The sequence below is a fragment of the Rhodococcus phenolicus genome, assembly GCF_001646785.1.
In the GTDB taxonomy this organism is placed as follows: Bacteria; Actinomycetota; Actinomycetes; order Mycobacteriales; family Mycobacteriaceae; genus Rhodococcus; species Rhodococcus phenolicus.
In genome coordinates, this window is the sequence record NZ_LRRH01000043.1 from 1 (window position 1) to 95,403 (window position 95,403).

Here is a 95,403-nt window from a genome sequence, read left to right on the forward strand (position 1 = left end):
CACCACCACCGACGTATTGGCCACCGGCAACCCGATCGGCACCGACGCGCGATCGTCGTCCGCGGGGCCGTACGCGTGGTAGGTGACGTCGACCGCGGCCTCGGTGGGGCCGTACAGGTTGTGCACCCGGTCGCCGACGAGTTCGGTTGCCGCGCGCGCGGTCGCGGCCGGCAGCGCTTCACCCGAGCAGAAGATCCGCCGGACCGTGGCGAGCCGGTCCGGGGACGGCGCCGATTCGACGAACGCAGCCAGCATCGACGGCACGAAATGCAAGGTGGTGATTCGTTCGTCGGCGATCACGTCGGCTAGGTACTGGGGATCGCGGTGCCCGTCCGGCCGGGCCATCACGAGTGTCGCTCCGGTGATCAACGGCCAGAAGAACTCCCACACCGACACGTCGAAGCTCGACGGGGTCTTCTGCAGGACCCGGTCGTCGGCGGTCAGCGGGTAGGTGTCCTGCATCCACACCAGCCGGTTCACGATTGCTTCGTGCGAGACGACGACGCCCTTGGGGCGTCCCGTCGAACCGGACGTGTAGATCAGGTACGCGGCGTCCCGATGGTGGAGCGGCCGGTCGTCGGCACGCACAGACGCTGCGCCGGTACCGGTGTCACCGGCGGCGGCCGCCTCGGCGGCGGTGTCCGCGGCGACGACGGGCACGGTCAGGTCCGCGAGGAGTTCGGCCCGGTCGGCTGCGGTGACGTCGGTGACGACCGCGGCGGGCTCTGCGTCCTCGAGGATGTAGGCGATCCGGTCCGCCGGGTAGGCGGTGTCGACGGGTACGTACGCGGCGCCGGCGCGCAGGGTCGCGCACAGCACCAGCGGCAATCGTTCGGAGCGGGCGAGGAGCACCGCGACGCGATCACCCGCCCGGACACCGTGGTCGCGCAGGTGATTCGCGAATCGATCGACGGCCGCGTCGAATTCGCGGTAGGTCAGCGTGCGGTCCTCGAATCGGACGGCCGGGGCCTCGGGCGTTCGGCGTGCCTGCCGGACCAGCAGGTCGTCGAGCGTGGCAGGTTCGAGTTTGCGGACGGCACCGGCGCCGAGTTCGGTGACGGTGGCGATGTCCGTGTCCAGGAGCATCTCGGTGCGCGCGATGGGTGCGTCGCCGGCAGAGAGTGCCGACTCCACGAAACGGGCCAGCCTCGAGCCGAGGAGCTGCAGGTCGCGCTCGCTGTAGCGGTCGGCATCGGCGTCGAACTGCAGCTCGACGGCGCCGCCGGCTGTCTGGCGCACGGTCAGGGACAGATCGCGGACGGGACCGCGCGCGAGAGAATGCACCTGCGCATCGAGGCCGTGGAAGCGCAGTTCGTCCCCGAACGGCTTGATGTTGAGCCACGGCCCGGACACGGTGGCACCGGATTCCGCGCGGACCTCGCGTGCGATCCGCTCGCCGCGGTACCGGCCGTGGGCACCGGCCGCACGGATCGCGGCGACGGTTTCGGCCGTCACAGTTTCCGCGGTCGCATCTGCGGCAACGGGAACGCGCAGCGGCACGACGTTGACCGCCATCGTCGGGACGGTCATCGCGGCCGAACCGAACCGGTTCATCAGCGGGAATTCGAGCACGACCTCGCGGGACCCGGTCCAGCCGGCGACGAACGCCGCGGTGAGGGCGGCCAGTGCGTCGCCCCACGTCCCGCGGGCGGTGCGGCCGAGCGCCGACAGTGCGGCGGTCGCCTCGGGGTCGAGGACGTGGGCGTGGGAGCGCACGCGGACGGCGAATCCTGCCGCAGTGGTAGCGGTGGACAGGGTTACCGCCTCGGGGGCGCCGGCGAGCGTACCGATCCAGAAGTCGCGGTCCTGCGTGGATTTCTCCGAGGTCTCGTACTCCTCGAACTCGGTGACGACGGCGTCGACGGATCCGAACCACGAGTCGGGCGCGGCGTCACCGCGCACGGCAGCCGAGTATCGCTCCGCGGCACGGCGTCCGAGCAGACCGAGGCCGAACGCGTCCAGGACGATGTGGTGCGCGGTGAGTACGACGATTGCGTGGTCGGCGGCGAGGAGCAGGACCCGGGCGGCGACGCAGGGGTCCGTTGCGGGATCGATGGCCCGCCGGTCCGCAAGGTGTTCGCGGGCTGCTGCTTCGGGATCTGGCAGCGAACCGAGGTCGTAGACCGGTACGGCGGTGATGTCGTGGGCGCCGAGCCACTGAACGACCTGTCCGTCCTGTTCACCGAAACGCGCGGACAGGCCGTGGGCCTCGCCGAGTGTCGCGGAGACGGCGTCGACGAGAGCCTCCGAGTCGAGGGTGCCGCGGAGTTCCCAGGCGTGTGAAACGACGTAGACGGCGGGTTCCGCAATCGCCTGCTGCCCGAACCAGACACCGGCCTGAGCACCGGAGACGGGGATGGCGCGAACGACGGCAGTCGACATCATGAATGAAACTCCCAGGACAGCGCCCTCGGAGCTCCTCCGAGGTCGGGCGGACACGACAACATCGGCTCGGGTTCACACACCCCTCCCGAGTCGACAGTTAGCTGAGCCTACCTTCACTTAGGCCATCCTGGGGTCGCTCGCGTCCCGCGCGTCGCGGACCGACACGGTCGAGGGCCGGACCTGCAGGATCGTCGCCGTCGCCGACGTCGCCGGCCGACTCCCGCCTCCACCGCCGTCGATGCTCACGCAGCTCGGTCTCGCGGCGGGTGCGGTAGTGCGCCAACGCCGCCGACAACAGATCACCGAGATGATGCCGGTGATTGACGCGAGGTTTCTGTTCGGGGTCGATGTGCGGCGGCGGGATCCACTCGGTGCGACCCCGATACTCCGAACCCGCCGGGGCGACCCGGGTTTTCCAGCCGCCCGGCCCGTCGTGCACCAGCGCATGACACGCATCGCACGCCAGATCCTCGCTGGTGACGTCGGTGCGCCCACCGTCGCGCCATTCGGTGATGTGATGCACCGCGGTCAGTGTCGCGGGGGCGTCGCAGCCCGGTCGGGTACAACCCCCGGACGCGGCGATCAACGCGAGCCGCTGATCCGCCGACGCCAACCGTTTCGCTCTGCCGAGGTGCAGGGGCCGGCCGTGGTGATCGAAGATCGTGAGCACCGGATGGGCTTTTTCGGCCATGCGCAGCGCGTCGCGGATCGGCACCATACCACCCGAGGCGGTGGAGACGATTCCGGTCGCTTCTTCGAGCTGCCGCACACTCATGGTGAGAATCGCCGTCACCGGCAACCCACGGTGACTGCCGAGCACACCCGACGACAGGATCTGCCGCAACGCCACAGTCAGCGCGTCGTGGTTCCGTTGCACCGCGGTGCGGGTGTCCCGCGCCGCGGCCTTCGCAAGCGCGTCGCGGTCGAGGCTCTCGGATTCGACATCCCCGCGCGGTGATTCGGGATCGTCGGGGTTGTTCATACCCGGCCGGGCGAGCTTCGCCAAGACGGGTTCGAGGAGCGCTCGGGTTTCCGGATCGAGGAGTCCGGAGATCGGGGTCATGAGATCGGTGCCCTGCTTCCCGATCCGCAGACCACGTCGCCGCCGCCGTTCCTTCTCGTCGGGGACGTCCCCATCCGGGTTCAGATACGCCAGCAGGTGCGCACCGAGTTTCATCAGATCCTCGGGCGTGACCGAGCAGGCCGCGTCCGCCAGGATCTTCTCGGCGACGGTGATCTCGTCGAACCCGGTCCCGTACGGGACCTCACGCATCACGCGGGCGACGGCGGCGACGTGGTCGGGTCCGATCGCTCCGGCGCGTTGCGCGGCGGCGGTGGCCGGCAACTCCACGGGCATGTCGCCACCGTCCGCGGCGTGCCACACCCCGGTCTTCTTCGCGCCCTTGACGCGCCGGGCGGCGTCGGCGCCGGAGATCCGCAGCGTCCCTATGAGGAAGTCGTTGATCGAGCGGCAGCCGAGGTCTTCGGGGACTCGCCGTTCCACAGCATCGACGATCGCCCGATGCCCGACCGCGGCGGCTTTGCGCAGGACGGTTTCGAAGCGCTGGAAGAACTCGACCAGGTCGTCGCGGGAAAGACCGGTCAGGTCGTCGCCGAGCAGGCCGTCGACGGCGGTGTCGAGGGCGGTCAGCCGTGCCTCGACGGTGTCGCCACCCACCTTGTTCGAATGCATGTTCGAACAATAGCGAAGGGGTACGACAGGAACTGCTGGACGAGTCGATTCGCGGTTTTCCCTCTAGGGTGACTGTTCATGGAGCCATCCGATATGCCTGCGATCCGGGCGACCTATCGACTCCAGTTGCGGGGCGACAGTCTCCGGTTCGAGGACGCAGCCGAACTCGTCGACTACCTCGACGAGCTCGGTATCAGCCACCTCTACCTATCCCCCGTGCTCACAGCGACTGTCGGATCGACGCACGGTTACGACGTCACCGACCCCACCACCGTCTCCGACACGCTCGGCGGCCGAACCGGACTCGAAGCACTCGTCCGCCGGGCCCGTTCCCGCGGTATGGGCGTGGTGATCGATATCGTGCCCAATCATGTCGGTGTCGCCGACCCACGGCAGAACCACTGGTGGTGGGATCTACTGCGGCACGGGCAGCAATCCCCGTACGCGCGCCACTTCGACATCGACCAGGGATCCGACAACGGCGCCGAGGGAAAGATCGCGCTGCCCGCACTGGGCGCCGGCGACGGCGCCGACGACCTCAGCATCGACCGCGCCGGACCCGAACCGCTGCTCGCCTACTACGACAAGCGTTTTCCGATCGCGCCCGGCACCGACGCCGGTACCCCCGCGGAGGTTCACGCCCGGCAGGTCTATCGCCTGGTGCCGTGGAACGCCGGGCTCGTCGGTTATCGCCGGTTCTTCACGATCGACGATCTCGCAGCCGTCCGCGTCGAGGATCCGGCGGTGTTCGACGACGCGCACGCACAGGTCGCCGAGTGGGTGACAGAGAGGCTGGTCGACGGGATCCGCGTCGACCACCCGGACGGGCTTGCCGATCCCACCGCGTATCTCATCCGGTTGCGGGACCTGATCGGGCCGGCGCGGTGGCTGGTGATCGAGAAGATTCTCGGAGCCGGCGAACCGCTCGACCCGACGCTGCCCGTGGACGGCACCACCGGCTACGACGCGTTGAACGAACTCGCAGCAGTGTTCACCGATCCCCGCGGCGAACCCGTGCTGACAGAACTGTCCCGCACATGCACCGGCACGGCCGAGGACGGCACGTGGTTCCGCGACCAGGAGGTGCAGTCGAAACGGGCCGTCCTGACCGAGGGACTGGCACCCGAGGTCCGTCGGCTCGTGCGGGTGGTGCAACGCGACGCGGGCACAACGGGTTCCGAACCGGACGCGGCGCCCGAAGCAATCGTCGAGGTGGCGGCACGGCTGCCGGTGTATCGCGCGGACTACGCCTCGTCGGCGGGCATGCTGCCACGGATCGTCGGCGACGTCTCCGCCACTCGTGCCGATCTGGAACCGGGTCTGCAACTGCTCGTCCGCGCGCTGGCCGCCGACGGCGAGACGACCACGAGGTTCGGGCAGGTGTGCGGCGCCGCGACCGCGAAAGCGGTCGAGGATCGCCTGTTCTATCGCGCGTCCCGGCTGATCTCGCTGCAGGAGGTCGGGGGGCATCCGGGAGGGTTCGCGATGCCCGTCTCCCGGTTCCATCTCGCGTGGGAAGAGCGGGCACGACGGTGGCCGCGGACGATGACGACCCTGTCGACGCACGACACCAAACGCAGTGAGGACGTCCGCGCCCGGATCTCGGTGCTCTCTCAGGTGGCGGCGCAGTGGGTCGGCCATCTGGCCGAGTGGGACCGTCTCGCACCGAATCCCGACCCCGCGTTCGGATCGTTCCTGTGGCAGACCCTGTTCGGGGTGTGGCCGCAGGACGGCGTGGTCTCCGCGGAGCTGCGTGCCCGCATCCACGAGTACACGCGGAAAGCGCTGCGGGAAAACGGGACCCGAACCACGTGGACGAACAACGACGAAAGGTTCGAGACGGCGGTCGCGGCGTGGATCGACTCGGTGATCGACGGTCCGGTGAACGACGAGCTGACCGCGTTCGTCGGTACCGTCGCGCCGCACGCCGAGGCGGTGTCGCTCGGCCAGAAGTTGCTGCAGTTGCTGGGACCGGGCATCCCCGACGTGTATCAGGGCACCGAACTGTGGGACGACTCGCTCGTCGACCCGGACAACCGGCGCCCGGTCGACTTCGGCGTCCGGCGGCGGCATCTCGCGGACCCGGATGCGGCACCCGCGAAGTTCCGTGTCGTGCGTGAGGCACTGCGGCTGCGCCGCGCGCGCCCGGCGAGTTTCGTCGGGGGTGCCTACGTTCCGCTCCTCGCGGCGGGGCCCGCGGCGGGGCACGTGCTCGCGTTCGGTCGCGGACCGGCGGCGGGGCATCTCGATGTCGTCGCGGTGGCGGTACTGCACACGGTACCGCTGGACGAATCGGGATGGGAAGGAACCTATCTCGACCTCCCTGCGGGCACCTGGACCGATCGGCCGACGGGACGGTACCTGTCCGGCCGGGTTCCGATGAGCGAGATCGTCGCGTCCCTGCCGGTCGCGGCGCTCGAGCTGGTCGACGGCTAGCCTGCCGCGCCGTCGCGGGTGAGGCCTGCGCGGGTCTCGTCGGAGATCGGCGCCCGGAGCAGTCCTTCCCAGGCGTCCATGAGGGGCGCGAGTTCGGTGTGGCCCGGTGCCGTCCCGGATCGGTCGAAGCGAGCGAGCGTCCGCAGCACACTCTCGTAGACCATCATGATGCGCTGGCGCCGTAGTTCCTCCGGAATCTCGACGAGGGTGTCGTACAGGGTGCGGTCGATCGCGAGCCCGCTCGCCGTGACCGTCGGGTCCGCCGACGCGAACGCGGTGCCGAGGGTGTCGGTTTCCATCAGCCGGTCGAGGAGCGCGACGTAGTGGTTGCCCTCCCTGACGCTGTCGGCGAGCGGCCGCACCATTCCCCACAGCGCATCCCGGACGGTCAGCGACCCCTTTCTCTCGTTCAGCTCCCGCACCAGCGAATCGCGTTCGGCGCCGATCGCAGGCAACCGATGATCGAACACCGCGCGGAGCAATCCGCTTTTCGAGCCGAAGTAGTAACTGATCACCGATGCGTTGTTCTGTCCTGCCGCAGAACGTATCTCGGCGAGAGTGACCGCGTCGTATCCGTGCTGCGCGAACAACCGCTCGGCCGCTTCGACGAGTAGGGTCCGGGTTTCCTCACCCGTGCTGTATCGACCGCGCCTGGCTGTCATGGCTGCCCACCATAATCGAGCGCAGCGCCACCACGACCACCTTTATCCGACGTGCGGAGTTTTGTAAACCCCTGGACGCATCGAGATCGAATGCCTTCGAAAATTAATGGACCGCCATTACTTTGAGCGTCGTTCACGCAGGACCGCGACCCGAGGACCATGATGACGACACTGGAACACCCCGCCACGACGATCGTGCCCCTCGCCGGGAACATCGGGGCCGAGGTGCGTGGCCTCCGGCTCGACACCCTGACCGACACGGACGTCGCGTCGATCCGCAGCGAGCTCTACCGGCACGGTGTGCTGTTCTTCCCCGGCCAGGGGACCGACCCGGCGACCCACCGGGCGTTCGCGCAGCATTTCGGCGAGATCGTGTATCCGCACCAGCACTTGGCGAACCTCGGCGCGGAGGGCTACCCCGAGATCAGCGTCATCGGCACCGACAACGGCAGCGCCTATCAGGCGAACCGCTGGCACTGCGACGTGGCATGGCGCGCCGAACCGTCCCGGTACTCCATCCTGCACATGCAGGTCCTGCCTGAGGCCGGCGGCGACACCCTGTGGTCGAACCAGTACGCAGCCCTCGACGCGCTCTCGACCCCCATCCGGGAGGCGCTCTACGGGCTGACCGCCACCCATCGGATCGGCCCGGTGCCGAACGCTCCCGAGGCCTCCCATCCGCTGGTGATCCGCCATCCCGACACCGGCCGGGAAGCCCTGTTCGTGAACGACCTGTTCACCGAACGGATCGACGGTCTGTCCGACGACGAGAGCCGCGCGCTGCTCGGGCTGCTCAAGTCGGTGTCGATCCGCCCCGAGTTCACGGTCCGGCGACGCTGGGCCGTCGGCGACATCGCGATCTGGGACAACCACTTCGTCCAGCACAACGCCATCTACGACTACGGGGACGCTGCGCGCCGCATCCACCGGATCGAGGCTGCCCCCGAGGCGCCGATCCCGGCGCGTTGACCGATCCCACCGCTCAGACGATCCGACCCGAACGAAAGGCAACGAAGTCATGACCACCACCGAGATCCGGCCGGAGACATCAGTTGACGTCTATGCAGCCGGCGGCATCACCGTCAGCAAGCTGGGTGAGAACATCGGCGCCCTGATCGAAGGCGTCCACGCCTCCGGCGACATCTCCGACGAGACCGCGTTCGCCATCCGCTACGCGCTCGCCGCCAACAAGGTCGTCGTCTTCCGCGGCCAGCATCATCTCACCGACGAGATTCAGTACGCCTTCGGCGGGAGGCTCGGCTCGCCGACCACGACCCATCCGACGCTGACGTCCGAGGACAATCGCACCCTGGTCATCGAGGGCGCCGCGAACAGCTGGCACACCGACGTCACGTTCATCGACCGCATTCCGAAGGCGTCGATCCTGCGCGCCGTGGACATCCCGCCCTACGGTGGCGCGACCACCTGGGCCTCGACGACCGCCGCGTACGAACAGCTTCCCGAGCCACTCAAGGCCCTCGTCGACAACCTGTGGGCGGTGCACAGCAACGAGTACGACTACGCGGGACTGCACGCCGACAACAAGAAGGGCGTCGCCGTCGCCCTCGACGACCGGATGCAGAACTTCACGCGCCTGAAGTTCGAGACCGAGCATCCGGTGGTACGGGTGCATCCGGAGACCGGTGAGAAGTCGCTGTTGCTCGGCCACTTCGTCAAGAACTTCGTCGGGCTCAAGTCCCACGAGTCCAGCGCCCTGTACCAGCTCCTCCAGGACCGGATCATCAAGCTGGAGAACACTCTTCGCTGGTCGTGGACTCCCGGCGACCTGGTCATCTGGGACAACCGCGCGACCCAGCACTACGGTATCGCCGACTTCGGGGCGGGCAGGCGCAAGATCCACCGCGTCACCCTCGCCGGCGATGTCCCGGTGTCGGTGAACGGCGAGACCAGCCGGATCCGTACCGGCGATGCGTCGCACTTCTCCGTCGTCGACACCCCGGACCGTTTCCCCGGCTTCGGCGCCTGACTCTCCACCGAACTCTCGCGGCGCCGGTCACCGTGCCCTCGCGGCCGACCGGCGCCGCACCCCTCGAAAGGACCCGTGCCCGTGTTCAGCCGCCCATCCCTCCGCCGGCGCCGCCCCCTGCTGGGGTCGCTCGCCCTGTCCCTCGTCGGTGTCCTGGCCGCCGCGGGATGTAACTCGGCGGTCGACCAGGCGGCCGGCGCCGGTACCGAGGTCGTCGACGGTGGTGTCCTCCGGATCGGTGACGGTGGCGACCTGACGCCCGGCACGATCTATGCGGGCGCCCTCGCGCAGGCGACCGTCACCGGCCTCGTCTACGACACGCTGATCGACTACCCGGCCGAGGGTCTCGACCCACAGCCGGATCTGGCGACGACGTGGGAGTTCTCACCCGACGGACTGACCGCGCGGCTCGCGTTGCGCGACGGTGTGACGTTCCACGACGGTCGCCCGTTCACCTCCGAGGACGTCGAGTTCAGTCTCCGCACGTACTCCGATCCTCGGCGTGCCGGCCAGCTCAACCGGACCGCGGCGCTGATCACCGGATACGACACGAGCGATCCGCACAGCATCGTGCTGACCCTGTCGCAGCCGGCGGCCAATCTCCTCGACCTGTTCGACATCGTGCCGATCATCGACCGGAACACGATCGCCGATTTCGATGCCGGCACCGGGTACAACGGGACGGGGGCGTTCCGGTTCACCGGCTGGAAGCCCGGCACGTCGATCACCTTCGAGGCCAACGAGCAGTACTGGGACGGCGCGCCGCATCTCGAGGGCGTGGAGTACGTCGTCGTGCCGGACGCCCAGACCCGTGTCTCCCAGTTGCGCTCCGGCCAGCTGGATCTGTTGCTCACGGTGTCGCCGCGCGACGCCGAGCAACTCGGAGCCGACCGGAACTTCCAGGTGATCGATCAGCAGGGTGTGCTGCGCACCTGGTACGTCGGCGCCGATGTCACCGCCCCGGGCCTGAACGATGCGCGGTTGCGCCACGCGATCGCGTACGCGATCGATCGCGACCGGATCCTGAACGACGTCTACCGCGGGCACGGCAACGCCGACAACCTTCCGTGGCCCGAGTACTCACCTGCCTACGACGCCGAATCGAACAGGACGTACACCTACGATCCGGAGCGCGCGCGCTCGCTCGTCGCCGAGATCGGCACCGTCCCCGTCATCCCGGTCTCGTACGCGGCCGGTTCGGTCGAGTCCGAGGCGTCCGCGCAGATCGTGCAGGCGAACCTCGCCGCCGTGGGCATCGAGACGACCCTGCAGCCGCTGGACCAGGCGACGAGTCTCAAGCACCTCATCGGCGGCACGTACGGGGGGCTGTGGCTGACCGGCCACACCCACGCGCAGTACACGCCGGTGTCGTTGCCGACCGGTGCGTACCCGTTCAACGCGAACAAGAACACCTCCAACTTCGTCGACGCGGACTACCAGCGCGCGGTCGACACGGCCTGGAAGATCGTCGATCCCGCCGGCCCCGAGGCCCGGGCCGCGTACCGGACGTTGAACTCCGAACTGCTCGACAACGCGTTCGTGATCGGCCTCTACAACAGCGAGGGCCAGATCGCGGCCGGCGCCGACGTTCACGGCGTCGAGTGGTCCAAGAAGGGCGAACTCGACCTGAGCGATGCCTACCTGGGTGGGTGAGACGACCATGCTTCGATATGCCCTGCAACGGATCCCGTCGGCGTTGCTCGTGCTCGCCCTCGGATCGGTGGTGATCTTCACGTTGCTCCGTCTGGTGCCCGGCGATCCCGCCCTCGTGCTGGCCGGACCGGACGCTTCCCCGGAAGCTCTCGCCGCGATCCGGGAAGACCTGGGTCTCGACGGTTCCCAGATCGCTCAGTACTTCTCGTGGCTCGGTTCGATCGTCTCGTTCGATCTCGGAAAGTCGTTGATCCTCGGCGGTGAGGTCGGCACACTGCTGCTCGATGCCCTGGGCAACACGCTCGTCCTCGCGGTCGCCGCGCTGCTGCTCGCGATCCTCATCGCGTTCACACTGAGCACCGTGTCGGTCATCGCCGACCGGAAGTGGCTGAACTCGGTGGTCACCGGTTTCGGCACCGTGGCGGTGGCGATTCCGAACTTCGTCACCGGCGCGATCCTCGTCGTGCTCTTCGGTGTGGTGTGGGCGGTGCTGCCGGCCGGCGGTATCCCCCGCAAGGGATTTCTGGACGACCCCGGGATCTCCGTGCAGTACCTGGTCCTGCCCGCGGCCTGCCTCGCGCTCCCGATCGCTGCGGCGCTGACCAGGTTCCTCACCGAGGGTCTGCGCAGCCAGCTCGCCGAACCGTACGTGACGACCGCTCGGGCGCTGGGGATCCCGCGGCGTCGCATCGTGCTCACGCAGGCACTGCCCAACGCGCTGCCCGCGACCGTCACGGTGCTCGGCATCCAGATCGGGCATCTGCTCGGCGGGGCCGTCCTGGTCGAAGCCATCTTCGCGTGGCCCGGCCTCGGTCACCTCATCGAACGTGCGATCTCGAGCCGCGACTATCCGGTGGTCCAGGTGATGCTGTTGTTCTCGGTGGTCCTGTTCGTCGCCATCCAGCTGGCCACCGACCTCGTCAACGCGTGGCTCGATCCTCGAATCCGACTGGGAGGCAACGCATGAGCACCGCGACCGATCGTTCCGTTTCCGAGGACTCCGGCACCGGATCCGAGTCCGGCACCGTCGTCGCCGATCGTGACGGACGGTGGAACGCCCTGCGCGGCGGTCGCGGACAGGTCGGCGCGATCCTGGTCGGTCTCGTCGTCGCGGCCGGCCTCCTGGCACCGTGGCTCGCGCCGTTCGCGCCGGATCAGCAGATCCCCGGCGCCCCCCTGCAGCCGCCGGGCGGTGAGCACCTGCTCGGGACCGACTCCGTCGGTCGCGACGTGCTGTCGCGCACCCTGTACGGCATCCGGATCGACCTGCTGGTGATCTTCCTGGCCGTGCCGGTCGGTGCCGCGATCGGTTCCCTCCTCGGTCTCGCGGCGACGCGTTTCGCGTGGCTGGACACGGTGATGCAGCGGGCGTTCGACCTGATCCTGGCATTCCCGGCGATCATCCTGGCGATCGCGCTGACCATGGTGATCGGCCCGGGCGTGGGCACCGTCGCGGCCGTGATCGTGCTCGCCGAGATCCCGGTCTTCGGCAGGCTCACCCGTACCTCGGTCCTCACGGTCCGGCAGGCACCGTATGTCGAAGCGGCCCGGACGATCGGCGCCGACGAGAACTGGATCCTGCGGCGACACGTGCTGCCGAACTGCCTCGAACCGTTGACCGTCCAGTTGGCGCTGGCGATGTCCGTCGGCGTGTTCGTCGAAGGCGCGATGAGTTTCCTCGGTCTCGGGGTGACGCCGCCGACGCCCTCGCTCGGCTCGCTCATCAAGGAAGGCACCCAGAACGCCTACCATTCGCCGCTCTTCGTCGTCGGACCGCTCGCCGTGGTCCTCGTCCTCGTCCTCGGCCTGCTCCTGATCTCACAGGCGCTGGCGGCCCGGTCGCGGCAGCGATGACCCCTTCCACGATCAAGGATCCTTCCGTGACCCCTCCGCTCCTGTCCGTTCGCGGGCTGAACATCCGATTCGGGAACAGCACCGCCGGCGACTCCCGGCCCGCCGTCGAGGACGTCTCCGTCGAGGTCGAGCGCGGCGAGGTCGTGGCCCTCGTCGGTGAGTCGGGTTCCGGCAAGTCCCTGACGGCTCGTGCCGTCCTCGGTCTGCTGCCGGAGTCGGCGACCGCGCGGGGCTCCGTGCAGCTCGACGGTGTGGAGATCCTGGGTGCGCGCGAAGCCGAGCTCGATCGCATTCGCGGCACCCGCGTCGCGCTGATCTTCCAGGAACCGCAGAGTGCCCTGAATCCGGTGCGGCGGATCGGATGGCAGCTGCGCGAGGCGATCCGGGCCCATCGCCGGATCTCGAGGGCCGACGCCCGGGCCATCGCGATCGACCTGCTCGAGCAGGTCGAGATTCCCGATCCGCAGCGACGGGTGGATCACTTCCCGCACCAGTTGTCGGGTGGGCAGAAGCAGCGTGTTGCGATCGCCCTGGCCCTGGCGAGTGATCCGGATCTGCTGATCGCCGACGAACCGACCACCGCGCTCGACGTGACGGTGCAGGCGGAGATCCTCGCGCTGCTCGACCGGATCAGGGCCCGCACCGGCATGGGCGTTCTGCTCATCACCCACAACATGGGGGTGGTGGCCCAGCACGCCGATCGGGTCGTGGTGCTGCGACACGGCCGCGTCGTCGAATCGGACAGCACGCGTTCGTTGTTCGACGCACCCGAACACCCGTACACGCGGGCGTTGCTCGCAGCCGTGCCGCGGCTGGCCCCGACCACCACCGACGAGCACTCCGGCGAGGACGGGGCGGACGGCGACGTCGTGCTCGCGTTCGACCGGGTGTCGGTCATCTACCCCGCCTCGCGCGGCAGCGCCGCTTTCCCGGCCGTGGATTCGGTGGATCTGACCGTCCGTCGCGGCGAGGTGCTCGGGCTCGTCGGCGAGTCCGGCTCCGGAAAGACGACATTGGGTCGTGTCGCGGCCGGCCTGGTCTCACCCACCGCGGGCCGTGTCCTGGTCGACGGGCTGGATCCGGCCGCGCTCGACGCGCGCCGGTTGCGGGAACTGCGCCGCGACGTCGCTGTCGTGCAGCAGGACCCGGCCACTTCCCTCGACCCGCGGTCGACCATCGCAGCGAGCATCCGGGAGCCGCTCGACGTGCACCGCGAGGGAACCACGGCCGAGCGCCGGCGCCGGGTGCTCGAACTGCTCGACGCCGTGCGTCTGCCCGCCACGCTCGCCGACCGCCTGCCTCATCAGCTCTCGGGTGGTCAGCGTCAGCGGGTCGCGCTCGCCCGCGCGCTGGCGCTGCGGCCCCGCCTGCTCATCGCGGACGAACCGACCAGCGCACTCGACGTGTCCGTGCAGGCCGAGGTGCTCGAGTTGTTCACCCGGATCCAGCAAGAACTCGGGTTCGCGTGCGTGTTCATCAGTCACGACCTGGCGGTCGTGCATCAGGTCGCGGACCGGGTGGCGGTACTGCGGTCCGGATCGGTCGTCGAGTCCGGACCGGTCGGAACCGTGTTCGGTGCGCCGCGGGAACCCTACACGCGGGCGCTGATCGATGCGGTGCCGGTCCCCGACCCGGCGTCCCGGCCCGCGCACTCCGCGGGCCGGGACGCCGTGCCGGTCTGACGCCGGTCCGGCTGTCAGATCGTCCGTTTCACCGTGCGGATGCCCACCCACAACCCGACCGCGCAGGTGGCGAACGCCGCGACGAAACCCCACGCGACGTCGCTGTCCCACAGCGTGCCGGTGAACAGCGCCCGCTCGGCGTCGACGACATAGGTCAGCGGGTTGACCTTGGACACCGCCTGCATCCACCCGGGGCCGGCGTCGAGCGGGAGCATCATGCCCGCGAGAAGCAGCAACGGGAAGATCACGGACTGTTGCACGCCCCAGAACAGCCACTCCCGGCCCTTCGCGGCAAGGCCGAGTGCGTAGGACAGCGCGCCGAGGCCGACCCCGAAGATGCCGAGGATCAGCAGGCCCACGAGCACCTGGACCGGATAGAAGGTCAGTCCGAACGGGATCGCCACGACCGTGATGAGCAGTGCCTGCACGACGAGGGGCGCGAACTCCTTGAGTGCGCGTCCGACGAGGATCGACGACCGGTCCAGAGGAGTAGCGAGGATGCGTTCGTAGGCACCGGTCATCAACTCGTACAACAGGTTTCCACCGACCATGCCGGTGCCGAATATCGCGATCATCACGAGGACACCGGGCAGGAACCACTGCAGCGCCGATTCCCCGTCGACGCCGCCGGCGCCGAGCATGCCGTCGAGGAGCGGCCCGAAGAGCGCGAGGAATACCAGCGGTTGCAGCAGCGAGAAGATCAGCGAGAACGGGTCCCGCAGCACGACGAGGATCTCGCGGGTGAACACCGCTGCGGTGTCGTGCACCCACTTGCGCAGGGGGGATCGGCCGGTCGCCGCCCCGGGTCCGGCCGTGGTCCGGTCGATCACGTTCGTCATGCCGCCTCCTCGCGCAGGGACCTGCCGGTCAGATTCAGGAACACGTCGTCGAGCGAGGCGGGCTTCACGTCGGTGGACGCGACGGCCACTCCCGCGGAATCGAGCGCCCGCATCAGCGGAGGTACCAGTTCCGGCCCGTTGTGGGTGGTGAGCGCGAGCCGCACCCCTCCCGCGCCGGACAGCGATTCGGTCACGGCCGTGACGCCGGACGGGAGCACCGACCGTGCGGTCGCGGGACTCTGCCCGGCGGCCAGTGCGACGGTGACGACGTCGTCGGCGTAGTCGCGCTTGAGCACCTCGGGCGTGGCGTCGGCGATGACGGTGCCGTGGTCGATCAGCACGATCCGTTCGGCCATCGCGTCCGCCTCGTCGAGGTAATGGGTGGTGAGCAGCAGCGTCATGCCGTTCTCCTCACGCAACCGCAGCACGTGCTCCCACAGGTTCGCGCGAGCGTGCGGATCCAGTCCCGTGGTGGGCTCGTCCAGGAACAGCAGGCGCGGATGGTTCATCAGGCCCATCGCGACGTCGAGCCGGCGACGCTGCCCTCCGGACAGGGATTGCACGGTGCGTTTCCCGAGGCCCGTCAGCTCGAGCGCGTCGAGCAGATCGGCGGCGCGTCGTTTCGCGACCTCGGCGGGGACGGAGTAGAACCGCGCCTGGTTCCGCAGTTCGTCGCCCACCCGGTACGAGTAGCCGCCGGCGTTGCCCTGCCCGACGTAGCCGATGCGGGCCCGCACCGCGGCCGGCTCGCGCACGACGTCGCATCCGGCGACCTCGGCGGTTCCCGACGTCGGTGTGAGCACCGAGGTCAGCATCCTCATCGTGGTGGATTTCCCGGCGCCGTTGGGCCCCAGGAACGCCACCAGTTCCCCCTGCGCGACGTCGATGTCGACGCCTTTGACGGCCTCGACGGTCTCTTTCCTGCGACGAAAGGTCTTCGTGAGTCCCCTCGCCCGAATCGCATTTTCCGTACGGTGTACCGATTCAGTCACGAGATTAAAGGTACGCTGTACGAGAAGAACGCGCAACGGCAATTTCCGAGGAGTTCGAGTGGGCGATACCGACCTGTCCGACAGCGCCGCCCCGCAGGCGGGAAACCGGCGATTCGCCGCGCTGTGGGAACCCCCGCCGACCCCGACCCGCGGCCGTCCCGCGCGCGTGAACCGCACGCAGGTGGTCGACGCCGCGGTCGCGATCGCCGACGAGAGCGGACTCGACGCCGTCTCGATGCGGTCGGTGTCACGGGCACTCGGCGTCGGCACGATGACCCTCTACTCGCACGTGCCGTCCCGGGACCATCTGATCGATGCGATGATCGACCGCGCCTACGCCGACTTCGCACTGCCCGATCCGACGCTCCCGTGGCGACCCGCACTCGAGGCCTACGCCCGGGGATATTTCTCGCTGCTGCGCACCCACTCGTGGTTGCTGACCGTGAACACCTGGCGAATGCCGTTGGCGCCACACGTGTTCGATGCCGACGAAGCCGCCTTCCGGATCCTCGTCGACACCGGACTGACGGCGAACCAGGTCGTCGAGACGGTCGGCATCGTCAACCGGACCGTCTCCGGCTTCGCGCGCGCCGCCGACGCCGAGGTCGCCGACGAACGCGACCAGGGCACCGACTACGAGACGTACTGGTCCGCCCAGACCGACTTCTGGGAGAACACCTTCGACCCGACCCGGTATCCGACCATGACCCGCCTGTGGACGGTCGGGGCGTTCGACGATGCCGCCACCCCGTTCGACCTGCGCATCGGCTCGCTGCTCGACACGATCGAGCTGCTCATCGAGCGGGCGAGCGGATCCGGAAGCGCGGTGCCGTCGTTCGACGACTGCATGCGCCTGCCCGGACCCGACCCGGCCGGCTGCGCGGGCGAGGCGACCGACACATGATCCGCTGAGCTTCCGCACGCGTGGCGGACGGCCGCCGCATATCCCGGCGGGTCAGCGCAGCCGCAGCAGACTCATCGCCATGGCGGTCCCGGACCCGCCGAGTTCGGCGGTGTAGCGACGGATCACGTCGAGATCGTGCGCGTGGGTCACCCGCGGCGATCCCGCACCGACCCGCGCCGTCGCGATGCGCCGGGCCAGTTCGGTGCGCTGCACAACGGCGGCGAGTATGCCGGCGTCGAGCCGGTCCATCTCGTCGTAGAGACGGTGGACGTCCAGTTCGCCGACGCCGGGTTCGATGATGGCGGTCACGATGTTTCTCCTTCGGGTGATGGGACTGGTGATGCGAACCGATGTGCAGGGGTCAGCACAGGGCGCGGCGATAGCGCCGGACCAGCGGGATCGCGCACCCCGCGATCAGCAGTGCCGACCAGGCGAGCGTCCGGACGAGCGGTTCGGCGACGGGGCCACCGAGCGAGAACGCCTGCATGGTCTCGACCGCCGCGGTCATCGGCTGGTTCTCCACCAGCGGGCGGATCCAGCCGGGATAGGCGCTCACCGGCACGAAACCGGGGTTGAAGAACAGCAACAGCGTGCACAGCAGCGAAATACCTTCGACTACACCGGCATTCGACGATGCGAGACCGACGGTGGTGACGAGGACGGCGAAGCCGACACCGAAGATCACCGGCACCGCCACGAACCCGATCACGGCGCCCGCCCCGGCGTGGAACCGGAAGCCGAGCCCCACCCCGATGATCACGATCACCGTGGTCGTGGCGGCGATGCGGACCGCCTCCGCGACCGAACGCGACAACAGCGCCGACGCCCGGTGGACCGGCAGTGTCCACAACCGTCCCGGCAGGCCCGCCTCGCATTCGCGGCGCAGGGTCACCGTCCCCGCGATCGAGCCCAGCAACGCACTCATCACCGCGACCATGGGAACCGTTCCGTACAGCGCGTCGTGACCTGCGAACGCGGTGACCTGCCGGCCCAGCACGACGTCGAGCATCACCAGCATCGCGACCGGATAGGCGAGGGTCTGCACGACGGTCATCGGGTCCCGGCGCCAGCGGGTGAGCAGGCGATGCGCCTGCAACCAGGTGTGCGGCAGCAACATCCGCACCGAGTTCTCGATACCACGATCCGGCGCGGAGGAGGAGATCACCGTGGTCGTCATGCTCTCCTCCCGGAGACCCGCACGGACATCCAACCGACCAGCCCGATCAGCGCGCCCAGCCACAGCAGCGACGGGAGGAGCAGGCGGGGGTCGGCCGTCCCGTCGGCGAGGCCGCGCAACGCGAGCGAGAACTGCGAGACCGGCTGATTGCGCACGAGCGGCTGGGACCAGTGCGGAAATTGTTCGAGGGGAAGGAAACCGCACGAGAGCATGCCCAGGACCAGCTGCGGAACCGCGAGTGCCCGGGTGGTGGCTTCCGGGCTCCGCGAGAGTGCTCCCAGGACGTCGGCGGCGAAGGTGAGGACCACTCCGATCGCCAGTGCCGCCGCACAGAACGTCAGGGCGGCGACGGGGCCGGCGTCGAACCGGAATCCGATCAGGTGTCCACAGATCACGGCCACGCCCAGGGCGAGAACACAACGCACGGTACTCGCCGAGACCCGCGCCGCCACCGGAACACCCGGGGGTATCGGCATCGCCGCGAAACGCCGGTCGACCCCGCGCACGGTGTCGGTGGCCGCGACGAACGCGGCGGTGATCGCCGTGAAGGACACCGCCTGCAGAGCGAGCAGCGGCATGAGGAACCGGCCGTACTCGACCGTGCCGCCGGAGAACATGGTGATCACGGTGTGCAGCGGAACGTAGAAGCCGAGGGTGAACACCACCGGCGCGATCAGCGCCGTCACCACGGACCCACCGCGCAGTGCCGATCCCACACCGCGGGCGGTGAGGACCCACCACTGACGGATCGGTGTGCATTCGGGTGCGAGGGTGCTCATGCCGCGACCTCCAGCCGCGGCGATCCGCTGCCGGTCAGCGCGAGGAACACCTCGTCGAGCGACGGCCGGCGCAACGCGATGTCCGCGACCTCGATGTCCCGGGCGTCGACTGCGGCGGCGACGCGCGCGAGGGTGCCGGCCCCGTCGCAGGCGGGGATCGACACCCGATCGGAGCCCACCTCCACCGTCCCGGCGGGCGCGAAGAATCCGACGACCGCGGCGATCTCGGCTACGTCCCCGGGATGCACCGGCACGACCTCGCAGAAGCTGCCGCCGGTGCGCTGCTTGAGTCGCGCCGGCGTGTCGTCGGCAACGACGACACCGTGGTCCACGACGACGATGCGATCGGCGAGCAGGTCGGCCTCCTCGAGGTACTGGGTGGTCAGCAGGGTGGTGATACCCCTCGCCTCGAATCCGGCGACCAGATCCCACACTCGTTGCCGGCTGCGCGGATCGAGCCCGGTGGTGGGTTCGTCGAGGAACACCACCTGTGGTGGCACGACGAGCCCGCACGCGATGTCGATGCGGCGGCGCATCCCGCCGGAGTACCGGCCGACGGATCGGTCCGCGGCGTCGTCGAGATCGAATTCGGCGATCAGTTCGCGGGCACGGGCACGGGCTTCGCGTCGGCGCATCCCGAGGAGACGGCCGAACAGCACGAGGTTCTCGAATCCGGTGAGCGCGTCGTCGAGTGCCGCGTACTGACCGGTGAGCATGATCGATCGCCGAACTCCGGCCGCGTCGGCGACCACGTCGTGCCCGGCGACGACGGCCCGTCCGGAGTCCGGGCGCAGCAGCGTCGCGAGGATGTTCACCACGGTGGTCTTGCCGGCACCGTTGGGACCGAGGACACCGAGCACCTCGCCGGGCGCGGCCGTGAAGCTCACTCCGCGCAGTGCTTCGACCGGGCCGAAGCTCTTGGTGACGTCTTCGACGAGCAGTGACTGTGTTCGGTCCGGCACGGGGGCCCTCCTGGCTGACGGCGGAAAGTCGTGATACCCACGCTCTCCCGGTCGCGTCGTCCGCGATACCCACCCCAGAGGTGGTCCGGCACCACCTCGTCGACCTTCCCTCTCCCCGGCAGCGCCTACTGCCGGCCGTCGAGCGGGTCCTTGCGCCAGAGCAGGGCGTGCAGGCATTCCACGGCCTCGTCGGCGTCGGCGACGGCCAGCACACCCGGGCCGGGCATCTGCCAGCCCCCGATCGACACCACGGGCACCCCCGTCCGGACCGCGAGGGCGATCTCGCTCATGGTGCCCCAGCTTCCGCCCACCGCGATCAACGCGTCACTCGTGCGGACGAGCAGCGCGTTGCGCATCTCCCCCAGCCCCGTCGGTATCGCCACCGTCAGGTAGGGGTTGCCGTCGGCGCGTTCGTCGCCCGGGAGCAGTCCGAGGGTGGTGCCGCCGGCCTCGATCGCCCCGCGGGACGCCGCCGCCATCACCCCGCCCAGTCCGCCGGTCACGACGACCGCGCGCCGCCCGGCCAGCAGTCCGCCGACCCGGCGGGCCACGCGACGCTGCTCCGGGGTGGCGTCGCCGGGTCCGACGACACCGACATACCGCTGCTCGTGCATCTTTCGATTGTCCACCACCCCAGGGTGTTGTGGAGCCCACTCCGCGGGTGTGGATCTCCACCGCCGGGATCGGTCGCGGCCGTCCGCGGGCGGGCGCACCCTGATCGCCATGACCACGATTCGCAGTGCCCGGCTCGCCCGGCGCGTCACGGTCCTCGCCGACGACGGCGTCCCGCTGGCCGTGCGGGAGGTCGGAGCGGCCGCGGCACCGCTGACCGTCGTGTTCGTCCACGGCCACTGCAATCACACGGAAAGCTGGTCGCCGCTGCGGGATTCGCTGCTCCGGTCGACCGGTCCGTCGGTGCGGATGGTGTTCTTCGATCACCGCGGGCACGGCCGTTCCGGTGGCGCCCCCGCCGAGACGTACACCGTCGAGCAGGTGGGCCGGGACCTGGGGGCGGTGCTGCGCGCGGTCGTGTCGGGCCCTGTCGTGCTGGTCGGGCATTCGATGGGCGGCATGGCGATCCTGTCGTACGCGAGGCAGCATCCCCACGAGATCGGTCCGAGGGTGGCGGGGATCGGCCTGATCGCGACGGCCGCCGGCGACCTGCACCGCTCCGGGCTCGGGCGATACCTGCACAGCCCGGTCGTCGAGCTGTTCCATCGGGCGGTGACCCGGGCGCCGCGAATCATGCAACGAGCGATCCGGTTCGGTGGGCGCCTGGGCGGGCCGTTGTGTCGCGCCGCGGAGCGCCGCGCCCCGGACAGCCGGTGGGCGGCACTGATGAAAGTTCTCCACAGCGACACGTCGGTGGTGACGATGGCCGGATTCCTGCGGTCCTTCGCCGCACTGGACGAATCGGCGGCGCTGACGGTGCTCGCGGCTGTACCGACGCTGGTGCTGTGCGGTTCCGCAGACGAGTGGACCCCGTTCGAGCTGTCCGCCGGGCTGGCGTCGCGACTGCCGTCGGCGGAACTGGTGCGCATCGACGGTGCCGGGCACTCGGTGATCGTCGAGCGGGCCGAGGAGGTGGCCCACGCGTTGTCCTCGCTGCTGCGGCGGGTCGGCTGAGCGGGACGGTCTCAGAGATCCCGTTCGGTGATGATGCCGCTGTGCAGGGCCAGCTCTGCCAGACGCACCCGTTTGAGGTTCTGCGGCAGATCCTCGACGCCGAACTTGGTGAACAGTGCGCGGAGGTGGGTTTTCACGGCGTCGACGCTCAGATAGAGCTCGGCGGCGATCGTCTGGTTCGAGGCGGGGCTGGCGAACGCGGCGCCGTGTTTGTACGGGCGGCACAGCGCGAGCAGCACACTACGCTGGGTGTCGGTGACCGACCGGACCGTCGGCATCTCCGACGCGACCCGGGTCGCCTCGTCCGGTCCCACCCCGATCTCCTGGAACGTGAGCCGGATCGAACCGATTCGGATGCTGTCGCCTTCGCGCAGACGCCGCCGACCGGTGATGCGCTCACCGTTGACGAACGTGCCGTTGCGTGACAGCCCGTCGTCGACGATCGTCCAGTGCGTCCCGATCCATTCGACCACCGCATGCAGGCGCGAGACCTCCTCGTCGCCGGTGAACGGTACGTCCGAGTCCGGTGACCGCCCGATCGTGACGCGCGGTGTCGCGGGCGACAGCTCGTACCGATGTTGCCGTCCCTGCCTGTCGATGTAGCTCAGCCGTGACTCGATACCGATGCTCACCGCCACCTCCCGAAGACGGATTCAATCGTGCCCGTCACCGATTGCCTCGGCAAGAGCGGCGATAATGGGCACCGTGAACCGTCGACGCATCCGAGTCCCGTCCGCCGATTCCCCCTGCCCGTGCGGTCGCGGCGTGTCGTTCGGTGAGTGCTGCGGGCCGCTTCTCGGCGGCGCGGAGGCACCGACCGCCGAGCGCTTGATGCGGTCGCGGTACACGGCATTCGCAGTCGGTGACGTCGAACACCTGAACCGCACCTGGCATCCGGCGGGCCGGCCGACCCGGCTCGAGCTCGATCCGGAGCAACGGTGGACCGGACTCGAGGTCCTGCGCACGACCGGCGGCGGTTTCCTGCACACCGAGGGCACCGTCGAATTCCGTGCCCACTACACGTACGACGGCGTGGAGGACACCCTGCACGAGCACAGCCGGTTCGTGCGGGAGGACGGCCGCTGGGTGTACCTGGACGCGCTGGACTGACGAGCCCCGGAGAGGTTCCGGCGCGGTGGCCGTGTCCCTCGGCAGCACGGGTACCGTAGTCTTCGCGAATGACGAGACGGCTTCGCAGAACACTGATTCCGGCGACCCTGGCGGCGTCGACGCTGATCCTCTCGGCTCCGACCGCCTCTGCTGATCACCAGGAGTCACTACCTCTGCCGACGGCATACACCCTCGGCAGAGGTCACTCGACTGCGTGCAGCGGTCAGATCACCGGATCCCTGCAGACACCCCACGATCGCCCGGGCATCGCGCTGGTCACACTGTCCTGGACACCGTTTTTCACCAGCCACTGCTCCATCACCGCGTACGTGAACTTCTGGAACACCGCCACCCACAAGGGCGGCACGATGGCCGCGCACCTGACCAACGAATCCAGCGGTCTCGGGACGCCCCGCGGAACCTGGACCCAGCAGATCAGCATCCCGATCGGATCCGGCAACGCCGGCCTGACCGTGACCACCGAGGCGTTCAACACCGCCTACGTCAACCCGAATCTGGTGATGACCAGGTTCACCGTTCCCTGATACGACAACTCCGATACCCGGCGATCGGGGCGCGGCGAGGCGGGTGCCGGTGGACCAGCGAAAGCACCTCCTCGACGACCTTCTGAGCCTTCGGAACGAAGTCGTATCCGCCCTCGGGCGCTCGCGACACAAATGCGGGCCGGGTCACGCACGCAGCAGATGACGTGCCAGGGTGTCCAACGCTTCTTTGATTTCGGCGACGACACCCTCCTCTGCCGATACCAGGACCCGCGCGAGCGCGGCGTCGATGGTGGTCTCCGCGACTTCGCGTACACGGGGTGAGACGACGGGGTTCTGCCGGATCAGCGACCGCCTCCGGTCGGCCGGGTCGGGCTCGGAAACGACGGCGTCCGCCTCACGCAGGCGAGCGACCGCACCGGACACAGCACTCTGCGGGAGACCGGTTCGGGTCGCGATTTCGCAGATGGCACTGTCGGGGTGCTCAGCAACGTCGGCGAGAACGATCACGACTGTGCGCACGCTCGTCGAATACTCCGGCAATCCGGCGGTGGGAAGCGCGTCTTCCCCGATCTTGGTCAGCTTCCGTCCGAGCAGCAGCAGTTCCACACCGTTCATGCCACAGATTCAATCAGAACCGATACATCACTCTTGATGCATCTCAGATGATGAATTAGCGTCGTCAGGCATGGACGCCACCGTCGATACGCTTTCCGTCCCGGGAGCCACGCTCCACTTCCAGGTCGCGGGCGCAGGCCCGGTACTGCTGATACTGCAAGGCGGCGACGGTGACGCCGAGCGCACGGCCGATCTCGTTGCACGGCTCGCCCCACACCACACCGTCGTCACCTACGACCGCCGCGGCATCGGCCGGAGCACCTGCACCGCCCCGTCGTCCGCGCACTCCCTCCGCAGCCACACCGACGACGTGCACGAGCTGGTGACGACGGTGACGGACACACCCGCCGCCGTGCTCGCGTCCAGTTTCGGAGCCCTGATCGCGCTCGACCTCGCCGTCCACCACCCCGACTCGGTCCACACGATCATCGCCCACGAAGCTCCCACCCTCGCAGTGCTTCCCGAGCCCTCGCGCGCGAATTTCCTCGACGCGCTGCACACGATCGAATCCCGCTTTCGTGACGAGGGCTGGCTCGGTGGGATCAGCGAGCTGGCGGCGCTCACCGGGGCCGGATTCGACGATCGTGAACCCGAGGTGCCGCTACCTGCCCCGCCGAGCGGACGCCGAATCGAGGATCTCGAGTTCTTCTTCACCCACGACCTACCACTGGTGCGCACCGACAACATTCCCGCCGAAGATATCTCGGGTCTACGGCACGGGTCGGTGCGGATCGTGCCCGCCGTGGGTTCGACCACTCCCCCCGACTCGCTCAACCGCCACGCGGTGGTGGCACTGGCCGAACGCCTCGGTGAGCCGGTCGAATATTTCCCCGGCGGTCACAGCGGCATGACCTCGCATCCGCGGGGGTTCGCCGACCGGTTGGTCGAAGTACTGGGGACAGCGCCGGCGTCAGGCTCGCTGTAGCCGCGTCTGCACAGGGTGTGACAGATGCCGGCGTGCGCCATCCACAAGTCGCAGATGACACGATAGCCGCACACCCGACCGGTGAATCCTGTGGTCTGGGCCCGGTCACGGTCATCGGGACATCGCGGTAGGTGAACACCAAAATGTGCTCGTCGTGTACGACACAACAGACGGCCTTGTGGTCTTCGCGGGGCATCGTGTCACTGTGCGAACGGTGCTCGGGATTGATCGCCGGGCGTACAAGGGCACTCTGGGCATGCATACAACGGGCCGGTGACCATCGCCGTCGAGGGTCCCAGCGCCACAGGGAAGACGACATGGTGCCGAGCCACCGGCAGAGGTGTTCGTCGCCGAGGACAATCCGACCGGGCAAGAGCCGAACGGCTCCGACCACGATGGACAGGCTCGGTACCGGTCGAGTGTGAACGCACTGCGTTGGACGCAGGCACTGGCGTTGGAAGACGCGCGACCGGGAACGCGATATGCGGCAGCGACCCGCTCGCCGAATGGTACGCAGCCGTAGAGCGGCTCGACCCAGGCTGCATCCTGCCCGGCTTCCCGGAGCATGAATTCCTTTGGGAAGCTCCGGAGTTCGCCGAAGAACCCCATGGAGCGAGGAAACGGAACCCGCCCGCGACCAGGTTTTGCGAACTGATCGGAAGAACCGCCGAGGTCGTGTGCGAATCCGGCTCAGTGCCGCGTGCCGATCCAGTGGTCGGGCGTGCCGACCACCTGCGGGGAAGTGCGATCGGCTTCGCATCCACGTCGAAGTAGGCGCGGCAAGCGAACAGGCCACGTTCCCGCCCGACCGCGAACCATCGGGGGCGATCGTGACCGTGAGGGTGATGCTCTCGGTCGCGGGCGCACCTCGCCGAAATCGCGGGCAGCCCGGCTCGACTCCCTGGGGCGATCCAGCGGCCGAACCAGGCCTATTACCTGCGAATATCACACATCCCAGCGGCACGGTGTGCCCCTCCGCAGCAAGAGCCACGGCGCGGGCCTCACAGAGCCCCCCACGGAAATATCCCGAACCCCGCGGCGTGGCGCAGACAACCCGCACCGCGGCCTCCACACCGAGCACGTGCACGACCCGCGGGTAGGTCACCTCATCCCACCTGTGGAAATGCGGCCACTCATCACTGAAGGTCACAGATCGGACGCCGGACGCACGGTGCGACGATCGTGCCGGCGCCCGATCGGATGCACTGCCCGACGGATCGCTTTCCGTGGCGAGGTCCCCCCGTCAGCGCAGCAGCGTCGCGCGCAGCGTCTCCGTCAGCCACACCCGGTACTGCTCGACGTCCCATCCGCAACTGTGACGCAGCAGCGCGTGCACCTGCGGCGAGCTGAGCGTGAACAACACATCGGCGGCGTGCTCGACACTCACGCCCTCGCGGAGCAGCCCGCTCGCTCTCAGGCCCTCGGCGATGGTGCGGGCGTTCTCGGCGGTGGCACGGGCGTCCTCGTCGGCGAAGCGCCGCATGTCCGGGTCCGCACCCGAGGACTCCACCGACGTCATCAACAGGCCGCCGGCCCGTTCGAGCATGTCGGTGCCGAACCCGACGACGTGTTCGAGGATCAGGTCGGCGTCGGAGCCCCGGTGCGTGGCCTCCCGCCGAGGCGGGACGGTGGTGTCGCCGGTCCCGGCCACCGCGTTGTCGAGCGCTTCGCGGAACAGTTCGGACTTCCCGCCGGGAAACGCGGTGAACACCGTCCGCACGGCCACCCCGGCCTCCTCGGCAATGTGCTTGACGGTGGTGGTGACGTAGCCGTCGCGAACGAACAGCCGGGCACCCGCGGCGCGGATGGTGGCGCGGGTGCGGCGGGCGGCTTCCTCCCGGAGCGGCGACGTGTAGGTCCGCTTCGCGGTGTTCTCGGACATCGGTGCAACCCTAGCTCATCGGATGCACCCCCGATGCATCCGAATCGTGTGAAGCTGCGCGCATCTCGCGGAGCGGGCATGCTGGGTCCGTGCGCACCTTCGAGGTCTGGGCCCCGCTTCCCGAGTCCGTCCACCTGCACATCGACGGCACCGTCCATCCCATGCACCGCGGCGAGCACGGCTGGTGGCGCGCCGAGGTCGACGCCTCCCCCGGCGACCGCTACGGCTTCGTCGTGGACGGCGCCGGACCGGGCGACGACGCGACGGTGCTGCCCGATCCGCGCTCGCCCCGCCAGCCGGACGGTGTGCACGGCCTGTCCCAGCTGCACGAACTCGACCCCGCGGCCTGGACGGACGCGTCGTGGACCGGGCGGCAGCTACCGGGCAGCGTCGTCTACGAGTTGCACATCGGCACGTTCACCGAGGCGGGCACCCTCGACGCGGCGATCGAGCGTCTCGACGAACTCGTCGACCTCGGAATCGGCTTCGTCGAACTCATGCCGGTCAACGCGTTCAACGGCACCCACGGCTGGGGTTACGACGGTGTGCTCTGGTATGCGGTCCACGAACCGTACGGCGGACCGGACGCGCTGCAACGCTTCGTCGACGCCGCTCACTCGCGCGGCCTCGGTGTCGTGCTGGACGTGGTGTACAACCACCTCGGCCCGTCCGGGAACTACCTGGGCCGCTTCGGCCCCTACCTGTCCGGGGGTGCCGGGACGTGGGGTGAGACCGTGAACCTCGACGGTCCCGGGTCCGCCGAGGTCCGCCGCTACATCATCGACAACGCGCTGCGCTGGTTCCGCGACTTCCACATCGACGCGCTGCGACTCGATGCGGTCCACGCACTCGTCGATCGCACCGCCACCCACGTACTCGAGGACCTGTCCGCCGAAACCTTCCGGCTCTCGGCACATCTGGGGCGTCCGCTGACGCTGATCGCCGAGAGCGACCTCAACGATCCGCGCCTGATCACCCCGCGTTCGGCGGGCGGGTACGGCCTGCACGCCCAATGGGACGACGACGTCCACCACGCCGTGCACGCGGCGGTGTCCGGCGAACGACAGGGCTACTACGGAGATTTCGGTTCGCTCGACTGCCTGGCCCGGACCCTGCAGCACGGCTTCTTCCATGCCGGCACGTACTCGAGCTTCCGCGGTCGCGTGCACGGCCGGCCCCTCGATGTGCGGCGCACCCCGGCAAGTTCGCTGCTGGCCTACACGTGCACCCACGACCAGGTGGGAAACCGGGCGCGCGGCGACCGGCCGGGCCGGTATCTCGATCACGGGCAGCTCGCCGTCAAGGCCGCGCTCGTCCTCACCTCCCCGTACACGCCGATGCTGTTCATGGGCGAGGAATGGGGGGCGAGCACACCGTTCCGGTACTTCACCTCGCATCCGGAACCGGAACTCGCCGCCGCGGTCGTCGAGGGCCGCCGCCGCGAGTTCGCCGAGCACGGCTGGGACACCGGTGACGTACCGGACCCGCAGGATCCGGAGACCTTCCGCAGCTCCGTCCTGAACCGGGCCGAACGCACCGATCCGGGGCACGCGCGGCTGTACGCGTGCTACCGGGATCTGCTGGCGCTGCGCCGGTCCCGGGCCGAGCTGACCGATCCGTGGCTCGAGAACCTCCAGGTCGACTACGACGAGGGAGAGCGCTGGATCGTCGTGCACCGCGGCGGAATTCGCGTCGCCTGCAATCTCGGGGCGGAGCCGATCACCGTTCCGGTCGGCGGTGTTCCGCTGGTGTGGTGGGAGGAACCCGTCGTCAATCGCACCCGGTCTGCGGCACTGATCCCGGGACATTCGTTTGCAGTACTCGACGGTGACCCCGGCCGCTGACCCGGCGAGCCGGCGGCGGCCCGGTCAGGGTCGCCGCAGCATCCGCCACGCGAACAGTGCCGTGACCGCGAGGATCACCGCGGTGGCGGCCGACGCACTGTGCATGCCGGCGACGAACGCCTCGCGTCCCTCCACCAGCAGCGCCCGCGCCGCGGTGTCCGGCAGGTGCCGGGCCGTCTCCACCAGGTTGCCGAGCGTGTCGAGCCCCTCGGACGACGGGAACAGCTCGGCGAGCCGGCCCTGATAGGTCGCGCTGACGACGCTGCCGAGCACCGCCACACCGAGCGCCAGCCCCAGTTCGTACGCGGTTTCGGAGACGGCGGATGCCGCGCCCGCCCGATCCGGCGGCGCTGCGGCCACCACGAGATCGGTGGTGAGGGTCATCGACACGCCGACACCCGCACCGACGACGGCGAAACCGGCGACGAACACCCCGGCGCCGCCCTCGGCCCCCAGGGCGAGCAGCGCCGCGGCGCCTGCTGCGGCGGCCGCGAGCGAGCACGCCAGTACCGCGCCGACCGGGAGCCGGCGGGTCAGCGGCCCGGCCGCGAGCGAGCCGATCGCGCTCGCCGCGGTGCCCGGAAGCATGAGCAGTCCGGCGGTCAGCGGACTCACGTCGAGCACCAGCTGCAGGTACTGAGATCCGAAGAACAGCACACCGGCCAGTGCGAACACCGACAGCAGGTTGGCGGCCACGGCGGTCGAGAAGGCGCGCTCGGCGAACAGCGACAGATCCAGCAGGGGCGAGCTCGTGGTGCGCTGCCGATGGACGAAGAACAGTGCCGCCAGCACGCCGACGCCACCGACGAGCAGGTACTCCGGTTGCAGGCCGTGCAGCGCGGATTCCTTGATCGCGTAGACGAGCGGCAGCACCGCGGCCAGCGACGCGAGCGCGCCGACGAGGTCGAAACGGCCCGGCGCCGGGTCGCGGGATTCGGGGATCAGACGCGGCGCAGCGAACACGAGGATCGCCATGATCGGCAGGTTGACGAGGAACACCGATCCCCACCAGAAGTGCTCGAGCAGCCATCCACCGACGAGCGGCCCGGCCGCTGCGCCTCCGGCAGCCATCGCGCTCCACACACCGATGGCGAGCGTGCGCTGGCGCGCGTCGGCGAACATGTGCCGGATCAGGCCGAGCGTCGCGGGCATCAGAGTGGCTCCCGCAATTCCCTGCAGCACCCGCGCCGCGATGAGCATCTCGGGGCTCACCGCCCACGCGGCCAGCGCGGAGGCTGCCGCGAATCCGACGGCACCGGCGATCAGCAGGCGGCGCCGCCCGATGCGGTCGCCGAGCACGCCCATGGTCACGAGCAGACCCGCGACCGCGAACGAGTACACATCGATGATCCACAACAGCTGCACCCCGGTGGGTGCGAGATCCGCACTGATGAACGGCAGGGCGAGATCGAGCACGGTCGCGTCGACGGCGATGAGCAGCACGGCGCACGCGAGCACGACGAGGCCCAGCCAGGTGCGCGCGTCCGCCCTGACCGGGGCGTCGGTGGCAACGGTGCCGGTGTCTTCGTGCATGACTTCTTCCTACGGATCGGGGAGATTTCTGAACCGTCCAGCCGGTACAGTTCCCAGGGTAGCAGCGGACCGTCCGGCCGGTACAGCCGATTGGCTAGGCTCACAACCATGGCTTCCGACACACGCGACCGGATCCTCGACGCACTCGAACGCACCCTGCTCGACGTCGGCCTCACCCAGGTGACCCTCGAATCGGTGGCCGCGGCCGCCGGGGTCTCGAAAGGTGGCCTGCTGTACCACTTCCCGACCAAGGAAGCGATGCTGGCCGCGATGGTCCGACGTCTCGGCGCCCGCAGCGACGACCAGCTCGCCGAGGCGGTGGCCGGCGGCACCCGGGTCGCCGAGTGGTACATGGCCTACCCGGACGACCTGGGCGACGCCGCGGAGATCTCCCTGTTCCGTTCGATGGTGGCCGCGATGCGCAGCGCCGACGGGCAGCACGACGAGGTGCAGCGCGCCGTCGTCGACGTGATGCGCTCGTGGGACGACGGGCTCCGGGCCGAGTTCGACGACCCCGTCACCGCCGAGATCGTGCGCCTGGTCGGCGACGGCATCTACCTCGGCGCCCTGCTCGGCCTACCGCGACCCGACCCCGAACTGCACCGCGCGGTCATCGACCGGCTGCTCGATCGTGACGACGCGCGCCGATCGGGTCAGGTGAGGTAACGGTAGGCGGGTGACCCCGGTTCGAGCCGTTGCACCTGGAGCCTGGACGCGTCCATGCGCGCCAGCAGCGGGGCGAGACCGTCGGCTGCGCCCAGCTCGACACCGACGAGGGCCGCCCCCGTCTCCCGGTTGTTGCGCTTGACGTACTCGAACAAGGTGATGTCGTCGTCCGGTCCGAGCACCTCGTCGAGGAACCGCCGCAACGCGCCGGGCTCCTGCGGGAAGTCGACGAGGAAATAGTGCTTGAGCCCGCGGTGCACCAGCGACCGCTCGATCACCTCGCCGTACCGGGAGACGTCGTTGTTGCCTCCGGAGATCAGGCACACGATCGTCGAACCCGGCTCCGCGGCGATGTGTTCGAGCGCCGCGACCGAGAGCGCGCCGGCGGGTTCGGCGATGACACCCTCGTTCTGATACAGCTCGAGCATCGCGGTGCAGATCGCCCCCTCGTCGACCTGGGTCATCCCGAAGGGACCGGTGCCGAGCGTGTCCTGGCGGATCGTCGCGACCAACGGCAGATTCGCGTGCGACACCACCTCCGCGCCCAGACCGGACACCACCGAGTAGGGCACGTTCCCGATCCGCTGGACCGCGGCACCGTCGACGAAGGGTTCGACCTCCGGCAGCGTCACGGGACCGCCCGCGACGAGCGCGGCGGTCATGGACGCGGCACCGGCCGGTTCGACCCCGACGATCGAGGTGCTCGGCGACTTCTCGTGCAGGTACGCCGCAATGCCCGCCAGCAGTCCCCCGCCGCCGACCGGCACGACCACCAGATCCGGCGCGGCCGGCAACTGCGCGAGGATCTCGCGGGCGATCGTGCCCTGGCCGGCCGCGGTACGCGCGTCGTCGAACGGCGCGACCATGGTGGCTCCGGTGCGCTCGACGTCGGCGCGGGCGGCGGCGGCCGCGGCGTCGAAGGTGTCACCGATGGGGATGAGCTCGACGAACTCGCCGCCGTGGACCCGGATCCGGTCGCACTTCTGCTTCGGGGTGCGCGCCGGGACGTAGATGCGCCCGGTGATGCCCATGGAGCGGCACGCGTACGCGACGCCCTGCGCGTGGTTTCCGGCGCTGGCCGTCACGACACCTGCCGCCCGTTCGGCGTCGCTGAGCTGGGCCATCACGTTGTAGGCGCCGCGCAGCTTGAACGAGCGCACCCGCGTGAGATCCTCACGCTTGAGGTAGACGTTCGCGCCGGTCAGAGCCGACAGTCGCGGGCAGTGCTCGAGTGGAGTCGGTGCCACCGCCGGGGAAATTCGCTCCGCTGCCGCATCGATGTCGGCCACGTTCATCACGGGCGCGTGTGTCGGTTCTGCGGTGTGCGGGTAGGTGGTCACCCGTCAATGCTGCCACCCACCTCGCCGATCATCCAAAGCAATACCCGTCCGGGACCCCGAGCGGGACGGGCTCACCGATCGTTCTCCTTCTGTCGCGACGGTGGCTCGTCGAGAACGATCAGGTCGAAACGATGATCGGGCCACCGGTCCCCATCAGCGAGACATGGGCCGCTCCGGCCCGGCGAGAATGTGTCCCCTCGCGAGGTTCGCAGGGTCTGCGCCCGGTCGGCCAGGTCGCGTTCGGCGTGACTCCCCCGCAGACGGACGGCGAGGTCGGCCACCGTCCGGGCGTGCCGACCATCGCCGTGCCGCCCAGCGCCGCACGGCGGTCCCGCGCGCAGGATGTGCCCCAGCCGATCGATCACGACGATCGCCCCCGGTGGTGAAGCCCCCCGCTCGTCGCTGTCTGCGCCCGGATCGTTGCACGGCCCTTCTCACCGCTCCCAGACGCGGTGGGCGCCCAGCAGTTCGATCAATTGCCCGGCCACTACCGCGGGATCATCGTCGACGACCACCCCGGCTGTCCCACGCCATTCCGGTTCCAGCGATTCCCCAGCTCCGGCGACCGCTCCGATCGCCTTGTGGTGGCGGTATGCCTCGTCGAGCAGACGCCGGGCCGGACCGTCGGTGGCGGGGCCGAGAACCAGAATCGCGTCGAATTCGATCGATCGAGCGGTATCGAATGTGCGCGAGACCGTCACCGGCCGCTCGCCCGGGAAGAGCTTCCCGCCGTGCGGGGCGGTCACGAGTGGAAGCACCGACCGCTCCGTCAGAGCCTGCAGCGCGGCCTCGACCACGGCAGGTTCGGTGTCGTCGTCGGCCACGACCGCCACGATCCGCCCGTCGACCGGCCATGTTTGCCCGACCTGCGACAGCGCGGCGCTGGGTTCGAGCGACGACTCGACCTCGTCCACCGTCTCGGGCACCGGAAGGCCGAGCCCGCCGGCCACCTTCTCGCACAGACCGCGGTCGATGCGGGCCAGCACCGTCAATGCCCTTTCCTTGATCGCCTGCTCATAGCATTTGCCCAGTTCGAACGTGTAGGCAAGGGCAACGTGGTCCTGTTCGACCTCGGACAGGCTGCGGTAGAAGAGCCGCGGCTGGGAAAAGTGGTCCTCGAACGAACTGGGGCTGCTTCGCTGCTTGGTGGATTCGGGCACGGTCACGGGGACGTCGACGAAGCCCGCGCCCGCACCTGCGGTGAACGGGCAGCCGCCGTCGAGGCTGTTGGGCTTGTAGGGAGCCGCACCCGGATGCACTGCGGTCTGGTGCATGCCGTCGCGCAGCATGTCGTTCACCGGGGCGTGCGGCCGGTTGATCGGCAGTTGCGCGAAGTTGGGACCGCCGAGCCGGCTGATCTGTGTGTCGAGGTACGAGAACAACCGCCCTTGCAACAGCGGGTCGTCGGTGACGTCGATACCCGGAACGAGATGCCCGGGATGAAAGGCCACCTGCTCGGTCTCGGCGAAGTAGTTGGTGGGATTGGCGTCGAGGGTGAGGACACCGATGGGCTGGACCGGGGCGAGTTCCTCGGGAACGAACTTGGTGGGATCGAGCAGGTCGATCCCTTCGAACTCCTGCTCCGGAGTGTCGGGAAAGACCTGGACGCCGAGGGTCCACTCCGGATGGGCACCCGACTCGATGGCGTCGGCGAGATCGCGCCGATGGAAGTCCGGGTCGACACCGCCGGCGATCTGCGCCTCCTCCCAGACCAGCGAGTGCACGCCCAGCCGGGGCTTCCAGTGGAACTTCACCAGGCAGGTCGTGCCGTCCTCGGCGACCAGCCGGAAGGTGTGGACACCGAAGCCCTCCATCATCCGGTAGGAACGCGGAATGCCGCGATCGGACATGTTCCACAACGTGTGGGCCGTGGCCTCGGTGTGCAGCGTGACGAAATCCCAGAAGGTGTCGTGGGCACTCTGCGCTTGAGGGACCTCGCGGTCCGGATGCGGTTTACCGGCATGGATGATGTCGGGGAACTTGATCGCGTCCTGGATGAAGAACACGGGAATGTTGTTGCCCACCAGGTCGAAAGTGCCCTCGCTCGTGTAGAACTTGGTGGCGAATCCACGGGTGTCGCGCACGGTGTCGGCGGATCCCCGAGACCCGAGAACCGTGGAGAACCGAACGAAGACCGGCGTCTCGACACCCTCCTGCAGGAACGCCGCGCGGGTGATGCCGGCCGCGGCGCCGTTGGACCGGAACACTCCGTGCGCGGCGGCGCCACGGGCGTGGACCACCCGTTCCGGAATGCGTTCGTGGTCGAAGTGCGTGATCTTCTCGCGGAAGTGGTGATCCTGTAACAGGATCGGACCGCGCGGACCCGCCTTCAAGGAATGATCGGTGTCGGTGAGCTGCACACCTTGCGCGGTGGTCAGGGTATCGCCCTGCTGCGCGCGGTCGCCTGCGGCGGACCCGGTGGCCGAAACATGCTCGGGTGCCGACTGATCGGGTTTTCCCAGGGCCGGGCAGGGACCCGACGTCGGCTCGTCGACACCGGGGGTCACCGCTCCCGGGACGCCGGGCACTGTCGGATTCGTGTCGGTCATCGATACGCTCCTTCGCTGTTCGTCTCTCGCTTCACCGGTCACAGGGACACCCCCGTATACCCGTTCTGCCTCGTATACCCGTCCTGCTCCCTCTCATCCCTTCCGAATCCGGGGGTATAGCGGCGGCCGTATCGGGATAAGCAGAGGGGGTCGGAAGAATCATGAACTTCTTGCAGCCGAACGGGCCGAGGGAGTTCCGCCGATGCGCCGGGTACACGGTCGGCGCCGAACGAAAGATGACAGCCATGATCAACCTTTCCACCCTCGGTGATCGAACGGACGACCTGCCCTGCGAGGGCGGTCCCGCAGCCGCCCCGACGACGATGACGGCCCTCGCCGCGGCCGAAGCGGAGAAGCTCCGGATCCGGGCAGCGCGAGAGGCTCTCGGCGCTCCCTGACGTCGAGGAGTGTGCCGGAGTTCCTTCCGGACACGGTAGTTCGAGCGGTATTCGAAATTCATTCGCACACAGGAGGAACGTGATGGGTGTCGGCGACAAGTTCGGAAACAAGGCGGAAGAACTCGGCGGCCGGGCGAAAGAGGCCGTCGGCTCGGCGACCGGCGACGACGATCTGAGGGACGAGGGTCGCGCGGATCAGGCATCGTCCGCGGTGAAGAAGGGTGTCGAGAAGATCAAGGACCAGGCGAACAAGGTGGCCGAGAAGATCACCGGCGACGACTGATCGCCGGCCCCGGTACGGGAGGCAGGGCTCGTCAGGAGCCGAACTGGGACGGCCGCGGCAGGTTCCGAAGATTGGACTTCGCCATCTGCACGGCCTCCCCCACCCCACCGTTCATGACGATCTTCGACATCGCCAGCGCGAACCCCTTGACCTGTTCGCCCGTGATGGTCGGCGGCAACGACAACGCCAGCGGATCGGTCACCACGTCGACGAGCGCGGGGCCCGGGTGAGCGAAGGCGTCGCGCAGGGTGCGTTCGACGGCCGCCGGATCCTCGACCCGGCGGGCGAAGAACCCGAGGGTTTCGGCGAGGCGGGCGTAGTCGACCGCGGGCACGTCCACCCCGAAGTCGGCGAGACCGTCGACGAGCATCTCGAGTTTGACCATGCCGAGCGTCGCATTGTCGAACAGCACGATCTTGATCGGCAGCCGGTGCATCGCGACCGTGATGAGCTCGCCCAGCAGCATCGACAGGCCGCCGTCACCGCTGACGGACACGACCTGGCGGTCAGGCTCGGCGATCTGCGCACCGATCGCGTGCGGAAGCGCGTTGGCCATCGACCCGTGCAGTGCCGACGACAGGAACCGGCGCCGGCCGTTCGGGTTCAGATACCGCGCGGACCACACATTGCACATACCCGTGTCGGCGGTGAACACGGCGTCCTGCGTCGCGACGTCGTCGAGGATCGAAGCGACGTACTCGGGGTGGATCGGTGTTCGCTGCCGGACCGGCGTGGTGTACGCACCGACGACCTTCTCCATCAGGTCGCGGTGCCTGTCCAGGGTGCGCTCGAGGAACGCACGGTCGTCCTTGCGGCGGATCAACGGCCGCAGCGCTTTCAGGGTCGCGGACGTGTCACCGTGGACGGCCAGGTCCAGGTCGGTGCGGCGGCCGAGGCGGGACGCGTCGATGTCGATCTGGGCGGTGCGCACCTCGGGCAGGAACTGGTCGTACGGGAAGTCCGTGCCTACGAGCAGCAGAAGATCCGCGCCGTGCATGCCGTCGTGCGCGGCGCCGTAGCCGAGCAGTCCGGTCATGCCGACGTCGAACGGGTTGTCGTACTGGATCCATTCCTTGCCGCGCAGGCTGTGCCCGATGGGCGCCCCCACCGCATCCGCGAGGGCGAGCACCTCGTCGCGGGCGTCGCGCACCCCCGCTCCCGCGAAGATCGCGACCTTCCCGGCTTCGTTGATCGCGTCGGCCAGTGCCCGCACGTCCGCGTCGGCCGGGACCACGGTGGGCGTGCCGGTCCGGACGAGTTTCGGCGCATGCCCCGCCGCGGGGAGTGCCGCGACGTCGCCGGGCAGGGTGACCACGGCGACACCGGGACCGGACAGTGCGTGCGTCATCGCGCTGTGCAGGACGCGGGGCGCCTGCGCGGCTGCGCTGATCATCTCGGTGTACGTCGAGCACTCGACGAACAGCCGATCGGGGTGGGTTTCCTGGAAGTATCCGGATCCGATCTGGACGGACGGGATGTGCGAGGCGATGGCCAGCACCGGAGCACCGGATCGGTGCGCGTCGTACAGCCCGTTGATCAGGTGCAGATTGCCCGGCCCGCACGAACCCGCGCACACCGCGAGTTCTCCGGTGAGTTGCGCATCGGCCGAGGCCGCGAACGCTGCCGCTTCCTCGTGCCGCACGTGTATCCAGTCGATGCCACCCGCCGCGGCACCCCCCGTGCGGCGCACCGCGTCGACGACCGGGTTGAGACTGTCGCCGACGATCCCGTAGATGCGGCGCACCCCGGCGTCGACGAGCTGTTCGACGAGTTGATCCGCGACGGTGTGCGCAGGCATGGGCGCCCCTATCGCGGTTCGAGGACGAATACGGGTATCGGCCGGTCCGTCTTCTTCTGGTAGTCCGCGTAGTCCGGGAATGCCGCGACCGCCCGTTCCCACCAGAGGGTCTTCTCGTCACCGTGGACCTCGCGGGCGGTCATGTCCTGCACCCGGGTCCCGTCTCGCAGTTCCACGTGGGGATCGGCGACGACGTTGTAGTACCAGACGGGGTTCTTCGGCGCCCCGCCGAGGGACGCGACGACCGCGTACACACCGTCGTGTTCGACGCGCATCAACGGCGTCTTGCGGAGTTTTCCGCTCTTGGCGCCCCGTGTGGTGAGGATGACCACCGGCATGCCGTTCATGGTGGTGCCCTCGGTGCCACCCGAGGACTCGTACTTCTGGACCTGGTCCGCGGCCCATGTCGACGGGCTGGGTTCGTATTCTCCGATCAGAGGCATACGGACCAGTCAACACGTTCTTGTGATCCGACACACGGACGACGGAAAGTTCGTTGACCCGAATTCTTCTCTGCGATTACCCTGAAGGCAGACTTTCCAGCACCGTAGGAGCCTCGTGATGACCACCCTCGACACCCCTGCCCGGCGGGTCCGTCGCGTGGCCGGCATCGATCTCGCCGGCACCGAGTGGCCGTTGTACAAACTCGAAGCCGTGGTCGTCGGATTCCTCGTGCTGCTCGCACTGTTCGTCATCACCGGTTCCGGACAGATCGCCGTGCTCTCGGCCGCGACGGCCGCCACCGTCACCTGGTGGGTGCGGCTGGCGTATTACCGTCGCACGTAGAGTCGTCCGATCAGGGCCTCGTCTCGGCGCCGCGTGAGCCGGTGTCGCCGGGACTCTGCGCCGCGGTTGCCGTCATGATGCGGCTGATCTCTTCGCGATCGGCGACGCCCGGAAGACCCCAGCCGTCCCGGTAGCCGTACATCTCGGCGAGAGTCACCGCATGCCGGTTGCCGTCGGCGACCTCGACGTCTTCCGCCGTGATCAAACTCGGATGCGCCACGCCGCACGCCTCCGCCACCTTGAACACCTCACGTCGCAGGGCCCGGAGATACTGCTCCACCCGGTCCGCCTTCGACGGGACGTCCAGTCCTCTTGCCAGCCATGCATTCTGGGTGGCCACGCCGGTGGGGCATCGATCGGTGTGGCACTTCTGCGCCTGGATGCACCCCAGTGCGAACATCGGCTCGCGGGCGACGTTGACCATGTCGCACCCGAGAGCCATTGCCGCTACGGCATTGTCGGGCATACCGAGCTTGCCCGATCCGATGAACGTCACACGTTCGGCCAGGCCGGCCTCGGCGAACTGTCGATGCACACGGGCGAATCCGCTGCGGAACGGCAGCGACACCGAGTCCGCGAACACGAGCGGCGCCGCCCCCGTACCGCCCTCACCACCGTCGACGGTGACGAAGTCGACGCCGCGCTCACCGTCGCGCATCGCGTCGACGAGCAACTGCCAGAACGTGGGGTCCCCGACCGCCGCTTTGATCCCGACGGGCAGTCCGGTGGCTTCAGCGATCGTCTCCACGAAATCGAGCATGCTGTCGATGTCGTGGAATGCGGTGTGCCGCGAGGGACTCACCACGTCGCGCCCCACCGGCACACCGCGGATCTCGGCGATCTCCGGCGTCACCTTGGCCCCCGGCAACAAGCCACCGAGGCCGGGCTTGGCACCCTGGCTCAGCTTGATCTCGATGGCCTTCACCGGCGCCGACTCGGTGAGCGCGACCAGCCTGCCGAGATCGAATCGACCTTCGCCGTCGCGGCAGCCGAAGTATGCGGTGCCGATCTGGAAGATCAGATCGGCGCCGTTGCGGTGGTACCGCGACAGCCCGCCCTCACCCGTGTTGTGCAGGCAGCCCGCCGCCGCGGCTCCCTGGTTCAGCGCCACCACCGCCGCCGCCGACAACGAGCCGAAACTCATCGCCGAGACGTTGACGAACGAATCCGGCCGGAACGCCTTCGCGCGGCCCCGGGGCCCGCCGAGGATCTTCGCCGACGGGATCTTCAGTCCCTCACCGTGGTGCGGCGCCCCGGACGGCGGGATCCGAGAGAACGTGCGGTGCTTGATGATCGTGTACCCGTCGGTGAACTCGATGTCGTTGTCCGTGCCGAACCCGAAGGTGTCGTTCTCCCTCTTCGACACCGCGTACACCCAGTGCCGCTGGTCGCGGGTGAACGGCCGTTCCTCGTCGTTGCGGGTGATGATGTACTGCCGCAGTTCCGGCCCGACGGACTCGAGCAGGTACCGTCCGTGCCCGACGACGGGAAAGTTCCTCAGCAGCGCATGCCTGCGCTGCAGCAGGTCGTACGATGCCACCGCAGCCAACGCGGCGGCCGGGATTCCGAGTGCCTTCGACCAGTTCATCACTCCACGGTAGGTGCGCGACCGCGAGCCCACATCCGGATGATCCGATACCGATGCTCTCGGGGTCAGCGCGCGGGCGCAGCCGACGTGTCGTATCGTTCCGCGTTCGACGTGGACCGGCGCCGCCGGACGTTCGCCGCGCAGACCCGGGCCACCAGGGCGGGGTGCGCCAGAGTCAGCGGCGGATCGTAGAGTCCGCTGATCCGGAGGAAGCGGTCCGCGACCGCGGGATCGGTCTCGGCGGCGGCGAGAATCCTGTCGACGTAGGCGTTGCCGATCCTCACTCCCCACGGTCGTGGCCCCTCGACCTCCGGCAGCGCCAGGTCCGAACCGATGGCGAACTTCCACGCGGTCCCCACAGGCCGCACCGATGCACGGAAGAATCTGGATGCCACCCCGGAATCACTGCGGTCGAGGCACTTTCGCAGCGCGTGGGCCTCGAGGGCCGCGACGGTCATGCCCTGCCCGTACACGGGGTTGAAACTGCAGATGGCGTCGCCGAAGACGAGCAGACCGTCCGGGAACCTGCTCATGCGCTCGTAGTGCCGCCACTGGCTGGACGGGTAGCGGTGTCTCGCGACAGGACCGACCGGTTCGGCGCCGCGGATCGCATCGATCACATGCCTCGGCGTGAACTGCTCCACGAACCCGATCATGCCGGTGAGGTCGCTCGGCGGTTCCCGACCTGCCGTCCCACTCGCCGTGAACATCCACGTATCGTTCTCGCAGGCAAGCAGTCCCATCCCGGTCGGCCTTCCCGGTTGCGCACCGGCGAAGACCAGTTTCTCCCGCAGTGTCCCGGGCGGGATGCGCAACAATTGACTGCTGTACGCCACATGGACGACGAGACGTTCCTCCTCGGGACGCCCGTAGCCGAGCCCCTCGAGAACCGCCGGTGTGCGGGCACCGCGGCCCCGGGCGTCGACCACGAGGTCCGCGGTGAGTGTCCGGGCGCGTCCACCGCTTCCCACGTGCACCCCGGTCACCCGGCGCCGATCGGCGGTCGCGGTGAGCTCGCCGGCACCGTGACCGTCGAGAATCGTGACGTTCGGGAACCCGCGCAGCCTGCTGCGCACCCGGCCTTCCAGGAACGGCCTGCTCGGCATGTATGTCGGGGGGCCCTTCCGCACGCTTCCCCCGCGGCCGAACGTGTGCCCGCCGAGGGTCAGGTGGATTCCGGCCATGTCGCCGTACGCGATCCGGGGAACGCCGTCCGAGACCAGATCGTCGAGCAAGCCGGGGAAGAGCTCGTCCATGGCCTGCGCACCACTCGCGAGCAGCAGGTGGGCGTGATAACCCTGCGGCACGCCCCGCCGGTTCCCGGCTCCGGCGGGAAGCACGTCCCGCTCGACCACGGTCACCGTGTCGTAGAACTCGGCCAGCGCCCGGGCTGCCAGCAGCCCGCCCATGCTGCCCCCGAGAACAACCGCCCGATCACCGATCCTGTTCATGATCTTCGCCTCGCCACAACGCCGGAATGATTACGCATTCCATGCTGGGTGGGCGATCGTCGGAGCGCGCGAGTAGTGCACTACCCGAATGTCGAGTGCGGTGTCGCGCTCCCCCCGTCAGGTAGCCAGGCAGCCCGGACCGAGGAGCGCCTTCAGGTCGCCCATCAACGCCGACGACGGTTCCACCCGCAGACTGTCGTCGACCTTGAGCAAGGTGATCTTGCTGCCGGAGATCAGCCGCACGTGGACGTCCGAGGTACCCGGATGCCGGGTCAGGACACTCTTGAGCGCCCCCACCTTGTCCGGTGTGCACAGCCGTGTCGGCATCGAGACCGACAGCGGTTTGGCGACACCGACCTGCGAAAGGTCCGGAACCGCAAGGTCGTTGGCGATCAGCGAGATCCGGTCGTCGCGGATCGACACACGTGCCTTGACCAGCACCACCGAGTCCTCGACGACATCCATCCCGTACACCGAGTAGGACTGCGGGAAGAACAGCACCTCGATGCCGCCGGACAGGTCCTCGATCTGCGCGGACGCCCAGGCCAGACCGTTCTTGTTGATGCGCCGGTTCACCGAGGCGAGGATGCCGCCGACGGTGACCTGGTGGCCGTCCTTGACGTCGCCCTCGAGGATGGCCGGGATCTGGGTGTCGGCCTGCGCGGCGAGCACGTGTTCGATGCCGTTGAGGGGATGACCGGAGACGTACAGGCCCAGCATCTCCCGTTCCAGGGCGAGCCGGTGCTTGGTGTCCCATTCCTCGTCGGGGATCTTGACGTTGAACACCGAGGTCACCGATTCGTCGGCGTCCGCGCCGCCGAACAGGTCGAACTGGCCGATGGCCTCGGCCTTCTTCGTGCTCATCACCGCGTCGATCGCGTCGGCGTGCACGAGCATCAGCCCCTTGCGGGGATGATCGAGCGAATCGAAGGCACCGGCCTTGATCAGCGATTCGGTGACCTTCTTCGAACAGGCCAGAGTGTCGATCTTGCCGAGATAGTCGGAGAAGTCGGTGAACGCGCCCTTCTCCTGACGGGCCTTGATGATCGACGCGACGACGTTCGCACCGACGTTGCGCACCGCGCCCATACCGAACCGGATGTCCTCGCCGACCGCGGCGAAGTCGACCCGGGAGGCGTTGACGTCGGGCGGGAGCACGGTGATGCCCATCTTGCGGCAGTCCGCGAGATACAGAGCCGCCTTGTCCTTGTCGTCGCCGACGGAGGTGAGCAGGCCCGCCATGTACTCGGCGGGGAAATTGGCCTTCAGGTACGCCGTCCAGAAGGACACCAGGCCGTAACCGGCGGCGTGCGACTTGTTGAACGCGTAGCCGGCGAACGGGAGAACGGTGTCCCACAGCGCGGTGATCGCCGCCTGCGAGAAACCGTTGTTCCTCATGCCCTCGGCGAAGCCGTCGTAGGCCTCGTCCAGGATTTCCTTCTTCTTCTTGCCCATCGCGCGGCGCAGCAGGTCGGCCTGGCCGAGGCTGTACCCGGCGACCTTCTGCGCGATCTGCATGATCTGCTCCTGGTACACGATCAGGCCGAAGGTGTCCTTCAGGATGTCGCGCAGCGGCTCCTCGAGCTCCGGGTGGATCGGCTTGACCTCCTGCCGATCGTTCTTGCGGTCCGCGTAGTCGTTGTGCGCGTTCATGCCCATCGGGCCGGGGCGGTACAGCGCGAGCACGGCGACGATGTCGTCGAAGCCGGTCGGCTGCATGCGTCGCAGCAGGTCTCGCATCGCGCTGCCGTCGAGCTGGAACACACCGAGGGTGTCGCCCCGCGCGAGCAGTTCGTAGGTCGCGTCGTCCTCGAGCGGAAGCGTGTCGAGGTCGATGTCGATCCCACGGTTCTCCTTGATCAGCTCGATCGCGTCGCCGATCACGGTGAGGTTGCGCAGCCCCAGGAAGTCCATCTTCAGCAGGCCGATGGCCTCGCACGACGGGTAGTCCCAACCGGTGATGATCGCGCCGTCCTGGGCGCGCTTCCACACCGGGATCGCATCCATCAGCGGCTCGGACGACATGATCACCGCGCAGGCGTGCACGCCCGCGTTGCGGATCAGCCCCTCGAGGCCGAGAGCGGTGTCGTAGATCTTCTTGACGTCCGGGTTCGAGTCGATCAGCGCCCGAACCTCCGCGGCCTCCTTATACCGCTCGTGATTCGGGTCGGTGATGCCGGACACCGGGATGTCCTTCGCCATGATCGGCGGCGGCAGCGCCTTGGTGATCTGATCGGCGATCGCGAACCCCGGCTGACCGAACTGCACACGCGCCGAGTCCTTGATGGCGGCCTTCGTCTTGATGGTGCCGAACGTGATGACCTGCGCGACCTTGTCGGTGCCCCACTTCTCCGACGCGTAGCGCACCATCTCACCGCGGCGACGATCGTCGAAGTCGATATCGATATCGGGCATCGAGACACGTTCGGGGTTGAGGAACCGCTCGAACAGCAGACCGTGCGGGATCGGGTCGATGTTCGTGATGCCCATCGCGTAGGCGACGAGCGAACCCGCAGCCGAACCACGACCCGGGCCGACCCGGATGCCGACCTCCTTTGCGTGGTTGATGAGGTCGCCGACGACAAGGAAGTAGGCGGGGAAGCCCATCTCGTTGATCACGCCGATCTCGTAGTCGGCGCGCGCGAGATATTCCTGCGGCGGGCCGCCGGGGAACCGCCGATCCAGTCCACGCAGCACCTCGTGCCGCAGAAAGCTCTCCTGGGTGTGCCCCTCCGGCACCGGGAAGATCGGCATGCGGTCGCGGTGCTTCCACACTTCCTCGTAGGACTGCACGCGTTCGCCGATGAGCATCGTGTTGTCGCACGCCCCGGGAACCTCCGAGTCCCAGATCGCGCGCATCTCCTCGGCGGACTTGAGGTAGTAGCCGTCGCCGTCGAATTTGAAGCGCGTCGGATCCGAGAGAGTCTTCCCGGTCTGGATGCACAGCAGCGCCTCGTGGTTCTCGGCGGCATCCTTGGTGACGTAGTGGCAGTCGTTGGTCGCGAGCGGCCGGATGTCGAGCTTGCGGCCGATCTCGAGCAGGCCCTCGCGGACTCGGCGCTCGATGGACAGACCGTGATCCATCAGTTCGAGGAAGAAGTTGTCCTTGCCCCAGATCTCCTGCCACTTCGCAGCGGCCTCGAGGGCCTCGCGGTCGTGGCCGAGCCGCAGTCGCGTCTGGATCTCGCCGGACGGGCAGCCGGTCGTGGCGATGATGCCCTCGGCGTGCGCGGCGATGAGCTCCTCGTCCATGCGTGCCCACTTGCCGAGCTGACCCTCGATGGAGGCGAGCGACGACAGCTTGAACAGGTTCCGCAGACCCGTCGCGTTCTCCGCGACCATCGTCATGTGGGTGTACGAACCCGAGCCGGACACGTCGTCGGACTTCTGGCTGCGATCACCCCAGAGCACACGCTTGGTGTTGAACCGGGACTCCGGTGCGATGTACGCCTCGATGCCGATGATCGGCTTGATCCCGAACTTCGTGGCCGCGTTGTAGAACTCGCTCGCGCCGTACATGTTTCCGTGGTCGGTCATGCCGACCGCCGTCATCCCGAGCCGCTCGGCCTCCTTGAACAGGGGCCCGACCTTCGCGGCACCGTCGAGCATCGAGTACTCGGTGTGGTTGTGCAGATGAACGAACGAGTCAGCCACGCGTGTCACTCCCGGAAAGTCAGTGGGCACCGACGAGTGTAGGCCCCCACGGCGACGCGTCCGGTGAGCCACACCGCGCCTGCTGCGGGTCCGCATCGCGGGCATGGCGACCGTCACACCTGCGGGTGGGAGCAGCCGCCGGCATCGGGTTCGGGAGACCCTCGATTCGGGACGAACCCGGCGCCCCGGGTGGCCGGCGGCGACGTCACGACCGCTGCGAACCGGCGTTCTCGTCGACCTCGTCGCCGGCGGCCACCGCGCTGCGTCCGGCACGACGGGCGCGGATCAACGCTTCGGTGCTGTAGACGACAAGAGCCACCCAGATGAGCGAGAAACCGATCCACCTCGACGCGGGCATGGCTTCGTGCAGCACCAGCACGCCCCACGCCATCTGCAGGCTCGGAGTCAGGTACTGCAGCATCCCGAGCGTCGCGAGCGGAACCCGCTGCGCTGCCGCCCCGAACAGCAGCAACGGCACGGCGGTGACGAGACCGGCCGAGACGAGCAGCAGCGCGTGGCCGGGGCCGTGCCCGACGAACGTGCCGGTGCCCGTCGCCGCGAGGAATAACAGATAGCCGACCGCGAACGGGACCGCGACCACCCCCTCCCCGGTGAGTGAGGTGCGCGGGTCGAGAGGCACGATCTTCTTGATCACGCCGTACAACGCGAACGACAACGCCAGGGTCAGCGCGATGACCGGCGGGCGGCCGTAGTCGACGGTGATGACGACGACCGCAGTCGCCGCGAGCAGCAGGGCCGCAATCTGCGCGCGGTGCAGGCGTTCCCGGAAGAACAACACGGCGAACAGCACACTGACCAGCGGATTGACGAAGTACCCGAGCGCGGTCTCGACGACGCGCCCGGAGGTCACCCCGTAGATGTACGTGCCCCAGTTGACGGCGATGGCGGCCGACGCCGCCGCGACCAGCGCCCAGGTTCGGCGGTCCAGTCCGCGCAACGTGCCGAGCTTCCCCATAACCGCGAGCAGCGACAGCATGAGCAGCAGCGTCCACAACACCCGGTGAGCGAGGATCTCGACCGCCCCCGCAGGTGCCAGAAGACCGAAGAACGCGGGGAACAGCCCCCAGGTCAGGTAGGCGCCGATCCCGCACAGGACTCCGACGTTGTTGGTACCACGGCCGACGACGCTCACCCGGTAACCCTATTCGCCCCTTCCGGGCCCGGTCGGACGGGACAGCGAGGTTCGCGCCGACGCGGCGGGTGGTCAGGCGTCGGGTTCTCCGTCGACGATCGTCGCATCGAGCACGCCGACGCTCACGCCGTAGGGAAGGAAGCGCACGGATCGGGTCGGATCCGTGTTGTTCTTGTGGGCGCGCAACGCGTCGAGTTCGGTGCGGTAGACCTGCTCGACCCGGGCGAGGCCGGCGGCGTCTACGGAGTACACCGCCCACACACCGTCCCCCGCGCTGCCCGTCGTCTCGGGTTCGGGAGCGCGATGCGGCGCCGATCCGCCCGGTTGTCCGAGGAATCGCACGAACTGGTCCTGCAGCTGACGGAACTGGTCGCCCGCTTCGCGAATCACGCGGTCGATGTCGTCGGGGTCGAAGCCGAACGGCCGGTCGTTGTCCATCACGGACCTCCTGACGGAGACGAGCCCGCCGGCGTGGCGGGGCCTGTCTCCAGTGTGCCGTGTCTCAGGGTTCGCCGTCGTCGGGTCCGGGAGCCACCACGTCCACCTGCTCGGGAAGCAGCGGCGACACCGCGAACCGGCCGGCCACCGCGTCGGCCGGCAGTGCCTCGACCGCACGCACCCCCGGTTCCGATCGGAGCGAGTGCAGCTGCGCGGGCGTTGCCCGCACGACGAGTCCGACGACGCACGCGCAGCCCGCCGCGAGCCGCGCCGCCGAGACCGCCGCGACCCGCGCAGCGCGATCGTCTCCGCTCGCGGGGATCTGCAACCTCGCGGCCGCGACGGCGGGCGCGCGGCGCAGCGCCTCCGGATTCTGCGGCACCGCGACCGTCACGAGCGGTGTCTGGACACGGTCGATCGGAACCCGGAACAGGAGCTGCGCGACACGCATGTCCGCTCCGGCCCCGCCGGTGAGTTCCGCGACGGCCCCGACGTCGATCGGCTCGGTGAATGACACGAGCGCCCACCGCGGGGCCTGCCTGCCGGCCGGGTCGTCGAGGCTCCCGGCGGCGCGGGTGAGGTAGTCGGCGACGAGTTCACCCGAGTCCGGCCCGAGGGCGTCGGTGCGCACCGACGCCGGTCGCACCGGCGCGCGCAGTCCCGCGAGGAGCACGGCGAGCACCAGCAGTGTCACGCACGCCCACGGCAGGACCCGGCGGATCACAACGAGTGCTCAGGCATCGCGCAGCACGGCGAGCGCATGCTCGAGGTCGGCGGGGTACTTGCTGGTGATCTCCACCCAGTGGCCCTGCGTCGGGTGCGCGAACCCGAGCGAACGCGCGTGCAGCCACTGCCGCTCGAGCCCGAGGCGGGCCGCCAGCCGCGGATCGGCTCCGTACGTCAGGTCGCCGCAGCAGGGGTGACGCAGCGCCGAGAAATGCACCCGGATCTGGTGGGTGCGGCCGGTTTCGAGGTGGATGTCGAGCAGGCTCGCCGCCTGGAACGCCTCGACCGTGTCGTAGTGCGTGATGCTGGGCTTGCCGTCCGCGGTGACCGCGAACTTCCAGTCGCTGCTGCGGTGCCGGCCGATGGGCGCGTCGATCGTCCCGCTGCTCGGGTCCGGATGCCCCTGCACGAGTGCGTGATAACGCTTCTCGATCGTGCGCTGTTTGAACGCCCGCTTGAGCACCGTGTAGGCGCGTTCCGAGGTCGCCACGACCATGACCCCGGAGGTCCCGACATCGAGGCGGTGGACGATGCCCTGGCGCTCGTGGGCGCCGGACGTCGAGATCCGGAATCCGGCGGCGGCCAGTCCGCCGATGACCGTCGGCCCCGTCCATCCGACGCTGGCGTGCGCGGCGACCCCGACCGGCTTGTCGACGGCGACGATGTCGTCGTCGGCGTACAGGATCTCCATCCCCTCGACGGGTTGCGCCTCGATGGTCAGCGGCCGCGGCGGTTCGGGCAGTTCCACCTCGAGCCACGATCCCGCGGACAGGCGGTCCGACTTACCGGCGGCCGAACCGTCGACGACGACGGCGCCTTCCTCGGCCAGCGCGGCCACCGCGGTCCGCGACAGTCCGAGCAACCTGGCCAGTCCCGCGTCGACCCTCATCCCGTCGAGCCCGTCCGGTACGGGCATCGCCCGGGTTTCTCTCACTAGCGTGCTCCCTTTTCGGTTTCCTCGGCTGCGTCCGTCTCGTCCCCTCTGCTCGCGCGGGACCCGTCCGGATCGATACCGAACACGGTGAGCGCCACGAGCAGGATCGCTCCGCACACGATCGCCGAGTCGGCGACGTTGAACACCGGCCACCATCCGACCGACACGAAATCCACGACGTGTCCCTGCAGTGGGCCGGGTGAACGGAAGATCCGATCGACAAGGTTACCGAGTGCGCCGCCGAGCACGAGGCCCAGACCCAGCGCCCACCATCCGGACTGCAACGTGCGGCCGATCTTGACGACACCGATGACGACGGCGATCGCGACGATCGTCAGCACCCAGGTCATGCCGGTCGCCATGGAGAACGCCGCACCGGGGTTGCGCACGAGTGTCAGCGTGACGGTGTCGCCGATGATCGAGATCGGATCGCGGGGATCGATGTTGGCAACGGCGAGAATCTTGGTGAGCAGGTCGAGCGCGAAGATCACGACGGCCACGGACAGCAGCGCGATCAGCCGACGTCCTGCGGGCGCCGGAGCGGCGTTCGGCTCCGATCGGTCGGGGCTCGGTTCTTCGCGTGCGGGGTCGTCGGTCACCGTGCCATCATCCCCCACACCGGCGACCGGACGGCCACCCCACCCGGCGTGGCTACCCTGGGTGGCGTGCCAGTGTTGTCCAGATTCGCGCCCACGAGGCCCCGCGCTCTCGCTGCGGTCCTGTCCCTGACTGCCGTTGTTGCCGGGTGCAGCAGTTCCCCGGACGGGGCGGCGACCGTCGTCGGTCCCACATCGACCGAGGTCACGGTGCCGGTATCGGCGGTGACGACGACCGTCCTCGACCCGGGTGCCGAACCACGCGAGGTGGTGCGCCTGACACCGGCGCCGGACACCGTCCAGCACATCGATCTGACCACCAGCTCCCAGGTCTTCCAGCAGATCGGTGATCAGCCCCGGCAGGACTTCTCGTCCCCGGAGATCACGCTGCCGCTGACCGCGACGGTCACGCGCGCGGTGTCGGATGCGGATCCCAGCACCGTCGTCGATCTGACACTCGGCGATGCCGCCTCCCCCGACGGCGCGCTGATGGCCGCGTTCGCCTCCGCGTCCGGGTCGGGTGCGGGTCTGACGATCGGGCCGAGCGGTGCCGTCAGCGCCCTGCGGCTGCGTCCGGCACCGGATGCGCCCGACGCCGCCCGCGCGGCGATCGAGCAGGCGTTCTACCAGGCGGTGTACCGGATGGTGTCGTTCCCCGACGTGCCGATCGGTGTCGGTGCGGTCTGGGAGATCCACCAGCAGGTGATGAGCGGGATCACCCTCGACCAGGTGAGCACGGCGACGCTGGTGTCGCGGGACGGCGATCGCATCACAGTCCGGGTGAGCATCGCGCAGACGCCCCGGGACTCGGCGTGGGAGCTGCCCAACGGGGCGGGTCAGCTGAGCATCGACTCGTTCACGATGGCCGGGGACGGAGTCCTCACGATCGACCCGGCACAACCGCTTCCGGTCGACGGCGATCTCACCCTGACCGGCGACCAGTCCTACAGCGACCCCGAGGGGACCACCGAGCTCGCGCAGTCCCTGACGGACCGGGTGCACTGGCAGGCCCCCCGCCCCTGAACCGCCGGGCGCGACATCGGTCGCGGAAACACGAAGGCCGGAGCGGATGTCCGCTCCGGCCCCCGGCTGTTCAGGAGATCGACGCCCCTGGGTCAGGCGCAGGCAGGCGACTGCAGCGACGCCATGGCGACGATGCCGCACGCGCTGTTCTTCGACAGCTTCCACACGCCGTCCTCGGCGACGAAGTCGACGGTGCCGGTCGCGACCTGGTCACCGATCTTGGTTTCGATGCCGGCGGTGGCGGTGCCGTTCTCGTTGTCGTTCACGTCGAGGACGGTCACCTGGGCACCGGCCTGCTTTGCAGCGGCCGCGACCTGGTCGATCAGGCCCGGGTCGGCGGCGGAACCCTCGACCAGGTCCGTCTTCTGGTCGGCGGGAACGGTCTCGTCGAACGCCTTCGCCAGCATGGCGTTGAGGTCTTCCACCGTCGGCACCGGCGGGTAGGCGGCCGTCTCGGCGGTGGTGGTCGTGGCCGTGGTGGTCTTCGCGGTCGTGGTCGTGCTGTCACCTTCGTCCGAGCTGCAGGCGGACATCGTGAGGGCGGCGGCCAGTGCCACCGTGGCAACGGTGATCTTGCGAAGCTTCAACTTGTCGTCCTTCTCGTTCTCGATCGTGCACGTGGTCGTGCTCGGGTCATCCAGCAGCGGATGCTCCACCGGGACAGCGGATCGGACGCCAGCGTACCCGGCGGCGATAAGAACCCGATGAGAGCCGTGGAAACTTCAGGCGAGGCTGGCGAGGGGGTCTGCGACGACGAGTGCCGCGTCGTCCTCGTCCAGGGTTCGGGCCGGTCCGGGACCGGTGGTGCGGGTCTCGAATCGCACCGTCACCCGCCCGTGTCCGGCGCCCTGCACCCAGCCGTGCCCGAATTCCGGGTGGCTCACGTCGGTGCCCGGATGCCATCGCGATCTCGGTTCCTCGGTGCGCTGCTGCAGTACCGGTCGCGGGCCGGACGCGTCGTCGTCGCCCTCTGCCGCGCGATCCAGTTCCGGGAACAGCGAGTCCTGCCGGATCGTCGACAGACCCGCGAAGCCGACACCGACCAGTCGGATCGGTCCTACTTCGATGGGGTCGAGGGCGAGGCGTTGCGCGGCGCCGGTCAGCGTCGGCAGGTCCTCGGTCGCGTACGGGAGTGTCGACGACCGCGTGAGAATGCTCATATCCGCTTTGCGCAGTTTGAGGACGACCGTGCGCGCCGCGCGCCCGTCCTTCCGCAACCGGGTGTGCGCGGCGACCACGCTTCCGGCCACCGCCCGGCGCAGGTCGCTCATCGTCACGATGTCGGTCGCGAAGGTGGTCTCGGCACTGACCTGTTTCGCTTCGGCGCGTTCGGCGACCGGACGGTCGTCGATCCCGTTGGCCAGCCGGTGCAGACCGGGACCGACGGTCGTACCGAGGATGGAGGCGGCCTCGGCGACCGGAAGGGCGGCGAAGTCTCCGATGGTGTCGATGCCGAGCCGGCGCAGTCTGTCCTCGGCGACCGGCCCGATTCCCCACAGTTTGCGTACCGGCAGCCCGTGCAGGAGGGCGCGTTCCTCGTCGGGTCGCACGACGAGCATCCCGTCCGGTTTCGCGAGGCCGGAGCCGATCTTGGCGATCTGCTTGCCCGAACCGGCACCGATCGAGGCCACCAGACCGGTCCGGTCCAGCACGGTCTCCCGCAGCCCGGCGCAGAAACGCTCGACATCGGCGACGCTCGCGCCGGCGAGTTCGGCGGGCTCGGCGAACGCCTCGTCCATCGACAGGGTCTCGAGGACCGGCATGCGGGATCGCAACGTCTCGAAGACCGCTTCGCTGAGCTCCCGGTACACCACGCCGCGCGGCGGAAGCACCACCGCGGACGGCCCCACCAGTCGGCGTGCCCGGCTCATCGGCATCGCCGATCGTGCCCCGTAGATCCGGGCTTCGTAGCTTGCGCCGGCCACCACGCCCCGTGCGCCGAGCCCACCGACGAGCACCGGCCGGCCCCGCAGGGTCGGCCGGGTCAACTGCTCGGCGGACGCGAAGAACGCGTCGAGGTCCAGGTGCAGCACCCAGCGCCGACTCACGGAGGTGGGCACAATTTCCAGATTAGAACGACGCACCGACGAGTCCACCGGCCGGCGCGTGCGAGCAGGTCCGGCGTGACGGTGCAAGAACGACGCAAGCGCCCTGCAAGCGCGGTCACGGAAGGTTCTCTCGGCAACTCCGACCGAACGAGGCACTACCCGAAAGGACCCCACCCATGTCGCACACGTCTCCCCCGGCCATCGAGGCGGAAGGACTCGTCAAACGCTTCGGCGACTTCACCGCCGTCGACGGTGTGAGTCTCACCGTCCCCACCGGCACCGTGTTCGGCGTGCTCGGACCCAACGGCGCCGGAAAGACCACGACCATCCGGATGCTCGCGACGCTGCTGCGCCCGAACGCCGGCAGCGCCCGCATCTTCGGGCACGACGTCGTCGAGTCGCCGACGGCCGTGCGCTCGCTGATCGGCGTCACCGGCCAGTACGCGACGGTCGACGAGGATCTCACCGCCACCGAGAACCTCATGATCTTCTGCCGGCTGCTCGGGCTGAGCCGGGCCGACGCCAGGCGCCGCACCGCCGATCTGCTCGAGGAGTTCGCGCTGACCGACGCGGCGAACAAGGCGCTCAAGTACTTCTCGGGCGGGATGCGACGGCGACTCGACCTCGCGTCCGGCCTGATCGCGCGGCCGCCGCTGTTGTTCCTCGACGAGCCGACGACCGGTCTCGACCCCCGCACCCGCGCCCAGATGTGGGACACGATCCGCGGGCTCGTCGCCGCCGGGTCGACGGTCCTGCTGACCACCCAATACCTCGACGAGGCCGACCAGCTCGCCGATCGGATCGCGGTGATCGACCACGGTCGCGTGATCGCGAACGGCACCGCCGACGAACTCAAGTCGTCCGTCGGCACGTCATCGCTGCAGTTGACCCCGGCCGCTCACGAGGATGTCGCCCGGGCGCGCACACTGCTGTCCGAGATGCTCGGCGCCGAGGTCGTGGTCGGTCCGGAAGGCACCCGGCTCACGGCGCCGCTGCCCGACACCTCGATCACCCCCGATCTGCTCATCCGCCTGCGCGAGCACGGCATCTCCGTCGACGAGATCACCGTCAGCAAACCCAGCCTCGACGAGGTGTTCCTCACACTCACCGGGCACGGCACCGACGCCGGCCCCGAAGAAGACCGGAGTGTCGCATGACCACGACCGTCACGACCGACCGCGCCGACGTCCTCTCGGTTCCGGTCCCCACCGTTCGCTCCGTCGGCCTGCGCGACACCGTGTCGCAGTCGCTGACGATGGCCTATCGCGGTCTCGTCAAGGTCAAACACAATCCCGAGCAGCTGTTCGACGTGGTGCTCCAGCCGATCATCTTCACGGTGATGTTCACCTATATCTTCGGTGGCGCCATCTCCGGAGACGTCGGGTCCTACCTGCCGATCATCATCCCCGGCATCCTGGTCCAGACCGTGATCACGGCGTCGATCGTCACCGGCACCCAGCTGCGCGAAGACATGGACAAAGGCGTGTTCGACCGCTTCAAATCCCTTCCGATCGCCCGGATCTCGCCGTTGGTGGGCGCACTGCTGTCGGATGTGGTCCGGTACGCGATCGCGACGACCATCACCTTCGGGGTGGGGTTCGCGATGGGATTCCGGCCCGAGGGCGGTGTCTTCGGTGTCCTGCTCGCGGGCCTGCTCGTGATCGTCTGTGCCTTCGCGATCAGCTGGATCTTCGCCCTGATGGGCGTTCTCATGAGGAAGGCCTCGGCCGTGCAGGGCATCTCGATGCTCGTGTTGTTTCCGCTGACCTTCATGTCCAACGCGTTCGTTCCCGCCGACACCATGCCCGGCTGGCTGCAGTCGTTCGTGAACGTCAACCCGGTCTCGCATCTGGTGACCGCCGTCCGCGAACTCGTCGGCTCGGGTCACGTCGGGATCCACGTGCTGTGGTCGCTCCTCGGTGCCGCGATCGTGGTGGCGATCTTCGCGCCACTGACCGTGCGCGCCTACATGCGGAACGCGTGATCCCGCCCGTCACGGTCCCGCCGGACCGTGACGGTGCGCGTGCGGAGCTCGTCGACGATCAGGACCTGGGCGCGACGGCGCGGGATCTCGGCGACCGCGGCGAGCGCGTCGTCGACGGGCCCGTCGCCGAGGACCTCACGCGCGCGGGCCAGGTGGGTCGCCACACGCATCGACGGGAAGTCCTGCCGCGGCGACACTCTCGTGGACAAGGCGAGCAGGCGGACACCGTCGACGGATCCGGTCGCGATGTCGTACGCGCCGATTGCGCACACGACCGCGCCGGTCTGCGGAAGATCGTGACGCCCTTCGGGACCCAGACGGGCCACCGCGCGAACGGCGAGCACACCGATCACGTCGTCGGCTTCACGAGCCCGGCCCGCGAGCACGTGGGCGTCGACGGCCGCAGCCATCACCATCAACCCCATCGGCTCCGAGTTGTCGATCTTCTCGAGGTCCGGCAAACGGAGCAGCGCCAGCGCGGACCGGTAGCCCTGCAGCCCCGCGTCGACGTCACCGGCCGCGAGGTCGATCTCGGCGCGGCTCACCGCGATCGCCACCGCTCCCTGGCGGTGACCCTCCGGTGTCGTCCGGTCGAGACGCTCGACCAGCGGCCCGGCCAGATTCAGTTCGCGGCGCGCGTCACCCACACTCCCCAGACCGGCCAGGGCAGCGGCGATCGCGCCGTGCATCGCCACCGTCTCGCTCGACGCGAACAGATCCCGCATCGGCTCCATGCCGGCCCGGAGGTGCCGCACCGCCTCCTCGTACCGAGCGGACTGGGCGGCGATGTTCCCGAGGTGCTGGTCCACCATCGACATCGTCCACTCCTCCCCCGCCGAGCGTGCGAGGACGAGCGCCGCCCTGCCGTCCACCGCGGAGCCGTACAGATCACCGTTGTTCTCCCGCACATTGGCCCGCACCATCAACGCGGCGCACCGTGACGCCGGGTCCGGGTGCCGGACCGCGGCGGCCAGTGCGCGAGCGAGTCCCCTGCCTCCCACCGGGAGCACGAACAGGGCGGCGCACAGCGCGACCACGGGATCGAGGTCCTCGCGGCGGGCGGTGCGCCGCAGGCGAACCCGGGCGAGCGCCAGGCTGCGACCGACACCGCTGAACGCCAGGGACGCGGTGAGCAGCATGTATCCCACGGCAACGCCGTTCCCCGGTGCGTCGCGCGCCTCCGGGTCGTCGGGGTCGATCGCGAGAATCCGCACCGCCAGATCGGTCACCTCCGAGTGCGTGCCGCGCAACGTCCACAGCGCACCCAGCACCGGGAACACGGTGAGCACGGTCCGGCCACGGTTCTCGGCGAGTGCGTGTCTCAGCACGGAGAGCAGGTTGTCGTGCTCGGAATCGACGGCGCGCGAGGCCTCCGTCTGGGCACCGTCGAGGAACCGGCGGATCATGTGCCGGCAGAAGCCCTCGGCCCACGCGATCGTCCTGCCGGCGACCTGCGCCTGCTCGTCCGCACCGGCAGCGGCGAGTTGTTCCTCACCGAACTCGCGCACCGTTTCGAGCATGAGATATCTCAGGCCGGACCGGCCCTCGACGACGGTGAGCATCGACTGCGCCACCAGCCCCTCGACCGCATCGGCCGCGTCGGTCACCTCACCCCACTGCGCGACGGCGACGGCCGCGTCGAGCGTGAAACCGGCCGGGAACCGGCACAGGCGGCGCAGCGCCGCCCGCTGGTCCGGTTCGAGGAGGTTCCAGCTCCAGTCGATGACGGCGTACAGGGTGCGATGCCGCTGCGGCGACGTCCTGTCCCGCGAGCGCAGCAACTCGAATCGGTCGGCGAGGCGGGAGTCGATGTCCTCCACCGACATGGTGCGCGCCCGTGCGGCGGCGAGCTCGATCGCCAGCGGCAGTCCGTCGAGGGACCGGCACAGCTGCGCGACGACCACCGGATCCAGCCGGACCGACGGCCGCACCGCCTGGGCACGCACGCGGAAGAGTTCGGTCGCCGGGGACCCGGATTCGTCGATCTCCAGCGGGGACAGCGGATAGACGGATTCGGCGGTGATCGCCATCGGTGCCCGGCTGGTGGCGAGCACCGTCAGCTGATCGCTCGCCCCCACCAGGTCGGCGACCACCTCGGCGACGTCGTCGATCAGGTGCTCGCAGTTGTCGAGGATCAACAGCGACGGACGCAGCGCGAGCGCCTCACGCAACCGGTCGCGCACGTCGTGCAGTCGCACCCGGGTCGACGCGGCCCCGGGCTTGACCTCGAACTCGCCGATTCCGAGCACGGCGGCGATCGCGGCGACCACGTCGCTGCCGTCACGAACCGACGCCAGCTCGACGAGCGCCACCTGGGTCCGCCGGGACACCCGCAGCCCGATCTCGTGGGCGATACGGGTCTTGCCGATCCCGCCCGGGCCGAGCACCGTCACGACACGCGCGGACCGCAGCAGAGCATCGAGTGCGGTCAGGTCCTCGTCTCGCCCGAGCAGGGCGTTGGGCGCGGCACGCAACCCGATCGACGGCGGAACCAGTTGTTCCGCAACGTGTTCCGGTGCGATGTGCGGCGGCGCGGGGCGAGCCGCGCCGGGCGGCGTCCCACCGCGCAGCAACGTCGTGTTCAGATCCGTCAGCCACGGCGACGGGTCGGCGCCCAGCCGGTCGGCGAGCCGGTTCCGGAGACCGGCGAACACCTCGAGCGCGTCGTTACCCCGGCCGAGCCCCGCCAGCACCAGCATCAGGTGGCCGTGCGCCTGCTCGCCGAGGGGTTCCCGGTCGACTGCCGCCCGGGCGAGCGGCAGCGCCTGTTCGAACTCACCGAGCGCCACGAGGGCGGCGAGTTCGACGGCGGCGAGTGCATCCGCGCAGGAGCGGGCCTCCGTCGCGATCTCCCGGGCCGGCTCGCCCGCGACCAGATCGGTTCCCGGCTCGCCGCGCCAGAGGGCCAGCGCCTGCCGGACGGTCGTCACCGCGCCGCGATGGTCACCGTCGGCGTGCTGCCGCTGCGCATGTCGCTCGCACGCGCGGGCCAGGGTGAGGTCGACCCCGGTACGGTCGAGGGCGAGCCGATATCCGGCGGGGCCACTCTCGAGGACGCCGTCGGGCAGCGCGGACCTCAGCCTGGAGATCTGGGTGTGCAGCGCGTTGAGCGGCGATCGCGGGGGTTCGTCACCCCACACGTCCTCGATCAACGCTGTCGCACTGCGCGTGCGGCCCGGTGTGCGCGCGAGCGCGGCCAGCAGGGTCCGGGCGCGCAGACCCGGCAGCGGGACCAGCACCCCGGCCCGCCGCGTGGCCACCTCACCCAGCAGTGACACCTCGACACCGGTGGACAGTGCTGTGGCGAGGTCCTTCGAATCCGGTTGCACCGCCGACGATCCTAACCCCGGTCGCGGGCCGGCAGCGGCACCGGCGGGCGGTGCCCCCGGCGGGCGGACACCCGCCGGGGACACTGCTCGATCACGCCTTGGCGATGGCCGCGCGGGTTCCCTCACCGAGTTCGACGGCATCGGTGCCCGCGGCGGCGAGCTCGAAGGTCGTCGCGAGCACCTCACCGGCGATCAGGTCGCGGTGCCGGGCGGCCCACTCGGCGCGGTCCGCCGGCACCTCGAACACCACCGAGATGCGGTCGGACACGTCCAGGCCGAGGTTGCGGCGGGCGTCCTGCAGTTCGCGGACCCGGTCCTTCGCCCAGCCCTCCGCCTCGAGCTCCTCGGTGACCGCCGAGTCGAGGACGACCAGTCCGCCACCGCCGGGCAGCGCAGAGGTCGACTCGGGTTCGGCGGCAACGAGCCGGCTCGTGTACTCCTCGGGGAGCAGCGCGATCCCGGCGGCGGTCACCGTGCCGTCGGCGGCTTCGGTCCAGTCGCCGGACTTCACGGCCTTGATCACCTTCTGCACGTCCTTGCCGAGCCGCGGGCCGGCGGCACGGGCATTGACGACGACCTCGAACCGGCCGTGCGCCTCGACGTCGTCGGTGAGCTCCACGTGCTTGACGTTGACCTCGTCGCCGATCAGCTCGACGAACGGCTCGAGGCTCGCCGAGCCGGGGGTCGCGACGGTCACCTTCGGCAGCGGCAGCCGGACCCGCAGGTGCTGGGCCTTGCGCAGCGACAGCACCGTCGAGCACACGACCCGCACCTCGTCCATCGCCGCGACCAGCTCGGTGTCGGCGGGGACGTCCCCGGCCATGGGCCAGTCCGCGAGGTGGACGGAGCGGCCACCGGTCAGGCCACGCCAGATCACTTCGGACGCCATCGGCAGCAACGGCGCCGCGAGGCGGGTGACGACCTCGAGGACGGTATGCAGGGTGTCGATCGCGTCGGTGTCCTCGTCCCAGAACCGGTTCCGGGAGCGGCGCACGTACCAGTTGGTCAAGGCGTCGCAGAACGTGCGCAGTTCGTCGCACGCACCGGCGATGTCGACGACGTCGAGGGCCTCGGTGACCGCGTCGCGGGTCTCGGCGAGTTTGGCCAGGATGTAGCGGTCGAGCACGTGCGGCGAATCGGTCCGCCAGGTGCCGGGCTTCGACGCGTACAGCTGCAGGAAGCTCCACGCGTTCCACAGCGGCAGCAGCGCCTGCCGCACGCCCTCGCGGATGCCCTGCTCGGTGACGACGAGGTTGCCGCCACGCAGGATCGGCGAGGACATGAGGAACCAGCGCATCGCGTCGGATCCGTCGCGTGCGAACACCTCGTTGACGTCGGGGTAGTTGCCCTTGGACTTGCTCATCTTCAGGCCGTCGTCACCGAGGACGATGCCGTGCGCGGCAACGCACTTGAACGCGGGCCGATCGAACAACGCGGTCGCGAGCACGTGCAGGGTGTAGAACCAGCCGCGGGTCTGGCCGTTGTACTCGACGATGAAATCGCCCGGGTAATGCGTCTCGAACCAGTCCTGGTTCTCGAACGGGTAGTGGACCTGCGCGAACGGCATCGAGCCCGACTCGAACCAGCAGTCGAGCACCTCGGGCACGCGCCGCATCGTCGAGCGACCGGTCGGATCGTCCGGGTTGGGTCGAGTGAGCTGGTCGATCATCGGGCGGTGCAGATCGTCCGGGCGCACCCCGAAGTCCGCCTCGAGCTCGTCGAGCGAACCGTAGACGTCGACACGCGGGTAGGCGGGATCGTCCGACACCCACACCGGGATCGGGCTGCCCCAGTAGCGGTTGCGGCTGATGTTCCAGTCGCGGGCACCTTCGAGCCACTTGCCGAACTGGCCGTCACGGATGTGCTCGGGCACCCACGTGATCTCCTGGTTCAGCTCCACCATCCGGTCACGGAACCGGGTGACGGCGACGAACCACGACGGCACCGCCATGTAGATCAGCGGCTGCCCGGACCGCCACGAGTGCGGGTACGAGTGCTCGATGGTCTCGTGCCGCAGCAGCTTGCCGGCGGCCTTGAGATCCTTGATGATCACCGGGTTCGCATCGAAGACCTGCAGGCCCTCGTACGGCGGGACCATCGCGGTGAACTTGCCACCGGGATCCAGCGGCTGCACCAGCTCGATGCCGTTGCGCTGGCAGTACTCCATGTCCTCCTCACCGAAGGCGGGAGCCATGTGCACGATGCCGGTGCCGGATTCGGTCGTGACGTAGTCCGCGGCGATCACCTGGTGCGCATTGTCGCGGCCGGTGAAGAAGTCGAACGGCGGCTCGTAGGCGAGACCGACCAGGTCGGCTCCGGTGTACTCGGCGAGCACCTCCGGCTCGTCGCCGAGCTCGCGCGCGTAGTGGCCGAGCCGGTCCTTCGCCAGCAGATACGTCTTCGGGCCGGCCTCACCGTCACCGGCAACGCGCACCGCGACGTAGGTGATGTCCGGGTGCACGGCGATCGCGAGGTTCGACGGCAGAGTCCACGGCGTGGTCGTCCAGATCAGAGCGTTGGCACCGTCGAGTTCGGTACCGGGGGCGCGCAGCACCATGTCGACGGTGACCGCCGGATCCTGACGCATCTTGTACGCGTCGTCGAGCCGGGTCTCCTGGTTCGACAGCGGCGTCTGCTCGTACCACGAGTACGGCAGGACCCGAAACCCCTGATAGATCAGGCCCTTGTCGTACAGGGACTTGAAGGCCCACATGACGGACTCCATGAAGTCCAGGTCCAGGGTCTTGTAGTCGTTGTCGAAGTCGACCCAGCGAGCCTGCCGGGTGACGTAGTCGCGCCACTCCCCCGTGTACCGCAGCACCGACTGCTTGCAGTACGCGTTGAACTCGGCGAGACCCATCGTGTCGATCTCGGACTTGTCCTTGATCCCGAGCTGCTTCTCGGCTTCGAGTTCGGCGGGCAGACCGTGACAGTCCCAGCCGAAGCGCCGGTCGACTTTCTTGCCGCGCATCGTCTGGAACCGCGGCACCACGTCCTTGACGTAGCCGGTGAGCAGGTGCCCGTAGTGCGGCAGGCCGTTCGCGAACGGCGGGCCGTCGTAGAACACGAACTCGTCGGACCCCTCGCGCTGCGCGAGCGACGCTCGGAAGGTGTCGTCCTCCGCCCAGCGGGCCAGGACGCGCTGCTCGAGGTCGGGGAAGTCCACACCCGAGTCCTTGGTGACGCCGAAGTCGACCCGCGGGTATCCGCCGGTCGTGCCGGGTCCTTCTGCGCTGGATGCAGCGTTGCCGGTCGCTGCGGAAGGATCGGTCGCGGCAGAATTCTCGGTCACTGGGGCTCCTCCGTGCCTGGACGTGCTCGGCACGGGGACGATCACCGCGCACTGTGCGCTGCGACCGCGGTACCACCCCGCTTGCGCCACCCGGTCGGGACCGGGCGGGCCACTCGTGCAGGCTGTGACGGGCCCACCCGTTCGGTTCTACTGAGTCGTTCCACCGCGGCGGAACGGCCGTTCTTCCGAAGGCTCCCCGGTGATGGCCGGATCATCGCCTCCCCGGACGCGCCGGGGTTTCGTTTCCTCCCGGTCGAACCGGGACCTGTCCATTGTAGGACGTGCCGTCAGTCGGTTCGATCACGGTCGCTGCCGGGCCGGCGCGACCGCCGCTCGGGGGGTGTGACGGGAGTGGCTCGCGAACCGGTCAGCACACTGACCAGCAGCAGCACCGCCCCCACCACACACACCACGATGCAGGCCCAGGCCCAGGCCACCGAGCCGGTCATCAACGCGACGACCAGCAGGCCGAATCCGACGGCTGCGAGAACGAGCGTCACCACGAGCATGTCGAATCCTCATCCGAGGTTCGGCGCCGGGCCCGACCCTCGATCAGTTGCTGCCCTTGGCGAACGAGGTGGACCCGAACGACGACGAGTTCGACCCGTTGAACGTGTCCTCGTCCCCGTCGACCGGAACCGCGGAGCCCCGCTGTTCGAGCTCTTCGAGCTGCGACTCCAGGTACGACTTCAGGCGCACGCGGTACTCGCGTTCGAACGTCTTGAGCCGCTCGATACGACCCTCGAGCACCGAACGCTGCTGGTTGATGGTCGCCATGATCTCAGTGTGCTTCTTCTCCGCGTCCGCCTGCAGCGCGTCGGCCTTCTCCTTGGCCTGACGCAACTGGGTCTCGGAGCGGGTCCGGGCGTCGGAGAGCATCGCGTCGGACTTCTGGCGCGCATCGGCGATCATCGCCTCGCTGCGGGTACGCGCATCCGAGACCAGCTGTTCGGAGTTGGTGCGGGCGTTGCGCACGAGCTCCTCGGCCTCGGACTTGGCGTCGCTGGTGAGGCGGTCGGCCATCTCCTGTGCGAGACCGATCACCTTGGCGGCCTGCATGCTGGAGTCGCCGGCAGGGGCAGCGGCAGCCACGGGGGCCGGAGCGGGCGCGGGCGCCGGAACCGGGGCCGGTTCCGGCTTCGGAGTCTCGACCACTCGCGCAGGTTCCGGTTTGGGGGCCTGGGCCGGTACCTGCCCGCCCGAGCGCGGGCTCTTCTTCGCGTCGGCGAGCTCCTGATCGAGCTCCGCCACCCGCTGGCGCAGGTCGGCGTTCTCCTCGATGAGGGTCGTCAGCTCCTGCTCGACGAGATCGAGGAAGGCATCGACCTCGTCCTCGTTGTAGCCACGCTTCCCGATCGGAGGCTTGCTGAACGCGACATTGTGCACATCAGCTGGTGTCAGCGGCATGGAAGGGTCCCTTCACGCATCGTGTAAGCGGTCAAGCAGCGTTCAGCGATATCCACATTCCTGCCGGAATCGACGGTCGGGTCGAAATCCGCAGTCGTGTCGATATCCGCAGTGCCGTCGATATCGACGACCCTGCCAAAATCCACAGTGCCGTCGATAACTGCATTGCGTCACGCGTATCGACCCCACTGTATCTGGCATTCCATTCTGGCACAGAGCAGCGTTCGCGCAGCCTGCGCAACACGGGTGTCGGCCCTCAGACCATGCCACCGCGCGGGATGAATGCCATCAGAAAATAGACGATGAACAGCAAGACCATGATGGACAGATCGAGCCGCACGCCTCCCAGGGAAAGCGGGGGGATGAGCCGCCGGAGCAGCTTCACGGGCGGATCGGTGACCGTGAAGATCGCCTCGAGAACCACGACGACGAATCCCGTCGGTTTCCAGTCCCGCGCGAAGGTCCGGATGAACTCGACGATGATTCGTCCGATCAACAGGAGCCAGAAAATGAAGAGCAGGAACCAGAGCACCTCGAATACGGCCACCCGCCCACTCTGCCCGACGAAGACGGATCCATCAAAACCGAAACGCCCGGCGCACGGTGATCTGCACCATGCGCCGGGCGTTCGGGCGGCTCGGGTCGGCTGTGCCGGCGGCTACTGCTGGCTGTAGAAACCCGTCTCGGCGATGCGCCGGCGCTCTTCGGCGGAGACGTCGATATCGGCCGGCGACAGCAGGAACACCTTCGTCGCCACCTTGTCGAACGAACCCCGCAGGGCGAAGGCCAGACCGGCAGCGAAGTCGACGAGGCGCTTCGCGTCGGCGTTGCTCATCTCGACGAGGTCCATGATGACCGGGGTGCCGTCGCGGAACCGCTCACCGATCGTGCGGGCCTCACCGTAATCGCGCGGACGCAGTGTGGTGATCTTCGACAACGGGCCTCCCTCGTCGAACAGGGCGCCGCGGCGAGCCTCGGTGCGTTCGAGCCGCGGCTCTCCCGCCAGCGAGGACCGGCCGGGAGCGCGAGTCGGAGCTGCAGCGGCGCGGGGTGCGCGTGCGGAAATCGGCTCGACCCGTGGGGGCCGTGGCGGAGCCTCGTACCGATCGAAATCGTCCTGAGGGAATTCGTGGGCGGGCTCGTCCCGGCGCGACGGCGGGTACTCGTCCCGGTGCGACGGGCCGTAGCCACCGGAGTACGACGGTTCGCTGTACTCCCGTTCGCGGTCGCGTTCACGGCGCGCGCTCGCCGGATCATCGAGGTAGTCGTCCTCGTAGTCCTCGAGCGGCACCATCCCGAAGTAGGCCTTGAACTTGTGGAGTGTGCTCATCGATCGCCCTTCCCTCGCGCGGCGGTTGAAGATCAGGCTAGCGGTCGTCGACCCATCACCGCGGTTCCGACACGCACGCATGTCGAACCCCAGCGGACCGCCTGCTCGAGATCTCCGGACATTCCCGCCGACAGCTCGGTCGCTCCGGGGTGGCCGGCCAGCACCTGCGAGTGCATGCGCGCGAGCTGCTCGAACGCCGCGTCCGGGTCCCAGCCGAGCGGGGGAACCCCCATCAGCCCCGCCAGTTTCAGCCCCTCGGCGTCCGCCACAGCGGCGGCCAGCGCCTCGAGATCGGCCGCGGCCACACCGCCGCGCTGCGGATCGCCGTCCAGGCTGACCTGCAGCAACACGCGGATCGGCGTGACACGGTCGCCGGCATCGCGTGCTGCCCGCGCTCCGGCCGCGACCGCATCGGCGAGCCGGATGCTGTCGACCGAGTGAATGGTGTGCGCCCACCGGGCCACCGCGCGGGCCTTGTTGCGTTGCAGCCGGCCGATCATGTGCCAGGCGACCCCGGGATCGGTGACCGTCCCGCGGAAGCGGGTGATCTTCGCACCGGCCTCCTGCTCGCGTGATTCCCCGAAGGATCGGCAACCCAGCTCGTACAGCAGGACCGCGTCCGATGCGGGGAAGTACTTCGTCACCGGCAGCAGCTCCACGTCGCCGGGGGCGCGGCCCGCCGCCCGGGCCGCCTCGTCCAGCCGGTTGCGCACCGCGGCCAGGGCCCCGGCGAGCTCGGCGCGCCGAGCGTCCGGGCCTCCGGATTCGCTCATTCGGCGCTCTCCGCGCCCGGCTGTTCCTCGAGCCAGATCACCGAGGCGAGCCGGCCCGTGGGGGCGGATCGACGGTGACTGAACAGCATCGTGTCCTCGATGGTGCATCGCGGGTCCTCCGCGACCGCGGAGACACCGAGGTCCAGCAGCTGGCGGCGCAGCCCCGCCCGCAGATCCAGGCCGGGTGTGCCCTTGACCGTGCGGGTGGCGCTGCCGGGCAGGTGTGCTTCGACGTCGTCGCGCATCGCTGCGGGAACCTCGTAGCGACGGCCGCTCGCGGCAGGGCCGAGGAACGCACCGATGCGTTCGGGGCGCGCCCCGAGATCGACCATGGCCTCGACGACCTTGGGCACGATGCCGATGCGGGCACCGATCCGGCCGGCGTGGGCGGCGGCGACGACACCGGCCTCCTCGTCGGCCAGCATCACCGACACGCAGTCGGCGCTGAGGGTGACCAGCGCCAGACCGACCTCGCGGGTGACGAGCGCGTCGGTGGCGGGCACCGGACCGTCGACCGGTCCGTCCACCACGGTGACGTTGCGGCTGTGGATCTGTTCCATCCACACGAAACGTTCGAACGGCAGCCCGATCACCGACGCGAGGCGGCGGCGGTTCGAGTCGACGGCGGCGGGGTCGTCACCGACGTGATCGCCGAGGTTGAACGAGTCGTACGGGGGCGCGGACACGCCGCCGGCACGCGTGGTGACGACTCTGCGTGCGCGGAGCGTGCTCTGCGACACGGTCACCGGCGCATGAAGATCGGCACGTCGACGTCGTCGTCGCCGTCCTCGTCGTCGACGGGCACGGGACGGGGCTGGGCGCCGCCGGGGGCGGCGACGGCACCGGCACTCGTGGGTGCGGCCTCACGACCCGTTTCCTCGGGGCGCTCGCTGCGGCCGAGTTCCCCGGCACGGGCCGGGCTGATGGTGCCGGTCCGGGCTGCGGGCTGGGCGGGCGCCTCGACGGGGCGGCGCGCCGGGGTGCCACCGTCGAATCCGGCAGCGATGACCGTGACGCGCACTTCGTCGCCGAGCGAGTCGTCGATCACGGTGCCGAAGATGATGTTGGCGTCGATGTGCGCGGCTTCCTGCACGAGCGAAGCCGCCTCGTTGATCTCGAACAGACCCAGGTCGGAGCCACCGGCGATGGACAGCAGCACGCCGCGGGCGCCTTCCATGGACGCCTCGAGCAGCGGCGAGTTGATGGCCGCCTCGGCCGCCTTGATGGCCCGGCCCTCACCGCGCGAGGAGCCGATGCCCATGAGGGCGCTGCCCGCACCCGACATGACGCCCTTCACGTCCGCGAAGTCGACGTTGATCAGACCCGGGGTCGTGATGAGATCCGTGATGCCCTGGACACCGTTGAGCAGCACCTCGTCGGCGGAGCGGAACGCGTCCATGAGGCTGACCGCGGCGTCGCCGAGCTGGAGCAGCCGGTCGTTGGGGATGACGATGAGCGTGTCGCACGATTCGCGCAGCGTCTGGATGCCGGTGTCGGCCTGGCTGCCGCGCCGCTTGCCCTCGAACGAGAACGGCCGGGTCACCACACCGACGGTCAGCGCACCGAGCTTGCGCGCGATGCTGGCGACGACGGGCGCGCCGCCGGTACCGGTGCCGCCGCCCTCACCGGCGGTGACGAAGACCATGTCGGCGCCCTTGAGGACCTCTTCGATCTCGTCCTTGTGGTCCTCGGCGGCCTTGCGGCCGACCTCGGGATCGGCGCCGGCGCCGAGGCCGCGGGTGAGCTCGCGTCCGACGTCGAGCTTGACGTCGGCATCGGACATCAGGAGCGCCTGCGCGTCGGTGTTGACGGCGATGAACTCGACTCCCTTGAGTCCCTGCTCGATCATGCGGTTGACCGCGTTAACGCCGCCACCGCCGATACCGACGACCTTGATTACGGCGAGGTAGTTGTGCGGGGGCGTCATGGGCTCTCGCCTTCCTGGTTTCGGGTCACGCTTCGATCGATCGATGTCTCAACTGTGCTGGGCCACCGGGCAAACCCTCAACCACAGGTTGAAGGTTATGTCAAGTAACCGGACTGGGCGAAACGCTATGGCACCGCGACCGCGATTCGCCAGCAGACGCGCCGACGAGTCGCCACGAATTTCCGCGCATCTCGTCACCGGACGGTCGGCAGGTCCGGGCCCGCCACGTCGTAGGTCTGTCCCGGCTGGGTGAGCAGGGGGATCACCACGGCCGCTTTGCGATCCGAACGGTCCGGTCCGCCCCACACCACGACCCGGCCGTCGAGCAGGACCAGCGAGACGTCCGTCGGCGACGCCGCGTTCACCTCCGCCACCTGGAAGCGCAGCTCCGGGGGCAGCGCGCCGAGCACCTCGAGGGCCGCCGCCGTTGCCGGATCACCGGTCCCGGGCGTCGCGGTGACCAGGCGCGGCGTCTGCATCGGCGGCGGCTCCACCGCGAAGTCGACGCCCTCGGCATCGACCGAATGCGTACCGTCGGAGGCGTCGAAGTACACCTCGGCGACCCGTTCGGTCACGGTGACCCGCACGGTCGACGGATAGACCCGCTGGACGCGCACCTCGGCGGCGCGCGGCAGTTCCGCCACGCGTTGCGCGGCGGCTGCGGTGTCCACCCGCAGCAGCGGAGTGCCCTCCGCGACAGCGAGCTGTGTGATCACGTCCTCGCGCGGGATCGTGTCGGCACCGACGACCTCCACCGTCCGCACCGACAACAGGGGCGAGAGCCAGGCGACCGCGATGATCCCGAGCACGACGAGGACGGCCCCGGCACCGATGAGCACCGTGCGCAGCCGGACCGACCGGCCGGAAGGCCGCCGCGCGGCCGAACGCGCGGTGCGTTTCCGGCTCGAGGACCGGGTCGGTGTCTCGGTCACGGTCTGCCCGACCCCGATCCGTCGATCGGCCCGGAGCGGAACCGGCCCGGCTTGCTGCGCAACGCGTCGAGGATCTGGCGTCCGAGCATGGTCACGTCGCCCGCGCCCATCGTGATGACGATGTCGCCGGGGCGGCTCAGTTGCGCCACCTGGCGCGGAACCAACGACAGGTCCGGCTGGTAGTGCACCGGCTTGGACACCGCCTGGGCCACCAGCGCGCCGCTCACGCCGGGGATGGGTTCTTCGCGGGCTCCGTAGACGTCGAGGACGACGACCTCGTCGGCGAGGTCGAGTGCCGCGCCGAACTGCGTCGCGAACGTCTCGGTCCGCGAGTACAGGTGCGGCTGGAACACCACGATCACCCGGGGACGCTCGGTGCCGGATTCGGCGTACCGCAGCGGTTCGCCCGCCACGAGTTCCGCGGCGGCGGCCAGCACCGCCCGCACCTCCGTGGGGTGGTGTGCGTAGTCGTCGAACACCCGCACGCCGTGCTCGCGCCCGCTGTATTGGAAGCGCCGGTGGACACCACCGAATCCGGCGAGGCCTTCGATGGCCTCGTCGACCGGGGCGCCCGCCTCGATCGAGGCGAGCAGTGCGGCCAGCGCGTTGAGCGCCATGTGGCGGCCGGGCACCGACAGCCGCACGGTCCGGGGGGCGTCCTCCCCGGCGAGGTGAAACTCGGCGACACCGCCGACGTCCTTGGCCTCCCAGGCGACCAACCGCACCCCGACCGGGACGCCGTCGACGAGGGCGGCGGTACCGATCGTGTCGGCGGAACCGTACCCGGCCACCCTCAGCCCCGGCACGTCGCGTTCGACCACGCGCCGGGCCAGTGCCGCCGACCCCGGATCGTCCAGGCACACCACGAGCAGCCCGCCGGGCGAGATGCGGGCGACGAAGTCGTCGAAGACCTGGGTGTACGCCTCGGCGGTGCCGAAGAAGTCGAGGTGGTCGGCCTCGACGTTCGTCACGATCACCACGTTCGGGTCGTACTGCAGCAGCGAGCCGTCGCTCTCGTCGGCCTCGGCGACGAAGACGTCCCCACTGCCCTGGTGCGCGTTGGTTCCGGACTCGTTCAGCTCGCCACCGACGGCGAACGAGGGGTCGAACCCGCAGTGCTGCAATGTGACCACGAGCATCGACGTCGTCGACGTCTTGCCGTGGGTCCCGGAGACCAGGAACGTGCGGTGCCCGCGCATCAGCGAGGCGAGCACCGCGGGGCGCAGCAGTACGGGGATGCCGCGCTCGTGTGCGGCGACGAGTTCCGGGTTGTCCTTCGGGATGGCCGCGTGCGTGGTCACCACGGCGGTCGGACCCCCGTCGAGCAGGTCCAGAGCGCTCGCGTCGTGCCCGATGCGGACCGACGCGCCTCGCGCGCGCAGCGCCAGCACGCCGCGGCTCTCCTTGGCATCGGATCCCGAGACCTGGCCGCCGCGAGCCAGCAGGATCCGCGCGATGCCCGACATCCCGGCCCCGCCGATACCCACCATGTGCACCCGCTCCAGTTCGGCGGGTAGCTGCTCGCTCATCGATCACTCCTGTTCGGGCCCGTACCGGCCACGTCGAGCACGATCCGGGCGACTTCGTCTGCCGCGCTGCGGTGCCCCGCTCCGGCAGCGCGACGCCCCATCTCGGTGAGCCGCTGCGCGTCGGCAAGCAGTGGGATCACCGAGCCCGCCACGAACGCCGGCGTCAGCTCGGCGTCCGAGACGATCATTCCACCTCCGGCAGCGGCGACCGGACGGGCGTTCAGTTCCTGCTCGCCGTTGCCGTGCGGGAGCGGCACGTACACGGCGGGCAGGCCCACCGCCGACACCTCCGCGACGGTCATGGCACCGGACCGGCAGATCACCGCGTCCGCGGCGGAATAGGCCAGGTCCATGCGTTCGAGGTAGGGCACCGCCACATACGGGAAGCGGTCGTGGTCGGGGTGGCCGGGCACGTCGAGGGTGTTCTTCGGGCCGTGTGCGTGCAGCACCGAGATTCCGGCCGCGGCGAGCTGCGGCGCAGCGCCGGAGACCGCCTCGTTGAGCGAGCGGGCGCCCTGCGAACCGCCGAAGACCAGGAGCACCGGTCCGTCGGCGGGCAGGCCGAAGTGCCGCCTGGCCTCGGCGCGCAGCCCGGCCCGGTCCAGCCCGGTGATCGATGCACGCACCGGGATCCCGACGATCTCCGCGTCTCCGCGGCGCACGATGCCCGACCCCGCGACCGCGGCCAGCACCCGGGCCGCCCGGCGAGCACCGATCTTGTTGGCGATGCCGGCACTGGCGTTCGCCTCGTGCACGACGACGGGGATGCGGCGGCGACCGCGACCGGAGGCGAGATAGGCGGGCAACGCGACGTACCCGCCGAAACCGACGATCACGTCGGCGTCGACGCGGTCGAGGACCTCCCGGGTGCGCCGGACCGACGCGATCACCCGGGCGGGCAGTTTCAGCAGGTCCATCGTGGGTTTGCGCGGCAGCGGGACCGGCGGGATCAGCTCGAGTGGATAGCCGCGCTGCGGGACCAGCTTCGTTTCGAGGCCGCGTTCGGTGCCCAGTGCCGTGACGGTCGCGTCGGGTACGAGTGCGCGGATCGCGTCGGCGACCGCCAGGGCCGGTTCGATGTGCCCGGCCGTACCACCTCCGGCCACCACCACGGACAGGGCGGACTGCTCCCCACTCACCTACGGTTTCCTCGCTCTCCGGTTCGTCGGTCTGTGCCGCCGCCGGTCTGCTTGCCGTTCGACCTGCGACTGCTGTTCGAATTACGGCCGCCGTTCGTCGTGCGGCCGTTCGTTGTGCGGCCCGTCCCCCGCTGGGGGTCCTTCGCCGCACGGGCCCGTCCGGTGCGGCGGTCGGCGGCGCGCGGGTCGGGGTCACGATCGTGGGCGCCCCGGCCACGGCCGTCACCTTCGCGGCGTGTCCGGTTCGCCGGGGATCCGCCGCGCCGAGGGGCGGGCACCCGCGTCGCCGCTGCGCGGATCGGCAGGTAGGCCTCCGGTTTGCGGATGCGCAGCAGCCGGCCGAATCGGCCGTCCTGTCCGGCGTGCAGCGCCGCGATGGCTTCCGGTTCGTGTCGCGCAGCGTTCGCGATCAACCCGAACATGAGCAGTGTGGTGGCGGTGGACGTTCCGCCGGCGGACACGAGCGGGAGCTGCAGGCCGGTGACGGGCAGCAGACCGACGACGTATCCGATGTTGATGAAGGCCTGGCCGATGATCCAGGTCGTCGCGGTCGCGGTGAACAGCCGCAGGAACGGATCGACCGAGCGCATCGCGATGCGCAGGCCCACGTAGGCGAACAGGCCGAACAGGCCGATCACCGCGACCCCGCCGAGAAAGCCGAGTTCCTCGCCGATGATCGCGAAGATGAAATCGTTGTGGGCGTTGGGCAGGTAGTTCCACTTGGCGCGGCTCTGACCGAGGCCGCGACCCCAGATACCGCCGTCGGCGAGGGAGAACTTCGCCTGCCGCGCCTGGTAACCGATGCCCTGCGGATCCTCGCCGGGGTTCAGGAACGCCCGCACACGTGCCGAACGGTATCCGGCGGTGAGAGCCAGGACGACCGCGAACGCGGAGGCGGTGCCGACGATCCCGAGGAACACCCGCAGCGGCAGACCCGCGAACCACAGCAGGGCGAGCACGATGATCGCGAGGGAGATGGTGGTGCCGAGGTCCGGCTGGAGCACGATCAGGCCGGTCACGATGAGCGCCGCCGGGATCAGCGGGATCAGCATGTCCTTGAGCGTGCTGTGCTCGCCGCGGCGGGTGGCGAGCAGATGCGCTCCCCACACCGCGAACGCGATCTTCGCCAGCTCGGACGGCTGCACCGAGATCCCGGCGATGACGAACCAGCCGCGCGTGCCCTGCGACACGGTGCCGATACCCGGGATGAGCACCAGCGCGAGCATCACGACCGTCACGCACAGTGCCGGGAACGACAGCTTGCGCATCAGGCGTACCGGAACCTGCAGTGCGGCGTAGAACACGACGAAACCGAGGATCGCGAAGATCACCTGGGAGGTGAACAACCCGTAGGCCGATCCGGCGCTGGCCACCGCCTCGACGCTCGACGACGACAGCACCATCACCAGTCCGAGCACGGTGAGCAGCACCGCGATGGTGACGACCAGGTGGAACGACGCGAGCGGCCGGGCCATCCACAGCCCGACCCGTCCCCGGGCGGTCGTGGCGCTCTGGGTCGTGGCCGGCGAGCCGCCGGGCGCGGTCGTGGTCACCGCGGCGACCCGCCCCCGGGCCGTTCCGCGCCGCCCTGCAGTTCGTCCACCGCTTCGGCGAAGCTGCGACCCCGCTGCGCGTAGTCCGCGAACATGTCCAGCGACGCCGCGGACGGCGCCAGCAGCACCGCATCGCCCGGCGAGGCCAGCGCGGCGGCCTCGCGGACCGCGACACGCATCGCGGCGGGGCCGTCAGCACCCGGCAGCGGAACCCGGCGCAGGGCGCCGCTCGACCCGGTGTCACTCGATTCGGGGCTGCTCACCGATCCATCGTCGCTCGTGTCGACGTGGACGACGGGGACCTGCGGGGCGTGTCGCGCCAGGGCTTCGGCGATCCGGCCGGCGTCACGGCCCAGCAACACGGCCGCGCGCAGCCTCGGCGCGACCTCCACGACGAGGTCGTCGACCTGCGCGCCCTTGAGCAGCCCGCCGGCCACCCACACCACGCTGCCGCGCGCGAGCAGCGACGTACGGGCCGCGTGCGGGTTGGTGGCCTTCGAATCGTCGATGTACTCGACGCCGTCGACCGTCCCCACCGGCGCGGCGCGGTGCGGCCCGACCCGGTGACGGCGCAGGCCGTCGTGGACCGCGGATTCGGGTACGTCGATCGAACGGGCGAGTGCCGCGGCGGCCAGCGCGTCGGACAGACCGGCCGGGCCCGGGGGCGAGACGTCCGCGACGGCGGCGAGCACGGCGGAGTCCGCGAAGGCGCGGTCCACCAGGACGTCACCGCTGATGCCGAGTTCGCCCCGCTGCGGGTATCCGAGGGTGAACCCGACGGTGACGACTGCCTGCGACCGGTCGCGCAGTCCCCCGGCGATCGGATCGTCGAGGCCGAGCACGCCGACGGTGCCGGTGAGGACGCGGGCCTTCGCGTCGATGTACCCCTCGATGCCGCCGTGCCAGTCCAGATGGTCCTCGGCGATGTTGAGGATCACGCCGGCGGCGGGCCGCACCGACGGCGCCCAGTGCAACTGGAAGGACGACAGTTCGACGGCGAGGACCTCGGCGCGCGGTTCGGTACGCCGCAACGCGTCGAGAATGGGCAGGCCGATGTTTCCGCAGGCCACCGACGGCAGACCGGCGGCCTCGAGGATCGCGTGCAACATCGTCGTCGTGGTGGTCTTGCCGTTGGTTCCGGTCACCACCAGCCAGCGGCGGGGCGGTCCGTAGATCTCGGCGCGGTCGATGCGCCAGGACAGTTCGACGTCGCCCCAGATGGGTACCGCCGCGCCCGCGGCGTGGGAGAGCAGGGGCGCGTCGGGCGCGAACCCGGGACTCGTGACGACCAGCGCGAACCGCCGGAGCGACTCGGGGTCGCCGTCGGCCTCGGCGACCAGCGCGTCGAGGTCGACGGTGTCCGCGCCCATCTCACCGCAGCGGGCGAGCGCGTCCGCGTTGCGGTCGGTGACGGTCACGTGCGCCCCGAGGTCCGTGAGCGGGGTGACGACGGCGCGGCCCGAGATCCCGGCGCCGGCGACGAGCACCCGGGTGCCGCGCAGCCATTCCAGTTCGTGCGTCACCGGTCAGTCCCCGATCGCCGCTAGGTATTCGCTGTAGAACAAGGCCATGCCCACGGCCGAGGCGATGGCCGCGAGCAGCCAGAACCGGATGATCACCGTGGTTTCGGCCCAGCCACCGAGCTCGAAGTGGTGATGGAACGGTGCCATCCGGAATACCCGGCGGCGACTGGATCGGAACACCGCCACCTGGATCACGACCGAAGCGGCCTCGGCGACGAACAGCGCGCCGATGACGACCATGAGCAGTTCGGTGCGGGTGGTGACGGACAGGCCGGCGAGCATGCCGCCGAGTGCGAGCGAGCCGGTGTCGCCCATGAAGATCTTGGCCGGGGCGGCGTTCCACCACAGGAAACCGATGCACGCGGCGGCGCCGGCGGCGCACAGCAGCGCCAGATCCAGCGGGTCGCGCACGTCGTAGCAACCCTTGCCGGGTTCGGCGACGCACGAGTTGCGGTACTGCCAGAACGTGATGATCACGTAGGCGCCGAGCACCAGGCTCATCGACCCCGCCGCGAGACCGTCGAGCCCGTCGGTCAGGTTCACGGCATTGGACCAGGCGCTGACCAGCAGATACACGAAGAGGATGAACACGATCGAGCCCATGGACACGGTCGCGATGTCCCGGACATACGACAGGTGTGTGCTGCCGGGGGTCAGTCCGCTGTCGTTGCGGAACTGCAGGGCGAGAATTCCGAACGCGACCGCGGCGATGAGCTGGCCGACCAGCTTCGCGGTCTTGTTGAGCCCGAGGTTGCGCTGCTTGCGGATCTTGATGAAATCGTCGAGGAAGCCGACGCCGCCGAGGGCGGTGGTCAGGCCGAGCACCAGCAGACCCGACGCGGTCGGGCCCTCCGCGTCGTATCCGAGGCCGATCAGGTGCGAACCCCAGTAACCGGCCCACAGACCGGCGAGGATCGCGACGCCGCCCATCGTGGGGGTGCCGCGCTTGGCCTGGTGGCTCTGCGGCCCCTCGACACGGATCTCCTGACCGAAGCCCTGCCGCGAGAACGCCTTGATCAGCACCGGCGTGAGCAGGATCGACACCGCCAGCGCGATGCCGGCAGCGAAAAGGATCTGTCTCACCGTGCAGCCTCCGTTTCCACAGCAGAATCATTGTTCCCGGTGCCGCCGCCGAGTACCGCGTCTGCGACCGACCACAGGCCGACCGACTGCGACGCCTTCACCAGCACGACGTCGCCGGGTTCGAGCTCGTCCTCGAGTAGCGCGATCGCCGCGTCCGCGTCGGGAACGTGGCTGGCTTCCTCGCCCCAGGATCCTTCCATCACGGCGCCCTGGAACAGGCCGCGGACCGGTCGCGTCGCACCGACGGCGACGATGCGGGTGACATCGAGACGCACCGCGAGCCGGCCGATGGCATCGTGCTCGACGACCGACTCGTCGCCCAGTTCCGCCATCTCCCCGAGCACGGCGAACGTCCGCCGCGGGGTGTCGCCGGCACGCGCCATGGTCACCAGTGCCTTGAGCGCGGCACGCATCGAGTCGGGGTTGGCGTTGTAGGCGTCGTCGATGACGGTGACGCCGTCGGCCCGCGTGCGTACCGCCATGCGATGTGCCGACACCGGGGCCGCACCACCGAGCGCCACCGCGATCTGCTCGGGCGTCGCACCACATTCGAGGGCCGCGACGGCCGCGGTCAGGGCGTTGCCCACGTGGTGTTCGCCGTGCACGGCGAGGGTGACGTCGGCGCTGCGCTGTCCGCCCTCGGCTTCGGGATCGGTGATCACGAGCGTGAACGAGGCACGCGCCGAGTCGTCGAGATGCACGTTCTCGGCGCGGACGGTCGCCGACGGCGAACTGCCGACGAACACGACGCGGGCTCGGGTACGCGAGGCCATCTTCACGACCAGGGGGTCGTCGGCGTTGAGGATCGCGACCCCGCCGTCGGCAGCGGACGGCAGGGACTCGACGAGTTCGCCCTTCGTCTGGGCGATGATCTCCTGCGATCCGAATTCGCCGAGGTGCGCGGTGCCGACGTTGAGAACGGCACCGATACGCGGGGGCGCCACCGCGGCCAGGGCCGCGATGTGGCCGGGCCCGCGCGCGGACATCTCGAGCACCAGGTACCGGGTGTCACGGGTGGCGCGCAACGCCGTCCACGGATGGCCGAGCTCGTTGTTGAACGATCCCGGGGGCGCGACGACCTCCCCGAGCGGTGCCAGCACCGCGGCGAGCAGATCCTTGGTCGACGTCTTGCCGGCGGACCCGGTGACTCCGACGACGGTCAGGCCGGTGGCCGTCAGATCGTCGACGACGGCACGCGCGAGTCTGCCCAGGGCGGCGAGCACTGCAGCGCCCGATCCGTCCGTGTCGTGTTCGAATGCGAGCGAATTGGTCTCGGTGCGCGGCACCGGAGGCACCACGATCGCCGGGACGCCGACCGGCCGGGCCGCCAGGACCGCCACCGCGCCTGCGGCGACCGCCGCCCCGGCATGGTCGTGTCCGTCGGAGCGGGCGCCGGGCAGGGCGAGGAACAACCCGCCCGGGCCGATCCGCCGCGAGTCGAACTCGACGGTGCCGGTCACCTCCGCCGACGGGTCGTCCACGTCGTGCAGGGTCCCACCGACGACCTCCGCGATGCGGGTCAGGGTCATCGGGATCATGCTGTGCCTCCATCTCGGGTGTCGCCCGTACCGTTCCGGCCGGGCTCGTCGGCCGGGTGTGCCGAGCGGGAACTCCGAGTGCGCTCGAGGGCGTCCGCCAGCACCTCCCGGTCGTCGAAGGGGTGTTTGACCCCGTGGATCTCCTGGCCGCGCTCGTGTCCCTTGCCTGCGACGAGCACGACATCGCCGGGTCCGGCCCAGCGGACCGCTGCCTCGATCGCGGCGGCGCGGTCGCCGATCTCGAGGATCTCGCCGCGCTCCGCGTCCGGCACGGAGCGGGCACCCTCGAGCATCGCGGCCCGGATCGTCGCGGGGTCCTCGGTGCGCGGGTTGTCGTCGGTGATCACGACGAGCTCGGCGCCGCGTGCCGCCGCGGCCCCCATGAGCGCCCGTTTGCCGCGGTCCCGGTCGCCACCCGCGCCGACGACCACCGCGATGCGTCCGGTGGTGCGACCGCGCAGCGTGGCGACGACGGCTTCGAGCGCAGCGGGCTTGTGCGCGTAGTCGACGACGGCGAGGAAGTCCTGGCCCCGATCGACGAGTTCGACCCGGCCCGGTACCGACACGGACGCGATGCCCTCGGCAGCGACAGCCGGGTCGACACCGGCCGCGGCGCACACCGCGGTGGCGAGCGCAGCGTTGGCGACGTTGTAGTGACCCGGAAGCCGCACCCGCACCCGGTGTGCCGTTCCGTCGGGCCCGGTGAGGGTGAACTCCTGGGATCCGTCGGCGGCTGCGAGCGCATCGCCGGCCGTCCAGTCCGCGGCGGGTGCGCCGGCGACGGTGGCGACGGTGACGGTCGCGGCGCCGGTGTTCTCGCCGGCGTGAGCTGCGCGGGCGATCCCCGCCATCCGGACGCCCCACTCGTCGTCGACACACACCACCGCGCGCCGCGCGCTGTGCGGTGACCCGGCGGCGAACAGCAGGGCCTTCGCCGCGAAATAGTCGTCGAGGTCCTTGTGGAAGTCGAGATGGTCCTGCGAGAGATTGGTGAACGCGCCGACTGCGAAATCGACGCCCCCGACCCGGCCGAGTGCCAGGGCGTGGCTCGACACCTCCATCACGACCGTGTCGATGCCACGTTCGAGCATCGTGGCGAACAGCGCATGCAGCTGCGGCGCCTCGGGCGTGGTGAGCGCGCTGGGGACGCGGCGGCCGGCGATGCGGGTCTCCACCGTTCCGACGAGACCGGTGGACCGGCCCGCAGCGGAGAGTCCCGCTTCGACGAGGTACGCGGTGGTGGTCTTGCCGGATGTGCCGGTGATGCCGAGGACCTGCATGCGGCGCGACGGGTGACCGTAGACGCTGGCGGACACCTCACCGAGGACCGACCGCGGATCGTCGTGCACCAGCACCGGGGTCGGTCCGGTCACGCTCGCGGCGACGAGGTCGCGACCCGCCGCGTCGGTCAGTACCGCGACGGCACCGCGTTCGAGCGCGGTCGCGGTGAACTGGGCGCCGTGAGCGTGAGCGCCGGGCAGCGCCGCGAACAGGTCGCCGGGACGCACGGCCTGAGCGCGCAGGTCGATGCCGGTGACGAGGTCCGCCGGCTCGACGGTGCCCTCGAAGTCCGGCTCGGCGGTGCCGTCGAAGTTCTGGGGAACCACGATCGTGTAGTCGGCGCCGACAGCGCCGGCCAGCTCCCGGAGCCGAGTCGCCGGTGGATGTTCGGGTCTCAGCCCCTCCACGGGAGGGGACGGATCCGGACTCGGGGACACAGGCACCAGGTTCCTCTCGCTCTGCCGCAGCGGCGTTGCTGTCGCTGTTCGTCCGTGCTGCCGGGACGCTTCTCGTCCGTGTAGCCGGGAGGCTTCTCGACCGTGTGGCCGGGACGCTTCCCGCCGTGACACGTTACCGACACCGGCACTGCCGTCCGAACAGGGTCACCACTCAATCGACCTGCAGGATCAGCTTGCTGCCGGGGTCGGCAGACAGTGGCACGTTCTCGCGCTGCAACATCCACGCGGCGATGTTGTGGAACAGCGGCGCGGCGGATTGACCGCCGCTGCCGTCGGCGCTGCGCTTCGGCGCGTCGAGCATGATGCCGATGACGAACCGCGGGTCGTCGGCCGGGGCGATGCCGGCGAAGGTGATCCAGTATTCGGAATTGGAGTAGCACTTGCAGTTCTGGTCGATCTGCTGGGCTGTGCCGGTCTTCCCGCTGATCTGATAACCCTCGATCGCGGCAGGTGTGCCGGTACCCCGCTGATTCCCGGTGTCGTCCTGCACGACGGAACGGAACATGTCCCGGACCGTCGCGGCGGTCTGGGCCCCGATGACCCGCACCGGATCCGGACGCGGTGTTTCGGTGCGGGTTCCGTCCGGAGCGATCGTCGCGCGGACGATCCGCGGCGCGACACGCTCGCCGTCGTTGGCGATGGTCTGGTAAATGCCGGTCATCTGCAGCAGGGTCATCGACAGGCCCTGACCGATCGGGAGGTTCGCGAAGGTACCGCCGGACCACTGCTCCCGGCTGGGGACCAGGCCGTCGGACTCTCCCGGCAGCCCGACGTCGGTGCGGTGGCCGAGGCCGAACAGGTCGACCATCTGCGCGAACCGGTCCTCACCGACCCGCTGGGCCAGCATCAGCGTGCCCACGTTCGAGGATTTCCCGAAGACACCGGTCGTCGTGTAGGGCACGACACCGTGATCCCAGGCGTCCTTGACGCTGACACCGGACATCGTGATCGACCCCGGCACCTGCAGCACCTCGTCCGGGGTGGTCAGCCCGTCCTCGATGGCCGCGGCCGCCGTGATGATCTTGTTCACCGAGCCGGGCTCGAACGGCGAGCTCACCGCGAGGTTGCCGAGCTGAGCGTCGGACTGCTTGTCGATGCCGACGGCGGGGTTGAACGTGCCGTCGTTGGCCATCGCGAGGACTTCGCCGGTCTGGGCGTCCAGGACGACCGCGGACGCGTTCTTCGCTTCCGACAGGTCCTTCGCGCGCTGCACCTGCTGCTGGACGTAGTACTGGATGTCGGAGTCGATGGTCAGTTCGACGGCCGATCCGTCGACGGCGTCCTGACGGTCGCGCCAGCTGCCGGGGATCACGGCACCGTCGGATCCGCGGTCGTAGGTCGACGACCCGTCGGTGCCGGCCAGAACCGAGTCCATCGACGATTCCAGCCCGAGCAGTCCGTGACCGTCCCAGCCGGTCGCGCCGACGATGTTCGCTCCGAGCGACCCGCCCGGATACAGCCGGATGTCCTGGCGTTCGAGACCGACCTTGTCGTACTCGTCGACGATGGCCGCGGCGACACCGGGATCGACACCGCGGGCGAGGTAGACGAAGGTCTCGTCGCTCTCGAGCTTCGCCAGCACGTCCTTCTCGGGCGCGGCGTCGCCGAGGGCTTCGTGCACCGTCTCCGCGACGCCCTTCAGATACTCCCCGGTCTCCGGCTTCGACGGGTCCTTCGCGTGGGCCTCGTCGAGTTCCCGGCGCACCCGCTGGGGCTGGAACGTGAGCGCCTTGGCCTCCATCGTGTAGGCCAGCGGAGCACCGTTGCGATCGGCGATCGTCCCGCGGGTGGCGGGTTCGACCAGTCGTGTCGTGCGCTGATTCGCGGATTCGGCGGTGAGGCTCGGCGCCTGCACGACCTGAACCCACAGCAGCATCGCGGCGGCGAGAGCGAGCGCACCGAACATGGCTGCGCGCCCCACCCTGTTCCGGAACCCGAATTCGGTGGTGTACGTGGCGGCCGACGTCCGGCGAGACCCCGCACGTCCGGCCGAGGCCGGGCGGCGGGGTGCGGGTGTGCGGCTGCGCGTGGGCCTGCGAGGTTGGGCGCCTCGGCTCACCGGCGCCCGTCCTCGGACTGCGTCGTCGGGTTCACGGGCATCAATTGTTCCGTCTGCGGGGGCGCGACCGTCGCATTGCCGGTCTCCGGCGTGGCGACTGCGTCCGGCGCGGGCGCCGGCGCAGGAGCGGCCTCGGGAACCGGTACCGGCCGGGCGGCCACAGCCGCCCCGCCGACGGGCGCGGGCGCCGGGGCCGGTGTGTTCACCGGGACAGGCGCCGGGGCTTCCGCTCGGTCGCCACCGACGGGCACGGGGCGCGGGTTCTCCGCACCCGCACTACCGGCGAGCGGGGCCGGACCGGTGCGGACGGCCGAGTTCGGCGGGTTCAACGGCGCGGCGGGCGCACCCTGTGCCGCAGTCGGTGTGCCCACGACCTGGACCGAGCCGTCCTCACCGACGACCAGGCGCGCCACCCCGCCCGTCGGGATCATGCCGAGTTCGGCGGCCTTCTCCGCGAGCACCGGAGCCGAGTTTCCGGCTTCCACGTCGCGCTGGAGCACCGCACGTTCCTGCATCAGGGTCTCGTTGTACGCGCGGGCGGCGCTGAGCTGGTAGGAGTCTTCCGCTGCCCGGGTCGTCAGCAGCAGCGTGACGGCCATCCCGACGCCGAGCAGCGCGAGGATCGTCGCGACGAACGGAATCCGGGTCGCCACCTTCGGCTGCTGGGTCGCCGTCGCCGCGCCGCGCGACTCGCCCTTCACACCCAGCTGTGCTGCGCGCTGGTTCCGCCGCTGGTACGCACGCTGCGCCGCCGTGGATCGCGCCGAACGGCGGAGCGGGGATGCCACCTGAACGGTCATCGGTTACCTCCTGGCGATTCGTTCTGCGGCACGCAGGCGTACGGGCGCCGAGCGTGGATTGCTCTCCATTTCGTGTTCCGAGGCCCGTTCCGCGCCCCGGGTGAGAATCTTCAGTTCCGGGCCCATTCCGGGCAGCTCCACCGGCAGGCCCTCGGGACTCCGGGACTTCGAGCGCGGAGTGAGCTCCTGCTTGACGACCCGATCTTCGAGGGACTGGTACGACATGAACACCACACGGCCGCCGACGGCGAGCGCGTCGAGTGCGTCCGGAACCGCGGCACGGAGCGAGTCGAGCTCGGCGTTGACCTCCACGCGCAGCGCCTGGAACGTCCGCTTGGCGGGATGTCCGCCGGTCCGACGCGACGCCGCGGGGATCGTCCGATAGAGCAGTTCGACGAGCTGACCACTGGTGCGGAACGGCGTCTTCTCGCGGGTGCGCACGATTTCGGAGGCGATCTTCCCCGCGAACCGCTCCTCTCCGTACGTGCTGAGGATGCGGGCGAGATCGCCGTGTCCGTACGTGTTGAGGACGTCGGCGGCGGTGATGCCCACGGTCGGGTCCATGCGCATGTCCAGCGGGGCGTCCTGCGAATAGGCGAAGCCGCGGTCGGCCTCGTCCAACTGCATCGAGGAGACCCCGAGGTCGAAGAGGATCGCGTGCACCGAGCCGACACGGTCCAGTCCGCATTCTTCGAGCGCGGCGGCGATGCCGTCGTAGCGGGTGTGGACGAAGTCGGTGCGATCCGCGAACGGTGCGAGCCGCGCTTCGGCGATGGCGAGGGCGTCGGGATCGCGGTCGAGACCGATCAGGCGCAGGCCGGGATAGGTGCGCAGGAAGTGTTCGGAGTGTCCGCCGAGACCGAGTGTCGCGTCGACGTAGACGGCGCCCGCGCCGCCCGGCCCCGCGGCCACGATCGCGGGACCGAGGAGTTCGTCCGCACGTTCGAGGAGGACGGGAACGTGCGCGAAACCTTCGGCGGGGGCGTCATCGGCCGCAGCGGCCGTCTCGTCGTCCTCGCCGTCCACCATGGTTCCTCCGGGTCCTGCTCGGTCGATTCGGAGCGAATCGAGTCGTGGGGGTTCGATCGGTGAACGGTCGGGGTGCTGATACACGGGGCGGCGAATGCATCGAGGTCTCTGTCCGATTCGGGGACCTGGCGCTGGGGAAGTGCGTCAGGGCTCCGTTGCCGAACCTGGCGCTGGGGAAGTGCGTCAGGGTCGGCCTCGGGCAGAGGCCTCGCGGCACTCGCCGCGCGACCGAAGCAGCGGTTACAGGATGTCTTGCAGCGCCTCGTCCCTCGCCTCCGAAAACTCTTCCTCGTGTTCGGCGAGGTAGGTCTCCCACGCCGTTGCGTCCCAGATCTCGAGGTGCTTGATCGCACCGATCACGACGCAGTCCTTGGTGAGCCCGGCATACTTGCGGTGCGCTGCGGAGAGCGTGATCCGCCCCTGCGCGTCGGGTCGCTGTTCGTCGGTGCCGGACGCGAGGCTGCGCAAGAATGCGCGAGCCTGCGGATTGCTGCGCGACGCGGCCGCGGCCCGTTCTGCGAGCGCCGCGAACTCGTCGCGCGGAAACACGGTGAGGCTGTGGTCCTGCCCTTTGGTGATCATCAGCCCTCCCGCCAGTTCGTCTCGATACTTCGCCGGCAACGTGAGCCGACCCTTGTCATCCAGCTTCGGCGTGTGGGTTCCGAGAAACACTCGTCACCCCCGCCTTCGCCGGCCGGACCATTCGTCTCCGACGGGGCAACCCGAGCCGCTCCGCCGCGACCCACAGTACCCCACTTTGCCCCACGTACAACCAATTACGGGCCCGAATCGCCGGGCGTTTCACCCGTTCTCGCTGCTCAACGCCAGTGGGGTGGAGTGGGGCACATTCACCGGTGATGCGGCCGACCCGGCATCCCCTGTGCGACGACGCGTCGAGGCGACTGCAGAGGTTGCGGAAAACCCCAGGTCGACGCGACCGGAACGAACCGTCGCGCTCACGACCGGAGCAGGGTGGGGCGACGTGGGAGCTCCCGCACGCGGGTGTGCTCCGGGGGTGAATATGGGGGCGAAGCGGAACGACGAACGGCGCGACCCCACACGGGGTCGCGCCGTTCGCGATCTGCCTGTTACGCGTGATCCGACACGCGTCTATTCCTGTTCGAAACGCCGCCGGAAGCGCTCCTCCATCCGATGGGTGAACCCACCGCCGGATTTGCGATTCCCTCGGGCCCGGGTTCCCTGCCCGGAACCGGATCCGCTCCCTCGGGGAGCATCACCGACCGACTTTCCGCGCCGACTTCCGACGAGGAGCAGAACGCCCGCGCCGAACATCACGAGAAAGCCGAGCAGGCTGATGATCGGGAACCCACCCGGCTTCACCGGGAGGGCGACACCCGCGATCAACAACGCCAGGCCCACTACGAACAGCGCACCGGCTTGCAGCCGTCGACGACTGCCCGCCATGCCCAACCGACTGCCTCGGACGGTCGAGGCGAACTTGGGGTCCTCAGCATAGAGCGCGCTCTCGATCTGATCGAGCATGCGCTGCTCGTGCTCGGAGAGTGGCACGGTACCTCCCCCGGCACTAAAACGGTGGCCACCGAATCCTCCGGTAGGAAACGGCGGGGGGCCGACTTTGACGGCCGCCTATGTCAATAATACGAGTACATCATGCGCTGGACCACCAACTCCGACAGGGAGTCCCGGACGACCTTCCGAACGTCCCGGCAGTCGGCATCGAAGGTCCCCGGCTCATTCCGGGGCAGCGACACGCTCGGAGAGGCAATCCTCCACCTCGTGGAGGAAGGAACCGACTTCGTCGTAGAACGTGTCGGCCTCCTCGACCGGCAGCGTCCGGGTGATCCCCGCCTCGATCGCGGCGCGGGTTGCGGAGCGGTCCGCGAAGAAGTCCGCCCAGCGTGCGAATCCCGGGTTCGCCTTGGCCATGAGCACCCACGCGTTGCGCGTCCTGCTCCGCCGGGCCGACGATCCGGCGCGCACCTCGACCGCCGCCAGTACCGCCCCCGCCCCGCGCAGCGCAGCGAGATAGGCGAGCTGGAACCGTTCCGCGGCGTCGCGTGCCCCGGCGGCTTCGGAGAGCAACTCGTCGGCCCGGCGCAGCATCGTCGCCGCCCGTGACGACACCGGCCGCACGACACAGCCCGGACGTCCTCGTACCGCTCGCCCATCGGCAACTTGTGGCACGACCATCACCCACCTCCCGCGACTTCGGGCCGGTGATCCGGGGATGTTCGCTTCCCTCGAACATCACCGGATCACCGTTGTCGAACATGCGTTCGACGTATTCAATATAGCTGCACCCACCGACACATCGTCAAGGGAAGGCGGACTCCTCCCCGCATGAGCACGGACGCGACCCCGCACGACGCGGCGCCGATTCTTCTCGACCTGTCCCCGGCGGAATTCCGCGCTCGGCTGCCCGAGATGCTCCTCATCTATGTCGCGGCCATGAAATATCCCCGCGGCACCGAATACCACCGCGCCCCGATGTGGGCGGAACACGCCGGCCGCACCGGCTGGCGGGCCGTGGCCGCCGCACTGCCGCACGACCCGGCGACCCTGGTCGCGATCGCCTACGGCTACCGCGGCGCGCCCCAGCAGTGGTGGAACCAGCAGGTCCGATCGGGGATGAGGCACGCGGGATATCCGCCCGAGCGGATCGACGACGTGCTCGGCGACTACTTCGAACTCACCGAACTGCACGTGCATCCCGACGCGCAGGGACACCGCATCGGCGAGGCCCTCCTGCTGCGACTGCTCGCCGACCGGCCGGAACGAACGGTCCTGCTGTCGACACCCGAGGTACCCGAGGAGGACAACCGCGCGTGGCGGCTGTACCGCCGCCTCGGATTCCGCGATGTCGTCCGGCGGTTCGTCTTCACCGGTGACGCCCGGCCCTTCGCGGTACTCGGGCGCGAACTGCCCGTGACGGTCGAACCCGAACCACGGCGATAGCCTGGGCCGGTGATCGACGCAGTCGTGGTGGGTTCCGGGCACAACGCCCTCGTCTCGGCGTGCTATCTCGCACGCGCCGGCCGTTCGGTGGAGGTGCTCGAACGCGACACCGTCCTCGGCGGTGCGGTCTCCACCGTCGAACGGTTCCCCGGACATGCCGTCGACCGCGGTTCGTCCGCGCACATCATGATCCGGCACACCGGCATCCCCGAGGAACTGGAACTCGACCGTTTCGGCCTCCGCTACCTGGACTGCGATCCGTGGGCCTTCGCGCCCGCCCCGCCCGGCAGCGACCGTCCCGGCATCGTCTTCCACCGTGACCTCGACCACACGTGCCGGTCGATCGAAGCCGCCTGCGGCCCGCGCGAGGCCGACGCGTACCGGCGATTCGTCGACGCGTGGAGCCCGCGCAGTGCCGCGGTCATGCGCTCGTTCTCCACGCCGCCCAGCGGACGGCACCTCCTCTCGTCGTTCTGGGGCCTGGACGCCGGCAGCGGCGGCAGCGACCTGTCACGGCGGTTCCTGGCGTCCGGCGACGCCCTGCTCGACGAGTACTTCGACGACGAACCGCTGAAAGCCGCGCTCGCATGGTTCGGCGCACAGTCCGGACCGCCGATGTCCGAACCGGGTACCGCCCCCATGGTCGGGTTCGCGGCCCTGATGCACACACTGCCCCCGGGCCGCGCGGTCGGCGGCAGCGGCGCTCTCACACGCGCGCTCGCCGCACGACTCGCCTCCGACGGCGGCGCCGTCACACTCGGCGACGCCGTCACCGAACTGCGCCGCACGGGCGGCGCCTGGACGATCCGAACCGAATCCGGGCGTACCGTCACCGCCCGCACGGTGATCGCCGGATGTCACATCCTGACCACCCTCGACCTGCTCGAACGCGGCGGCTACGACCGCGCCCAGCTGGCCGGCTGGCGTCGCCGTATCCGCGTCGGACCCGGTATCGGCATGGTGCTCCGCCTGGCCACCGACTCGCTTCCCGCGTACGCCGGTGCGCCCTCCGCGGCGGACACCACGCGCGGACTGCAGCTGCTCGTCGACGACCGCGCACACCTGCGGCTCGCACACGGCGCCGCGCTCGCCGGTGAACTGCCGCCGCGCCCGGCGGTGCTGGGGATGAGTTTCACGGCGTTGGATCCGTCGATCGCACCGGCCGGCGAGCACCAGGTGACGTTGTGGTCCCAGTGGCATGCGCACCGGTTGTCCGCCGGTCGGCGCTGGACGGACCTGGCCGAATCCGAGGCCGACCGGATCGTCGCCGAGATGGAGCTGCGCGCCCCCGGATTCACGTCGTCGATCCGGCACCGGCACATCCAGACCCCCGAGGACATCGAGCGGGAACTGGGCATGATCGGCGGCAACGTCATGCACGTGGAGATGTCGCTGGACCAGATGTTCATGTGGCGGCCGCTGCCCGAACTGTCGCAACATCGCGTGCCCGACGCGCGCGAACTGTACCTGACCGGCGCGTCCACCCATCCCGGCGGCGGTGTCTCGGGGGCGAGCGGACGCAGCGCCGCCCACGCCGCGCTGGCGGACACCACCGGCGGTCCCCTGCGCCGCATCGTCCGGCGGATGGCCCGATGAGCCCGACTCCGGCCTCCGCCGGACCGACAGGACCCACGCGCGAACCGGCAGGACCCCCGCCCCGGACCGCATCGAGGTCCCGGCGCCGGACGCCGGTGACGGACCCGGGGACGATACCCGCCGTCGCGCTCGCCGTCGCCGCTGTGGCCGCCCAGATCGCCTATCCCCTCGCCCACGGATCCGCCCGCGACGTCGTCACCGTGCTGGTGGTGGCGCTGCTGGCCGCCGCCTGTCTGGCGCACGCCGTGGCGCACCGCGGCGCAGCATGGGCGGCGGGAATGTTCGTGATCTCCGCCGGGGTGGGATTCGCATCGGAGGTGGCCGGCACGGCCACCGGATACCCCTACGGGTGCTACGCGTACGCCACCGACCGGCTCGGGCCCGCGCTGTTCGACGTGCCGCTCGTGGTGCCGCTCGCCTGGACTGCCGGCCTGTATCCCGTGTGGTGTGTCGCGACGCGGCTCACCCCCCGGCCCACGACGAGGATCGCGGCCGCGACGATCGGCATGGTCGGATGGGACCTGTACCTGGACCCGCAGATGGTCGCGGACGGGCAGTGGACGTGGTGCCACGGTTCCGGGTTACCCGGTCTCACACACATCCCGCTCTCCAACTACGCCGGATGGCTCGTCGTGGCCGCCGTGATGGCCACCGCACTCACCGCACTCGACCGGGTGACCCGGCAGCCCCGGGGTGGCGACGCGGTTCCGCTCGCGTTGTTCCTGTGGACGTGGCTCGGATCGGCACTCGCTCACACGGTGTTCCTCGACGCCCCGGAACTACGCTGGTCGGCCGTGTACGGCTTCATCGTGATGGGGTTGCTCGGCATTCCCCTGCTGCTGTCGCTGCTCCGCGATCGTCGAGCGCACCGGGACCTGCGGCGACGCGCCGGAACACCCCCGGACCTCTGACATCCCCGCAGGATGCTGGCACGATATCCGCTGTGCAGCCGTCCCTCATCCCTGCTCCCCGCCGTCGATCGTTCCAGCTGGCGGCCCTCGTTCTCCTGTTGTTTCCGCTGCTCGCGGGCTGCCTGCGTGCCCAGGTGACGATGGGGGTCTCGGCCGACGACCGGGTGTCCGGGCAGATCGTCGCCGCGACGATCCCCATCGACGAGAACGACAAGGGACCCCAGCTCGTCGTCCCGGACTCGCTGGCCGGACGCGTCCGAGTACAGGAATACAAGCAGGACGGTTACGTCGGCAGCCAGGTGTTCTTCAGCGACCTGTCCTTCGGCGACGTACAGCAACTCGGCGCGATGACCGACCAGAGCGCAGGTTCCTTCCAGATCGCGCTGCAGCGGTCCGGCGACCTCGTCGCCCTCACCGGGAAGGTCGACCTCGAATCGGTCCCCGCGCAAGGCACGGACGTGCAGTTCACCATCGCGTTCCCGGCCCGGATCGCCACCACCAACGGCACCCGCGAATCCGACTCGGTCGTGACGTGGAAGCTGCCCGCCGGTGATGTCACCAACCTGCGCGCCGAGGTCCGCTACGCCGATCCCAACACCCGGGGTTTCGCCGGGTGGGCGGGCATCGTCGCCGGTGTCACCCTCGGAGTGGCACTGATCATCGGTGGCCTGGCCTGGCTCAACCGCAACCCGGCGCCGACCCGCGTCTCGGCAGGCGGCCCGGACCCGGACACCGACGAATCGTGACGTGAACACCGCAGGCCGGATCCGCGGCACCGCCGTGCTCACCACCCGGGCGGGCGCAGCCGTAGCCCTGTTCGGCGCGCTCGTCGCCGTCGCCAACCGGTTCTCGCTGCCCCGGCTCGTGCCGGGAGCCGGCACCACGGAACCGGTCACCGTGCTGGTTCCCGCCCGCGACGAAGCGCACCGGGTGCCGGACCTCGTGGCGGACCTGCGCGCCCAGCAGGGGGTACCCGGACTGCGCGTGATCGTCCTCGACGACGACTCGTCCGACGGCACCGCCGACGCCGCGCGCCGCGCCGCGGGCGGGGACGAGCGCATCGAGGTGGTACGCAGCACACTGGCTCCACCGGCGGGCTGGACGGGCAAGGCCGCCGCGTGCGCGCACGCCCACCACCTCGCTCGATCCGCGGACACCGGCACGGTCGTGTTCGTCGACGCGGACGTGCGCCTGGCACCGCAGGCGCTGGCCGCCGCGGTGACGTCGCTGCGGCGGACACACGCCGACCTGCTCTCGCCGTGGCCGTTCCAGGTGGCCGGCTCCCCCGCCGAGCGGCTGCTGCAGCCGCTGCTGTGCTGGTCCTGGTTCTCGTCCCTGCCGATCGCCGTGGCCAACCGCACGACGCGGCCCTCGATGGCCGTCGCGTGCGGTCAGTTCCTCGTGTTCGACGCCCGCGCGTACACCGCGATCGGCGGGCACGCGGCGGTCGCATCGAGCCCCACCGAGGACCTCGATCTCGCCCGCACGATGCGGGCGGCGGGCCGGCGCACGGCCGTGGTGGCGGCCGGGCAGCTCGCTTCGTGCCGCATGTATCTCGACCGCCGGCAGCTGACCACCGGCTACACCCGCTGGCTGTGGTCCGCCTTCGGATCCCCGGCCGGCGCGGTCGCGGTCCTCACCGGCTACACGCTCGCCTACGCGCTGCCCCCGATCGCCGCGATCGCCGGGCGCGGACCCGTCCGCCGCTGGGGTCTGATCGGGTCCGTCGCGGCACTCGTGTCGCGCACGCTGGCCCGCTCCACCGAGCGCGGTACGGGCGTGTCCGGGTCGGACGCGGTGACCGCGGCCGGGCACCCGGCCTCGATCGTCGGTTTCGGCGCCCTGACCGTCGCCTCCCTACGTGCCCGGCGCCGGGGCCGGACCGGCTGGAAGAACCGGCCCCTGCCCTGAACGGCCCGCGAGCGGAGTCGTCAGGCGGGCTGCACGAGCGGCGCCGGGAGCTCGATCCCGAGCCGCGACAGCACCTCGCGGGTCGCGCGGGCGAAGTTCAGCGTGATGAAGTGCAGACCCGGGGCGCCCTCGGCGATGAGCCGTTCGCACATTTCCGTGGCCACCTCGATACCGACCTCGCGCACGGCCGCGCGGTTCTCCTCGGGGCCGTCTCCGGCCGCTCGCACGAGCCGCTCCTCGAGTTCCGCGGGGAGCCGGGAGCCGGACAGCTCGAGGCTGCGCCGCGCGGACCGCAACGACGTGATCGGCATGATCTCGGGAATGATCGGTTTCAGCGCCTGCTCCGCGTCGCACGCGACGACCCGGTCGCGCAGCCGCAGATAGTGCTCGACGTCGAAGAACATCTGGGTGATCGAGTACTCGGCGCCGGCCCGCAGCTTCTGCACCAGGTACCGGGTGTCGTGATCGAGGTCCGGCGACCGATGGTGGCCTTCCGGGAAAGAGGCCACACCGACGTGGAAGTCGCCGAGCTCACGCACGAGCCGGACCAGATCCTCGGCGTGCTCGACACCCTGGGGGTGCCGGGTCCATTCGCCCAGTGGATCGCCGGGCGGGTCGCCGCGCAGAGCCAGGATGTTGCTGATTCCGCGATCGGCGTAGGCCCCGACCATCGCGCGCAGTTCGTCGATGCTGTGCCCGACCGCGGTCAGGTGGGCGACCGGCAGCAGCGTCGTCTCCTCGGCGAGCTGACCGGTCACGCGGACGGTGCGGTCCCGGGTCGAACCACCTGCACCGTAGGTCATCGACACGAATGCCGGGCCGAGCCGTTCGAATTCGCGCACGGCACGCCAGAGCCGCGCCTCGGCGTCGGCGTCGCGCGGCGGGGAGAACTCCACCGAGAACGGGATCCGGCCGTGGGACGGAACCCGCAACCGGTCCACGATCGACGGTGTGCGGGAGGTCCCGCCGTCCTGGCCCCCGCTGACGGAATCGCATGTCACCCGACCAGCATAGGTGGCCGCTCGGCGGTAGGTTCCCCGCGCCCCCGATAGGGTGGACGCCGGCGCCACGATGTCCCCACCGGACGGGCGCATGCCCATTCGACCAGGAGGATTCCCCTGTCCACCGGATCTGCTCACGTCCCGTCCTCGCTGCTGCCCGACCTCGTCGAGGGCGCGCTGCGGGAGTTCTTCGCGTCCCGCGCCGATGTCGTCGGCAAGGTCGGCGGGGGTTATCCCGACGCGGTCGCCGCGCTCGAGTCGTTCGTGTTGCGCGGCGGCAAGCGGGTGCGGCCCGTGTTCGCGTGGACCGGCTGGATCGGCGCGGGCGGCGACCCGGCCGGACCGGACGCCGCCGCGGTGCTGCGTGCGTGCTCGGCACTGGAACTGGTGCAGGCGGGTGCGCTCGTGCACGACGACATCATCGACGCGTCCACCACCCGCCGGGGGTTCCCGACCGTGCACGTCGAGTACGCCGACCGGCACCGCGCCGCGCAGTGGCTGGGCGTGCCCGAACGATTCGGTGAGGCCGTGGCGATCCTTCTCGGCGACCTGGCGCTGGTGTGGGCGGACGACATGCTCCGCGAGGCCGGGCTGGACGCGGCGACGGCGGCCAGGGTCACGCCGGTGTGGTCGGCGATGCGCACCGAGGTTCTGGGCGGCCAGTTCCTCGACATCGCCGGCGAGTCGGCAGGTGACGAATCGGTCGAGGCCGCGCTGCGGGTGAACCGGTACAAGACCGCGGCCTACACGATCGAGCGCCCCCTGCATCTGGGGGCAGCCCTCGCCGGGGCGGACGACGCTCTGATCGACGCGTACCGCCGCTTCGGAACGGACGTCGGCATCGCGTTCCAGTTGCGCGACGACCTGCTCGGGGTGTTCGGCGACCCCGAGGTCACCGGCAAACCGTCCGGGGACGATCTGCGCGCCGGGAAACGGACCGTGCTGTTCGCACTCGCGCTCGCCGCGGCGGACGCGACCGACCCGGCGGCCGCGCGGCTGCTGCGCGACGGGATCGGCACGGATCTGACCGACCGTCGGGTCGAGGAGATGCGTGCGGTCATGACCGGCCTCGGTGCCGTCGCCCGCGTCGAAGAGCGGATCACCGCGCTCACCGAGGAGGCGTTCGCCGCGCTGGACGCATCCGCCGCCACCGACGAGGGCAAGGCGATGCTGCGCGACTGGGCGCTGGCGGCGACGCGGCGCACCGCCTGATGCGGCCGTTGCGGACCGTCGCCGGCGCCGAACGCATCGTCGTCGTCGGTGCCGGGCTCGCGGGGCTGTCCGCGGCGCTGCACCTGCGCGGGAACGGTCGCGAGGTCACCGTCCTCGAACGCGACCGGGCGGTGGGCGGCCGCGTCGGCACCCATGCCGGGCCCGGCTACGAGATCGACAACGGTGCCACCGTCCTGACGATGCCGGAGCTGATCTCCGACGCGCTGGCCGCGGTCGGCGCGGATTTCACGTCGGTGGATCCGCCGCTGCGCATCCACCCGATGACGCCCGCCTATCACGCCCGATTCGCCGACGGCAGCAGCCTCGACGTGTATTCGGACCCGGATCGGATGGTCGCGGAGGTCACCCGGGTGTGCGGCCCGGACGAGGCGCGCCGCTACCTGCGTCTCCGACGCTGGCTGGCGGACATCTTCGATGCCGAGTTCGCGCGCTTCATGGACGCGAACTTCGATTCCCCCCTCGATCTGGTCGGTTCCGCGGATGCGGCGCGGGATCTGCTGCGGCTGGTGCGGCTCGGTGGTTTCGGCCGGCTCGGGGCTCGGGTGAACCGGAAGGTCAGCGATCCGCGGCTGCGGCGCATCTTCACGTTCCAGGCGCTCTACGCGGGCGTCGCACCGGCCCGGGCACTCGCCGTGTACGCGGCGATCGCGCACATGGACACCTCGCTGGGAGTGTTCTCCGTCGACGGCGGCATGCGTTCGGTCGCGCGCGCTCTCGCCGACGCGTTGGTGACCGCGGGCGGCACGGTGCGACTCGGCGCCGAGGTCGCCGACCTCGAGTTCGAGGGACGCCGGGTGGTCGCGGTACGCACCGTCGACGGTGACCGTCACCCCTGCGATGCGGTGGTGCTGACGCCGGACCTGCCGGTGGTGGACGCTCTGTTGCCGCGACCGCGGCGGCGTCCCACGGTGGCGTCCCCGTCGGCGGTGGTGCTGCACGGCACGGTGCCCACGTCCGTCACCGCGGGCTGGGCCGCCGGCCACCATCACACCATCGATTTCGGTTCGGCCTGGGAGGACACGTTCGCCGAGATCACCGCGCGGCGTGGTCGCGGCCGGCTGATGCGCGACCCGTCGCTGTTGATCACCCGGCCGGCCCTGAGCGACCCCGGTCTGCTGCTGACCCGCGACGGTGTCGAGCACGAACCGCTGTCGGTTCTCGCGCCCTGCCCGAACCTGGACAGTGCCCCCTTCGACTGGCAGGAACTGGCCTGCCCGTACTCGGCCGAACTGTGCTCGGTGCTGGAGCGGCGCGGATACGGCGGTATCACCGCCGGGTTCCGCATCGACCGCGTCGACACGCCCCGGACCTGGTTCGATCGGGGCATGATCGCGGGCAGTCCGTTCGGTGGCGCGCATCTGTTCCGGCAGACCGGTCCGTTCCGGCGGCGCAACCTCGATCCGCGTTATCCGAACGTGGTGCTCGCCGGGTCGGGCACGGTTCCCGGGGTGGGTGTTCCGACGGTGCTGTTGTCGGGCCGGCTCGCCGCGGAACGACTCGGCGTCACACGGCCCCGTCGGACGGTGGGCGGCGCGGATCCCGGACTGAACTAAACTGTCTTCTCGTTCGTAGATCACCTGCACTGCGTGAAGGCGTGTGCACCAGGGGGAGGAAACCGAAACCATGTCGTCCCCTGCTGCCCCCGACGCCGCACCGGCCGCGGCGGAGCCCGCCCGTACGGTCTCGTTCCTGCGGAGCCCCGCCGGCAACGCGGCGGTTCTCGGGGCGGTCGGCACCGCACTGCTGACCTTCGGCAGTTTCGGCGCCGGAAGCGTCCGCCGGCAGGATCCGCTGCTCGAGGATCTCTTCCTGTCGTGGCTGCGGTTCGGTCACGGCCTGCTGCTGTCGACGATCCTGGTGTGGGCGGGTGTCCTGCTGATGATCGCGGCGTGGGTGCGGCTCGGCCGCAGCGCTCGTGCCGGTGAGGTGAGCCTCCGCGACACCTGGAAGGTGCTTCCCGTGTGGGTGGCGCCGTTGCTGGTCGCGACCCCGATGTTCAGCCGCGACGCGTACTCGTATCTCGCCCAGGGCGCGATGCTGCGGGACGGTTTCGATCCGTACGTCGACGGTCCTGTCGTCAACCCCGGGATCCTGCTCGACAACGTCAGCAACGTGTGGAAGACCACGACGACGCCGTACGGCCCGGTGCATCTGTTGCTCGGGGCCGGCATCACATCGCTGACCGACGACAACGTCGTTCTGGGAACGTGGTTGTGGCGGCTGCTGATGCTGCCCGGCCTGGTCCTGATGGCATGGGCGGTACCGAAACTCGCCCGCAGGATGGGCGGCGATCCGACGATCGCGTTGTGGCTGGCGGTGCTCAATCCGCTCGTGCTGATCCACTTGGTCGGCGGCGTCCACAACGAACTGCTGATGGTCGGGCTGATGATGGCCGGCATCGTGCTCGTGCTCGAGCGCCGGCACGTCGGCGGTATCGCGCTCGTGTCGCTCGGCGCGGCGATCAAGGCGACCGCCGGTCTGGCCTTGCCGTTCCTCATCTGGGTGTGGATGGTGCACGAACGCGACCGGGCCCGTGAGGAAGAGCGCGAACCGGCCGCCCCGATCCGGTTGTTCGCCAAGACCGCCGGGATCGGCGTCGTGGTGTTCGCCGCCGTGTTCGGCGCCGCGTCCGCACTCGCCGGTGTCGGGATCGGCTGGCTGACGGCGCTGTCCGGATCGTCGAAGATCATCAACTGGCTGTCGCTGCCCACGATGGCCGCGCATGCCGTCACGTGGGTCACGCCCTGGCGTCTCGGCTCCGTGCTCGAGGTGACCCGCACGATCTGCATGCTGGCGCTCGTGGCGATCCTGGTGTGGGCGTGGTGGCGGTTCCGCAGAACCGAACGCGACGCCGTCCTGGGCATCGTGGTTGCGCTGACCGCGGTCACGGTCCTGTCCCCCGCCGCGCTGCCGTGGTACTACTCGTGGCCGCTCGCGGTCGCCGCGGCGTTCGCGATGTCGACGCGGACGCTGATGGTTCTCGTCGGCCTGTCCACGTGGCTGATGGTGATCTTCAATCCGGACGGGTCGATCGGCATGTACAACATCGCACACGTGGCGGTCGCGATCTTCGTGTCGGTGGTTGCGGCGCTGTCGCTGCGCACGGCCGACCCGCTGCACCTGCGTTCCCGTCGCCCGGCAGCCACACCTGCTGTCGCGGTCCCCGTCCCCGAACACACCGCCCCTGCACCTGCCGTACCCGGACCCGCCGTGCCCGCACCCGCGGCCGCCACCGATCCGGCACCAGCGGCCTCCGCGGAGCCCCCGCGCGGGTGACCGGAGGCATGGACGAGGCGTTCCGGTACTGCGAGCGGCTCACTGCCGCACATGGACGCACGTACCACCTGGCGTCGCGGTTGCTGCCGCCCGGGCGCCGCGCGGGTGTGCACGCTCTCTACGGGTTCGCGCGGACCGTGGACGACATCGTCGACGTCACCGCCGTGGACGATCCGGCAACGGCATCCCGGCAGGTCGACGCGGTGCTGGCGCGGCTGTACGCAGCACTCGACGGTGATCCGGGGCCGGCCGACGACGTCGGTCTCGTGGTGCGGGCGGTCGCCGCCACCGTCGTCCGCTACGGGATTCCCCTCGACCATTTCGAGGCGTTCGTGCGGTCGATGCGGATGGACATCCCCGGTACCGCGGTATTCCGCGATCGGTACCGCGACATGGCGGAGCTGCGGGAATACATGTACGGGTCGGCGGCGGTGATCGGATTGCAGTTGCTGCCGGTGTTCGGCGTCGACGATCCCGACCGCGCAGGCCCGTACGCGGCCGCGCTGGGGACCGCGTTCCAGTTGACGAATTTCGTGCGCGACGTCGGCGAGGACCTGGCGCGCGGGCGGATCTACCTGCCCGCCGACGGCTGGTCGGCGTTCGGCGTCGACGACGAGCTGCTCGCCGAATGCCTGCGCGCCGGCGCACCCGATCCGCGGGTACGCCGGGCGCTCGCCCATTTCGTGGCGCTCGCACGCGCCGACTATCGGCGCGCCGAGCCGGGACTGGCCCTGCTCCCCGACCGGGTCCGTCCCGGGATCCGGGCGGCGTTCGTGCTGTACGGCAGCATCCTCGACGAGGTCGAGGACAACGGCTACCGGGTGTTCGACCGCCGCGCGGTGGTGCCGCGACGGCGACGGCTCGCGGTGCTGCTCGCACAGCTCGCGTCCCGCCGCTGACGGTTGCTCAGAAGCCCAGGGCCTGGGCCCGGCGCACGACCTCGCGCGCCGAATGGGTGTGCAGCGCCGCAGCCGGGCTGCCACCCTCGAGCGAGTCGTCCTCGCGGAACAACCAGATCAGGATCTCGTCGTCGCGGAAACCTCCGTCGTGCAGCACCGAGATCAGGCCCGGCACGCTCTTGAGGACGTGGCCGTCCTCACCGAAGAAGGCTTCCGGCACGGCCAGGACACCGTCGCGTTTGATCGCCAGGAGCTGGCGGTCGCGCAGCATCTGGTGGACGCGGGTGATGACGACACCGGTTTGTTTCGACACATCGACGAGTTGGAGTACCGGTACCGAAGGGTCCAGCACGTCGTCGCAGAACGGGATTGCACTCACCCGGGTAACGTTATCGGGTTCGATCCGCAGTGCACGCGAGACCGTCCCGTCCGGCGCGCTGGCTACGATCGACTGGGGTGAACGACCCCACCCACAAGGAACCGACCGACGTCGCCGTGCGGCGTCGCAGAACACGGGGGTACACCGCGTGACCGCTGGAGGCGACCGCTTGGTCGGCATCGTGCTCGATGGACGCTATCGGATCGAAGCGCCCATCGCCCGGGGCGGCATGTCGACGGTGTATCGCGGGACCGACATGCGGCTGGACCGGCCGGTCGCGGTGAAGGTAATGGATCCGCAGCTCGCCGCCGATCCGCAGTTCCGTACCCGATTCGAGTTCGAGGCCCGGGCCGTCGCGAAGCTGAACCATCCCGGGCTCGTCGCCGTCTACGACCAGGGGCACGACGGTGAGCACGCGTTCCTGGTGATGGAGCTCGTCGATGGTGGCACGCTGCGCGAGCTGCTGCGTGAACGCGGACCGATGCCCCCGCACGCCGCCGCCGCGGTCGCGGCACCGGTGCTCGGCGCGCTGGCCGTCGCGCACCGCGCGGGTCTGGTGCACCGCGACGTCAAACCCGAGAACATCCTCATCTCCGAGAGCGGCGAGGTGAAATCGGCGGGCGTCGTCCTGTTCGAGATGCTCACCGGACGCACGCCGTTCACGGGCGACACCTCGCTGTCCGTGGCCTACCAGCGGGTCGAGAAGGACGTGCCCGATCCGGGATCCTGCATCGACGGTGTGCCCCCCGAGTTCGACGAGCTGGTCCGGCACGCCACCGAACGCGAGCCCGGTCAGCGCTTCGACGACGCCGGCGCG

At 69.7% G+C, this 95,403-nt stretch carries 83 protein-coding genes; 30 read left to right on the forward strand and 53 right to left on the reverse strand.

Annotation, left to right across the window (positions count from 1 at the left end; all coding sequences use genetic code 11):
• Positions 1-2,385: AMP-binding protein (locus A8G15_RS13260; RefSeq protein WP_156665375.1), on the reverse strand; the 2,385-nt coding region annotated here is incomplete at its 3' end.
• A 97-nt stretch (positions 2,386-2,482) separates the two neighbouring features.
• Complete coding sequence (locus A8G15_RS13265) at positions 2,483-4,078, reverse strand: HNH endonuclease signature motif containing protein (RefSeq protein WP_068159943.1); 1,596 nt, start codon at positions 4,076-4,078, stop codon at positions 2,483-2,485.
• Positions 4,079-4,156: 78 nt separating this feature from the next.
• Here A8G15_RS13265 and treY point away from each other — a divergent pair, with 78 nt between their 5' ends.
• Positions 4,157-6,514, forward strand: a complete 2,358-nt coding sequence (gene treY / locus A8G15_RS13270; protein WP_068159945.1) for a malto-oligosyltrehalose synthase — start codon at positions 4,157-4,159, stop codon at positions 6,512-6,514.
• Here the strand turns inward: treY and A8G15_RS13275 are convergent.
• On the reverse strand, positions 6,511-7,176 hold the full coding sequence (locus A8G15_RS13275; protein WP_068159947.1) for a TetR/AcrR family transcriptional regulator: 666 nt from the start codon (positions 7,174-7,176) through the stop codon (positions 6,511-6,513). The two genes, treY and A8G15_RS13275, sit on opposite strands and share 4 nt — an antisense overlap.
• 162 nt (positions 7,177-7,338) lie before the next feature.
• Here A8G15_RS13275 and A8G15_RS13280 point away from each other — a divergent pair, with 162 nt between their 5' ends.
• From A8G15_RS13280 to A8G15_RS13305, 6 genes are all read left to right on the forward strand, one after another.
• Positions 7,339-8,145, forward strand: a complete 807-nt coding sequence (locus tag A8G15_RS13280) for a TauD/TfdA dioxygenase family protein (protein WP_068160117.1) — start codon at positions 7,339-7,341, stop codon at positions 8,143-8,145.
• Between the two features lie 49 nt (positions 8,146-8,194).
• Complete coding sequence (locus A8G15_RS13285; RefSeq protein WP_068159949.1) at positions 8,195-9,163, forward strand: TauD/TfdA dioxygenase family protein; 969 nt, start codon at positions 8,195-8,197, stop codon at positions 9,161-9,163.
• A gap of 81 nt (positions 9,164-9,244) precedes the next feature.
• Entirely contained in the window at positions 9,245-10,816 is a 1,572-nt protein-coding gene (locus A8G15_RS13290; RefSeq protein WP_068159952.1) for an ABC transporter substrate-binding protein, read from the forward strand.
• A gap of 7 nt (positions 10,817-10,823) precedes the next feature.
• Complete coding sequence (locus A8G15_RS13295) at positions 10,824-11,783, forward strand: ABC transporter permease (protein WP_068160119.1); 960 nt, start codon at positions 10,824-10,826, stop codon at positions 11,781-11,783.
• A complete protein-coding gene (locus tag A8G15_RS13300; protein WP_082899873.1) occupies positions 11,780-12,670 on the forward strand; it encodes an ABC transporter permease in 891 nt (296 codons plus the stop codon). The genes A8G15_RS13295 and A8G15_RS13300 overlap by 4 nt, the downstream gene beginning before the upstream one ends.
• Positions 12,667-14,352 carry an ABC transporter ATP-binding protein gene (locus tag A8G15_RS13305; protein ID WP_211270156.1) on the forward strand — a complete coding sequence of 562 codons (1,686 nt, stop codon included), beginning with the start codon at positions 12,667-12,669 and terminating at the stop codon, positions 14,350-14,352. The genes A8G15_RS13300 and A8G15_RS13305 overlap by 4 nt, the downstream gene beginning before the upstream one ends.
• Positions 14,353-14,366: 14 nt before the next feature.
• On the opposite strand, the gene A8G15_RS13310 is transcribed toward A8G15_RS13305, so the two are convergent.
• Both A8G15_RS13310 and A8G15_RS13315 read right to left on the reverse strand, forming a co-directional pair.
• On the reverse strand, positions 14,367-15,191 hold the full coding sequence (locus A8G15_RS13310) for an ABC transporter permease (RefSeq protein WP_211270157.1): 825 nt from the start codon (positions 15,189-15,191) through the stop codon (positions 14,367-14,369).
• On the reverse strand, positions 15,188-16,183 hold the full coding sequence (locus tag A8G15_RS13315) for an ABC transporter ATP-binding protein (RefSeq protein ID WP_082899874.1): 996 nt from the start codon (positions 16,181-16,183) through the stop codon (positions 15,188-15,190). The genes A8G15_RS13310 and A8G15_RS13315 overlap by 4 nt, the downstream gene beginning before the upstream one ends.
• A gap of 58 nt (positions 16,184-16,241) precedes the next feature.
• Between A8G15_RS13315 and A8G15_RS13320 the strand changes: the two genes are divergently transcribed.
• Positions 16,242-17,087, forward strand: coding sequence for a TetR/AcrR family transcriptional regulator (locus A8G15_RS13320; RefSeq protein WP_068159954.1), 846 nt, complete (start codon positions 16,242-16,244; stop codon positions 17,085-17,087).
• A 51-nt stretch (positions 17,088-17,138) separates the two neighbouring features.
• On the opposite strand, the gene A8G15_RS13325 is transcribed toward A8G15_RS13320, so the two are convergent.
• From A8G15_RS13325 to A8G15_RS13345, 5 genes are all read right to left on the reverse strand, one after another.
• Positions 17,139-17,396, reverse strand: a complete 258-nt coding sequence (locus tag A8G15_RS13325; protein WP_068159956.1) for a chorismate mutase — start codon at positions 17,394-17,396, stop codon at positions 17,139-17,141.
• Positions 17,397-17,448: 52 nt separating this feature from the next.
• Positions 17,449-18,264 (reverse strand): ABC transporter permease, encoded by an 816-nt coding sequence (locus A8G15_RS13330; RefSeq protein ID WP_068159959.1) that lies wholly within the window; start codon positions 18,262-18,264, stop codon positions 17,449-17,451.
• A complete protein-coding gene (locus tag A8G15_RS13335) occupies positions 18,261-19,043 on the reverse strand; it encodes an ABC transporter permease (RefSeq protein ID WP_068159960.1) in 783 nt (260 codons plus the stop codon). Before A8G15_RS13335 ends, A8G15_RS13330 begins: the two co-directional genes overlap by 4 nt.
• Positions 19,040-20,005, reverse strand: a complete 966-nt coding sequence (locus A8G15_RS13340) for a daunorubicin/doxorubicin resistance ABC transporter ATP-binding protein DrrA (protein ID WP_068159966.1) — start codon at positions 20,003-20,005, stop codon at positions 19,040-19,042. Before A8G15_RS13340 ends, A8G15_RS13335 begins: the two co-directional genes overlap by 4 nt.
• 125 nt (positions 20,006-20,130) lie before the next feature.
• Positions 20,131-20,619: a TIGR00725 family protein gene (locus tag A8G15_RS13345; RefSeq protein ID WP_068159968.1), complete on the reverse strand. Its 489-nt coding sequence runs from the start codon at positions 20,617-20,619 to the stop codon at positions 20,131-20,133.
• 109 nt (positions 20,620-20,728) lie between these two features.
• Between A8G15_RS13345 and A8G15_RS13350 the strand changes: the two genes are divergently transcribed.
• Positions 20,729-21,631 (forward strand): alpha/beta fold hydrolase, encoded by a 903-nt coding sequence (locus A8G15_RS13350; RefSeq protein ID WP_068160135.1) that lies wholly within the window; start codon positions 20,729-20,731, stop codon positions 21,629-21,631.
• Positions 21,632-21,642: 11 nt separating this feature from the next.
• Here A8G15_RS13350 and A8G15_RS13355 read toward each other — a convergent pair whose 3' ends face one another.
• On the reverse strand, positions 21,643-22,263 hold the full coding sequence (locus A8G15_RS13355) for an FHA domain-containing protein (protein WP_068160137.1): 621 nt from the start codon (positions 22,261-22,263) through the stop codon (positions 21,643-21,645).
• 64 nt (positions 22,264-22,327) lie between these two features.
• On the opposite strand from A8G15_RS13355, the gene A8G15_RS13360 reads away from it, so the two are divergent.
• Entirely contained in the window at positions 22,328-22,741 is a 414-nt protein-coding gene (locus A8G15_RS13360) for a YchJ family protein (protein ID WP_068159969.1), read from the forward strand.
• Between the two features lie 68 nt (positions 22,742-22,809).
• Positions 22,810-23,286, forward strand: coding sequence for a hypothetical protein (locus A8G15_RS13365; protein WP_068159972.1), 477 nt, complete (start codon positions 22,810-22,812; stop codon positions 23,284-23,286).
• 144 nt (positions 23,287-23,430) lie between these two features.
• On the opposite strand, the gene A8G15_RS13370 is transcribed toward A8G15_RS13365, so the two are convergent.
• Positions 23,431-23,862, reverse strand: coding sequence for a MarR family winged helix-turn-helix transcriptional regulator (locus tag A8G15_RS13370; protein WP_068159975.1), 432 nt, complete (start codon positions 23,860-23,862; stop codon positions 23,431-23,433).
• Between the two features lie 70 nt (positions 23,863-23,932).
• On the opposite strand from A8G15_RS13370, the gene A8G15_RS13375 reads away from it, so the two are divergent.
• Positions 23,933-24,787, forward strand: a complete 855-nt coding sequence (locus tag A8G15_RS13375) for an alpha/beta fold hydrolase (RefSeq protein WP_068159977.1) — start codon at positions 23,933-23,935, stop codon at positions 24,785-24,787.
• Positions 24,788-26,030: 1,243 nt separating this feature from the next.
• On the opposite strand, the gene A8G15_RS13380 is transcribed toward A8G15_RS13375, so the two are convergent.
• Positions 26,031-26,669, reverse strand: a complete 639-nt coding sequence (locus tag A8G15_RS13380; protein ID WP_068159979.1) for a TetR/AcrR family transcriptional regulator — start codon at positions 26,667-26,669, stop codon at positions 26,031-26,033.
• An 89-nt stretch (positions 26,670-26,758) separates the two neighbouring features.
• Between A8G15_RS13380 and treZ the strand changes: the two genes are divergently transcribed.
• Positions 26,759-28,513, forward strand: coding sequence for a malto-oligosyltrehalose trehalohydrolase (treZ, locus tag A8G15_RS13385; protein ID WP_068159982.1), 1,755 nt, complete (start codon positions 26,759-26,761; stop codon positions 28,511-28,513).
• A 24-nt stretch (positions 28,514-28,537) separates the two neighbouring features.
• On the opposite strand, the gene A8G15_RS13390 is transcribed toward treZ, so the two are convergent.
• Entirely contained in the window at positions 28,538-30,046 is a 1,509-nt protein-coding gene (locus A8G15_RS13390; RefSeq protein ID WP_068159989.1) for an MFS transporter, read from the reverse strand.
• A 108-nt stretch (positions 30,047-30,154) separates the two neighbouring features.
• Here A8G15_RS13390 and A8G15_RS13395 point away from each other — a divergent pair, with 108 nt between their 5' ends.
• Positions 30,155-30,712: a TetR/AcrR family transcriptional regulator gene (locus A8G15_RS13395; protein WP_068159998.1), complete on the forward strand. Its 558-nt coding sequence runs from the start codon at positions 30,155-30,157 to the stop codon at positions 30,710-30,712.
• Here the strand turns inward: A8G15_RS13395 and ilvA are convergent.
• Positions 30,700-32,007, reverse strand: a complete 1,308-nt coding sequence (gene ilvA / locus A8G15_RS13400) for a threonine ammonia-lyase IlvA (protein WP_068160140.1) — start codon at positions 32,005-32,007, stop codon at positions 30,700-30,702. The genes A8G15_RS13395 and ilvA overlap by 13 nt on opposite strands.
• Positions 32,008-32,486: 479 nt before the next feature.
• On the reverse strand, positions 32,487-34,601 hold the full coding sequence (locus tag A8G15_RS13410; RefSeq protein ID WP_068160007.1) for a catalase: 2,115 nt from the start codon (positions 34,599-34,601) through the stop codon (positions 32,487-32,489).
• A 245-nt stretch (positions 34,602-34,846) separates the two neighbouring features.
• Here A8G15_RS13410 and A8G15_RS30590 point away from each other — a divergent pair, with 245 nt between their 5' ends.
• Entirely contained in the window at positions 34,847-34,999 is a 153-nt protein-coding gene (locus A8G15_RS30590) for a hypothetical protein (RefSeq protein ID WP_156665376.1), read from the forward strand.
• A gap of 82 nt (positions 35,000-35,081) precedes the next feature.
• Complete coding sequence (locus A8G15_RS13420; RefSeq protein WP_068160015.1) at positions 35,082-35,282, forward strand: CsbD family protein; 201 nt, start codon at positions 35,082-35,084, stop codon at positions 35,280-35,282.
• Positions 35,283-35,313: 31 nt separating this feature from the next.
• Here the strand turns inward: A8G15_RS13420 and A8G15_RS13425 are convergent, their stop codons facing one another.
• Together A8G15_RS13425 and A8G15_RS13430 are read right to left on the reverse strand one after the other, a co-directional pair.
• Complete coding sequence (locus tag A8G15_RS13425; protein WP_068160016.1) at positions 35,314-37,080, reverse strand: pyruvate dehydrogenase; 1,767 nt, start codon at positions 37,078-37,080, stop codon at positions 35,314-35,316.
• Between the two features lie 8 nt (positions 37,081-37,088).
• Positions 37,089-37,523 (reverse strand): nitroreductase family deazaflavin-dependent oxidoreductase, encoded by a 435-nt coding sequence (locus A8G15_RS13430; RefSeq protein ID WP_068160018.1) that lies wholly within the window; start codon positions 37,521-37,523, stop codon positions 37,089-37,091.
• A gap of 118 nt (positions 37,524-37,641) precedes the next feature.
• On the opposite strand from A8G15_RS13430, the gene A8G15_RS13435 reads away from it, so the two are divergent.
• Positions 37,642-37,866 (forward strand): hypothetical protein, encoded by a 225-nt coding sequence (locus A8G15_RS13435; RefSeq protein ID WP_068160020.1) that lies wholly within the window; start codon positions 37,642-37,644, stop codon positions 37,864-37,866.
• 10 nt (positions 37,867-37,876) lie between these two features.
• On the opposite strand, the gene A8G15_RS13440 is transcribed toward A8G15_RS13435, so the two are convergent.
• From A8G15_RS13440 to lspA, 8 genes are all read right to left on the reverse strand, one after another.
• Positions 37,877-39,454 (reverse strand): FMN-binding glutamate synthase family protein, encoded by a 1,578-nt coding sequence (locus A8G15_RS13440; RefSeq protein WP_068160154.1) that lies wholly within the window; start codon positions 39,452-39,454, stop codon positions 37,877-37,879.
• A 65-nt stretch (positions 39,455-39,519) separates the two neighbouring features.
• A complete protein-coding gene (locus A8G15_RS13445; RefSeq protein ID WP_068160021.1) occupies positions 39,520-40,905 on the reverse strand; it encodes an FAD-dependent oxidoreductase in 1,386 nt (461 codons plus the stop codon).
• 117 nt (positions 40,906-41,022) lie between these two features.
• Entirely contained in the window at positions 41,023-44,559 is a 3,537-nt protein-coding gene (dnaE, locus tag A8G15_RS13450; RefSeq protein WP_068160024.1) for a DNA polymerase III subunit alpha, read from the reverse strand.
• A 205-nt stretch (positions 44,560-44,764) separates the two neighbouring features.
• Positions 44,765-45,712, reverse strand: a complete 948-nt coding sequence (gene rarD / locus A8G15_RS13455) for an EamA family transporter RarD (RefSeq protein WP_068160026.1) — start codon at positions 45,710-45,712, stop codon at positions 44,765-44,767.
• A 72-nt stretch (positions 45,713-45,784) separates the two neighbouring features.
• A complete protein-coding gene (locus tag A8G15_RS13460) occupies positions 45,785-46,150 on the reverse strand; it encodes a hypothetical protein (protein ID WP_068160028.1) in 366 nt (121 codons plus the stop codon).
• 64 nt (positions 46,151-46,214) lie between these two features.
• Positions 46,215-46,844, reverse strand: coding sequence for a hypothetical protein (locus A8G15_RS13465; RefSeq protein WP_245687831.1), 630 nt, complete (start codon positions 46,842-46,844; stop codon positions 46,215-46,217).
• Positions 46,845-46,883: 39 nt separating this feature from the next.
• Positions 46,884-47,792 (reverse strand): RluA family pseudouridine synthase, encoded by a 909-nt coding sequence (locus A8G15_RS13470; RefSeq protein ID WP_211270159.1) that lies wholly within the window; start codon positions 47,790-47,792, stop codon positions 46,884-46,886.
• Between the two features lie 17 nt (positions 47,793-47,809).
• Complete coding sequence (gene lspA, locus A8G15_RS13475; RefSeq protein ID WP_068160032.1) at positions 47,810-48,409, reverse strand: signal peptidase II; 600 nt, start codon at positions 48,407-48,409, stop codon at positions 47,810-47,812.
• 66 nt (positions 48,410-48,475) lie between these two features.
• Between lspA and A8G15_RS13480 the strand changes: the two genes are divergently transcribed.
• On the forward strand, positions 48,476-49,429 hold the full coding sequence (locus A8G15_RS13480) for a hypothetical protein (RefSeq protein WP_068160171.1): 954 nt from the start codon (positions 48,476-48,478) through the stop codon (positions 49,427-49,429).
• 92 nt (positions 49,430-49,521) lie between these two features.
• On the opposite strand, the gene A8G15_RS13485 is transcribed toward A8G15_RS13480, so the two are convergent.
• Positions 49,522-50,016, reverse strand: a complete 495-nt coding sequence (locus A8G15_RS13485) for a WKL family lipoprotein (RefSeq protein ID WP_068160186.1) — start codon at positions 50,014-50,016, stop codon at positions 49,522-49,524.
• 135 nt (positions 50,017-50,151) lie between these two features.
• Positions 50,152-51,462 (reverse strand): DNA polymerase IV, encoded by a 1,311-nt coding sequence (locus A8G15_RS13490; protein WP_068160035.1) that lies wholly within the window; start codon positions 51,460-51,462, stop codon positions 50,152-50,154.
• Between the two features lie 191 nt (positions 51,463-51,653).
• Here A8G15_RS13490 and A8G15_RS13495 point away from each other — a divergent pair, with 191 nt between their 5' ends.
• Both A8G15_RS13495 and A8G15_RS13500 read left to right on the forward strand, forming a co-directional pair.
• Entirely contained in the window at positions 51,654-52,634 is a 981-nt protein-coding gene (locus tag A8G15_RS13495) for an ATP-binding cassette domain-containing protein (RefSeq protein WP_068160037.1), read from the forward strand.
• Positions 52,631-53,461 (forward strand): ABC transporter permease, encoded by an 831-nt coding sequence (locus A8G15_RS13500; RefSeq protein WP_068160039.1) that lies wholly within the window; start codon positions 52,631-52,633, stop codon positions 53,459-53,461. Before A8G15_RS13495 ends, A8G15_RS13500 begins: the two co-directional genes overlap by 4 nt.
• Here A8G15_RS13500 and A8G15_RS13505 read toward each other — a convergent pair.
• The 23 genes from A8G15_RS13505 to A8G15_RS13615 form a co-directional block, all read right to left on the reverse strand.
• Positions 53,443-56,790 carry an AfsR/SARP family transcriptional regulator gene (locus A8G15_RS13505; RefSeq protein WP_068160041.1) on the reverse strand — a complete coding sequence of 1,116 codons (3,348 nt, stop codon included), beginning with the start codon at positions 56,788-56,790 and terminating at the stop codon, positions 53,443-53,445. The two genes, A8G15_RS13500 and A8G15_RS13505, sit on opposite strands and share 19 nt — an antisense overlap.
• Positions 56,791-56,881: 91 nt before the next feature.
• The gene (gene ileS / locus A8G15_RS13510) at positions 56,882-60,082 is read right to left on the reverse strand and encodes an isoleucine--tRNA ligase (RefSeq protein WP_068160043.1); all 3,201 of its coding nucleotides are present in this window, start codon (positions 60,080-60,082) and stop codon (positions 56,882-56,884) included.
• Between the two features lie 287 nt (positions 60,083-60,369).
• Positions 60,370-60,591, reverse strand: coding sequence for a phage holin family protein (locus A8G15_RS13515; RefSeq protein ID WP_068160046.1), 222 nt, complete (start codon positions 60,589-60,591; stop codon positions 60,370-60,372).
• 43 nt (positions 60,592-60,634) lie between these two features.
• A complete protein-coding gene (gene wag31, locus A8G15_RS13520; RefSeq protein ID WP_068160048.1) occupies positions 60,635-61,489 on the reverse strand; it encodes a DivIVA-like cell division protein Wag31 in 855 nt (284 codons plus the stop codon).
• Positions 61,490-61,745: 256 nt separating this feature from the next.
• Complete coding sequence (locus tag A8G15_RS13525) at positions 61,746-62,036, reverse strand: YggT family protein (protein ID WP_068160050.1); 291 nt, start codon at positions 62,034-62,036, stop codon at positions 61,746-61,748.
• A gap of 111 nt (positions 62,037-62,147) precedes the next feature.
• A complete protein-coding gene (locus tag A8G15_RS13530; RefSeq protein ID WP_068160051.1) occupies positions 62,148-62,819 on the reverse strand; it encodes a cell division protein SepF in 672 nt (223 codons plus the stop codon).
• Between the two features lie 32 nt (positions 62,820-62,851).
• Positions 62,852-63,592 carry a YggS family pyridoxal phosphate-dependent enzyme gene (locus tag A8G15_RS13535; RefSeq protein ID WP_068160053.1) on the reverse strand — a complete coding sequence of 247 codons (741 nt, stop codon included), beginning with the start codon at positions 63,590-63,592 and terminating at the stop codon, positions 62,852-62,854.
• The gene (gene pgeF / locus A8G15_RS13540) at positions 63,589-64,338 is read right to left on the reverse strand and encodes a peptidoglycan editing factor PgeF (RefSeq protein ID WP_068160056.1); all 750 of its coding nucleotides are present in this window, start codon (positions 64,336-64,338) and stop codon (positions 63,589-63,591) included. Before pgeF ends, A8G15_RS13535 begins: the two co-directional genes overlap by 4 nt.
• On the reverse strand, positions 64,335-65,519 hold the full coding sequence (gene ftsZ / locus A8G15_RS13545; protein WP_068160065.1) for a cell division protein FtsZ: 1,185 nt from the start codon (positions 65,517-65,519) through the stop codon (positions 64,335-64,337). The genes pgeF and ftsZ overlap by 4 nt, the downstream gene beginning before the upstream one ends.
• 194 nt (positions 65,520-65,713) lie before the next feature.
• Positions 65,714-66,367, reverse strand: coding sequence for a cell division protein FtsQ/DivIB (locus A8G15_RS13550; protein WP_245687836.1), 654 nt, complete (start codon positions 66,365-66,367; stop codon positions 65,714-65,716).
• Positions 66,368-66,447: 80 nt separating this feature from the next.
• Positions 66,448-67,980, reverse strand: a complete 1,533-nt coding sequence (murC, locus tag A8G15_RS13555; RefSeq protein ID WP_068160068.1) for a UDP-N-acetylmuramate--L-alanine ligase — start codon at positions 67,978-67,980, stop codon at positions 66,448-66,450.
• Entirely contained in the window at positions 67,977-69,119 is a 1,143-nt protein-coding gene (murG, locus tag A8G15_RS13560; RefSeq protein WP_068160071.1) for an undecaprenyldiphospho-muramoylpentapeptide beta-N-acetylglucosaminyltransferase, read from the reverse strand. The genes murC and murG overlap by 4 nt, the downstream gene beginning before the upstream one ends.
• Positions 69,116-70,594, reverse strand: coding sequence for a putative lipid II flippase FtsW (gene ftsW / locus A8G15_RS13565; RefSeq protein ID WP_068160189.1), 1,479 nt, complete (start codon positions 70,592-70,594; stop codon positions 69,116-69,118). Before ftsW ends, murG begins: the two co-directional genes overlap by 4 nt.
• 74 nt (positions 70,595-70,668) lie before the next feature.
• Positions 70,669-72,195: a UDP-N-acetylmuramoyl-L-alanine--D-glutamate ligase gene (gene murD, locus A8G15_RS13570; protein ID WP_068160075.1), complete on the reverse strand. Its 1,527-nt coding sequence runs from the start codon at positions 72,193-72,195 to the stop codon at positions 70,669-70,671.
• A 3-nt stretch (positions 72,196-72,198) separates the two neighbouring features.
• Positions 72,199-73,278 (reverse strand): phospho-N-acetylmuramoyl-pentapeptide-transferase, encoded by a 1,080-nt coding sequence (mraY, locus tag A8G15_RS13575; protein WP_068160080.1) that lies wholly within the window; start codon positions 73,276-73,278, stop codon positions 72,199-72,201.
• Positions 73,275-74,816, reverse strand: coding sequence for a UDP-N-acetylmuramoyl-tripeptide--D-alanyl-D-alanine ligase (locus tag A8G15_RS13580; RefSeq protein ID WP_068160083.1), 1,542 nt, complete (start codon positions 74,814-74,816; stop codon positions 73,275-73,277). The genes mraY and A8G15_RS13580 overlap by 4 nt, the downstream gene beginning before the upstream one ends.
• Positions 74,813-76,540: a UDP-N-acetylmuramoyl-L-alanyl-D-glutamate--2,6-diaminopimelate ligase gene (locus A8G15_RS13585; RefSeq protein WP_425415093.1), complete on the reverse strand. Its 1,728-nt coding sequence runs from the start codon at positions 76,538-76,540 to the stop codon at positions 74,813-74,815. Before A8G15_RS13585 ends, A8G15_RS13580 begins: the two co-directional genes overlap by 4 nt.
• Before the next feature lie 166 nt (positions 76,541-76,706).
• Positions 76,707-78,614, reverse strand: a complete 1,908-nt coding sequence (locus tag A8G15_RS13590) for a peptidoglycan D,D-transpeptidase FtsI family protein (protein ID WP_082899878.1) — start codon at positions 78,612-78,614, stop codon at positions 76,707-76,709.
• Positions 78,611-79,414, reverse strand: coding sequence for a cell division protein FtsL (gene ftsL, locus A8G15_RS13595; protein ID WP_245687833.1), 804 nt, complete (start codon positions 79,412-79,414; stop codon positions 78,611-78,613). The genes A8G15_RS13590 and ftsL overlap by 4 nt, the downstream gene beginning before the upstream one ends.
• Positions 79,415-79,417: 3 nt before the next feature.
• Complete coding sequence (rsmH, locus tag A8G15_RS13600; protein WP_068160200.1) at positions 79,418-80,443, reverse strand: 16S rRNA (cytosine(1402)-N(4))-methyltransferase RsmH; 1,026 nt, start codon at positions 80,441-80,443, stop codon at positions 79,418-79,420.
• Between the two features lie 240 nt (positions 80,444-80,683).
• The gene (gene mraZ / locus A8G15_RS13605; protein ID WP_068160088.1) at positions 80,684-81,115 is read right to left on the reverse strand and encodes a division/cell wall cluster transcriptional repressor MraZ; all 432 of its coding nucleotides are present in this window, start codon (positions 81,113-81,115) and stop codon (positions 80,684-80,686) included.
• Positions 81,116-81,553: 438 nt separating this feature from the next.
• Entirely contained in the window at positions 81,554-81,973 is a 420-nt protein-coding gene (locus tag A8G15_RS13610) for a DUF3040 domain-containing protein (RefSeq protein WP_068160090.1), read from the reverse strand.
• Between the two features lie 183 nt (positions 81,974-82,156).
• Positions 82,157-82,528, reverse strand: a complete 372-nt coding sequence (locus A8G15_RS13615; RefSeq protein ID WP_156665382.1) for an SAV_6107 family HEPN domain-containing protein — start codon at positions 82,526-82,528, stop codon at positions 82,157-82,159.
• 237 nt (positions 82,529-82,765) lie between these two features.
• Here A8G15_RS13615 and A8G15_RS13620 point away from each other — a divergent pair, with 237 nt between their 5' ends.
• Genes A8G15_RS13620 through A8G15_RS13640 form a run of 5 tightly spaced genes read left to right on the forward strand, consistent with a single transcriptional unit; the run spans position 82,766 to position 87,798 of the window.
• Positions 82,766-83,380 carry a GNAT family N-acetyltransferase gene (locus A8G15_RS13620; protein ID WP_068160096.1) on the forward strand — a complete coding sequence of 205 codons (615 nt, stop codon included), beginning with the start codon at positions 82,766-82,768 and terminating at the stop codon, positions 83,378-83,380.
• A gap of 9 nt (positions 83,381-83,389) precedes the next feature.
• The gene (locus tag A8G15_RS13625) at positions 83,390-84,976 is read left to right on the forward strand and encodes a phytoene desaturase family protein (protein ID WP_068160097.1); all 1,587 of its coding nucleotides are present in this window, start codon (positions 83,390-83,392) and stop codon (positions 84,974-84,976) included.
• Positions 84,973-85,887, forward strand: coding sequence for a carotenoid biosynthesis protein (locus tag A8G15_RS13630; RefSeq protein ID WP_082899879.1), 915 nt, complete (start codon positions 84,973-84,975; stop codon positions 85,885-85,887). The genes A8G15_RS13625 and A8G15_RS13630 overlap by 4 nt, the downstream gene beginning before the upstream one ends.
• 32 nt (positions 85,888-85,919) lie before the next feature.
• Positions 85,920-86,633, forward strand: coding sequence for an LppM family (lipo)protein (locus A8G15_RS13635; RefSeq protein WP_068160102.1), 714 nt, complete (start codon positions 85,920-85,922; stop codon positions 86,631-86,633).
• A gap of 1 nt (position 86,634) precedes the next feature.
• Complete coding sequence (locus A8G15_RS13640) at positions 86,635-87,798, forward strand: glycosyltransferase family 2 protein (RefSeq protein WP_245687834.1); 1,164 nt, start codon at positions 86,635-86,637, stop codon at positions 87,796-87,798.
• A 20-nt stretch (positions 87,799-87,818) separates the two neighbouring features.
• Here A8G15_RS13640 and metF read toward each other — a convergent pair whose 3' ends face one another.
• A complete protein-coding gene (gene metF, locus A8G15_RS13645) occupies positions 87,819-88,799 on the reverse strand; it encodes a methylenetetrahydrofolate reductase [NAD(P)H] (protein WP_211270158.1) in 981 nt (326 codons plus the stop codon).
• Positions 88,800-88,910: 111 nt separating this feature from the next.
• Here metF and A8G15_RS13650 point away from each other — a divergent pair, with 111 nt between their 5' ends.
• The 4 genes from A8G15_RS13650 (at position 88,911) to A8G15_RS13665 (ending at position 94,207) form a co-directional block, all read left to right on the forward strand.
• On the forward strand, positions 88,911-90,011 hold the full coding sequence (locus A8G15_RS13650) for a polyprenyl synthetase family protein (RefSeq protein WP_211270160.1): 1,101 nt from the start codon (positions 88,911-88,913) through the stop codon (positions 90,009-90,011).
• On the forward strand, positions 90,011-91,585 hold the full coding sequence (crtI, locus tag A8G15_RS13655) for a phytoene desaturase family protein (protein WP_068160109.1): 1,575 nt from the start codon (positions 90,011-90,013) through the stop codon (positions 91,583-91,585). Before A8G15_RS13650 ends, crtI begins: the two co-directional genes overlap by 1 nt.
• Before the next feature lie 70 nt (positions 91,586-91,655).
• Positions 91,656-93,308: an alpha-(1->6)-mannopyranosyltransferase A gene (locus tag A8G15_RS13660; protein ID WP_068160207.1), complete on the forward strand. Its 1,653-nt coding sequence runs from the start codon at positions 91,656-91,658 to the stop codon at positions 93,306-93,308.
• A gap of 8 nt (positions 93,309-93,316) precedes the next feature.
• A complete protein-coding gene (locus A8G15_RS13665) occupies positions 93,317-94,207 on the forward strand; it encodes a phytoene/squalene synthase family protein (protein ID WP_068160110.1) in 891 nt (296 codons plus the stop codon).
• A gap of 7 nt (positions 94,208-94,214) precedes the next feature.
• Here A8G15_RS13665 and A8G15_RS13670 read toward each other — a convergent pair whose 3' ends face one another.
• On the reverse strand, positions 94,215-94,586 hold the full coding sequence (locus A8G15_RS13670; protein ID WP_068160115.1) for an Rv2175c family DNA-binding protein: 372 nt from the start codon (positions 94,584-94,586) through the stop codon (positions 94,215-94,217).
• Positions 94,587-94,734: 148 nt separating this feature from the next.
• Here A8G15_RS13670 and A8G15_RS13675 point away from each other — a divergent pair.
• A partial coding sequence (locus tag A8G15_RS13675; RefSeq protein WP_156665378.1) for a protein kinase domain-containing protein occupies positions 94,735-95,403 on the forward strand: 669 nt, incomplete at its 3' end.

Coding starts and splice junctions, on each gene's coding strand:
- A8G15_RS13265 (WP_068159943.1), bottom strand. CDS start 4,078: ATGCATTCGAACAAGGTGGGTGGCGACACCGTCGAGGCACGGCTGACC.
- treY (WP_068159945.1), top strand. CDS start 4,157: ATGGAGCCATCCGATATGCCTGCGATCCGGGCGACCTATCGACTCCAG.
- A8G15_RS13275 (WP_068159947.1), bottom strand. CDS start 7,176: ATGACAGCCAGGCGCGGTCGATACAGCACGGGTGAGGAAACCCGGACC.
- A8G15_RS13280 (WP_068160117.1), top strand. CDS start 7,339: ATGACGACACTGGAACACCCCGCCACGACGATCGTGCCCCTCGCCGGG.
- A8G15_RS13285 (WP_068159949.1), top strand. CDS start 8,195: ATGACCACCACCGAGATCCGGCCGGAGACATCAGTTGACGTCTATGCA.
- A8G15_RS13295 (WP_068160119.1), top strand. CDS start 10,824: ATGCTTCGATATGCCCTGCAACGGATCCCGTCGGCGTTGCTCGTGCTC.
- A8G15_RS13300 (WP_082899873.1), top strand. CDS start 11,780: ATGAGCACCGCGACCGATCGTTCCGTTTCCGAGGACTCCGGCACCGGA.
- A8G15_RS13305 (WP_211270156.1), top strand. CDS start 12,667: ATGACCCCTTCCACGATCAAGGATCCTTCCGTGACCCCTCCGCTCCTG.
- A8G15_RS13310 (WP_211270157.1), bottom strand. CDS start 15,191: ATGACGAACGTGATCGACCGGACCACGGCCGGACCCGGGGCGGCGACC.
- A8G15_RS13330 (WP_068159959.1), bottom strand. CDS start 18,264: ATGACGACCACGGTGATCTCCTCCTCCGCGCCGGATCGTGGTATCGAG.
- A8G15_RS13335 (WP_068159960.1), bottom strand. CDS start 19,043: ATGAGCACCCTCGCACCCGAATGCACACCGATCCGTCAGTGGTGGGTC.
- A8G15_RS13345 (WP_068159968.1), bottom strand. CDS start 20,619: ATGCACGAGCAGCGGTATGTCGGTGTCGTCGGACCCGGCGACGCCACC.
- A8G15_RS13350 (WP_068160135.1), top strand. CDS start 20,729: ATGACCACGATTCGCAGTGCCCGGCTCGCCCGGCGCGTCACGGTCCTC.
- A8G15_RS13360 (WP_068159969.1), top strand. CDS start 22,328: ATGGGCACCGTGAACCGTCGACGCATCCGAGTCCCGTCCGCCGATTCC.
- A8G15_RS13365 (WP_068159972.1), top strand. CDS start 22,810: ATGACGAGACGGCTTCGCAGAACACTGATTCCGGCGACCCTGGCGGCG.
- A8G15_RS13370 (WP_068159975.1), bottom strand. CDS start 23,862: ATGAACGGTGTGGAACTGCTGCTGCTCGGACGGAAGCTGACCAAGATC.
- A8G15_RS13375 (WP_068159977.1), top strand. CDS start 23,933: ATGGACGCCACCGTCGATACGCTTTCCGTCCCGGGAGCCACGCTCCAC.
- A8G15_RS13380 (WP_068159979.1), bottom strand. CDS start 26,669: ATGTCCGAGAACACCGCGAAGCGGACCTACACGTCGCCGCTCCGGGAG.
- A8G15_RS13390 (WP_068159989.1), bottom strand. CDS start 30,046: ATGCACGAAGACACCGGCACCGTTGCCACCGACGCCCCGGTCAGGGCG.
- A8G15_RS13395 (WP_068159998.1), top strand. CDS start 30,155: ATGGCTTCCGACACACGCGACCGGATCCTCGACGCACTCGAACGCACC.
- ilvA (WP_068160140.1), bottom strand. CDS start 32,007: ATGAACGTGGCCGACATCGATGCGGCAGCGGAGCGAATTTCCCCGGCG.
- A8G15_RS13410 (WP_068160007.1), bottom strand. CDS start 34,601: ATGACCGACACGAATCCGACAGTGCCCGGCGTCCCGGGAGCGGTGACC.
- A8G15_RS30590 (WP_156665376.1), top strand. CDS start 34,847: ATGATCAACCTTTCCACCCTCGGTGATCGAACGGACGACCTGCCCTGC.
- A8G15_RS13420 (WP_068160015.1), top strand. CDS start 35,082: ATGGGTGTCGGCGACAAGTTCGGAAACAAGGCGGAAGAACTCGGCGGC.
- A8G15_RS13425 (WP_068160016.1), bottom strand. CDS start 37,080: ATGCCTGCGCACACCGTCGCGGATCAACTCGTCGAACAGCTCGTCGAC.
- A8G15_RS13430 (WP_068160018.1), bottom strand. CDS start 37,523: ATGCCTCTGATCGGAGAATACGAACCCAGCCCGTCGACATGGGCCGCG.
- A8G15_RS13435 (WP_068160020.1), top strand. CDS start 37,642: ATGACCACCCTCGACACCCCTGCCCGGCGGGTCCGTCGCGTGGCCGGC.
- A8G15_RS13440 (WP_068160154.1), bottom strand. CDS start 39,454: ATGAACTGGTCGAAGGCACTCGGAATCCCGGCCGCCGCGTTGGCTGCG.
- A8G15_RS13445 (WP_068160021.1), bottom strand. CDS start 40,905: ATGAACAGGATCGGTGATCGGGCGGTTGTTCTCGGGGGCAGCATGGGC.
- A8G15_RS13460 (WP_068160028.1), bottom strand. CDS start 46,150: ATGGACAACGACCGGCCGTTCGGCTTCGACCCCGACGACATCGACCGC.
- A8G15_RS13470 (WP_211270159.1), bottom strand. CDS start 47,792: ATGCCCGTACCGGACGGGCTCGACGGGATGAGGGTCGACGCGGGACTG.
- A8G15_RS13495 (WP_068160037.1), top strand. CDS start 51,654: ATGTCGCACACGTCTCCCCCGGCCATCGAGGCGGAAGGACTCGTCAAA.
- A8G15_RS13500 (WP_068160039.1), top strand. CDS start 52,631: ATGACCACGACCGTCACGACCGACCGCGCCGACGTCCTCTCGGTTCCG.
- A8G15_RS13515 (WP_068160046.1), bottom strand. CDS start 60,591: ATGCTCGTGGTGACGCTCGTTCTCGCAGCCGTCGGATTCGGCCTGCTG.
- wag31 (WP_068160048.1), bottom strand. CDS start 61,489: ATGCCGCTGACACCAGCTGATGTGCACAATGTCGCGTTCAGCAAGCCT.
- A8G15_RS13530 (WP_068160051.1), bottom strand. CDS start 62,819: ATGAGCACACTCCACAAGTTCAAGGCCTACTTCGGGATGGTGCCGCTC.
- A8G15_RS13535 (WP_068160053.1), bottom strand. CDS start 63,592: ATGAGCGAATCCGGAGGCCCGGACGCTCGGCGCGCCGAGCTCGCCGGG.
- ftsZ (WP_068160065.1), bottom strand. CDS start 65,519: ATGACGCCCCCGCACAACTACCTCGCCGTAATCAAGGTCGTCGGTATC.
- murC (WP_068160068.1), bottom strand. CDS start 67,980: ATGAGCGAGCAGCTACCCGCCGAACTGGAGCGGGTGCACATGGTGGGT.
- ftsW (WP_068160189.1), bottom strand. CDS start 70,594: ATGGCCCGGCCGCTCGCGTCGTTCCACCTGGTCGTCACCATCGCGGTG.
- A8G15_RS13580 (WP_068160083.1), bottom strand. CDS start 74,816: ATGATCCCGATGACCCTGACCCGCATCGCGGAGGTCGTCGGTGGGACC.
- ftsL (WP_245687833.1), bottom strand. CDS start 79,414: ATGACCGTTCAGGTGGCATCCCCGCTCCGCCGTTCGGCGCGATCCACG.
- rsmH (WP_068160200.1), bottom strand. CDS start 80,443: ATGGTGGACGGCGAGGACGACGAGACGGCCGCTGCGGCCGATGACGCC.
- A8G15_RS13615 (WP_156665382.1), bottom strand. CDS start 82,528: ATGCTGCGCCGGGCCGACGAGTTGCTCTCCGAAGCCGCCGGGGCACGC.
- A8G15_RS13620 (WP_068160096.1), top strand. CDS start 82,766: ATGAGCACGGACGCGACCCCGCACGACGCGGCGCCGATTCTTCTCGAC.
- A8G15_RS13630 (WP_082899879.1), top strand. CDS start 84,973: ATGAGCCCGACTCCGGCCTCCGCCGGACCGACAGGACCCACGCGCGAA.
- crtI (WP_068160109.1), top strand. CDS start 90,011: ATGCGGCCGTTGCGGACCGTCGCCGGCGCCGAACGCATCGTCGTCGTC.
- A8G15_RS13660 (WP_068160207.1), top strand. CDS start 91,656: ATGTCGTCCCCTGCTGCCCCCGACGCCGCACCGGCCGCGGCGGAGCCC.
- A8G15_RS13665 (WP_068160110.1), top strand. CDS start 93,317: ATGGACGAGGCGTTCCGGTACTGCGAGCGGCTCACTGCCGCACATGGA.